This window comes from Ruegeria sp. CE12 (assembly GCF_056537525.1).
This window is the reverse complement of sequence record NZ_JBQFRS010000004.1, coordinates 1-115,343: the sequence shown is the minus strand read 5'-3', so window position 1 is coordinate 115,343 and position 115,343 is coordinate 1. Positions and strand designations below refer to the sequence as shown.

Below are 115,343 nucleotides of genomic sequence, written 5' to 3'. Positions count from 1 at the left end.
GAAAATCCGGGATTTGGGGAAATCGCCGTGTTTTCGAATGATCGGCTGCACATCTTTCTGCGGACCAAGGAATATCCTGAACATGTGGTCTGCTACATCTGCCGCGACAGCGCAAATATCGGGCTGGCGCTTACGAAATCACATCTCAGCCTGGGGCCGGTTGCGGCCGCAGTTTAGACGGGACCAGAGGGGGTCACGGGATGATGGATACAGAAATACTCGACATGCTCGAAGACATCGGACGGTCAGCGCGACCTCGTTTGTCGCCCGCGATTCAGCTGCCGGGGGAAACGGCTGATGCGCGACGGTCAGATGTGCTCCGCGTGATACGCGGCACTATTCTGCCGCGCCGACTTGAGTTTACATCACCAAATGGCAACTGCCTCGCGGTTGAGGTCAACAGCTCTCGGGTGACCGACGTATTTGGTGCCAGCACCGGTTCCGTACCGGATTTCGAAACCGAGCCGCGCGAGGCTTTGACGGAAAAGCTGGCCCAGCTTGTTTCGAATATCGCCGCCGCGCCTGGCCCGCTCCAACTGGTGTCTGTACGCCCGGATACTGCGCTGGAAGCAGATGATGTGGGCATCACCTATTCAGAGATCGAAAGCGCCTGTGCTCAGATCGAATTGCCTGCGGAACCTCGGGTTTCGATCGTTCCGGATATCGAGGACGTGGCATTAGACGCGCCAGATTCCGAGCAAGAACCCTCGGCGATTGAACAAGCCGCTGTTCCTGAAGGTTCGGGTATGGCGCAACGCTTCTTTGACGGTGCCGAGCGTTTTGCCTTGGGCCGTTTCCTTTCCCCCAGCGATAGTGGCGCCACGCAACTGGACGGCGCATGTACCGAGGGACAACCCCTGCATCCGGATCAGGCATTGTTGCAGAACTTTGCCAAGGATCTTGCCGGTTGGGACGCTGACAGTGCAACAACCCTCACGCATCCGCAGTTGATCGTGATGCGCCCGGCAGGCGGACAAGGTGCCGGACTTGCCCTGCTGCGCGACGGCAAAAACGTTGCTGCTGCCGTACATGAGGCGCGCAAGCTGGGTGCTGTAGTTAGTCTGTGGAAATCCATTCGGGAGACGGCCTAATGACCGTCTCCCCAAAACATTCATTATTTCTGTTGAGTCGATCCTTGAATACGAGTGCTTGGGGTAAATGTTATGAGTGAATCTGATCGTCGTGAGTTAATACGCATCGCAAACGACATGAATGAAGTGAGCAATGACGAAACCCGTCAGTTCATTTCGCGCATCGTTGATGACCTATCAAACCTGAAACCATCGATCGCCTTCGTCGGTCAGATCAAGGCCGGGAAATCCCGACTTATCAACGGCTTCACCGGTCAGGCAGAATTCCTGCCTTCTGATGTGAACCCTTGGACCACGGTCATCACCGACATGCATTTCGGTCATCCCTCAGGACGCAATGCCGGGGCCGAGTTCCATTTCTTTGACAACCGCCAATGGCAAGCCCTCATCGCCGAAGGCGAAGAGCTGCGCAACATGTTCCCTGATGACGAGGACAGCTATAAGCGCGAGATGATCGAAGAACAGGTCGAGGCGATGAAAACGCGCGCGCGCCTGCGTCTTGGTGATAGTTACGAGCAGTTGTTGGGCCAGCAACACGACCTGGAGGAACTGACTTCGGACGATCTGGCCCGCTATGTGTGCGCCGGCGACGATCCGTCAGATGAAGAGGAGCATGATCCGGGTTCGGATCGCGGGCTTTATAGCGATATCACGCGGAAGGCCGAGGTCTATTTTGACATTGGTCACTTCCCCTACCCGCTGACCGTCACTGATACACCCGGCGTTAACGACCCCTTGCTGATCCGCGAAGAAATCTCGCGGCAGTATCTCAAGGAATCTGATTTCTTCGTCGTCGTCCTTTCTGCGCATCAGGCCCTTTCGCGGGCAGACTTGAAGCTGTTCCGGCTTATGCAAGCGCTGGAGTTGGGCCAGATCGTCGTTTTCGTCAACCGCGTGGATGAGCTTGGCGGCGGTGCAGAAGATGCAGGCAAAGTCCGTGCGGATGTGCTTGATGGCTTGGAAAAGGCGCTGGGGAACTCGAACATCGATGTATTGATGGGCAGTGCTCAGTGGGCGCACTATGCGTTGACCGGCGATGAAACGGGCATCAATCACGATGCGGTTCTGGCCTGGCTGCGCGCGCATCCGGAACAGATGAAGCAGTATCTGGATGGGGTCGAAGAGATCAAACAAGGCCCCGGCCCTATCAGCCGCGAGGCGGTTCTGCGCTTTGCAGCAATGATCGCTTCGGGCCTGCCTGATTTACGTCGACATGTGACAACCGCGCTGACCGATGGCCCGCGTAGTGAACAGTTGCGGATGGCATGGCAACATCTCAACAGCTTTGCTCAGGGTGAACTCGAGCGCAGCACTGCACGGCTGCGCGTGCTGGAGAGCGAGGATGACTCGACTGCTCAGAATGCAGATGAGAATGACAAGACCCTTGCCTCGTTGCGCGAACTGGTAGCTGACAAAACAAACGAGATAACCAAGGATATGGACGATGTCCTTGCCAACTTGCGCGGCGTTATGGACGATACCGTGTCCGAGGCGGTTTCAAACGTTGTTCGTGGACCAGACGGTCAATCGCCCCTGCTTGCCAAAGGCGGTGCGACCGAACTGAACTTCACCCCTCTGCGGGAACGGATGCGTGAATTGGTACAGGGTGCCACACAAGTGGTGCGCCAGCGGATGCTGAGCGAGCTTTATGCGATCGATATGCAGAGCAATGCCGCACTGCGCGCCCTGCCTGGCTGGCAGGAACCGGCTGACAATCGCATGAACACGAGTGCTGTGCGGTGGTTCCGTCCGGACACGACCGCTCTGACCCGTGGCATTACGGTGGAATTGCGCGTCAATTGGCTGTCCCGGCTGATCTCGCGCAACAGCGTGGTTTCGCGCGCTGAAAAGATGATTGTGCAGGAATTCGAGATGATCGGGGACGATCTGGTCGATACTGCACGCGGTGATCTGATGGAGCGTTTGAACACGGTTCTGGATCATTTTCTGGCTCTGCTTGCAGGCCATCTTGAAAACCGCACCGGCTCGGGCGAAACATGCGCCCGAACCGAAGCGCAGGCCGATTTCGACCGTGCGCGCCGCATCGCAGATGAGCTGGGATCGGCATTTGGATCAGAACACGCGGAAGATATACAAGCGGAGGCTGCCGAGTGATCGAATTTCCCGGAACCGAGCAGGAGGTGCGGCAACTGGAGCGTTTTCTGAACGCGACCGAAAAGCAGCCTTCCACGCCCGAATTGGATGATATGCGCACACGGGCGCTGGCCCATGCCGAGCGGTTGTCGAACGCCGTCTCTATCGGTTTTGCCGGCGAGTTTGGCGCCGGTAAATCCAGCCTGGCAAATATGCTGGCTGGCGCAGATATCCTGCCGACCGGCCCTCAGCACCTGAAACTGCCACTGGTGATCGTCGCTTATGCCGACACCCCGGAAACCACAGTTGGCTGGTGGGACAAAGAGCCCAAAGTCTATTCTGGTATCGCGCTTGAGAAAGCCGCCGCTGACAATCCCGACTTTATTTCCGTAGGGCTGAATACCCCTGCCCTGCGCGAAATCTCATTGTTTGATCTGCCGGGTACCGGCGCCTTGGACGAGACATACAAGCCAACCCTGGACCTGTTGAAATTCGTCGATTGCGCGATCTGGTGCACCAACGGTGCAAACGCATGGCGCGAAACGGAACGGCACCTTTGGGCTCAGGTTCCGGAAGAACTGCGAGCCAACAGCCTGTTGGCCGTCACCCATGCCGACCTTCCTCATGTCAGCGATGCCTTGGACCGGGTTCTTTCGCGCCTGGAGAAGGAAAAGGCCGGCATGTTCCGATCTGTCGTTCCGATTGGTACGCCGGTTGCCGTGCGCGCCATGGCGAAGGAGCCTGAACCCGATTTTGCACTTTGGGAAACCTGTGGCGGTCAGAATCTGGCCGAGCAGGTTCTCGAGGCAGCATCGGATCGCCGTCAAAGTGATCTGGATGCAGCCCGCAATGATCTGTCGGAACATTTCATGCCATATCTGGATGAACTGACAGGCGACAAATCTGAAGAACCTGAACCCGACAATCGTTCCATTCAGTCGAGCCTTGGTTCGGCTCTTCCGCCTCTGAACAATCCTATTCTAGAGGATTGGCTGGCCGCCATCGCCAGCATCTACGAAGATCTTCGCGATTCCTCGGATATCGAACCGGCAGCCTTTCTACAAAGCTGTCAGGAAATTGTTGAGGACTTCGCTGAACGCCTGGAAAGTGGTGCTGAAATTGACCCGGAAGCAGATTGGATTCCCGGCGAATTCGAAAAGGCCACAGACCTGCTGCTTTTACTTCAGTTCGAGAGTGGTGATGCCCCGCTCAAAGATGCAATCGGCATACTCGCTCAGCTTAGCGACAACCTTGCATGGGCCGGAAGCACAGTCGAATCTGCGCAGACAAAAACCGGGACATGATCAGTTCACGCATTGATTGAGCCGCAGTGCGGCGAATCGAATCCATCGGAATCAGATTCGCATTGTTTCGAATTCGTAGACCAAACGAACATATCGGGGGCAACTGCCCCCATTTTTTTGGCCCGTCATATCTATATATGGTTTTTGCGCCCACTTCAAAAACAACATATAGATGTTCGTAAAAAACGATCCTTAGTGAAGCCATGAGGCGGCCCCAATAAAGTCAAATTTGAAACGTCTAACCGTTCTCAAGTGTCCTGCGGTTGTGTCTGGTTATGAGTTCGCGGGTTTTTAACCCTGTTAAATAAGGCCGCAAAACGAGTAATATGGGCGGGTAGAAATGAGCCATAACCAGGCTGTCGGTGCATCGCACGACGAACCACAGATTCAAGGTCTGCAACCAGGTGCAAAACTGTTGCGTGGCCAGTATGAGATCCTTCGCTTTCTGAGCAATGGCGGCTTTGGGATCACCTATCTTGCACGCGATAGCCTAGAGCGTGATGTCGTCATCAAAGAGTGCTATCCGGGCGCGCTTTGCCGTCGCGACGGGGATCATGTCGAACCCGCTGATCCGGCCTACAAAGAAGATCTGAGCGCGATTGTTGACCTCTTTATTCAAGAGGCCCGCAACCATGCTCGCCTGGTTCACCCCAACATCGTCGATGTGCATCAGGTCTTTGAAGACAACAACACCGCATATATAGCGATGGATCTGATCCGTGGTTGCGACCTGTTGGACTACATGGACGATCCTGAGAATGAATCCGGTCCGGATTTCATTGTTCAGGTAACCGAAAAGATGCTGTCAGCGGTGTCGTTCATTCACCAGAGTGGCATGCTGCATCGTGATATTTCGCCCGATAACATCCTGATCGATGAAAATGGTGAACCTGTCCTGATCGACTTTGGCGCCGCACGCGAGCAGGCCGCCAACAAGACTGCGGCGCTTCTGACGCTTCGGGTGATCAAGGACGGCTATTCCCCGCACGAGTTTTATGTTCGCGGTGCCGAACAGGGACCCAGCAGTGACCTCTATGTGCTGGCCGCTACATTGTATCACGCTATCAGCGGCGAACGTCCGGTTGACGGTCAATCCCGCCTGACTGCTTTCAACAATGGTCAGCCGGATCCCTACACTCCACTGGTCGGTCGTTTCGAAGGATACCCCGAAGGGTTCCTTGAAGCTATCGACAAGGCGATGGAGGTTCATGCAACCGATCGCCTGCAAACTGCGCTGGACTGGCTGCGTATGTTCCGCGGCCCCGGCGTCATGTTCGACTCGTTCGCTTACCGTCCGGTTTCAGTGATCGTTGGTATGGATCGCAAGGATGAAGAGGCCGAACAGGCCCGCATCAAAGCGGAAAGCGAGAATGCCGAGGCAGTTGTGACAGCGCTTTTGGCAGGCAACTCCGATCTCGCATTGGGCAACGAAGACAAGAAAGACGACGAACAGGCCAAGTTTGCTGCCACTGAGGACACCCCAGCTGCCGTTGATACGGTGGTGCAGAGTGGATCAGGCGGCAGCGGCAAGATGATTGCTGGTGCAGCCGTTGTGGCGGTGGCACTTGCTGCAGGTGGCTTTTTCGTATTGTCGGGTGACAAGTCCGAGCCCGAAGCCCCGGCAGAGACAGCTGAGGTAACTCCTGCACCTGAAACGCAAGCTCCGACCCCCGAGCCTGCTGAACAGACGGCAGAGGCTCCGGCAGAACCGACACCTGCGGCAGCGGAAGAAACAGAAACTGCCCAGAACAATTCAGCAGCACAGGAACAGCCTGTCGAGCAGGCACAAAGCGAACCTGTCGAGCAGCCTCAGACTGCGCCTGTCGAGGTTCAGCCGGAAGAAACGGCAACCGCAGCTGCAGAACCTTCTGCGGAAGAAGCCGCTACAGCCGCAGCTGAAACTCCGGCCCCTGCCACGCCCGTGAATCTGGCTGAGAACCAGGTTGCCTTTGGACACTGGGACGTCGAAATCCCATTTGCAACGGCCAAGCGGCGTGCCTCGACCGGCAGCACTATCGCGATTACCGGCGTCGATCCTAACCGGGACATGTCCGTCATCGGTGACTGGGTCAAGCGCGGAGCAGCTATCTATACGCTGAACGGAAAACCGGTTCGTGCAGATGCAACCTTTGCTGCGCAGGTACTGGACGACCTCAAGGTGGATCCTGACGGTTATATTCGCGTCGCGGCGCGGTATCGCCCCATCGGTGAGACACGGGCCAAGAATGGTCTGCTCGCCCTGCCCGCAATCCGCATGTTCGGTCTTGAGAACGGGTATGGCCTGACCGTGCGCAATACCTCTGATGCAGGTTGGCAGACCGTTGTCACCAATGTACCTGCTGCGCATGCCGGTGGGCTGCAACAAGGGGATATCTTGCTGCGGGAAAACAACACCGACACGGTCATCGATAGTCCGGAAAGTCTGGATGAGGCGTTGGCCCAGCTTGTTTCCAATGATCAACCCGAAGCGCGACTGACTGTTTTGCGCAACGGGGCCGAGACAACTGCTGTCATGCAGTTAGCGCAGGAGTAGTCTGACCGGTTCAATTGTAATCCGCCAGTGTGTGTTTTGCTGAGGGTGGCTGCCTGAACAGCCATCCTGACGGGGACCGGCCCGCCGCGGAAAGTAAGAGTTCTCTGGTTTTTTCAATCATCAGTACCACTGCGCAACTTGCGCGCAGAGGACAGTAGCAGACGCGTGGGTTCTCAACCCCCATGCCCAGAATTCAAAAAGGTGTCGACACCATGTTCAAATATAAAAGCCCTCTCAGCCGGCTTCTCGAAGGTGCCGGCAAAGCCAAAGAAGCCGAAAGCGAGCAGACAACCGAAGCGGAAACCGCTGAGCAGCAGGAACCAATTGCGGATTTCAATGCACTGCGTCAGGCGTTGGCCGGTGGTAATCTGTCATCCGATTCATACGAAGAATCCGATGAGCTGATCCCCGAAGAAAAGATGCCTGACTTCGCTGAGCGTGAAGAAAAAGCCGAAGAAGGCGAGATTGCCGAAGCTGAAGAAACTGTTGCTGAGGCACCGGCCGTCGAGGCAGAAGCTGTCGAAGAGGAACAAGTCGTCACCCTGCACGTGGCACCGACCGAGACCGCTGAAAGCACTGAAGAAGAAGATATGTTGGCTGCCGTCGCGCAGGCATCTGCAGACCCAAGTGAAGAGATAGCTGAGACCCCGGCAGAACCTGAAACACCGGCAGAAGCTGTCACCGCTGAGCCTGAACCAGTTGCCGAAGCGCCCGAAGCCCCGACCGAGCCAGTTGAAGCTGAGCAGGTCGCAGCAGAACCTGAGCAAGATACACAGCCAGAACCGCTTGCAGCGCCAGCACCAGCCGAGGATCGCCGGTCGCGCGTCAAAACCACGTTCCTGGGCTTCGAACGCGCGGACACGCATGTTCAGGACCTGATGGAAAGCGCTGAACCGGTCGCCAAGACCGAAGCGGCACAAGAAACCTTCCCCGTAGGTTGGCTGGTCGTGACCAGCGGTCCGGGCCGCGGCTCCAGTGTTACACTGACCGAAGGGCTGATGCAGATTGGTCGTAACGATGATCAAGCCATTCAGCTCGATTTCGGTGATACGGGTATCTCGCGAAGCAACCATGCTGTGATTGCTTATGACCCGGAAGATCGCAAATGCTATCTGGGACATGGCGGTAAGGCCAACCTTGTGCGTCTGAATGGCAAACCGGTGCTCAGCACCATCGCACTGAACAGCGGAGACCTGATCCGTATCAGCGAAACCTCTCTTCGTTTTGCAGCCTTCTGCGACGATGGCTTTGATTGGCGGGACGCATAATAGATGCTGGCGACTCCGGCATATGACATTGCACTGATCCTGAACCAGGGTCAGCGCGAAACGCAGGAAGATGCGATCGCCGCTCGTGTCTTTGATGCTTCGAACTCGGGTTATGTTGTGGTGGCCGATGGTATGGGTGGCCACGAAGCGGGTGAAGTTGCATCAGAGCTGGTTCTTTCCGCCTGGAGAGAAGTGGTCGATACGCAGATGGAAGATCCCGATGCTGCCGAAGGCGCATTGATCGATGCACTGCCGATGGCTGCGATGCAGGCCAACGCCGCAATCGCCAATCACGGTGACGAACAGAGCCAGGGTTTCAGCATGGGTTCGACCTTGTTGGGCATGCTGCTTCTGGGGCAGCGGGTGTTCTGGATTTCGATCGGTGACAGCCCGATGTACCTGTATCGGGACGGCACACTGACCCAAATCAACGAAGACCATTCAATGGCACCCGAGATCGATGCGCAGGTCGCCCAAGGGATTTTGTCCCCCGACGAGGCGCGGTCACACCCCGACCGCAATCAGCTGACGTCGGTGATCATGGGTGCATCCATTCCCAAGGTTGATTGTCCCGAGGAGCCTCTGGTTCTGAATGCGGATGATATTCTGATCCTGGGCAGTGATGGGCTGCAATATCTCAGCAATGACGAGATCCAGTCGATCCTGAACGATCATGCGCAGTCTTTGTCTCAGGACATCGCCGATACCCTGCTGCAGGCGCTGCAGGCCAAGGAGGATCCCGACCAGGACAACGTTTCAATCGCCGTCGTCAAGCCGGCAGGACAATAACCAAAAAAGGCAAAGCAACAGGACTCATGCGAACACACCTGATCATATCCAGCCTGGCACTTGCTGCCGCGACGGGGGCAGCCTCGGCGCAAGAGGCTTGTTCAACATATGAAATCCAGCGCGGCGACAGCCTGCGGGAACTGGCAATCCAGGTCTATTCGACCGAAGATTACCGGATCATCTATGATGCAAACCGCGACGTGATCGGGTCCAACCCGAACATCATCCGGGTCGGCGACGTTCTGGAATTCCCCTGCCTGGAAGACGTGGGCCGCGCTATACCTCAGGGTGATACTGAAGCCGAGCGCATGGCCGCGGAAATGGCTGCTGAGCTGGTCAAAGCCGCCGAAGCACGCGCCGAGCAAGCCATTGCAGATGCCGAAGCGCGTGTTGCGGCAGCCGAAGCCGAGGCCAAGAAGACCAGCGAAGAGGCCGTGATAGCGGCCAAGGCAGAGGCAAAGAAGGAAATTGAGGCAGCTCGCGCCGAAGGTGCCGCGCTGATCCGCAATGCCACAAGCGGCGAACGCCCCGAGATCCGCGATCGCCAGCTGCTGCTGATCACTGGCGGCAACTACGCCCCGTTCACCGACGAGGCCCTGCCACATCGTGGTCTGTATACCCAGTTGGTTGAAACCGCCATGTTCCGGGCCGCGCCAGAGCAGGCCTATAAGATCCAGTTCGTCAACGACTGGTCATCGCATCTGGATCTGCTGATGCCGACTTTGGCATTTGACGCTACCTTCCCGTGGTCGCGACCGAACTGTGAAGAAGCAGAGGCCCTGTCTGAAAAAGACCGCGTGCGTTGCGAAACTTACAACTTCTCAAACCCGTTTTATGAAGTTGTGGACACCTTCTTTGCCAAGGAAGGAAGCGGTTACGAGGAAACTCTGACCTATGCCGACTTTGCTGGCACCACGATTTGTCGTCCTGAAGGCTGGTCGCTGTCGCACATGGATGCGGTCGGCCTCTATGAACCGGCTATCACGATGCTTCGCCCGGTTGAGCCTGACGAGTGTTTCCACGCCGTCATGGATGGCCGCGCTGACATCGTCGCGATTGAGGCGCATCTCGCGGTCGAAGCCATCAGCCGCCTCGGCTACGAACATAAGATCATCGAAAACCCCAACCTGGCGGCGGTAAAGTCGCTTAACGTCATGACCCACAAAGATAATCCAGATGGGGAAGCGATCCTAGAGACGCTTAATCAGGGTCTGGCGATCATGCAGCAATCGGGTGAATGGCGCGACATCGTGTCGACCGCCCTGCGTCATCAAATGGAAAATGGCTAAGGCCCCAAGAGGCCTGACAAAACAAAAGTCTGGAGGAAGTGGACATGTTTGAATTGAAACTGAAGAAAGCAGTGATGTCGGCCGCAGCCGTTACTGCGCTGAGCGCCGGTGCAGCCGCTGCACAGGAAGCTTGTACAAACTATACGGTTGTCGACGGTGACACGATGGCTACGATCGCCATCGCGGCTTACGGCACATCGAACTACCAGCCGATCTTTAACGCGAACCGTAACATCATCACCAACCCGAACTCGCTGGAGCCGGGCTTGGTACTGGCCCTGCCTTGTGAAGACGGTAGCCTGCCGAACGGCCGTTCGGCCCAAGAGATCATCGCAGCGGAAGAACAGCGTGCTGCAAGCGTCCAACGTTCGAGCGTTTACCAGCCGCCGATCAAGTTGGTCACCGGCAACGGCTGGGCACCTTTCGCGGATGAATCGCTGAATGGCGGTGGTGCGATTACCCGTCTGGGTACCACAGCGCTGCAGCGTGGCGGTAACGCGCGCGACTACTCGGTCAGCTTCGTAGATGACTGGAACTCGCACCTGGAAACACTGCTGCCGCTCGGCGCGTTCGATGTATCGATGGCATGGAACATGCCTGACTGCACCAACCGTTCGTATGAGTGGTCTTGGGAAACCGAAGTACGCTGCACCCAGTTCGACTCGTCTGTTCCGGTGTATGACATTGTTGTCGGCTTCTACACCCTGCCAGAGAGCAACTACGCCAACGCAACCACCTTCGACGAGCTGAAAGGCGCAACCATCTGCCGTATGGACGGTTGGTTCATCCACGATCTGGAACAAGAAGGCCTGCACAACGGCGAATCCATGACCCTGATGCAGCCGATCACCGCGCGTGAGTGCCTTGATGCGGTCCTGACCGGTACCGCGGACATCGCCACCTTCGAAGTCCAGCTGTTCTCGGACACCATGTCGGAAATGGGCCTGAACCAGAACGACATGATCGAAAACCCATTCGTGACCTCGCTGTCGTCGCTGCGTTTCATCGCACACCGCAGCAACCCGTTCGGCAAGCAGTATCTGGCCATGCTGAACAAGGGTCTGAACGAGATGCGTGAATCGGGTGAGTGGTACGCCATCGTTTCCGACACCCTGCGCGAGCATAACGAAAAACTGATGGCAGCGTCGAACTGATCCCTCGGTTCACCTGTATAATCTGGGCCGGTCATTTGACCGGCCCTTTTTTGTTACTGGGTCGGGTCCAAATCGGCTGATCCAAACTGCCAGCCGGACCTTTCTCCGCAACTGAGTTTTGTGGTCTAATCGGCGTTGAAAGCGCTCGCCCGACAGCCCAGGCACAACATCTACTTTGGTAAACAATGTCCGAGAATTTACCTTTCCGTTTACGAATGCCTCCTTAAGCCACCCGCCTCACTCACCGTGGTCAAAGTTAGTTTACAAGCCCTGCCCACCATCTGTTAGGCTGTAATTGAGCGGCTGATTTAGTTGGGTCGCATTTGAATTTTTGATTGTCTTCTGGCGTGCCTCCAAGGTCTCTGGCGCGATCCGGATGTAAGTGGTTCGGCCAGCGTTGTGAGGTTCGGGAAATGAATATTCTGTCGTTTAAATCAGGTCATGACGGCACAGTTGCCGGTATCGACAGTACCGATCAGAAATTGCTGTTTTCCTACGAGGCCGAAAAGAACAGTTTTCCCAGATACACCCCGGTAACTCCCGACACCTTCATTGACGCGGGGCTTTGGTTCAAAGACCTGCCGGATGTTCTGGCCCTCAGTGGCTGGTCAAGCAATGGATCGGATCATGTCACCACTTCGGGTGCGGGGTATTTTGGTGTAGGCCCTGGGTCCGAGAGTATCGGCAAACGAACGTTTTTCGGCAAGTCGGTGGACTATTATTCATCGACTCATGAACGCGCGCATATCTGGTGTAGCTATGCCCTTTCACCTTTCCAGCAGGGTGAGCCATGTTATGTCCTGCTTTGGGAAGGCGCTTTGGGTGATTTCTATGAGATCGACGCTGAGCTCAATATTCGCCATCTGGGTCAGGTGATGACATCTCCAGGCACACGATTTGCCTTTCTTTACGCGCTGGCCGACCCGGACTTCCCGATTTCAGGCGGCGAGCTGCGGCCTGAAGATCCTGGACGGTTGATGGCCGCCTGTGCATTTGGTGAGAACGGCCCAGCGGACGAAGACGAACAAGCGCTGATTGATCAGATTCTGTCCATCAATACGGCAACTGATCCATTGCGCAAAAGCTCCTTTGTGAATTCGCCCTTTTTCAATATTGGCACTGACAGCCAAAAGCTGAAGAATCTTGCAACCAAACTCTCAGATGCCATTTTTGATCGTTTCCACCAGTTCGCGGAAAAGAACCTCGATCAAAGCTACCCGCTGCTTATCGCTGGCGGCTGCGGATTGAACGGACACTGGAACACACGCTGGAAAGAAAGTGGTTTGTTCCGTGAGGTGTTCATCCCGCCGACCACTGGTGATTCAGGTTGTGCAATCGGTACTGCCGTCGATGCTATGCGCCACTTTACCGGTCGCGCCAAGCTGGATTGGTCGGTCTATTCCGGTCAGTCATTCTGTGACGACAAGGTCGATACTGATGGCATCACCATGTCAGAGCTCAACCTCAAAGTCGTTGCGCAGGCCCTGATGGATGGTCAGATCATCGGCTGGACGCGCGGGAATTGCGAAATTGGACCACGAGCCCTTGGCAACCGTTCAATTCTGGCTGCGCCATTTTCCAGCGAAACGCGGGTCAGACTAAACCGGATCAAAGGACGAGCACTGAACAGTCCCGTCGCTCCATCAGTGCTGCAGGAAGACGCCGCCCAGCACTTTGATCTATCCGGTTCTTCACCTTACATGCTTGATTTTCATCGGGTCAAAAACCCGGATCTTGCTGCAATAACACATGTCGACGGCTCAGCACGCGTGCAGACTGTCGAGCGTGATCAGAACCCATTCTTCTACGATTTATTGAATGAGTTCAAAACGATCTCCGGTGTCGGTGTGCTGTGCAACACCTCTCTGAACTTCAAAAATTCAGGTTTTATCAACAAAACCAGCGATTTGGCGCACTATGCGCGCCAGGTTGGACTGGATGGGTTTGTTGCGGGGAACACCTATTATAAAATCGATGCTCCCTGACACCACGTTCTGTCAATCGTCAGGACAGCAACCGATCATAGATTTCGCAGACACCTTTCACATGGATTGAAAGACCAAAGTTTTCGTTCGCATACGCTTGCGCGGTTGCCGAGATGCGATCGCGCAGCTCCTTGTCCTGGTGCAGTTGCTTGACGGGCTCGACGAACGCGGCCGGATCGAACGGATCAACCAGAAAGCCGTTTTCCCGATCCCTGATCGCTTCGATATTGCCACCATGGCGTGTCGCGACAACGGGTGTTCCCAGATACATCGCTTCGATGAGAGTGCGGCCAAAAGGTTCGTCCAACGCGGTAACCAGATTGGCATCCATCGCCGCCATATAGCCATCAATCGGTTGCCTGAATCCCATCAGATGAATGCGATCCGTAATGCCCGAATCTGCAGCTATATTGAGGCAGGATTGCTTCAGTTCTTCATCTCGTTCAGCAACGCTGCCAAAAAGAAAGCCGTGAACCGGTACATCAGGCGTCGCCTGCTGAATGGCGGCGATGACCTTAACGAAGTGGTCGGGACGCTTTCTGGTGACGAAATTCCCGAAATAGCCCAGCAAAATGGCGTTATCCGGCAAGTTCATCTCGGCAAGAACCGCTTGGCGGCTGGTCTCACGATCGGGCGGGTTTGGATTGAAATCAAATGGGCTGCGAACCACCGTAAATTTCTGATCAACCGACCGAAGCGGTTTGCTGGGTTTTGCAAACTGCGAGACACTGATGATGTGATCGGAAAACATTGGCGCCAGCTTGTTGATGCCAAACGCGGTTGGATCCTGACGGTGATGCCAAATGTGTTTCTTGCCCGCCAGCTTGGTCGGCAACACCCAGTTGGCATGCATCCGGCCTTCGTTCGTGTGCACGATGTCGGGGTCAATGCGAGACAAGGTGGACACTAGACGGCGCATGCTGGAGATCATGTAAGCCCCCGCCCCGCAATCCTTGGGATAGCTCAAGCCCCCTGGCGACATCAGGCTGGGTTCTTCCAAAACCTCAAAATCCAGCCCAAGCGATTGCGCATAGTCTGCAGCAGGTCCAGCCTCATAGTGGATCAGGATGTGGGGTTCGTATTTGGACCGATCCAGCGCTGCTGCCAGCTTCATTGCTGAAACATGGCTACCTCCGATTACTGTGTCACCCTCAAAGGGGAATAGGATTTTCTTAGGCATTGGTATCTCTGGAAGCTCGTAAAACAGTTACTCGGTAAAACGGTGATCAGGTGGCGGTAGCTTTGACATGTCATTTGTTCCTCGCCAGATATGCCCGGATGGACAGGATACATCCCAGCGTCCAGACGAGATTGAACAGCACATGTGTTAACGCAATGCCTTCGATCCCCAACCAATAAAGAAGCGGCAGGAACGAGATTGCAAAAATGCAGGTCGAAACGAAAGTCGTTCTGACCAATGCGCTATCCAATCCCATACTCAACAGTGCCGGGTTCAGAACCAAGGCGCCAAGATAAAGGACCGCAGCAAACATCAAGATGGTCATCACCGGCGCTGCCTCACGGAACTCAGGGCCAAACAGCAAAACCGCGATTTCCGGCATCTTCCACGCCAATGGCAAGGATACGATCAGAGAAACACCAAACATTGCGAAGGTGACATAGCGCACAAGACGCCAGAATTTTCCAAATTCGGCACTGGCCCAGAGGCGTGTCATTTCAGGATATAGAACCTGCCGAATGGGGGCGCCAAGCCGCACAACATTTGTCATGATGCGCTTGCCGACCTGATAGAAACCCACTGCGGTCACATCCAACATTGCGCCAGCCACGATCACATCCAGTCGTTGTGTCGATTGTCTGAGAATTACGTTGAAGTTTGAGTTCCAAAGAAAGCGCAAAAAACCCGGATTGTCTGAAAACGCCTGTGACAATTTCAGCTTCATAAAGGCCTGCAGGCTACGCTTTCGTAATTCATTCACTGCGAGGAAAAAGGCCACCAATCCGGTCAGGATCTGATGCATCAGCATCAGCGCAAGAAATGCCCAGATATTGAGGCTGAGCATGTAGGCAATCACGATGCCAACAAAGCGCAGACCAGCTATCACCATGTCGGAAATCGCAAGGACATCGAACCTGTCAAAAATACGCAGTACCGCGATACCTGTTGGCCGAAGCGACAGGAACAGGCCGATCGCGACCAGTGAGATATACGATGAACCGATATCTTCTGGCAGCCCAATCAGCGGCGCCAGAGTGGGTGCTAACAACAGGGCAATTGTACCTGCCAGTAATCCACCAAGGATATCGATAACGACTGATAGTTTGACCAGATGACGAAAGCGCGATGTGTCATCCTGTGCGAGCGCTTCGCTTCCATACTTGATCACCGCTTGCCAGGGCTCCAACCTGAAAAGGCGGTCCAGTATCTGCACATATGCATCGACAAGAGCCAGAATCCCAACAGCCGCTGGGCCCAAGGCCCGCGCCGTAATGATCAGGCTGGCAAGGCCAAAGAAGGCAACAAGGATTTGGGACAAGAACAGCCATGACATGTTCTTGGCAATTCGCTTCACCAATGATTTGGAACGAGAGCCGGTCATAATCTCAATCTGAAACGTTCTGGAATACTAAAACGAACATCCCAGAACCGGGTCGGTAATTAACCCATGGCACCAGGTACAGCTTAAACACCTTTCTGTTTCTAAAACGTCCTCAGATGATTCTGATTGTCACTATTCTTATCATTTAGTTTGTTGAAATTATATCGCTGCACAAAAACACAAATTGATTTTGGGGTCCGGAATTAGCTTTCATAGGTAACCAAACTTTGACGGTTTCGACGTCGCATCAGAGGGTTTGCCTAAATACTCTGCACCGATAGCCAGCAGACCGGAGCTACAAATTTCTAAGAACAAGCCCCTAAAAACCTGAAAGTTTTTAGCTGGTGAATTCTTCAATGCATCGCAGCCTCAGCAACAATCTGCCAATTACCAATGCATTGTAGTCAATCCCGGCTTTGACCGAAAGTTTACTAGACTAAATCGCCAAATCGGAAAGCTATTTCCAAAACCTTGGATGCCGCGCCGCGCGATCGTTTGCCCGAAAACACCATGGATCGCTTTGGTGGCACATTCGAAAGTTAAGCCTACCCACAAAGAAAAATGACCAGCACCCCATATGCTGGTCATTTTCAGAGTGAGTGGTCAGGCTAAGCGCCTCACCGGTCTTCATTCAAGTTAACCTTACGCTAGTCGATCGCCCCCATTCTGGATATTAGGGGTATCCCGTAGGTCAGTGGATTTTCTTTGCTACAAGAAGGTCAAATTTCGTATTTGTACGATATTGTTGGCCGCATGATCACCCAAAACTGGTCATTTGCTCATATCTTATATGGTTAATTTGAATGGTCAGAGGGTCTCACCATCCGCCAGCAAACCCATCTTGCCCAGAAGGATGGTGTTTATCCTTCTGACGTCGAAATCGGACACAGCCCTGTCACGCGATGCCTGACCCATTTTGACGATCAGCTCGGGGTTCTCAACAAAGCGCGCCATAGCCTCACACAGTTTGTCCGGGCTGCGAACCGGGATCACATATCCGGTTTCTCCGTCAATGACCGGATCTGCACATCCCGGCGCGTCAGATGTTATCACCGCTCGTCCCGTCGACATGGCTTCGAGAGTGGCCCGCGGAATTCCTTCACGGTAGGCTGTCGGCAACACAAATACGGAACAATTGGCCAGATACGGTCTGACATCTGCCGTTTCCCCCAGATACTCGACAATGCCCTCGCGAGACCATTCATCGATATCTCGCTGACTGACGGAATCGGGGTTTGCATCCATCGGCCCCAACAGCTGGCACCGGGCCTCGGGATGTCTGCGTTTCAACTCCCGCGCAGCCTCGACAAAGTCGAAGACACCTTTCTCACGCAAAAGACGCGCGATCATCAAAAAAACCGGTGCCCCGTTGGGGGGATTGGAAAACGCATAAGAATCAAGGTTCACACCAGAGCCGGGCACGATGCTCAGCTTCGTGGCATTGTTGATCAGTCTTCTTTCGCGAAACTCTTTCTCGTCGGCCTTGTTGTAGACCAGAACCTCGTCGACACCTCTGAGCGCGCTTCGGTACAGGAACGATGACAGTGTCCTTACCACACGACGTTTCGGGGTTAAGTTGTGGGTACTATACACATAACCCAACCCGGTATTCATCGCGTATATGCGCGGTACACCCGCTATCTTGGCGGCGAGGCATCCGTAAATGATCGGCTTAATTGTGTATGGGAAGACAATATCCGGCTTGAACTCTTTGAACACCTGCACCAACGCACGCAATGTACGTAGGTCCCTCACCGGATTCATACCCGCGCGGGCCAGCGGAAACTGAACGAATTCAACCCCGATCTCCTTCAATGCGCGTTCCGTGGGTTCATGCCGCTCCGGGCCGCACGCGATCACTTCTGCCCGCTCGGACAAATCCCTCAGCAAATCATATCTAAAATTCAACAACGAAGACGTGAGGTTGGAGACAACCGCTATCTTTGGCCTCGTTTGGTTCGAAGATATCTCGTGAGATTTCAGTGTCTGCAACAAGACGAACTCCCATTGATGTACCGCGCTCTGCGATCCGCAGGTTTATCCAGAAATCTGGTTAATCGGCGGTCACAATACATGATGAAACTGCCTGATCGTGTTATATTCGATGACATCATCCCACACCGCCAGAATGTTGTCCGGGGCAAGCCAGCTCAGGTTTTGTGCAAAGGACTGCCGCATCCTGTTCAGCGTTTCCGGTTCTTCACAAAGCCGGATCACCGCCGCTGCCAATGCATCGACATCTTCAGGTGGCACCAACTGCCCATTGTCATCGTGCCGGATCAGCTCGCGCGGACCGTAGGGGCAATCGAAGGAAACAACCGGCAACCCGGTGACGGTTGCTTCGGCAACAACGTTGGGAAAACCCTCAAATCGCGATGGGAACACCAGCAAGTCCGCACCTGCCATCCAGGCACCCGGTGATGAACTCGCACCCGGCAATGAAACCGCGTCCCCAAGGCCAAGCTGGTCGCGCAAGTCTTCCAGCGCCGTTCTTTCAGGCCCTTCGCCATAAATTGTAAGCTTGGCCGCGGGATTGGCTCGGAGTATCTGAGGCATCGCCTGCAGCAAAAGATCAAACCCCTTTTGACGGTCCAGGCGACCAACAGCGACAAGCTGGCTATTTCCCTTTCCTAGCCGGTCTCGGATGCCCTCCAACGGGGCACAGGGGTTCGGAACAATTTGCGCTTTGCGCTGTAGGGATCGGGGCAAATCATGACTGGCACGCTCGGTCTGCATCACGATGGTTCTGGCCCGATGCGCCAGAAGATTTTGCGCGTGGCGCCATATTGGATGGGCATTCTGGGCCTTTGGATTGTTCCGTTCTGAAATGATGATGGGAACCCGCCACCCCAGCACTGCAGCCAACGCCAACACGTTGATCTTGGTAAGAAACGTAATCACGAGGTCCGGTTTCACTTCACGAATGACCTGACGAATATGTTGCAGACGCGCCCATTGTCCGCGGACTTTGGGGTCGTCACTGGCCACCATCAACGTCACATCGTCCGGAAAAGAAAAGTAAGATCCCCCTTCCGGCATCGTCAACCCGGCGACATAGACATCGTCGCCCATACCGGATCTGTGCGCGGCGAGAATGGAAACGATTTTTTCAGCACCACCCGCGCCGAAGCCACCCTGAATAATCAGAACTTTCACTTCTCTCTCCTCGAGATCTTTTGGCCCTTTTGGGATACGAGTGCTGAAGCGGCGCACAACGTGAACTGCCGGGGCTTTAACGGGTTCGGGCTATTCATGCGTCTTTCGACAATGGCACCTTCTAATTCTTCCAACGCCGCACGGGCGCGGTCATAGGGCAACCGGACCCGGGTCATTTTGTAATTTGCAGGGATCAGGATCGATACGGCTGTCATGCGCTCTGCCCTGCTAAAATCTTGGACCTCATAACATTCCGGGACCATTCAACTGTGTCCCGCAGGCCTTCCTTCAGCGCTATCTTTGGCGCCCATGGATACCGGGATTTTATCAACGAAGGATCGTTCACGAGCTTCATCACCTGACCGGGTGGCGATCCATATTCAATCAGTTCGGCTGGTGCCCCTGTCAGTTTGGCAAGGTCCTCCACCACATCTCTTACCTTTGTCGCTATGCCAGTACCGATGTTTATAACCAGACCCGCAGCCGAAGGGTTATCTGCAAGCAACAGAAGGGCGCGGACCACATCGTTGATATGAATAAAGTCACGCACATCATCCGGTCGTTCGATTTGCACGGCTTGGCCACGCAGCAGATTGTCGACAAGGTATGGAACAAGCTGAGTTCCGGTTTGACCCGGTCCGTATGTCAACGACAGTCGCGCTGTGACTGCAGTAAATGGCAAGCGTGACCGTAGCATTTCAAGATACTTTGTGCCTGCCAGCATCGACGCTCCGTAGCTGTCGCGCGGTTGTTCACGTTGAGCCTCAACATAGGGCACAGGGTTACCGCCATACTCCGCATTTGTGCCCAGACGGATGAATGATCGCGGGGGGGATTTGCAAGCTGTGGCAGCTTTCAAAACACCTAACAAAGTAAGCAGGTTTTCCCGCACACTTTCAAGAGAACCCTCTAGTGCTGCATCTGCCTGCACCTTGATCCGCGCGGCTGCATGAAACACCACCTGGGGCTGACAGGTCTCAAAAATCGACTGCACATAGGCTACATCCGTCAACTCTGCGCGCACCACTTCTACAGACATACTCACGTCCGAAAGCTTCTCGAGCGAGGAGGAAGGACGTACCAATGCAGTGACGTCATCACCACGCGTCAGGCATGTTCTGACAAGGTGAGAACCAATAAAACCCGTTGCTCCGGTGATCAGAACACGCGTCATCGTTCAACTCCAGCATCCGACCTATAAAGGTCCGGGGCCATGATGCTTACTCTCAGCCATGTGCAACGTGATGCTATGTAATAAAGCGCAGCGAGCTTCTTCTGCATCTCGCGCAGATGGACCCCCATCTGGGTCGAAGTTCTTAGAACCACTAAAACGGAGTCGATCACTTCCCGATTGCCTACCGTTTGCCCATAATACACTAACAAAAACCGTCTCCTAAAACACACGAACTACTGGGCCGCGACTGTGCAGTCACTGAAATCTGCTGGTGACGTAAAATCTTCAAAAATACTAATCTGCTCAGCAGTCATTTGCATCATATCCGCCGAGGCGGCATAGGCCTTGTGCCAGTCTACGGTCATTTCAATACCCGTTTGCAAATCCAGACGCGGATGCCAGCCTAACCGGCTTTGTGCCTTGGTACTGTCCAGACGTAATGTTCGCGCCTCGTGCGGTGCATCACCATATTTGTCAGGGAAACTGAACTCGGGCGCGCCTGCCCCCCAGGCGCGCCGGACTATATCCGCCAGTTCCCTAACATCCACCGTGCCTGAAACATCAGGTCCGAAATTCCAGGCGCCGGCAAACTCCGCACCGTTACTCAAAATCTTATCGGCGACCTGCAGATAACCCGATAGCGGCTCCAAAACATGCTGCCACGGGCGGATGCTGTCAGGATTGCGAACCACAACTGGCAGGTTTCGCTCCCAGGCGCGGATGATGTCAGGCACAAGGCGATCTTCGCTCCAATCCCCGCCACCAAAGACATTACCTGCACGAACAGTCGCCAATTGCGGGCCATCCGGATCGGCAAAGAACGAATGGGCGTAAGACTGAGCTACAAGCTCGGTTGCGCCCTTGGACGCACTGTAAGGATCCTTGCCACCCAACGGGTCGTTCTCACGGAACCCCCAAGCCCCTTCGCGGTTATCATAGCACTTGTCGCTGGTCACCACGACCACCGCCCTCAAGGACGGCATTCTGCGAGCAGCTTCCAGAACGTGGACTGTGCCCTGCACATTTGTCGCGAATGTCTCAACCGGTTCACGATAAGATTTTCTCACCAACGGTTGCGCTGCTATGTGAAAGATCACTTCGGCATCCACATCCTGCAACGTCATATTCAGCGCCGAAGCATCCCGGATATCGGCGAAACGGCTATCTGTAATCTGTTCGATACCGCATGCTGCATAGAATGACGGACCGGGCTCAGACGGCAAAGCCAGACCGGTCACATGCGCACCCAGCCGGGTAAGCCAGGCAGACATCCAACCGCCTTTGAAGCCGCTATGCCCTGTCACGAGGACACGGCGACCGGAAAAGCGGCCGCCGAATATCTGATCGGAATGATCAGCCATGAATGCCTCAGATTGCTATGGCCGGGTACTCGGCGGATGGTTTTGTATCGAACTGCAGCCATGGCGGGGTCTCGCCCTCACACAGAGCGTCCAGAGCGTTGCGATCCCGAATGGTATCCATCGGACGCCAGAAACCATCGTGGCGATAGGCCATCAACTCACCATCCCGGGCCATCTGGCTTAGTGGTGATTGCTCGAGTGGCTCCATATCGTCGACCATGTAGTCCATCACACCCGGTTCAAACACAAAGAACCCGCCATTGATCCAGGTTTCGCGACTGCGCACTTTTTCTGTGAACGCATCCACGCGATCGCCTTTCAGCTCAATGCTCCCGAAACGTGCCGGAGGCTGAACCGCGGTAACGGTCGCGAGCTTGCCATGGGATTTGTGGAAATCGATCAGGGCGTTGATATCAATGTTTCCCAGACCATCTGCGTAAGTGCACATAAAGGTCTCGTCTGGGTCCAACCATTCCTTGAGGCGGCGAATGCGCCCGCTGGTCATCGTGTGGGTCCCGGTGTCGACAACAGATACATTCCAGCCGCCCGGTGCAGACGGCACAAGCTTGAGTTCACCTGTGTCTAGCGAAACAGAAATATTGTTCGCAATCAGGTGATAGTTTGCAAAAAACTGCTTTAACATCAGCGATTTATAACCGGCAGCAACAACAAAATCGCGGTGCCCGAAGTGGCTGTAAATGTCCATGACACGCGCGATGATGGGGCGGCCTCCGACCTCGACCATGGGTTTCGGAATTGAGACCGTTTCCTCGGCCAGTCGAGACCCCAGTCCCCCTGCAAAAAGTACCGTTTTCATTTGTGCCACTCCCTCAAAAAACCTTTTACTAAAATCTGCACATCTGCGCCGGTGGAGCGCATATTGGTGGTACGGTAACGAGCGGGCTCAGTTGATTGGACATGGTCGATCTACCTCACCTGCTGTTTTCAAGTATATCACACCCTGATCGTAACGGTTATCTAACCCTGAATTTCGCCCCAGGCTGCGCCCGTTTGTTTCCGCATCGCGCAACAATGACTCTTCCAGCGCTGAATCATATCCGGGCAGGAAAGCGGCGAGAAGATTGGAATCAATCAGGGCCTTCAATTCAACTGCGCCGTTCATCTTGCGCTGTTTCGCCAGATCTGGATCGGTAAACACCTGCAAACCGGGTGCCAGATAGGGCGCACCCAGAAGTCGGGCGAAACGATCTGCGTGAGAACGGGTAGTAGCGACACCGCCAATATGGTTTGACCCAGGCATTTTAAGCTCGCTCCGAAGAGCTTTGGTTACTCGTAGCTTTTCCGGCCCTCGGAAGGGCCGGAACTTTCAACAACTTATACAATAATTTTAGCGACCGGCGGTGATCGTTTCCAATGCATCCGGTCGTGTAAAGCCACCGACTAGGCTTTCAGTTGGCACAGGTTTGATGTTCGGTTTGCCCGGACGCGCGGTCAGTTCTTTTGCATCGATTGGCCGCAGACCGTTGGCACCGTAACCCGGCACCAACTCTTTCAGCAGCTTCTTGACACCCAAATCGTTCCCATCATGTGCGGCCTGTTCCAGTTTCAGGATCATGGCGCGCAGACGGGCTGCCGAGACACCCTCGGGGATTGCCGAGGCAACACCAGGAATTCCGCTTTCGCGGTGATCTTCGGTGACGTCGAACAGTTCTTCGAACAGTTTTTCGCCCTGACGGATACCGATGAACTTGATGTCTACATCTTCGTAAGGAACCAGACCCGCAAGCCGGATCATGCGCTCGGCCAGATCGACAATCTTGACCGGGCGACCCATGTCCAGAACAAAGATCTCACCATGGCTGTTCTCGAGTGTCAGACCTTTGGCCGCGGCAACCAGAGTCAACTGGACCGCCTCACGAATGGTCATGAAGTACCGTTCCATTTTGGGATCGGTAACCGTCAGTGGACCACCTTCGGAGATCTGGCGTTGGAACAACGGGATCAGCGACCCGGACGACCCAAGAACGTTGCCAAAACGAACCGAGAAGAAACGCGTTTCTTCGTCAGTCTCGTTCGTGACGCGGTCTTGCGCCTGCACATAGAATTCAGCGACCCGCTTGGTCGCGCCCATGACGCTGGTGCTGTTGACGGCCTTATCGGTCGAAACCTGAACCATCGCGATGGCACCCACGTTACGCGCTGCATCAGCCACGTTGCGGGTTCCGATCACGTTGGTCAGAACGCCTTCACATGGGTTCAGTTCAACCATCGGAACATGCTTCAGTGCTGCGGCATTGAATACCAGCTCGGGGCGATGGCGTTCAAAGATCGCATTCACCCGTCCCGCATTCCGAATATCAGCCACGTAAATACGGCGGGCAACATCAGGGAAGTTCTGACCCAAGTCCATATCGATCGAATAGGCGTTGTATTCGGTGTTTTCGATCATCACCAGCTCAGCCGGTTCGAATGATGCGATCTGACGGGTAAGTTCGCTGCCGATCGATCCACCTGCACCGGTGATGAGCACACGACGCCCCTGGAACATCTCGCGCAGCATCGAGCGCTCAACCGCCTTTTGCGGGCGGTCCAGAATGTCTTCCGGATTGACTGTACGGATACCGTTGTTTTCGGTGCCCAACTCTTCCAATCCGGTAAGACGGGACACGGTAATGCTGTTAGCTTCTGCCCAGCGGGTTAGCTTGCGAATACCATCGCTTTCAAAATGGGTTACCGGTTCAGTCAACAACAGGCGCTGCGGCAGCTCATCATAGTACTTCAGCCGTTCGATCGCCGCGTCCGCATCCAGCAAAGATCCGATGATCTTTACATCGTGGAAATACAGGCCTTGCGTATTGCGCGCATCATCGATGATGCCGACCGGCTGATACTTGGATTCCGTATTCCGCAGAGAACGGACAAACAAGTCGCAGCTTGCACCTGTACCCACGAGGATCACAGGAATCTTGCCATCGCCATCGGTCGATTGCGATTGCGTCATACGGGTCAGTTCGGTGCTGCGGGCAAGCACGCGCAGTGTTCCGAATGCAGGCACAACAAGCAGGAACTGAATGAAGTAAACCGCCAGAGGAATTTGCGCGGTAGCCTGAACTGCAGACCCCAGCAACGCCAGTGCACCAACGGAAAGGGCCGAAGCGCGAACGATCAGGGTCACATCACGCAGGGATGTTGAACGTGTGTGACGCTTGTAGATGCCGGACATGGGCAAAATCGCCAATGCAATAAGACAGGACATCAGCACCAGTGGCACCAAAACCGATCCAAACTGCGCAGGCAAAGCACCGCCATTGGCCAGAACAACCGCCATCACAACCGAGATCGCGGATGCCGCAACATCACCAATCACAAGCCGGCGATTGGCGCTCAGTTCAGCGAGTTTCTGCTTCAGCTTCGGCCGAACGCCCGCGAACAATTGTTCGGGTTCAACCAAGTTGTCTTTTTCAAGTCCACTTTTGAGCTTAACCAATTCTTGCTCGTACATACTCAGAACTCCGGCGTAAAATTGCCCCAAACCACTCGACTCAATTGAATCGGCCCAAAACCACAGGCCCAATCCTCAAAGCCACACTACTGCACCGACGCAAACCACGCGCCGGCTGCTGATTGTTATCGTCTAAAAGTCCCCCTACGGTTCAGGCACGTTACAATCTGCACCCAGAACCAAGACCCCCTTCTCACTCGTACACACCAAAATACAAAAACAACGCAGCCAAACATGCGGCCTTGTCAATTTACTATGCGTCAACGCTATCACACCAATATGGGGATAAAAAACTATTTTTCATGCCGACGACACCGTTCGGACAAAGAAATGCCTTTTTTCCGAGCCGGTACGCCAGTTTTTCATCAAGAACCAAGCTTTCCTTCGCGCCCGTATTTTGACTGATTCCAGCAACCTGCGCCGTTAAACACCCCCTTTGTTTCTTTATGCGCAACAGAACATGCCACCAAAGACCCCAAGAAATCAGACGATTCGCTGCGCTTTTTCCGGCTGCGCAGCCGTCCAACGTTTGCAAGTTCCAGGATCTATAGCCGTACAACGAGGCCATGTTTTCGGCAAAAATTAGTCCATCTAACTAACACGAACATCCTTCAGACCGGGGCGTTCAACTTTTCTTGCAACGGTGTCGGGAGCTGATCGATGGACCCATGTAGTTGCTCATTTTGCAGCACTCATGATGATGGGATCCACCGAACGGGCCAAATACAAGACAGAGCGCAACTCGTAACCTAAGAGTGCTCACTGTCTTGAATTGAAGCCCGGGACTACACGAACCCGGCGGTTAGTTGGATGTCACGATAATTGATCTGATCACTTCGACCGTATCGCCGGGCATCAGTCGATCAGCCGCCTGGAAGCGTTGCACCTGCCCGTCTTCACCACGGGTCACGGCAAACTCAATCACCGTTTCACTGGCAACGTCGTCATCACTCAGAAAACCGGCTGCGGCCAATTCCCCGTGCAGGCTGGACGCTGTCGCCAATCGGGTTTTTAACGAAGCCAGTTCACTCTCAACCCTGTTCAGTTGAACAAGCGCATCAGAACGGGCATTGTCATCCAATTCTAATTCGTCCCGTTCAGCCCGGTTCAGTTCCTGCCGCGCGGTCATCAGCGCGATTTCCTGATCCAACCGCTTGGTTTCCAGATCGTTCAACATATTCGTCATACTTGTGACGCGGTTCGAAACCGTCAGCCCTTTTTCCTTGAGCGCTGTCAGGTTCTCAAGCTCACGGCTGATGTTCTCAATCTGCGCATTGCGCAACTCGAGCTGTATGGTCAGGCTTGAAATCTGTTCCTTCAGCATGCTCTGCAGATCCCGAATGCGATCACCCAATCCTTCGCGGGCATTTAAGGTGGCAGCCAGAATTTCACCTTCCAATCCTTCGGGGGATTCTGGTGCGCCTTCTTCACCTTCGCTCTGCTCTAGACTGGCCAGATCGGCCAGCAGTCTTTTCTTTTCGTCTTCCAGTTCCTCGATCTGGGTCGACAAGAGCCGTATCTCGCCCCCCATTCTGAGAATCTGATAGTCGTTGTTTGACGTGAACTGGATTGGCGGACGAATGGGACCACCCGCCAGAGCAAGCAATTGCTGTGCCGTCATTCCAGCCTGATAGTCATACGCACCCGGAGAGTTCACATCACCCAAAACGTAAACCGGCAGATGTCCCACAACCTCAAGCGCGATCTTTGGCGGCTCAACCATACCGATTTGGCGACGCAGCTTTAACTCGAGCGTCTCAGCCAGTTCCGCGGCGGTCTGACCTTCGGCCGCAACCTCTCCGACCAAGGGAATCATCAGGGTTCCGTCGCGCGCGACCGTATATTCGCCCGACAACCCATCCCAACGAAGATATGAGGAAGAGTTCAGATCCCAGCGCATGGCGCGTAGTGAAATTTTATCCTGATGATGCAGACGATAACTCTCTGCCGCCACAACGGTGACAGATAACACGAGCAGAAGCCCCGCATACAATATCCTGAAACAGCTCAACAAACCCTGTCTCCCAAACTCACTACAACAAACATCACGGCCCGGATTCTAGAATAACGAAGCCGATAAACTCAAATCAAATCCCACACACCGCCCAAGGCATCACACGCAATCGGGCGGCAACTGCTAAACGTATACACACATTCACCCGATGCGCGAACTACCTAAAGGATAGTGGCTGCCAGTGTTTCTGACAAGCAAGCGCTCAAAGTCGGTTGGTGCAGAAGCTCTGGTCAGTCAATGTAACTGACGTCCGAACTATCACCTCTGTATGAACCCCAGAATGATCTGCGCCTGATCAATCTACATGACGCCACAAAAGTCGGGGGCATCATGCGGAACAAGAATTGCTGTGGTTCTTTTTGGATGGATCACACGACCCGCTCACTCATTATCGCATCTGGCAGGACAATCAGAGATTCACGCAAGAATCGTTGCTGAATTCCACCCGAAATTTTCCGCAAGTTAACGTTTGCAAAACCCTTTTCGCCCGAATCTAGATTTGCGCCGCAGAATTCTTGCAAATCAAAATGAACTGGCACAAATTGAACTCATATTCTCCACCTGATCGCGAGGTATGGCCTCTGGGTGGGCGAAGTTTTTTCGACGAGCGACGCAAACGTTCGTAGTTGTTGTGTTTATAGTGAGTCGCGGTGTTCCGCGATTTGGGTTGGATTAAGTTGTGAACAGGTTTCTTGAAATCCTGATATGCCTGACACTGGGCGTGCTGACATTGCCCTTTTTTCTGATTGGCTGCGTCATCGTATTTTTCTCGGTGGGTACGCCGCTGATGTTCTCTCAGATCAGATCAGGCCAGAACGGCCATGATTTTCAGCTGTTCAAGCTGCGCAGCATGAAAGAAACCCGAGATCCTGAAGGGAAGCTCCTGCCAGACTCAGCGCGACAAACCCGGGCGACTGCTATCATCAGGCGCTTGCGGATCGATGAACTGCCCCAACTGGTTTTGGTACTTCAGAACAAGATGGCGTTGGTTGGGCCCCGCCCATTACTGCCGGCAACGATCAAAGATTTCGGGTCTGCAGGACAATACCGCTGTTCTGTACGGCCGGGACTGACAGGATGGGCGCAGGTTAGTGGTAACACCAATCTCAGCGACACCGAGAAACTTCAGCTTGATCTTTGGTATGTCGCCCACCGCTCACTGGGTCTGGATTTGCGCATTCTGGGTGAAACGCTCGGGGTCGCAGTGCGTGGAGAGCGTCGTCGCACCGACCGGATCGCGACGGCAAACGAATGGTTAAAGGACCATAAATTCAAGAATTTCAATCTGCAGGAGATACCCGCGTGAAGATCGTATTTGTAGGTGCAGTTGAATCTTCCCTCGGGGCTCTGGTTTCGATCTGTGCCGCAGGTCACGTTCCGAGTCTTGTGGTGACGATCCCTCCACACCTGGGCTCGCGGCACTCTGACTATGTCGATCTGTCCCCGGTTGCGCGCAAATACAATGTGCCGGTGCTGTTTACCGAGAAGACGAACTCAACCGAAACCATAGACCAGATTGCCAGCTTTGAACCTGACCTGATCCTGGTCATAGGTTGGTCTCAGATTTGCGGCCCTGAATTCCGTGCAATACCGCGTCTGGGATGTATCGGATTTCATCCTTCGGCTCTTCCGCGGCTGCGCGGGCGCGGGGTCATTCCATGGTCCATCCTGATGCAGGAAAGCAGCGTGGGGTCTTCGCTCTTCTGGCTGGGCGAAGGGGCTGATGATGGGCCTATTGCGGCGCAGGCACGATATGCAGTCGACCCTGAAACCGTGACTGCGCGTGAACTTTATGACCGCGCCTTGCGGGCAGTGTCTGGCCTGTTGCCACCGCTCCTCACGCAGATCGCCGACGGAGATATACCAGCAGAACCTCAAACGACAGCAGGTGTCAGCCTCTGTGCCAGGCGCCGGCCCGAGGATGGGTTGATCGATTGGTCACGCTCCGCCAAGGAAATTCACAGGCTGATCCGCGCCTCGGGGCCACCCTACCCCGGCGCATATTCATTTGGGTCTGACGGTCAGCGCATCGTGATGACAGCCGCAAAATACACCGAACCCGACGGATATTACATCGGCCTGCCCGGCCAGATTCAGGCAATCGACGATCAGGCCTTCACCGTGGCCTGCGGCGACGGCCGCTGTCTTGATATTCTGGAGTGGTCCGGAGCCGAAAAGCCACCCGCATTGCATTCAAAATTAAGGAACACCTGATGATCGCCACTGACTTGTTCAACGCAGGTAAAGGACCGGTCCTTGTTGTCGCCCCTCATCCAGATGATGAGGTCCTTGGCGTCGGTGGTACCATTGCGCGCCTTGCGGATGCCGGGCGCGAGGTCCACGTTGTGGTGGTGACGCGAGGAGGGCCACCCAAGTTTCCGCTCGAACAGGTCCAGCGCATCGCAGCCGAGGCCAAACAGGCCCATGATCTGCTGGGTGTCAAACAGACCCATTGGCTGGAGTTTCCAGCCGCCGAATTGCCGGAACTGCCGCACTCGGCCCTGAATGCCAGCCTCGGAAAATTGGTGAGCGAGCTGGGCCCTGAGCTGATCTTTGCTCCGCATCCTGGCGACATCCACATGGACCATCAGCTTAGCTTTCTGTCGACACTGGTGGCCAGTCGGCCGCATCAAACAGATTATCCGGCCACAATTGCAGCCTACGAGACGTTGTCTGAAACAAATTGGAACGCGCCCTATCTGACGCCGCCCTTCGTTCCGAACGTCTTTGTCGATATATCCGAAACTATCGACCGCAAAATCGACGCCTTTGCGCTGTTTGCAAGTCAGGTCAAACCCGCCCCACATGAACGATCCGTCGAAAGCCTGCGCGCCCTTGCGACGTTGCGTGGAGCGACCGTGCACCGGCCCGCTGCCGAAGGTTTTGTTCTGGTCCGGTCGGTCATTTAGCAGGAGAAACGCAATGCAGAAATGGCCCGTATACGATCAGGAACAAATCGACGCCGTTGCGCAGGTGCTCGCCTCTGGCAAGGTTAACGCCTGGACAGGCCCTGATGTTCGCGCATTCGAGGATGAATATTGCGCCTATACCGGCGCCAATCATGCAATCGCCATCGCCAATGGGACTTTGACGCTGGACGCAGCTTTGCACGGATTGAATCTGCAACCGGGTGATGAGGTCATCGTCACTCCGCGGAGTTTCATCGCCTCAGCCAGTTCGGTCATGCTGTATGGTGCTGTTCCGATCTTTGCCGATGTCGATCCTGACACGCAGAACATCACGCCGGAAACCATCGGCCCGCTGATCACAAAACGGACAAAGGGGATCATTCCTGTCCATCTGGCAGGTTGGCCATGTGACATGCGGGGCATCATGGATCTGGCGCGAGCTCATGATCTCTGGGTCATCGAAGATTGTGCTCAGGCGCATGGGGCGATGATTGGCGAGACGCATGTTGGTACGATTGGCACCATCGGCTCATTCTCTTTTTGTCAGGACAAGATCATCACCACCGGCGGTGAGGGTGGATTGCTTGTGACCAATGATCATGACCTGTGGTTGAGAATCTGGAGCTACAAGGATCACGGCAAGGGCTACGACACCGTGTTCAATACCCCTGCCCCACCGGGATTTCGCTGGCTGCATGATTCCGGGCCAGGAACCAATCTGCGCCTGAACGGCATGGCAGCCGCCCTTGGACGCATCCAGTTACAGCGTTTGAACGACTGGCGGGCACATCGAACGGCAAACGCCCATTTGCTGCACGATGCGATGAGCACATGCCCCGCGTTTCGTGTGCCGATGCCATCAACAGACATCACACATGCCTATTACCGGTTCTACGCCTTCGTCAGGCCCGAAGCATTGGCAACCGGGTGGGACCGCGACCGGATCATCGCCGAGATCACAGCAGCAGGTTTCCCCGCATTCTCAGGTAGTTGTTCCGAGATATACCTTGAACAAACCTTCCAAAAGAACGGTATCGGACCAGAAAAGCCGCTGCCAGTTGCGCGCGAGCTTGGCGAAACCAGCCTCGCCTTTCTTGTCGACCCGGCACGGTCTCAAGAGGAGGTTTCACGCATGTGCGAAGTGATCGTGGATGTGGGCAACCGTGCCCTCGCCCCGCAAATGGCAGGACAATAGAGGCGTCGATGAAACCAGTCTTAATATATCCTGCGGCGACAATCCGATGCCATCTGCATCGGATGGTGGAGGTGCTGGAATGATCCTGCATGTCACCACGGATTTCTCGGGTCAGGGCGGTGCGCAGGCGATGCTTGCACGTTTGCTCTCGAAATCCCGGGAAAAAGCGGTTGTTGTAGCATTGACCGAAGTGTCGGATCGCTGTCGAAACATGGCAAACAATGACCGGGTCGAATATGTCTCGCTTCGCGCGCAATCACCGCTCGCGCTGCCCCGTGCGATCTGGAAAATCCGGAAGTTGATTCAGCAACATAAGCCCGATGTCGTTCTGTGCTGGATGTATCATGCGATGGTCGTGGGTCTGATAGCGGACAAATTGAGTTCCGCGCACCCTCCGGTCGTCTGGACAATCCGTCAGGCACTGGATGACCCCGATGCTTTCACCCGCAGCACACGAATTGCGGTAAACCTGTCCAAAACACTGTCCCGCTTTACTGACGGCATCATCTACAACTCGACCCGGGCGCTGGAACAGCACGAGAAGTACGGGTTCGCGGATACGCATTCCTCGGTCATTCCGAACGGGTTTGTTCTGCCCAAATCGGCTCAGGACCGCTCCGGTCCTGTTCGAACATTGGGTGTTGCTGCACGCTTTCACCCGCAAAAGGACTTTGGCACGTTCTTTCGTGCTTTCGCTGACGCCCGTCGCAAGGTTCCCGATCTGAAGGCAAGACTTGCCGGAGATGGGGTCACATCAGACAATCCTGAGATCCGTGAGATGCTCTCTAACAACGATCTGCCCCCGGACAGCGTGACGTTGTGTGGCAATCTGAGCGACATGACGGATTTCTACAACAGCATCGATGCTCTGGTTCTGTCCTCCAGAACCGAAGGGTTCCCGAACGTTATCGCCGAGGCAATGAGCTTTGGTCGCCCGGTTGTTACGACGGATGTCGGGGATTCGGCGCTGATCGTTGGCGACAATGGCTACGTCGTCCCGATGCGCGACCCAGATGCGATGGCCGAAGCGATGGTACAGACCGCGAATTGGTCAGTTGACACCTACCAATCGAAAAGCAGGGAAGCGCAGGATCGCATCGCGCGCAGATACTCGCTGACGGCTATTGCGGATACCTATGATTGCGCGCTGGCCAAAGCGATTTCAAGACGCGGGCACCCGGTTGTCCTGAAAGCCGAGTAAGGAAAGCGGTTATGTGTGGCATTGCTGGATATCTTGCGTTTCAAGGCTTTGAGCCGGACAGCGCCAGACGCACGCTCAAAGCCATGTGCGACAGCATTCAGCATCGCGGACCGGATGCCGAAGGTCTTTTTGTTGATGCGAGTTCTGGCGTTGCATTGGGCCACCGTCGGCTTTCGATCGTGGATTTGTCGGAAACGGGCGCCCAGCCCATGGATTCACCAAGTGGCCGCTTTACGATCGTCTATAACGGCGAAATTTACGGGTTTCTTGAGCTGCGCCAGCAGTTGATTGATCTTGGGGTATCTCTGCGGGGAACATCGGATACCGAAGTTTTGCTCGCCGCGATGGATTTGTGGGGTGTACATAAGGCACTTGAGCTTTCGCACGGCATGTTCGCCTTTGCTGTTTATGACCGCAAAGAGAACCGCGTGGTTTTTGCCCGTGACCGGCTTGGGAAAAAGCCACTCTACATTGGCCTTAAATCTGGGAAGCTACTGTTCGGATCCGAACTGAAAGCGTTGCGGGCGCATCCCGAGTTCGGCGCACCTGCCGCCTGCCCGCGCGCACAGGCGCAATATGTCCGTTATGGCTTTGTTCCTGCGCCTCTGTCGATTTATCGCGATGTCATCAAGTTGCCCGCCGGAACTTTGGTCGAGGTGCAATTGGATGCGCCACCGACCTCTGCAGACGCTTTGTCCGAGCGTATCGAGAGTTTTTGGGATATTCGCCAATGCGCTGCTGAAGGTCTGGCAGAGCCCTACGAAAACGAAGATCATGCGTTAAAGGCAATCGAGGCCGAGCTTGGCCGTGCAGTGCAAGACCGCATGGTCGCCGATGTCCCGGTCGGTACGTTCCTGTCGGGGGGCATCGATTCCACACTGATCACTGCGATCATGCAGGAGCAAGCCCCATCCAAGGTCACAAGCTTCACCGTCCGCTTTGAAGACAAAGACCTTAACGAAGCGGATCACGCCGCGGCGATAGCCTCATATCTGGGCACCAATCACCACGAGGTGACAGCCACTCCCCGCATGGCGTTTGATCTGCTCGACAGTTTGCCAGCGGTCTATGATGAACCTTTTGCCGATCCATCAGCGATCCCGACCTTACTGGTTTCACAGCTTGCGCAGCGACGACTCAAGGTCGTTCTGTCGGGTGATGGTGGCGACGAGTCATTTGGCGGGTACGAACGCTATGCCCGTATGTTGGCGATGCAGAAGCTGGCGCAAAAACTGCCCCGACCCGCCGCAGCGGCCATTGCCTCGGCGCCGGGAGGCGTCAGCAAGGCGATTATGTCGGTGCTGCGCCCCGCCCTGCCCGGCTCCATTCGAGAGCAGATGACACCTGACCGCCTGGCAAAGGTGGCTGACATCGTTCGTCATCCGGATCTGCGCAGCAGATACAATTCGATGTTCAGTCTTTGGGAACCTTCCGCTGCGCTGCGCGCCCAGGTGAATGATACGGGCGTATACCAGGCCCGTGATCTTCCGAATGGGCTGAGCGAAACGGACACCATGATGATGCTGGATTCCGGTATCTACCTGCCCGAAGGTATCCTGGTGAAAGTTGATCGGGCCTCCATGTCTGTTGGCCTTGAGGTGCGGGCACCGCTGTTGGATGACCGCGTTGTCGCCGCCGCCTGGCGGTCTCCCAACACACTTCGATACAATGGCAAGGTGGGGAAAGTCGCATTGCGCCAACTTGTCGACAAACGCATTCCTAAGAGCCTCTACGACAGGCCCAAACAGGGATTTGGCGTTCCAATGAACGAATGGCTACGCGGACCGTTGAAGGAAGTCGCCCAAAGCGTTTTTTCAGGTGACAGCGCGGTTTGCGAGATCTTCGATCCGGCGCTTCTGCAACGGCGCTGGCGTGAACATCTTGATGGTAGCCGGAACTGGGGGCCGCATCTCTGGTTCGTTCTGGCTTACAGTTTCTGGCACCGGAGATGGATGCAATGATCCGACCCAAATCATCCGAAGTGCGACGTCTGCCTACTACCGCATGTGCCGGACATCCGGTCAAACCAACATTCGTTGTCACAAAGAAGCTGGACCCCTGCGGTTTCGACAACGTAGCCCGTAATTTGTTTGCTTGGTGACGCAAAGGTCAGAGGTAAGTTCAAAGTGCTCAAGAATTTCCTTTTAATCGCTCTCAGCTGCCTGATCACATTGGCCTGTGTCGAGGTTCTTCTGCGCGTATTCGATCCTTTGAATCTGGAACCGCATTCGAGCCCAAAGATTGCAAATGTCACTCTACAACATCAGGGCGTCCATTTCTGCGAGGGGGGGCCCGACCGGCTGCGTCGGCATGACACTGTCTATTCACGCGAAAACCCGCTGCAATCGTATTTCGAGTTTCGCAACGATATCGTCTCGTATCACAAATATAATGAACATGGCTTCCGGGGAACGACCGAGCCAGAGGGCGACAAAGGGCGCATACTGGTTCTGGGTGACTCCTTCATTCGTGGCACATTGTCCGATGAAACAGAAACCATACCAGCACTCCTGACGCGCTGGTCTGAGGACGCGCATTACATCAACCTGGGCACGGGCGGTCATGGCACTTTGCAACATGATCTGACCTATCGTGAATTTAAGGATGTGTTCCCGCACGACACCGTGCTGATGTTCGTCTTCAACAGCAATGATCTGACCGACAACGTCACATTCAGGAAATGGCAGGAAAACCCGACACCCTTCGGTCAGAAACAAACTGTCAGCCAGCAACTCAAGACCAAGATCGCGACTTTCCATATCGGAAAGCTGGTCATACGTTTGAAATCCATGCTGACCAACCGCGATCTCTATCCGTCTGAACCAACCGAGGATGAGACAAACCTGTTCCTGGAATCTCTGCATACGCTCAATCGGGCCGTGACCGACAAGGGCGCCCGACTGGTTGTGGCTTCCCTGCCCAGCGTCTCGGAGTTCGTGGATGAAGGCTATGTAACATTCCGCTCCGATCCAGTTGGTTACAGCGATGCGGTTCGAGCCCTGATTGAGCAATCTGCTGGCGACGAAGGCTTCATCTGGCTTGACCTGAAACCCGGACTGGAAGCCATGGCAGATCAGTTGCAGATTCCGACCGTTGACCTGTTCGGCAGCCCGGATCATCACCTGCAGGAAGTCGGGAACTATGCGGTCGCCTCAGCGGTTACAGAATTTCTCGAGGAAAATGGCATCGGAGCGTTTGAGATCGAAGACAGCTTTGTCAATCGCATGCAACACGCGCCCGATGCGGTGAGTTGCCCCTGAGCCTTGTCAGGCTGCAGGAGGCATGACTTGCTGTTCCAGTGTCATCGCCAACCCGGTTGGCAGTGATATCAGTGGCCCGTAGCCAAACGCATTCGCTGCTGCAGAATTGTCCAGAGCAAAGCGCGTGAAGGGTGGTTCATGATCCGGATGGATCGACAAATCCACCGGACCCGCTGGGCCAAAAGCCGCGATCACCTGACCAAGTTCAGCAAGTCGAACTGGCCCGGGCCCTGCGATGTTGAAAACCCCTGTTGCGCCCGTTTCAGCTGCCATCAATGCCGCCCGGCTCAGGTCGTGGGCATGAACGAAATCTATCCTGTTCTCGGGGCCGCTGACTTCAATCCCGTGCCCGGCCCTTGCCGACTGCAACATCCGGATCAGAAACTTGTCTTCGGGCAGCCCAAATCCATAAAGCGATGACGGGCGCAAGATGGTGGCCTTCAATCCATCTGATTCAGCACACTCGGCGATTACGCTTTCAGCCATCCGTTTGGAAGCGGCGTATGATCCGCCAATCGGACCTGGACCTGTTGCGGCATCTTCACGAATGACCGCCGCGTGTGGGTCCCGGTAGACTGAACCGCTTGAGATAAATATCAGGTGTACATTCCGCCCTGCCGCCCATTGAGCCAGGTTCAGAACTGCTCTGACATTTATGTCGTAAAGGTCGCGCAAAGACGACGAGGCATCTGCTTCAACACCGGTCGGTATTTTGGCCGCGCAATGGATGAAAATATCTGCCCCTTCGGTGATTGCGTCAAAGCGGGCGGTATCATTCCATTCGCTCAAATTCCATTTTTGACGGTCAATCGCAACAAACGGCACCCCGCGATCCGTAAGCAAAGCGCAGAGATGCCTACCCAGCAGACCTGTTGCACCTGTCAGTGCAACCTTCATGACCTGCGACCATAAAGGCTGAATTGCGTGCCGGGATCCGGGATTAACTCACCAGTATTCTCCAACTGGTTCAGCGCTGCAGTGGGCAACACCAGCTCGCTCCAGTATCTCAAAACTGCGCTATCCCAAGCAATCTCAGGCGAATAGGGCATCCCCTGATCGTGTTTGATGTAAAACTCGACCGGATTGAAACCGAGCTGCGAACAGAATGGCGTTGTGCCCGAGAAACGCGCGTTGATTTCAAAGACCTTTGGGACACCGTCGTGATCCAGTCGCAGTTGAAAGTTGCAGGCCCCCTCAACGCCCAGCTTTTCGGCAATCGCTGTCACATAGGCCTCGACCTCGGCATTTTGTTCAGGGAATGCGCGATAGGTATCGCCAGACCGCAATATACGCCGAAGTGCCAGAACGGGTGAAAGCTTGCCGTTGACCCCAACGATGGTGCAGGTGAATTCTCGGGTATCGTCACCGATCAGTTCCTGCACGATGATTTGTGAATGATCCCCAGGATAGGCAGCAAGCTCTTCTCGGCTGTTCGCGCGCTCAACACCAATGGATCGAAACCCGACAGCGGGTTTCGCGATGACCGGGAAAGGCAGATCGTCGATTTTCAGCGCCTCGACCAAGGGCCAGGTCCTTGGATAAGGCAACCCGTTTTCTTTGAGAAACGCCGAAGTCAGCGCCTTGTCATCAGCGATCTGGACCGCATTCAACGGATTGACCACAACCCGTGTCCCAAACCGTTGTGCGATCTCTTCGCGTTTTTCCGCACACAAAGCCAGTTCGATATCAGTACCCGGAATGTAGTAGTCGACGCTTTCTGCTTCGAAGATGCGCGCCAGCGATTCCAGGTATCGCGGCGACCGGCAACCCTCGACCAGAAATACCTTGTCGCAGGCGTAGAGACCTGCAGATTGCGCCGCCATATCAGCGCCAAGGATACGGATGGGAAGATCTGTTGTAAGCCGCAGTGATTTGATGATCCCCTGACCGACACCGCCGCCTGCGCCTGTAACCAATACCGTGATCAATTCACTTCTCCATAAACGAAACAAGTTTGTCTTTGGTGGCCTTACTCAGGTCCGTCGCAGCAATCTCACGACGGAACTTTGCCCGATCAAAGTCGATGTTTGGAAGGCTCACTTTCACCTCGGACCCATCAAGCTGGATTGTGAGATAAGTAAAACCCGTTCCTCTTGGTTGTCCGACCGTACCCGGGTTCAGCAAGAGAACTTCGCCCGCGGCCGGCTTCAGCCAGACATCGGTTTCAACATTCTCGGCCCGACCATCTGCATCGACAATCACTGCAAAGGAACGGTGAGAATGGCCAAAGACCCCAATACTGAACCCATTGTCGCGTAAGTTCTGCGCAGCAGGAGCCCACTGCTCAGGTTTCGACACATAGGACCAATCGCCATATTCATACGGGTTGGCATGGGAAAACAGGATCGGGCCAAATTCATATCGTGTGCACCACGGATAGCGTTCCCATAGCGGCGGCAAATCAGCGACTTTGGCATGTGTCCAATGGACAGATTCCAGCACGAAATCCGAGATATTATCGTAAAATGCTGAATTGCCGCGATCCAGGTCGAAATAGAACTGATCATGATTGCCGCAGATAAAAACACAATTCTGTTCGGATTTCAGCTGATCGACAGCGTCCAGAACCTCTCTCGGCTGAACCCCATAGGTCAACAAATCTCCAAGCACGACCACAAGTTCAGGGTTGATCGACTTCACCTGCGCAATCGCTGCAACCAGTGCATCTGCGTTCCCGTGAATGTCGGACAGAACGGCGATCGTCTGAATACTCATGAACTTCTTCTGCCTGCACTCTTGCGGTTGGATTCTTGTGGTCGTTCCATCGGCATTCAACCTGTTTGGATCGTACAAGGAAATCTGACCGGCACAAACTGATCCTGTCCCGCGAATGTCAGTCAACCCCGGAAATCAATTGAGAAATCCGCGCTGACGCAAGGATTGCACAATGGTTTCGGCGGCTACGGTCGCGCCTTTTTCATTAAAATGGGCATCTGCGGCATACATCAAGCGGGGTTCGTCAGCGGCTTCGAACACCTCAGTCAGATCGATCATCTGAAGATCAGCCTGGGTCGCTGCGTCCCGAACCATGTTGCGCAAGGGATCGTGTACAAAATCCTGTGGCAACATGCCCACAAAGCGACTGATCGTAGGAATGTAGACGACCACCAGTTCTCCATCCCATTGCTCTACCATATCAGCCGCCCGTTTCAGGACCTGACCATAAACCGGGTTCGGTTCGGCGGCTTTGGGATAGTGAAGCCCCATCACTTCGGTCGTTTTTTGCAGGGCGAAGAAGTTCCGGAATACGCGCTGCTTTCGAAGATAGTCCCGCCAGGACAGGGTGGTTCCATCCCACCATTGATCCATGTGCTGTCTGGCTGCCTCTATCTGCGCCTCAGAGTGCGCGATGACGCCAAAATCCGTTCCAGGCTCTAGCGCAGGCGCTAGCCAGGGCATCTCTTCTTCGCGCTGTAGGTTCTTCCAGTCATTGCCTGCGAAGAAGGCCATGACAGTCACATCCGGCTTGAAATAAGGCCCATACCGGCCAAGCACCGCCAACTCGAACAATGGCCCGGCGCCCCGGTGGCCTGTATTCATCAATTGCGGGATATCTTTGCGTAATTGACTCGCCAGATCGTGCCCATCTTCAAGGCAGAACCCTTCGGCAAACGAGTCACCCAGCAACATGACATCGATGTCTCCGTCATGCACAGTATCGGGGTTTCGGAACCCGTACCGATCAGGCCGATAAGAAACCGGCTGGCCATTCAATGAACACAGAAAGATGTCGCCCTCGGTCAAAGGTGAGAGCATGGCGGTATCAAGCGTTTGGATGTCTTTTTCATTGTTCAAACGTTTGATTGTATAGGCTGGCGGTATGTTTTGTCGGAATTGCCCGGTCTCGGTCGTCTCACTTACGACGCCGAACATACCAAGACGCGCGGGCAGAGACTTGACTGTCAGATAGGCCTCAAACGCGAACAATGTCGCAAACAGCGAGCTTGCGCATATGCCGACAACAAGCCTGGTATCGCCTTTGACCCGCAGGGCAACAAACAATAGACACAAAGCCATAAACCCCGGGACCAACACATAGCGGGTAATACGCGCGATGCCCGACGCGTACTCGGCAGAGTTCAAAACTGCATAGATGACAATCGCAATCAGATAGAGTGCCGGGAGCAGGCACAAAACAGCTGCGAAGCGCCCACCTTTCTCACCGTTTCCCATTTAGCCCCAACCCTTCGGTTTCATGTGAATTGTCCCCACATAAGCTCGACCATCCATTGATCACTGCTATCGCGATCTCGAATCGTCGGCACGAAGTCCGGTACCAATTGGGGCTGGTTGCGCACCGCAGGCCTGCCTGTCGAAGCAGCAGGATACGACCCCCTTCACCAGAAATGAGGGGAAGCAAAGAATTACAGAGGTGCTTTGCTAGACCCGCTACTCGGGCATAAAGGGAAGGGCCATCTAAGACAGGCTGGAAAACAGCGTATCTCGTAAGGCGCGAATCCGATTCCAAACGCAAATTGGAACAATGTATGCTCATAGGCTAAAACACAAAATCACTAATACCAAACACAGATCGTGTTAACACAACGATCCACTATTGCAATTGAGCTTAGGGAACCCTCGCGGGGAAGTCAGGGGGAATTTAACTCTGCGATCCCCACATGACCAATTTGTTTGCAGAAAATTGCACTCTGGTCGTTGAGTAAATCGTGTCTATGCATGCGGAGTGCGTGAAAATTAGGGGTCGGCTGTTCGAGCCGACCCCCTAAGTATTAGCCGATGATCGCGTTCAGCGTCGCGCTGGGGCGCATCACGGCCGCAGCCTTGGCCGGATCGGTGTGATAGTAGCCACCAAGATCCGCCGCCGCACCCTGAGCAGCCGCCAGTTCGGACAGGATCTGCTCTTCCTTATCGGCCAACTCTTTTGCGACCGGCGCAAACTCAGCGGCCAGTTCGGCATCTTCGGTTTGCGCAGCCAAAGCCTCGGCCCAATAGCGCGCGAACCAATAGTGGCTGTCGCGGTTGTCAGGCTGACCAACCTTGCGGCTTGGCGACTTGTTGTTGTCCAGAATGCCTTGCGTCGCGGCTTCGGCTGCGGCACCCAGAACACCCGCCTTGGCGTTGCCCTTGCTGTCAGCGAGGAAGTTCAACGATTCACCCAGTGCACAGAACTCACCCATCGAGTCCCAACGCAGGTGGTTCTCTTCCACCAACTGCTGCACGTGCTTGGGCGCCGAACCACCCGCGCCGGTTTCGAACAACCCGCCACCGTTCATCAGCTTGACGATGGACAGCATCTTGGCCGAGGTGCCGAGCTCAAGGATCGGGAACAGATCGGTCAGGTAATCACGCAGCACGTTACCGGTGATGGCGATGCTGTCCTTACCTGCCGTGATGGTCTCCAGTGACTGACGGGTTGCTTCACGCGGGGCCATGATCAGAAATTTGTCGGCAACGCCAGCCGCCTCAAGGGCCGGTTTGACGTATTTGATCAGTTCAGCGTCATGGGCGCGGTTTGCGTCCAGCCAAAAGATTGCTTCGGAACCGGTCAAGCGCTGACGGTCCATCGCCAGCTGAATCCAGTTCTCAATCGGAGCTTTCTTCACAGTGCAGGCACGCCAGATGTCACCCTTTTCAACCTCGTGCGAATGCAACGTCTCACCATTGGCCAGAACGATACGGATCGTGCCATCGGCGGGTGCCTGGAAGGTTGTCGGGTGCGAGCCGTATTCTTCCGCCTTCTGCGCCATCAGGCCCACGTTGGCCACGGCACCGGCGGTGGCCGGGTTCAACGCGCCGTTGGCTTTGAAGAAGTTGATGGTCTCGTCATAGACGGGAGCATAGCAGCGGTCAGGAATCACACAGTTGGTGTCTCCCTTGGCGCCGGTCTCGTCCCAGCCTTTGCCACCTGCGCGGATCACCGCGGGCATCGAGGCGTCGATGATCACATCCGACGGAACGTGCAGGTTGGTGATGCCCTTGTCGCTATCGACCATGTACATGGACGGACGGCCCGCCTTGATCGCGTCGATCGTGGCCATGATGTCGGCATTGTCTTTCACGCGATCCAACAGATCACCCAGACCCGAGTTCGGGTTCACACCCAATGCGTCCAGTTCCGCGCCAAACTTCTCAAACACTGGCGCCAGCCAAGCTTTGACCGCATAGCCGAAGATGATCGGGTCCGAGACCTTCATCATCGTCGCTTTCATGTGCAGCGAGAACATGGTGCCGTCTTTTTTGGTGTCTTCAATGGCGTCCGCCAGGAACGAAGACAGCGCTTTGACCGACATGAAGGTCGCGTCGGCAACAGTGCCTTCGGCCAGCGGCCATGCGTCTTTCAGAACGGTCACGCTGCCGTCTTTGCCGACGAATTCGATTTTGGCATCGCCCGCCTGAGCAGCCGTGATGGTGGCCGATTTCTCATTGGCATAGAAATCGTTACCGGACATCGACGAAACCTTGGTTTTGCTGTCCGACACCCATTCACCCATCGAGTGCGGGTTCTTCTGAGCGTAGTTCTTGACCGCACGGGCCGCGCGACGATCCGAGTTGCCCTCACGCAGAACCGGGTTCACTGCCGAGCCTTTGATGGCGTCATAGCGTGCGCGGATCGCCTTTTCCTCGTCAGTCGAAGGCTCTTCGGGGTAGTTCGGAATATTGTAGCCCTGCGATTGCAGCTCTTCGATGGCTGCAACCAGCTGCGGGACCGACGCCGAGATGTTCGGCAGCTTGATCACATTGGCATCCGGCGTCTTCACCAGCTCACCCAGAGCAGCCAGATCATCGGTGATGCGCTGATCTTCGGTCAGGTTTTCCGGGAAGGTCGCCAGAATGCGCCCGGCCAGCGAAATATCCTTGGTGCCGACACTCACGCCAGCGGCCGAAGCGAACTTGCGAATGATGGGCAGGAACGATGCGCTGGCCAGCTCCGGCGCTTCGTCTACAATGGTATACAATATATCGAAGTTCGATTTTTCTGCCATATTCCCTTACCTTTTTTAAGCCTTTCAGGGGCGTGCGATCCGAGAGTTGTGCCACAAGGAGCGTGGCGCGGGAGGAGCGGCTCAATCATACCGCTCCATCGGTGACTCTGATTTGACAGGGCCTCCCTTAAATCAGGATCGACCCGGGATCAATCGCAGTATGGCGCGCATATTGACACGGTTGGGAAATTATAGGCCCTCTTGCTTTTCAAATGTCTTGGCGACGCAATTTAGCCATCCCGCCGTGGAAGCCATGAAAGCTTGAGATCATCATGATCAAAATATTGATCGATGAGTTGGTCGATCCTTGAATTTCGATCCGGAGATTTATCGATATTTGGGGTCAATCCGGAATTTTCCAGAGCGTTGATCATACCTTGCTCAGCATCTCGATTAGTTTCCTCGAAATAACTGCGGAACGCCTCGCGAGCCAAATCACGCCTTCCAAAAGTCTCGTACAAGATTGGGCGGTAAGCTAACACATATTCTTGTTCCCAGCTTGGGTTCGAGAACGTGCGTCGAATCCGATTTAGCCAAGATAGCTCTGCGGTTACTTGGTCGGCGCACCATTTGATATATTGATCCGCATACAGGATACCCTTTTGCTCATCCCCGATAGTAAGATGAATTGCCACAGGAGACAGTAGCTCGAAATAGACATCAGGCTGCAGCTCCGCTCTTGTCTTTTCAGCTTTCAATGCAGATTCAGCATCGCCCGAATAAAGTATGTGCAACATAATCAACCGATCATACACCCATGCTTGCTCTGGCCATCGCGCAGCGGCTTTGGATACGAGATCAAAAGCCAGCTCATGGTTTCCGCTGTCGATGTGATTCGAGGTTATCTTCTCCGCTACCTCACTAATATTCGGATAGTCAGCATGTAAGCGCTCGTAAATTGCGAGAGCGGCTTCGCGCTCTCCGGTATCTTCGAGAAACTTCGCCTTTTTCCAGGTTACGTAAGCCTCTTCAGGAAACGCCTTTGATACACGATCAAAGTCATCCAAAGCCGCATCAAGATCCCCGCTCGCGTGCTTTATCTGCGCTCGCATGACCCAAGTCTGGTAGTTCTCTGGTTGCAGCTCCATTGCATGATTCACATCAGCAAGCGCACGTTCATAGTTACCGTTGTAGCTATGAGCCCAGGCCCGTCTGGTCAGAAAGAGATGCCGGAATACGGGCGCAGTATCGTCCTGTTCGATCAACGTCGTACACGCAGCAATGCGTTCGGACCGGGTTGCCTTGCCATTGATACATGTTGCCGCCAGATCATCAGGCCTCGGGTTCCCACCAAACCAAATAATTCCAGCGGCGAGAAAGGTGGTCAAAGCGGCAAGGCGTATGCGCATTCAGGCTCCAGTGCAGAGTGTTTACTCGCCTTTAGATGGTATTTTTCGTAACAATTGCAAGCGTAGTTGCTTTATAACCATTTGAAAAATAGCCTCTCTTCATATCACCCTTAATGTGCAAACAACTAATACCGGGGCGGTGCTAACCCCGCCTGAAACCAGCTGACCAGTGAAACGATAGAATAGACGGGCAAGCCCGTTGCTGCCTGAATGTCGGCTGCATATGGACACATATTGGTGCATTCCAGAACCAGCGCGCCAAGCTCGGGATGCGCCTCTTTCATGGCCATCGCTGCCTCGACATTATCGACCCGCGCCTTTTCAACTTCCAATGTCAATTCATTGTCGAGGATGGCTCGGGTAAACTCCTGCCCGCCTTCAGTCGTGCCGATAGGCGTGCCATCAGGAACCCGCGCCCGGGTTAGGTGGTCCTGCGTCAGGGTCGATGCCGAAATGGTCAGAACACCGGCACGCTTGCCCGCCGGCAGGAAGCGATTAACCATCTCAACCTGCATCAGGGAAGAGGTTACGACCGGAACCGGAACCGCCCTGGCCAATTCATCCTGAAACAAAGACAGAAACCCGCAATTGGTGGTGATGCCATCCACCCCGTCACGCACAAGATCGCGGGCAGCATCTATAAAGGCGTCCAGCATACCCTCAGCCTTGTGTCGCACCACCAGATCGGGTGAGGCATCGCGGACGATGCGATAATGCACCGGAAAGGGCCAGGTCAGGGCGTTACCCATGTCGCCGGGGATGCGCGGGAAACGGGCGTCCAACATCAGGATGCCGACCGAAGCGCCATAAACAGATTTTCCGCCCTTAGCGATCATACCTTATCCCTCACCTATGATACGTGCCGAAATGTCGTCCGAGCCTTCCATGTAGATGTTGGAAATCCCGTGACGCACAGCATCCTGAACCTGATCCATCCGCTTGACGATATGTCGACCCAACGCCGCCGCCGCTGCATCTGCATCGCGGTCTATCAACGCCTGCATGACCCGTTTGTGTTCCTCTTTCGACCGTTGAACCCGGTCAAGGCTCATGGAAATCCAGCGGATGTAGCGGATACGCTCATTGATCCGGCGCAGGGTCTCCAAAAGTTCTGCATTCCCCGAAAGTTTGGCGATCCCAAGATGAAATGCTTCGTCCCTGCTGACCGCCTCTTCAACAGTCAGGCCGGTGATATCGATCCCGGTTTCATAAAGCTCATTGCTCAGGGAGCCGAGTTCTTCGTCGGACGCTTTTTCACAGGCTGATCGGGCTGCTGCGACTTCGATGATCTGCCGCAGTTCGAAAAGATCGTAAACGCTTTGCGCATCCAGAGGCCGGCAAAAGAACCCCTGCCCCGGTCGAAAATCGAACATCCGCTCAGCGACCAGCCGGTTCAGCGCCTCGCGCAACGGCGTTCGGCTAACTCCCAGCTCTTTCGACAGCGCAACCTCGTTAAGCCGATCGCCGGGCCGCAGGCGAAACGATACGGCCATCGCCTTTACCTGCTCATAGATATCATCAACGCGTGGCCCAGCCATGAAATCGCCTTTTCCTGCTTTTTGCACAGGTGCCACAGGCGAGACTTGAAATCAATATACAAAACTGTATACAGCTCTGCATGCAGACTCTGCGAGGAAGGAAACGCAAGCTATGACCGGAACCAATTACCTGACCGGCGCCGAGGCAATGGTGCGAATGCTCGAGGCCCACGGCGTCAAACATATGTTCGGCTTGTGCGGAGATACGACCTTGCCCTTCTATGATGCGCTGTCACGCATGGATCACGGCATTCAGCACATCCTTATCCGCGATGAACGGCATGCAGCATATATGGCTGACGGCTATGCCCGTGTGACCGGAAAGCCCGGCGTATGCGAAGGGCCATCAGGCGGTGGCGCAACTTACATTCTGCCCGGCGTGATCGAGGCCAATGAAAGCTCGGTCCCGATCCTTGCCATTACGTCAGACGTGGCCACTACCAGCCGCGGCAAGTACCCTTTGACCGAACTGGATCAGCCCGCACTTTTCAAACCACTGGCCAAGTGGAACGCTTCACTTGATGACGCCACCCGACTGCCAGCAATGGTTCGCGCGGCATTCCGCGCCATGACAACCGGGACACCCGGTGCGACCCATCTGGCCTTGCCGTTCGATACGCAGAAAGATCAGGTCGACGAAGCGGAAATCTGGGCGGACGCGCGCCACCGCAGCTATCCGGCTGAACGTGCTGGCCCGGATATGGCTGCAATCGAGGCGGCGACCGAAATTCTCGCAAACGCGAAATCAGCTGTCGCAATTTGCGGAGGCGGACCTGTTCTGTCTGGCGCCAGCGATGCACTGCACGAAGTCGCCTCATTGCTGGATATGCCAGTGGCAACAACAGTATCCGGTCAGGGCTCAATCGCCGAAACCGATCCTCTGGCGCTAGGAGTGGTTGGTTCAAACGGGGGCATACCCGCGACCCGCGCCGTGGTGGATCAGGCTGATGTGGTGGTATTCATAGGCTGTCGCGCCGGGTCGGTGACAACCGAACGCTGGCGCAGCCCGAGCCGCGACACCACGATTATCCACATCGACAGTGATCCCATGGTGATTGGTGCCAACTATCAGACAGAAGTGGCCATTTGCGCCGATGCACGGCTGGCACTCGAAGCCTTGGCACGATCCCTGAAAGATCGGCGCGATCTTACAAGCCAAGGCGGGACCGCTAAAGCCAAAGCAGCCTGGGAGGCCAAACTGGCCGCATATGCAGCTCTGGCAAACAGTACGGAAACACCCATCCGACCCGAAGCCGTAATGGCGGCGATGATGGATATACTGGATGATGACGCAATTGTCGTTGCGGATCCCGGCACGCCTTGCCCTTACTTCAGCGCCCATTATCGCTGGGCCAAACCGGGCCGACACTTTATCACCAATCGGGCACATGGTGCGCTGGGGTATTCGCTGGGTGCCGCGATGGGTGCGCATGTCGGTCGACCGTCAGTAAAGACTTTGGCCGTGATGGGCGACGGATCATTTGGATTCACCTGCGGTGAATTCGAAACCATGGTACGTCACAAAATGCCGATTACTTCGATCGTCTTTTCAAACTCGGTATTCGGCTGGATCAAGGCAGGCCAGAATGCGGGATTTGGACAGCGTTATTACAATGTCGATTTCAATCGGACGGATCATGCGGCGGTCGCCTCGGCCTTTGGCGTCAAATCGTGGACTGTAAAGGATCCCGCCGATCTGCGTCGGGTTCTGAAAGAAGCAATCGAACACGACGGACCGACCCTTGTCGACATTCATTCCCAGCAGCTTCACGAAGCCGCCGCCCCGGTATCCGAGTGGGTCGCATAAGAAGCAATTGCGGGCGTGAGCTGTGCCAGGAACTCCTGCGCGATGGCTGACAGCGGACGCCCCTTTGCGGTGATGATCGCAAGATCCAACATCACAGTGGGTCTGAACGGGCGGGTCTGATACCCGCCCTCTTCATCAAACATGACCGTGAACGGGTCGATGACTGCCACCCCCATACCCTGCTTTACAAAGCTCAACAGGTTCTCGGACAGGTGCGTGTGGATCTTAGTGCGCCAGGTACGTCCAGCTGCCTGAAAGATATCGCGTGTCCGGCGATGGGTCTGATGCTCAGGCCCCATAACAATGAAGGACTCATTCTCCAGCAGTTCCGGCGTCAACACATCGTATTGGGCTAGATGACTGCCTTCGGGAAAGGTGGCCAGCGTTTCGAAATGGAACTCTTGGTAGTTCAAAGTGTCATGCAGGATCGGCATTTCGACTATCCCGATCTCGAACAGGCCTGAGATAACCCACTCCTGAATCTTCGACGAATACTGAGACTGAAAACTGACCGACAGGTTTGGCCGCGATTCAGCAAAGCGCGCGATCTCACGCGGCATGAACCCGAATGACAACAGATGCGGCGCAGCCACCTGTAACTGCCCCGGATGCTTGTTTTGCAAATCAGTCACGGCCTGCGCCACGTGGTCCAACCCACGAACCACGGTATCGACCTCACGGAACAGCAGTTCAGCCTCAGGCGTCGGCAGCAAACGTCCCTTGTTACGCTCAAACAATGGAAGGCGGGCTTCACGCTCAAGCTGCGCAAGCAAGTTGCTGATACCCGGCTGAGAAATGCCAAGAACCGAAGCCGCTCCGGTTACAGTGCCAGTCTCCATGATAGCGTGAAAGGCCTGCAATTGCCGGAAGCGAAGAGACACTTTGTCCACCTCATCATTTTTTCTGATACTCTTGCTATAACATAGTATTTGAAATGATATACTAGGCAATGCACGGTTCTTCCCGACTGCCGGAGGAAGAATGAGCAAACTGAATCAAAAAATCACAGGGTTTGACGTGTGGCATCTTGCGTTGCCGGTCACATCCAGACGCGATCACGGGATCGGCTCAGTCGAGGGAACGTGCGAAGTCGTCATTCTGCGGCTAACTTCCGAAGACGGCAATCAAGGATTTGGTGAGGCCTCTCCGTGGTCGGTCTTTACCGGAACGCCCGAAGCCACATATGCAGCGTTGAACCGGTATATCCGACCACTCGTGATTGGCGAGAAAGTCGGTGACCGGGCGGCAATCATGGCTCGGGCCGCATATGCGGTCGCGCATTGCACCGAAGCGAAGGCCGCGCTGGAAAGTGCCCTGCTCGACCTGTCAGGCCGTATAACCGGCTTACCAGTCTGGTCACTGTTGGGGGGCAAATGTCGCGATACGATCCCACTCAGCTGCTCAATCGCAAACCCGGAGTTCTCGCAGGATATCGACTTGCTGGCACGACTTCGTGATGACGGTGTCCGGATCGTCAAGCTGAAGACCGGGTTCAAGGATCATGCCTTTGACATCATGCGCCTCGAATATCTGGCACAAAACTATCCGGAGTTTTCGGTCCGTGTGGACTACAATCAGGGGCTGTCAATTGACGATGCCCCAGCACAGGTGCGGGACGTCGCCCAATTCAACCCGGATTTCATCGAACAACCGGTCAGGGCACATCACTACGGCATGATGTCAAAGCTGAGGGATATGATCGACATTCCCTTGCTGGCTGATGAGAGTGTGTTCGGACCCGAAGACATGGAACGCGCCGCCCGCGATGGCATCTGTGACGGCGTTTCGGTGAAAATCATGAAATCAGGTGGTCTGACCCGTGGGCAAACAGTCGCTCGCATCGCGGCGGCACACGGGCTGAGCGCCTATGGCGGCGACATGTTCGAAGCCGGGCTGGCCCATCTGGCTGGCACACATATGATTGCAGCCACTCCGGAAATCACCCTTGGCTGCGAGTTTTATCAGGCCTCTTACTTTCTGGGTGAGGACATATTGGAGGAGCCCTTCCTCGTGGAAAACGGCAAGGTTGTTGTGCCAGACACTCCGGGACTTGGAGGACGACCTGACCTGAATAAGCTCAACCATTATGCCGTTACCAGAGCTGTTGCAGCATGACTGACAAAAAGACCATAGCCATTATCGGTGCAGGGATTGTCGGCGTATCAGCCGCTGTTTGGCTGCAGCGCGATGGCCATGACGTGATCCTGATCGACAAGGCAGGCCCGGGAGAAGGCACATCCCATGGCAACGGCGGTGTTCTGGCCTCCTGTTCGATCGTACCTGTGACGGTGCCGGGGCTGCTGCAAAAAGCCCCTAAGATGCTGTTCAGCCCATCGCAGCCTTTATTCATGAAGTGGGGGTATTTTCCCAAGCTTCTGCCGTGGCTGATGCGATACCTGAGCCATGCCAATGCAGACGACGTCGAGCGGATCGCTGCTGCCCTGACCCCCATCGTTGGCGACAGCCTGAACGACCACAAAGCGCTTGCTGAGGGGACAGGTGCTGAAAGATGGCTCGAACCGTCCGACTATCTGTTTCTCTATGAAAACAGAGAACATTTTGACGGAGATGCGTTTGGCTGGAGCATCCGTCGCAAGCACGGGTTTCATTGGGAAGAACTGGAAGGTCAGGACTTTCACAACTACGATCCGATTTTCAGCCAGGATATTGGCTTTGCCGCAAAGCTAGGGGATCACGGTCACATCAAAGACCCCGGTCAATATGTCAAGGATCTCGCGGCGCATGTGGAAGCAAATGGTGGACGCATCGTACGCGCCGCTGTCGATGATATCGTCCGCAACAACGGCAAAGTGACAGGCGTACGTACCGAGGGTGAGACCATCGCCTGCGACACCGCAATTGTAACTGCAGGGGTTTGGTCAGGGCCTCTTGCCAAACGTTTGGGTATATCTGTTCCTCTGGAAAGCGAACGCGGCTATCATCTTGAACTGATAGAACCTTCGGCGATGCCGCGCAGCCCGGTCATGGTGGCATCCGGTAAATTTGTCGTCACTCCGATGGAAGGCCGGATTAGACTGGCCGGGATTGTAGAGTTTGGCGGCCTTGATGCGGCGCCTTCGCGTGCGCCGTTTGAATTGATGCGAAAGAATGCCCGCGCTGCATTTCCGGGCGTGACGTGGAAGGATGAAGTTGAATGGATGGGGCATAGGCCTGCACCAGCGGATTCGATCCCGATCATCGGTGACGTACCCGGGATCGAAGGCGCATACATGGGTTTTGGGCACCATCACATCGGTCTGACAGGCGGACCAAAGACAGGGCGCCTGTTGGCGCAAATGATTGCGGGCAGAACCCCGAACGCGGATCTGAGCGTTTATGCTCCGGCGCGGTTCAAGACATAACGATGCCGGTGAAAAACACTGGCGCACCTAATTTCAACTGGGAGAAAAAGATGAAAAAACTAGCTGGTCTTCTAACTGCAACTGCATTGACAGCTGCGACCGCCATGCCGGCAATTGCCGAAAAATGGGATATGCCGATGGCGTATTCGGCATCCAATTTCCACTCGGCCACGGGCGCGGAGTTTGCCAAATGCGTCACCACAGGCACCGGTGGCGAGATTGAGATCGTTACACATCCTTCCGGCTCGCTGTTCAAAGGCGCGGATATCAAACGCGCCATTCAGACTGGCCAGGCTCCGATTGGTGAACGCCTGTTGTCCGGTCACCAGAACGAAAATGCGCTGTTCGGTTTTGACTCCATCCCGTTTCTTGCGACCTCTTTCGATGACAGCGCCAAGCTTTGGGACGCCGCAAGACCCTCGATCGAAAATCTGCTGGCTGAACAGAACCTGACCCTGCTTTATGCCGTTCCGTGGCCGCCGCAGGGGCTGTACTTCAAGAACGAAGTGAACTCAGTCGCCGATATGAAAGGCATCAAGTTCCGCTCGTACAACAACGCCACATCACGACTGGCAGAGCTCACCGGAATGCTGCCAGTGACCATCGAAGCAGCTGAAATCAGCCAGGCCTTTGCCACCGGCGTCGCGGACTCGATGGTATCGTCCGGTTCAACCGGCTATGACCGCAAGGTCTGGGAAAGCCTGAACTACTTCTACGAAGTAGACGCCTGGTTGCCGCGCAACTACGTGATGGTCAATTCCGATGTCTGGTCTGGTGTATCGGACGCCAACAAGAACGTCATCAAAGCCTGTGCCGAACTGGCGGAATACGCCGGCAACTGGCGCGCCAAGGAATACACAGGCTTTACCCTGCAAGGTTTGCGTGACGGCGGCATGACTGTTGGCCCAGCCTCCGAGCAGATGACGAACGAACTGAAAGAGATCGGCGTCACCATGACCAATGAATGGCTTGAGGCCGCTGGCGACGAGGGCAAAGCCATCGTCGACGCGTTTAATTCGTCTCAGTAAACAACCTGACCCGGGCGGCAGCTGATCCTGCCGTCCGTTGTCCATTCAATCACAACCAAACGGGGACAGCATGGCGGTATTGAGAGGGCTTCGGTCCGTACTGGATTTCATTTATCTGGCGGCGGGTGTTCTGGCCGCGCTTAGCCTGATCGCCATTCTTGTGCTGATCGTCGTTCAGATGCTGGCCCGATGGACGGGAGAGGTGTTTCCGGGTGCGCCGGATTATGCCGGCTATGCGATGGCAGCTGCTTCGTTCCTTGCCTTTGCCAATGCGCTGAACCGGGGCAGTCACATCCGCGTCTCGATCCTGTTGAATTCAGTGCCGGACGGGGTTCGACGCATTCTCGAGATCTGGTGCTTTGCCGTTGGCGCTGCTGTGATGTGGTATTTCTGCTGGTACGCCTATCGCTTTGTCTACTGGAGCTGGAAGTTCAACGACATCAGCCAGGGGCAGGACAAAACCGCCCTCTGGATACCGCAATCAGCGATGCTGTTCGGCGCTGTCATTCTTGCCATCGCGCTGACCGATCATCTGATCCACGTGCTGTTCCGGGGTGATCACCGCATCACCCGCGACCTTGCCGACCAAAGCCACGGAGAGTGAGGACATGGAAAACGTATCAATCATCATCCTCTTTCTCTTTGTACTGTTTACCTTGCTTGGCACCGGTGTCTGGGTCGGCCTTGCCCTGATGGGCGTCGCATGGGTCGGGATGGAACTGTTCACGACCCGGCCTGTCGGCGATGTCATGATCACGACGATCTGGTCGGCCTCATCCTCGTGGACCCTGACGGCTCTGCCCATGTTCATCTGGATGGGTGAAATCCTGTATCGAACCCGATTATCTGAGGACATGTTCAAAGGTCTTTCTCCGTGGATGGCCCCCCTGCCCGGTGGTCTGGTGCACACCAATATCGTTGGCTGTACGGTCTTCGCCGCCGTATCCGGTTCCTCGGCCGCAACGCTGACCACGGTCGGCAAGATGTCGATCCCGGAACTGAGAAAGCGAAACTACCCCGAACGCATGATCATCGGCACTCTGACAGGTGCTGCAACGCTGGGCCTCATGATCCCTCCGTCACTTACGCTGATTGTTTACGGCGTCACCATCAATGAATCAATCACCAAGCTGTTCTTTGCCGGCATCCTGCCCGGGCTGGTGCTGGCCGCGATGTTCATGGGCTACGTGGCGATCTATTCGAAATTCGGCAAAGACTGGAATCCCAACAACGAAGGCAAGTTGAGTTTTTCGGAGAAAATCAAGAACTCACGCTTCCTGCTGCCGGTGATCCTGCTGATCATGGTGGTAATCGGATCGATGTATCTGGGATATGCCACAGCGACCGAGGCGGCGGCCTTTGGTGTGATCGGAGGGTTGCTGCTGGCCGCAGGTCAAGGGTCACTGACATGGAAGACATTCACTGAAAGCCTGATGGGTGCCACCAGAACCAGCGCGATGATTGCACTGATCCTTGCGGGCGCTGCGTTCTTGTCACTATCCATGGGCTTCACCGGACTGCCGCGCGGACTGGCCGATCTGATTGCCGGGTGGGAGCTGACGCGGTTCGAACTGCTGATGGTCCTGCTGGTCTTCTACATCATTCTGGGCTGTTTTCTTGATGGCATCTCCTCGGTGGTGCTGACGATGGCTGTGGTCGAACCGATGATCCGGGACGCAGGCATCGACCTGATCTGGTTCGGCATCTTCATCGTTGTCGTCGTCGAGATGGCGCAGATCACACCGCCAATCGGGTTCAACCTGTTCGTGATGCAGGGCATGACCAACCACGAAATGAGCTATATCGCGCGGGCCGCCATCCCGATGTTCCTGATCATGGTTCTGATGGTGTTTGTCCTGATCTGGTTCCCAGAACTGGCCACTTGGCTGCCAGAGAATCTGCGTCAGAGGCCGGGAGGATAACCCGGCCTTGAACCCGCTCCATCATGCGGCCCGCCACGGACCTTACGTATTGGTCGCAGGTCTGTTGGCGGGCCTTGCATTGCCAGCACTTGCCGAACCGATGCGGGATTTTTTGCCGCCGCTAGTCGTGCTGCTGTTGTTCGTCACCGTGCTGCGAATGGAGCCTGCAGCCATTCTGGGCTCACTGACAGAATTGCCGAAAGTGATGTTGACGGTTTTAAGCATTCAGCTGCTTCTGCCGTTGGTTATCGTAACAGTGGGGATTGCGGGTGGCTGGATCGGCACTCCACTGTTTTTGTCGATGATCATCATGGCCGCAGCGCCATCGATTTCTGGCAGTCCCAACATGTGCATGATGATGGGGCATCCGCCGGAACACGCCATGAGGTTGATGGTTGTGGGTACCGCCCTGCTGCCTCTGACGGTAGTGCCCATTTTCTGGCTGTTGCCCGAACTGGGCGGGGTCAGCGCCGTACTATGGGCAGCGCTTCGGCTATTCCTGACGATTGCACTGGCAACTATTGCTGCTGTGGCGGTGCGGCGGACCGTTTTGCTCAATCCATCCGAAAACACGCTTCTGAGTCTCGAAGGCGCCGCCTCGATCACGCTTGCGGTTTTTGTGATAGGTCTCATGCCATCCGTCAGCGCAGTCGCGTTGGCCGATCCGATGCGCGCTGCCTTCTGGATCGCATTTGCCTGCGCTGCCAATCTGGGGGCGCAGTTCATCACGTTTCAGTTGACCCACAACAGGTTGTCGATGCCAAAGGCGACTGCCCTTTCGTTGATCGCGGGGAACCGGAACATTGCACTATTTTTTGTATCACTTCCACCCGAGGTTACCGCCCCGATCATGGTCTTTATTGGAGCCTATCAAATTCCGATGTATCTGACGCCGCTGATCATGCGACCGCTCTATCGCAGAGGTCAGACCTGACGAACTGCAACACCTTTTGCTCTCATTTAGATACCGGATATTTGTCGTATTGCATGCAAAACATCGGTGATCTATCGATACGCTAATGCGTTGTGTTTTTGCGTTGATTTTCTCTTTTTTCGCGTGCGCGGCTTCCTATGTGAACGCGCAGGAAGCGGTCATTGATCCTCCTGAACTCAGTGAGTCCGGCAGGGCCTATTTGGATGCGATCCGATATCACGGCATTGACAGCGATGTCGTGTATTTTGATCCGACACGACCAGCCCCACCGCTGGAAACAGATGCCAAGCCAAAGCCAGAGCATTCAGAGGAAAACCGTTCCTGGACCTTTTCAGGAGGGTCTCAAACGACAACCGTCATCATCATGCTGTTGATTTTGGGGATCTTGGTGGCATTCGTCTACTTCACGGCAGGAGGAACATCTGTTTCATTCAGCAAAGGCGTAGAGAACACCCGACGCAAATCGAGGCAGAATTCCAACAGTGATGGGCCTGACCCAGCGGACCAATCTGATCTGGATACAATCCTAAATATTCCCGACCGCCAGCTTGCACTCATTGGATTGGCGCAGCTTGCCCTGACGCGATGCCTCAATGCAAACGGCGTGCTGTTCAAACGCAGCTGGACACATCGCGAAGCCCTTCGAAAACTGCCGCAAACCCTGTCTTACATACAAGACCTGCGCGCGCTGGTTCTGGACAGTGAACGTGTTCATTTCGGCGGCCGCTCGATCAGCGAAAGCGATTTTGCAGCACATGTCGCGCGGGTTCGACCGATATTGCGGGAGACACGCGCATGACAGACATCAGCCAGACCAACCCCCCACCTCAGATCAGGCTGGATTGGATCATAATCGCTCTGGTGGTTCTGCTGTCTCTGGGTGTTTTCCTGTATCTCGCCGCACAACGCCAATATGTACTGCGCGAATCCACCAACGGTTTTGACGGGCTAAAAATCTGGCTGAGCAGCGAGTCTCAACCGACCCAAAGTTTCACCGGTGGCTGGCCATTGGATCGCAGCACCATCGGTTTGTTGGTCCAGCCGATATTCGACACGCATCCCGATACAGATCGAAAGGCTGCTCGAACCAAAGAAGAATTGCTGCTGCAGACGGACGAATTTGATCAGCAGATCGATATCATTCAGGAGAAAGCCGGTTCCGTTCAAAGCCTGATCATTCTGCCCAAGTGGCGCAGCGGCATGCGGCTTACAGGGTATGGTCATCCTTTCCTGCTGGCGCCACGCGGTGATGTTCAAACGGTTCTGCATCAGATCGTCGGCCCGGATGTGGGTCAGGTGTTCTACATGCGCACCCCTTTCTCGGACTTCGATTATGACGGGGATAGGGAAGTGCTGGCCGCCCGAGTTTACGCAGGACAGGCATTCGAAGGGATCGGATGCGAGCCAGTTATCGGCAGACCGGGCGCGATACTACTTGGCCTTTGCCCATTACCCGGCGACAGAGACCGGGATCAGGTCTATGTTCTGTCCGATCCGGATGTACTCAACAATCACGGCTTGCGCCTCGGCGACAACGCTTTGATCGCCGCGCAACTGCTGCCGCAAATCGCAGGGGAAAACCGGATTGTCATCGATTACAGCGACAGAAACTGGCTGACCGAGCCGGAGCAGATCGTCCAAAGGGAAAGAACCTGGGAGGATCTGGCGCGTTTGTTCGAGTATCCGTTCCGGATTTTGTGGATCGGTGCAGCATTGCTTCTGGCGCTTGCCATCTGGCGCGGCGGCATTCGCAACGGGCCGGTTATCAATCAGGGTCCATCGCTTGGCACTGGGAAGCGTGCAGCCAACCGGGCACGGGCGCGACTGATGCGGCTGACCGGGCAGGACGGCGCATTGCTGTCAGATTTCGTCGATACTCGCATACATGCACAAGCGGCCGAGGTATTTGGGCCGGGGCATGTGGTCAATGGCGGCGTCGAAGCCGCCTACTTGCGATACATGCAGGCGCGCCAGCCTGCGCTGGCCGCTGAACTGGCTGGCCTGCTGGGAACAATCCGGGGATTACCTGCGCATCTGAATGCCAGCGACGCCATCACTTATATAGACAAATTTGAATCGATACTGGAGCGATTTGCCGATGACGCTTGATGAATTGTTTGCCCATGCCGAGGCTCTTCGCACGGAGATCGGCAAAGTCGTTCAGGGACAGGAAGAGGCCATCGACCTGCTGCTGACTGCCCTGTTTTCACGCGGCCATGTGCTGTTGGAAGGGCCGCCGGGAACAGCCAAAACCCTGCTGGCGCGCAGCTTTGCAGGTGCCCTCAACCTCGCGTTCGGACGTATTCAGTTTACGCCTGACCTGATGCCGGGCGATGTTCTGGGAACTTCGATCTACAATTTTCAAACCAGCGAATTCGTTCTGACCAAAGGGCCCGTCTTCAGTCAGATCCTTCTGGCGGACGAGATCAACCGTGCGCCCCCAAAGACACAAGCAGCGCTGTTGCAAGCCATGAACGAGCGGATGGTGACCATAGACGGTACTGACCACGACCTGGGATCGGAATTCATGGTGGTCGCCACACAGAACCCGATTGAACAGCAGGGAACCTATCCACTACCCGAGGCACAGCTTGACCGCTTTCTGTTCAAGATAAACCTGACTTTCCCGCCTGAAGATGTCGAACTTGCCATTCTGCGCCAGCACGCTGCTGAACCTCTGGATTTCCTGACAGCAACACAGGCGGTTGCACCGCTACTGGACGGCGAAACTACCGCCGCTGCGCGCAGCCTGATCGATGGCATCGTTCTGGATGACGATATTCTGGCCTATATCTTAAGGTTAGTGCGCGCGACGCGAGAGAGTTCGGACATCGCCTTTGGTGCATCGACCCGGGCTGCAGATGCTATCGCCGGGGCCGCCCGTGCGACTGCCGCTCTGAACGGGCGCGACTTCGCCATTCCGGATGACGTCAAAAATCTGATTATTTACGCTTTGCAACACAGGATCGTTCTCAGCCCCTCTGCTGAAATCGAAGGGCGCAGCGCCCGGCAGGTTCTTGAGAACATCCTCAACCAGATCGAGGCCCCCCGCTGATCCGACCATCGCAAAAATTGCTGGTTGCGGCCTGTGTGGCCCTTTGCTTGTCACTTGCAGCGATCGTGCTGGGTGACGCAACCCGAAACGTGGCCGTCATGCCCTGGATTTTTCTGGGTGTGATCGCTGCGGTGGATTTGCTGTTGTCCTGGCCCCGCCGCCGATCAATCTCAGTGGAACCGGTGGGGGAGGTCTTTGTTGGCGAACCTTTCGGCATAGCGCTGGAGGTTTCACCTTCCACGGCGGGCCTGCGCGGGCATCTTGATTGGCCCGAAGGCCTGAAGGGTCCGTCTGAATTTGATCTCGGGATCGGCAAGGCCACAATCAAAGGCGAGGCCGTGCGGCGTGGCACATGGGTTTTTCCAAACGTGTGGCTGTTCTGGTCCTCGCGCCTGACACTGTTCGAATTTGTGCCCAAGATCGGTTTCGGGCTTGAGGTCGCAGTCGTACCCAATATCCGCCGCGTCCAGTCAGGTGAAATATCCACGACCGTTCAATCCCGGCTGTTTGGAGTCAAGGAAAACCGCGCCATTGGTGAAGGGACAGAGTTCCATCAATTAAGGGATTTTGCACCGGGAATGGATGCCAGTTCAATCGACTGGAAACGGTCAGCGCGCCATCGTTCGCTGGTTGCGAAAGAGGTTCGCGCAGAACGCAATCATCATGTGATCATCGCGCTCGATAATGGATATCAGATGCGCGAAGAGATCGCCGGGCTGCCAAAGATTGACCATGCGATCACCGCAGCTTTGGCGACGGCATGGGCCGCAGCAATCGGCGGCGATCTGGTTGGGTTATACGCCTATGACGCAGAACCGCGGCTGTTTTTGCCACCAGAGCCCGGGCGCGCAGCCTTCACTCGACTGCGCACCCGCACCGCAGAGCTAAGCTATGAAAGCCGCGAAACAAACCATACGCTGGCCATGACCGAGCTGAACAGGCGTACACCAAAACGCAGCCTGATCATCGTGTTTTCCGATTTTGTCGATACTACCTCGGCCGAGTTGATGGTCGAAAATGTTGGTGTTCTGGCAAAGCGGCATCTGATCGTGTTCGTTGCGCTGCGCGACCCGATCTTGGAAGCTCAGGTAAAAAGCACTCCCTCAGACATGAACGGTGTTGCCGAAACCGTGTCCACCGGACAGTTGCTGCATGAACGACGCGTAGTGCTCGAGCGTCTGCATCAGCTAGGGGTTACCATCATCGACACAGAGCCGGGTAATGTTTCAGCGCGGCTGATTTCGACCTATCTGGAAATCAAAGCGCGGGAGATGATCTGATGTCAGACAGTGACCTGATCCGCTCTGCCCGTTTCCGGCAGGAACGCGAAGCCGACTGGATAAAGCTGTCGGCGTTGGTCGACAAAGCCGAAAATCAGGGCATGCACCGCCTGAGCTTTCAGGAAGCGCGTGATCTGGCCGATCTTTATCGTCAGGCAACCACATCGCTGTCCATCGCGCGGGAGATTTCACTGGATCGCGGGCTACTGGACTATCTCGAGGCACTGACAAGCAGGGCATATCTGAGCGTTTATGCGCCACAGCAACGGCTCGGCGGGATCATCCGCAGATTTCTGACCAGCGGAGGGCCAAGGGCCATGCGTGCCTCGTGGCGGGTTTTGTTGCTTGGGTTCCTCTGCATGGCAGCAGGGGCAGTGGCTGGCTATTTCTTTTATTTCGACAATCCCGAATGGTTCTACGTCTTCATGCCTTCGGAACTGGCGGGGGGACGCAGCCCTGACGCCAGCACCGACTACCTGCACGCGCAGCTCTATGGAGAGGAAGACGGATCGGGGCTTGGCGCATTTGCGACTTACCTCTTCTCGCACAACACCCGCATTGCCATATTCGTATTTGGTTTGGGTGCCTTTCTGTGCGCACCATCCATCCTGCTGACATTCTATAACGGGCTGATCTTAGGTGTTTTCTTTGCACTTCATGTCGACCGAAACCTTGGTTGGGATCTGTTTGGCTGGCTCTCCATTCACGGTGTGACCGAACTTTCGGCGATCTGCATAGCCTGCGCCGGTGGCCTGAAGCTTGGGCTGGCTGTGCTGTTCCCCGGCAATCAGACCCGCGCTTCTGCATTGCGGGCTGCAGGCCACGATGCAGTCAAACTGGCCATGATCGCGGCCATGATGCTGGTCGTTGCTGCGTTACTCGAAGGGTTCGGGCGTCAGCTTATTCAGGACCAGAGCACACGCATTGCAATCGGCTGGGGCGTAGGTGCTTTGTGGTTGCTGTGGTTTGCACTGGGTGGAAGGGAGCGGTCATGACCATTCGCCCGATGGATCAGTTGCTGCCACCCGAAGGGATTCCGCTGAATTTCAGGATCGCTGGCGTCGGTGTGCGGACGGCGGCACAGATAAGCGATCTGCTGATCACAGGGATCGGTGCTTTGGCGCTGTTTCTGCTGACGCTGGCCTTGGACATCGTGACGCCGGGAACCGCGATTGCCATCGCCTCGATGTTGTTCTTTTTTATCCGCATCCCCTACTACACGATGTCTGAACTGATCTGGAATGGCCAGACCATCGGCAAGCGGCTCATGAAGATCAAGGTTGTTGCGTCGGATGGGCAGGCGCTGACCACGCAATCACTTGTCGTGCGCAACCTGATGAAAGAGGCCGAGATTTTTCTGCCGGGCACCCTTCTGCTGACACTGGATGCGAACCAGATGGTGCCCTCGATCATATCACTTTTATGGATCATGGCCGTATTGGCTGTTCCGCTGTTCAACAAACGGCGCAGACGGCTGGGCGACATCATTGCTGGAACATATGTAATCCACCTGCCCAAACCGGTTCTTCTTGAGGACATGTCAAAGGCAATCAGACAACCAGTGGCAGACGAGCAGAAATTCCGTTTCCTGACCCATCATCTGGAACATTACGGCGCGTTCGAGCTGCAAACACTCGAAGGAATTCTGCGCGCAAGCGACAGGCCCAAAGGTCCTGCAGCCTACAAGCGCCACAAGGAAACCCTTGCGGCAATCGTTGATCAGATCAGGCGTAAGATCGAATATGCCGATCCCGTCCGGGCACAGGATCAGCAAGCTTTTCTTGAGGCTTTTTACAAAGCGCAACGCGGATATCTTGAGCAACGGCAGCTCTTTGGCGACAAACGCGCTGACAAATATCATGCCGCGCAGGATGATCAGGCATGATAAAGCCTGTTGTAATTTTACACTGACGAGAGCGGGCTCTGCGCATTTCTTCTTGCGGATGAGTACCGCTGCGAGGCTTTATCTCAATCAGATAGTCTAAGATATTGATGAGGTATTCAGTATGACAGATGCAGTTAACTCTGGGGCACATACCCCTTTTGGTGTCGGATCGGTTGTCGGCGACTCTTTTTCAATTCTGTTCAGCAAGCTCCCCGTAGTCGCGCTTCTGGGCTTCATTCCGGCGTTGTTCGATGTAATTTTGACCAACTCCATGAACTTGGACACCACCGCAAGCCTTGAGCCGGGTGCTGAATTCGACACAGCCGGTTTCGTTGGCAGGTTCGGTGTGGCGTTTCTGTTCAGCCTGGTGATGATGTCGATCATTACGGCAACTCTGGTTCAGTTTTCTTATGACGCCAAACTTGGTCGGTCGGCTCAGATTGGTCGCTATTTTTCCACCGCGATCAGAAATCTACCTGCCATCATTGTGTTGTCGATCGTAGCTTCGATCCTGTACGCAATCGGCTTCATGCTGTTGATCATACCCGGTATCTGGCTTTACGCCGTTTTCTCGATGCTCGTACCTGTCATCGTAATCGAAGGCGCGGGATTTAGCGCCCTAGGGCGCAGCGCCGAACTGACCAAAGGTTACCGCTGGCCCATTATCGGAGCATTGTTCCTGATATTCCTCTGCCTGTTCCTGTTCGGCTTCGTGACCGCCTTTATCCTGGCAGCTATATCAGGTGGCTCTCTCTTTGGGCTTGGAGTGCTTCTTGAGACAATCATCAACGCCATCTCTTATGGTTTGGCGAGTATCGCGATAGCGATGATCTTCGCACGCCTTAAAGAGATCAAAGAAGGTGTCAGCGTTTCCGATCTGGTGGACGTGTTCAAATAATCACGACGCACGGCGCGTAAAAATTAAACCAGCAGCCCTTTCGTAAGGCTGCTGGTTTTTTAATTCTACGGCCAGACGATTAGTGCATTGAGCCTGGCGCACTACCCATTCAGTTAACCTCTCCAATCCAATCCAGAAACAAACCCGTTCCTGGCTTTGATTGCCCTGCGGACGTAATCGAACAAAAGTAACCCCGCTTGGTGTTGCACTCATGTGCGCTGGCCAGTGCCAGTGCGCCGCTGCTTAGATACTCATCCAGTAAGGGTCGCCAGCCGATGCCAATGCCCAATCCGTTCTGGATGGCCCTCAGGTAAACCATGTAGCTGAGGTACGCATCATGGGCAGGTGGCTTTGGGATTTCGATCCCTGTTCCTTCAAAGAACCTTTTCCAGTCACCGTTATGATCCAGTTCGGACATGTGCAAAAGCTTGCGGTGCGCCAGCTCAGCATGGGTTAAACTCTGCCCGTTGTTCAACAGATCGGGATGGCAGACTGCAACCATCCGCTCAGCGAAAATTCGACGACTGCTGGTGCCCGGAACACCCTGTTCACCGAACAATATGACCACATCACACTTTTTGGCGTTGAAATCAGGGTTCTGATCCCGGGTCACGATCTGAATCTTTGTAGACGGATGCAAGGCCTGAAACTCCGCCAGACGCGGTAGCAGATACAGGCTGGTAAAACCGATACTGGCACTGACCACGATGGTTTCATCGCCACGCCTGGCCCGTAAGGCATCCATCCCATTTCTGATCGCATCAAAGCCACGCGACACCGCATCCGCCAGCAATACACCATCCGCTGTCAAAGTAAGACGCGGCTTGGTCCGCAAGAAAAGCCTGACCCCAAGCTCTGCCTCCAATGCCGCGACATGGCGGCTGATTGCCGGCTGAAGCACATTCAACTCCTCGGCCGCCCGGGAAAAGCTGAGACGGCGCGCTGCTGCTTCGAACGCTTTAATCTGTTGCAGCGGAAGAGATTGGCGCGACATATTCATTCCTTTCAGGAACTATTGTCATTCACCATTTCCGTCTTTTTCTCTCATTTCAAGCGCGCAAATCTATCTCAGCGACCGGTTAGGGAATGATCTATGGAAAAACGGATCCTGGCTTTGGGCGGCGACGGGATTGGCCCAGAGATTTTGGGGTATGGCTTGCGCACGGCAGAGGTTCTGGCGCGACAAACTGGTATCAAGCTCATAATCGAACAGGATTTGCTGCATGGCGCCTCTTGGGATGCGTTGGGCACTTTCTGTTCGGACGAGGTTCTGCAAAAGGCCCGTCAATCCGATGCGGTTCTGGTTGGTGCTGTTGGCGGCCCTCAATGGGACAACATCCGCGTCCCGGGCGGTGCTGAGAAACAGGATGGCCTTATGTATCTGCGGCACCATCTGCAGACCTACCTTGGCCTGAGGCCGGCGCGTGCCTGGAAACCTTTGATGCGCCAAACACCATTTCGATCGGGCCTCGCGGACACAGCAGATGTTCTGATCCTGCGCGAAATGTGTGGCGGGGCGATGTTTGCGCACGAACGTGGCCAGCGCATCAGGAATGGTGCGCGACAGGGATATGACCTGACTGCCTATGATGAGGATGAAGTATCGCGTTTCGCGCGTGGCGGGTTCGAACTTGCGCGCGAACGGCGTGGACGGCTGGTTAGCTGCGACAAATCCAATGTGATGGAAAGCTACAAACTGTGGCGCACAGTGGTGACAGAGGTCGCGCAGGATTATCCTGACGTGGCTTTTGAGAACATGTTTGCGGACAATTGCGCTTATCAGCTGATGCAGCGCCCGGGAGATTTTGATGTGGTTCTGTGCTGCAACCAAATGGGCGATGTACTCAGTGATCTGACGGCCGTTTATGCCGGTTCGCTGGGAATGCTGCCGTCGGCGTCATTGTCAGCCAATCCCACCAGCGGTCCGGTTTTCGGCATGTATGAAAGCACCGCCGGATCGGCCCCGGACATTGCCGGGCGCGGCATCGCCAATCCGGTCGGTACAATTCTGTCCGTGGGAATGATGTTCAAATACAGCTTCGGTCTGCGTGAGATCGCATCTCGATTAGAAAAAGCTGTCGAAGATACACTCTATGACGGCATCCTAACGCCGGATCTGGATGGTGAGGCAAATGGTGCTGAAATGACCGATGCAATCCTTGCACAGGTCACCGGATGAACCCTGCCTACGACTATATCATAGCCGGTGGCGGCTCGGCGGGATGCGTATTGGCGGCCCGGCTCTCAGAAAACCCGGATGTATCGGTCTGTTTGTTCGAGGCTGGTGGCCATGGGCGCGACCTTTTCATCCGGATGCCAGCCGGAAACGGATTTGTATTTGGCAATCCACGGCTGGATTGGGGTTACACTTCGGTCCCGCAAGCCGGCCTGAATGGGCGCAGCATCTACTATGCCCGTGGCAAGGCATTGGGAGGATCCTCCATCGTCAACGGTATGATCTACATACGTGGCGTGGCAGCCGATTATGACAACTGGCGTCAATTGGGGTTGGAGGGGTGGTCTTATGCGGATGTCCTGCCCTACTTCCGCCGCGCCGAAGGGTCACGCGATCGTCAGGATGAATGGCACGGCACCAATGGACCGCTCAAAACGGAACCAGCGCGTAACTTCGGTGAAGTCGAACGCGCCTTTATCTCAGCCGCCAAGGCAGCAGGACACACAGAGCTTGATGACTTCAACGGATCTGAAAGAACAGGCGTCGCGCGAAACGACAGCACCGTATCAAACGGCATCCGACAATCTTCGGCGATTGCGTACCTGCAGAACCGACACTCAAATCTGACGGTCCGTACAAATACCCAGATCGGACGGATCATTATCGAAGGCAAACGCGCAATCGGGGTTGAAACCACCGACGGTGAGGTCGTCCGCGCAGATCAGGAAATCATCGTATGTCAGGGTGCTTTTGGTTCGCCGCAGCTGCTGATGCTTTCAGGTATCGGACCAGCAGATCATCTGCGCCATCACGGAATTGACGTTGTCTCGGATTTGCCTTCGGTTGGTGCCAATCTGGCTGATCACCCGGATGTTTCGATGCAATACGGATCAGAGCGGATCGATCTGAGCCACGCAAAACATCAGCGGCTGGACAAGGCCGCAATCTTGATGGGCAAGTGGCTACTGAATGGCTCTGGCCCCGGCGGTGGCGCATTTTTTTCAACCGTGCTCTTTCACGCTTTCGAGGACCCAGCCCTGCCTGAGCTTGAGGTGTTTATGACGCCTATGGTGGTCGAGGAAAATCTGGGAAACGGTGCGGATGAGAATGTGCCACTGCTTCAGCGCCTGGGTCGCAAGCTGTTAGTCCGCGGCCGCAAGATGGCCCGGCCGGGCATTCAGATCGACATCAATCTTGAACGGCCTCAATCAACCGGAACCGTTCGGTTGGCCAATTCCGATCCACGCACGCATCCCTTGATTGATCCGAGTTATCTGGCCCACACAAAAGATCTGGATGATCTGAGAAAAGGCGTTGCCGTCATGCGTGAGGTGATGTCTCAGCACGACATTGCCCGATACCACACGGGCGAAATCGGAGTTTGGAAAGATGCGCATACGGAGGCTGAAGTCACCGAAGCGATCCGTCAAAGCGCCTATACAGGGCATCATCCCTGCTGCACAGCTCGAATGGGAGATGTGCTGGACAACGAACTGCGTGTTCACGGCGTCGACGGGCTGCGCGTTTGCGACGCCTCTGCGATGCCCACTCAAATCACTGGAAACCTCTACGCAACCGTTGTCATGATGGCTGAAAAGGCTGCTGACATGATCCTTGGACGCGCAGCTTTACCACCTGAATACCCCGGAAAGAGACCCGAATGACCGAGAAACGTATCTTTCAATACTTCGCCAACAACCAATGGCATGACCCGGCCGAAGGGGAATACATCGACAGCGAAAACCCCGCGACCGGAGAGGTTTGGGCCCGTATACCCGATTGCCGTGAAGCCGATGTAAACCGGGCGGTAGCCGCAGCAAAATCCGCCTTTTACGACGGACCATGGGGCCGCATGCAACCTGCCGAGCGTGGGCGGGCTTTGCGTCGGATTGGCGATGTCATCTCAAAATACGCTGACCGTCTGGGTGCGATCGAGACACAGGATAACGGCAAGCTTCCATCGATGATCACGCCGGGGCTGAAACCGGGGCAATGGCAAGTGGACAGCTGGCATTATTACGCGGGTATGTGTGACAAGTTCGAGGGTCGCGTCATCCCTGCTGAAGCACCCAACATCCACAATTACATGACATGGGAGCCGTTCGGCGTTGTGGCGCAGGTGTTGCCGTGGAACTCACCACTTGGGACACTGATCTGGAAACTTGCGCCCTGTCTGGCTGCGGGAAACACCGTGGTTCTGAAACCTTCTGAACATTCCAGCTGCTCGACGCTGGAACTGATGGATGTACTGCTTGAGGCAGACCTACCTCCGGGTGTCCTGAACGTCGTCACCGGCTATGGGCCAACGACGGCAGCTCCGATGATCGAACACCCCGATGTCCGAATGGTCAGCTTTACGGGCGGCACGGCAGGTGGAAAGGCGGCAGCGGTTGCCGCCGCGCAACAGGTCAAGCCCGTGGTGATGGAACTTGGTGGGAAATCCCCTCAGATCGTCTTCCCTGACGCGGACATCGAACTTGCCGTCAACGGAGTTGCAGCCGGGATTTTTCCACCGGGCGGTCAAAGCTGCATCTCGGGCTCTCGACTATTGGTTCATGCAGACGTCATCGATGAATTCACTGACAGGCTGGTCGAAGTCGTTCGCAGAGCCTGCGTCGGTGACCCCCTGGATCCGGCAACACAGATCGGTCCAATGGCGAACCGGCCACATTATGAGGCCGTATTGAACCGGATCGCAGCCGCCGAAGCAGCAGGGCACACCCTGCTGCTGGACGGGCGCTCAGCCTGCCGAGACGCCGGGTACTACATCGGCCCGACCATCTTTGCCGATGTCCCGAACAGCGCCGATCTTGCCCAGAGCGAGGTATTTGGCCCCGTTGTAAGCACCGAAGCCTGGACAGATGAGGCAGACGCAATCCGCATTGCCAACGATACCATCTACGGTCTTGCCGCCGGTATCTGGTCGCGGGATGTGGCCCGCGCGATGCGGGTTGCGAACCGCATCGAGGCAGGCACCGTTTACATCAACAATTACTTCAACGCCGCCACCCAATCACCTGTCGGCGGCATGAAGCAGTCTGGCTATGGCCGTGAAAACGGTTGGGAAGGGATGCGTTGCTTCATGCAGACGAAATCTGTCTGGCTATCGACCGACCCGCATCAACCCGATCCATTTGAATGAAGGACGGCCAACCGTGACTGCAATAAAGCGCCTCGCAAATTTCGCTACATCCGCAAACCCGAGTGATGAGTTGCGGCAGATTATTGCACCCGCTGTCGCTGATTGTTTTGGGTGTATCCTCGCCGGGGCCGATGCCGAAGTCACACAACGTGCAATTCGTGCCTTGAGCCGAACAGGCACCGGATCGGCGACGGTCTACGGTAGCGATCAGAAACTGACGGCGCCCCACGCGACACTGGCCAACGCGGTTGCAGGTCACGCTTGGGATCTGGACGACTGGGAAGAGCCGGGAAATACGCACCCGACTGTCGTGCTGCTGCCTGCCCTTTTGGCAGCCGCCCATCTCAGCCCAACCAGCGGCAAAGAACTGAGCAACGCTTATGCCATCGGGGCCGAGATCATCATGCGGCTCGGCGAAGCTGTGTCGCTGGATCACTACGCCCGTGGGTTTCACAGTACGGCAACGCTGGGAACCATTGGCGCGGCCGGCGCCGTATCCCGATTGCTGCAACTTTCACCCGAACAGACGTCGCATGCGCTGGCACTGTCTGTGTCGCAGGCGACGGGCCTGACACTTCAGTTCGGCTCGAATGCCAAACCATTGCAAGCCGGATGGGCAGCACGAAACGGTCTTGAAGCCGCCTTGATGGCAGCTGAGGGTGTTACGGCGCAACACCACGTTCTCGACCATCCTCGCGGTTTCGCAGGCCTTCTGGGCGATCTCAGTGGAGCGCGGTTTGAAAAGGCTTTGGCCTGTCTGGGCGAACCATGGGCCTTGCATCAATATGGTCTGATCCTCAAACCCTGGCCCTCTTGCGGATATACGCATCGGTTGATGACGGCCGCGTTGGAGCTGCGCCCGCACATCATCGATCGGTTGGAAAAGGTCACGGCGATATCCGCGACCCTGCCCGACTTTCACTTTAAAATCCTGCCATTTCAGAACCCCACCACCCGGAGCGAGGCTTTGTTTTCGGCGCCTGCCTGTGTCGGACAGGCACTTGTGACGGGTGGTCTGACATTGAACGATAGTGAAGCTCGTTTTTGGGAAAGCCCTGAAGTTGCGTGGTTGATCCAGCTGACGACGGTGACGGCAGAACCCGCTCTCAATCCCCAACTGAACTACGACCCGGATCAACCCGATTGTCTGCGGGTTGAACTTTCAGGGGGCGAAGTTCTTGAGACCCGCTGCTCCTATCCACTTGGTGCGCCCCAAAACCCGATGTCGAACGAACAACTCGCCAACAAGTTCGCCCAAATCACCGGTCGTGACAAAGACGGTTTCTCAGAGCTCATGAACTGGCCGGACGCGCCTGATGTTACTAATTTTTTCAGTGAGATAGCCAAATGACAGCACGCAGACGCAGCGGCGGGCGCGCAGCCCGAAAAGAAGCTCGCAACGAAGGCGCGGGTTCGGGACCAAGCACTGCTATCTGGCCTGGTATCGAGGGCGGGCAATACGCCCCCCTGACAAACGACGAAATCAGGATGATCGATGAAACGGCGATGCGCGTCCTTGAAGAGATCGGCGTCAAAGGCGCGACCCGAACCTGTATAGATACTGTCTGTGCCGCCGGAGGCTCATTGACCGGAGATGGACGCCTGCTTTTTCCCGAACGCATGGTGCGGGAAACGCTCAAGGGAGCAGGTCGAGATTTCAAACTGTTCGGGCAAAGCCCGCAGTTCGATCTGGACCCTTCAGGCGCACGCACTCATTTCGGCACATCAGGGGCGGCTGTCCACATTATCGACAGCGAGACCGGTGACATTCGCGATACCACGCTGCAGGACCTCTATGACATGGCGCGACTGGCCCATGTTCTGCCAAACATCCACATGTTCCAGCGTACGGTTGTCGCACGGGATCTTTCTGATCCACGCGAAATGGATCTGAACACAGCCTTTGCCTGCCTGAAAGGAACTGCAAAACCGACAGGAACCTCGTTCGGCTCGACCGAAGCGATGGAAGACGCCGTTCAGATCCTTGAGATGATAACCGGTGGGCCAGAAGCCCTGCGGGCAAGACCGCCAATCTGTGTATCGACCTGTTTCATCGTGCCGCCCCTGACCTTTGCCGAAGAGGCATTGGGCGTCATCGAATGTGCCGCCCGTCACGGTATCCCTCTCAAACTGGTGTCCGCCGGGCAGGCTGGGGCGACCAGTCCTGCCCCACTGGCCGGAGCCGTTGCACAGCAAACCGCCGAAGTCCTGGCGGGCATCGTTTATGTCAACCTGCTGAACCCAGGTCATCCCGCCACATTCGGAGCCCTGCCTTTTGTCAGCGACCTGCGCACCGGCGCAATGTCCGGGGGCAGCGCCGAACAGGGTCTGCTGATGGCCGCCTGTGCGCAGATGGCCCGATTCTATGGCATTCCCTGCGCCGTCAGCGCAGGCATGACGGACAGCAAGTTGCCTGATTTTCAGGCCGGGTTTGAGAAAGGGTACACCGAATTACTCGCCTCCCTTGCCGGCGCCAATCTGATTTATGAGGCGGCGGGCATGTACGGCTCATTACTGGGTTGCTCACTCGAAAGTTTCGTTCTGGACAATGATCTGATCGGTTCAGTCATGCGCGCAACACGTGGGTTTGAGGTCTCAAAAGAGACATTGTCGCTTGAGGCGATACGCGAAGTTTGTGTGGGTGGGCCGGGTCATTTTCTGGGGCATGGTCAAACCCTAAACAGGATGGAAAGTGACTACTTTTATCCTGCGCTGGCCGACCGGCGCACACCGCAGGAATGGGCAGCGGCCCCCGACAAGGATCTTCTTGAGCGGGCCCGCATCAAAACCCGTGAACTGCTTTCGATGCCTGCGCCCTCTCACATATCGGACAAGCTGGATCAGGAGATCCGAAGCCGCTTTCCCATTCGCAAGCTCGCTGGAAATTCTGACTTTTAACCGGGTACCAACGCAAAGCGGCTGAGTGCTTTGTTCACAAAAAGGGGCAGGGAAACTATCCCCTGCCCTGTACTGCTCTGCCTGTTTTTTAGTTGTATCAAAGCGCCGCTTTGAACAATTGCGTCAGATTTTCCTCGGTCAGTTCGATTGGGTTGCCACCGCAGGATGGGTCAATGATCGCGCCCTTTACCAATTCAGGGATCGATGCCTCAGTCACACCCAGTTCTGACAGTTTGCGCGGGATGCCCAATGAATCATTGAACTCCTGTACGAAGGCACGGAATCCGTCGAAACCGCCCTCGATACCCAGATAAGCTGCCGCCGCATTGAACCGGTCTGCAATAGCCGACGCATTGAAATCCAGAACCGCTGGCATACAAACCGCGTTGGTCGTGCCGTGATGGGTGTTGAACACCGCGCCAATAGGATGGCTCATGGCGTGGATTGCACCCAGACCCTTTTGGAACGCAGTTGCACCCATCGCCGCTGCACTCATCATCTGGGCACGCGCCTCGATATCGGTTCCATCTGCATAGGCACGTGGCAGGTAATCCTTGACCAAACGCATGCCTTCCAGCGCAATACCCTGGCTCATCGGATGGTAGTGCGGGCTGGAATAGGCTTCGACACAATGTGCAAAGGCATCAAGGCCGGTTCCCGCTGTGATGAACTTGGGCATGCCCACCGTCAGCTCAGGATCACAGATCACGACTGTTGGCAGAACTTTGGGATGGAAGATAATCTTCTTCGCATGCGTCTCGGAGTTGGTGATGACGCTGGCGCGTCCGACCTCGGACCCCGTACCGGCAGTTGTCGGAACGGCGATGATCGGCGCGATGACGTCAGCGTTAGCGCGGGTCCACCAGTCTCCGATGTCCTCGAAATCCCAGACGGGCCGCGTCTGACCGGCCATAAAGGCCACCATCTTGCCCAAGTCCAGACCTGAGCCACCACCAAATGCGATTACACCGTCATGGCCGCCCGCATTATAGGCGGCAACGCCAGCTTCCAGGTTCTTTTCATTCGGGTTGGGATCGACATCGCTGAACAGGCCGCGGCCAAGACCGGCCGCCTCCATGATATCCAGCGTCGCTGTGGTAATCGGCAGATCGGCAAGCCCTTTATCCGTGACCAGCAGAGGCTTTTTCATGCCCGCAGCCGCGCAGGCTTCGGGCAGTTCCTTGATGCGCCCGGCACCAAATTTGATTGCGGTCGGATACGACCAGTTTCCAACAAGGCTCATGTCAGAGTTTCCTTCAAGATAGAGGCCTGCCTCGCCGAGGGGGAAGCGAGGCAGGCAAGTCGTCCTTAGCCCGTTACCTTTTTGAGGTGGTAGGATTTGGGACGTGTCAGGTTGTGATAGCCGATGACGGACAATCCACCGCCGCGCCCGGTATTCTTGCAACCGGTCCAGCAAAGACCGGGGTCCAGATAGTCCGCGCGGTTCATGAACACGGTGCCGGTTTCAATGGCGTCACCTACCCGTGCCGCGCGATCCACGTCGCGGGTCCACAGGCTGGCGGTCAAACCAAACTCGCTGTCGTTCATCAACGCGATGGCCTCGTCATCTGAAGACACTTTCATGATGCCGACCACCGGACCAAAGCTCTCATCCCGCATCACGCGCATATCATGAGTGACGTGGGTCAGGATCTGTGGCGTCAGGTAAGCGCCACCATCATCTTCGGCGAAGGTGTCGATATGGGCTACCGCCCCGGCTTCGACAGCCTCGGCGATCTGCGCTCGGACCTCATCAGCGAACCGGACATTGGCCATCGGACCAATTGTCGTCTCGGTATCCAGCGGATTACCCAGCTTGTAGCCCTTTACGACCTCAACCGCCTTGGCAACGAAGTCATCATAGAGGCTTTCATGCACGTAAATCCGCTCGATCCCGCAACAGCACTGGCCCGAGTTGAACATTGCCCCGTCGATCAGCGTATCAACGGCTGCATCCAGATCGGCATCTTCCATGACATAACCGGGATCTTTACCTCCCAGCTCGGTGCCAACGCCAGTAAACGTACCCGCCGCCGCGCGCTCCATCGCCTGACCGCCACCAACCGAGCCGGTGAAGTTCACGAAATCAAACGCGTTGCCCGCGATCAGATCATTGGTCACGTCATGGCTCAGAAACACATTCTGGAACACATCCTCAGGCACGCCTGCGGAATGGAAGGCCTGTGCCATACGCTCACCCACCAGCAGTGTTTGAGTGGCATGCTTCAGGATCACAGTGTTCCCCGCAATCAGCGCGGGTGCGACCGTATTGATTGCAGTCATGTAGGGGTAATTCCACGGCGCCACCACAAAAACCACGCCATGCGGGATACGCTTGATGTAACGCTTGAATGTCTCGTCCTCGCCCACGGCGATATCAGCCAGAGACGCCCCGGCGATCTCGGCCATATGGCTGGCGCGCTCGTTGAAGCCGCCAAACTCACCGCCATAACGCACCGGGCGGCCCATCATATGCGCCAGTTCCGGCACGATCTCATCGTTCATGGCCCCAACAGCAGCCACGCCTGCCATCACAAGATCAATCCGCTCCTGCAACGGGCGTGCCGCCCATTCAGCTTGTGCGGCCCGCGCGCGCGCTGCGGCTTCAAACGCAGCCTCACGCGACAGAACTTCACGTTCCGCATAAACCGATCCATCGATCGGCGAGATACATTTCAGTGTCTGGCTCATGCCATCAACTCCACATAGAGGGCGTCTGCGCCCTGCTTCTTCTTTCAGTAACTCTGATAAACATGTGAGTTCGGCCTCACATGCCGTCTATTACGCCCGCTCAAACCCGCGAGCGACTTCCCAATCCGTCACCACGCGCTCGAATTCCTCGATCTCAACCTCGGCCGCCCGGGTATAGTGATCGACCACCTCGTCACCCATGGCCGCACGCAACATGGCCGAGCCATGCAACGCATCCCGCGCTGCGCGCAGGTTGCCCGGGATCATGCCGGTTTCGCCTTGGTATACATCGCCTTTGGTGGGCGGCTGCAATTCCAGACCCTCTTCGATACCTGCAATCCCGGCCGCCAGCATTCCGGCCATTGCCAGATACGGGTTCACGTCCGAGCCCGGGATCCGGCATTCAACCCGAACCGCCTTGGTCCCATCCCCGCACAGGCGGAACCCGGCAGTCCGGTTGTCGACCGACCAGATGATCCGTGTGGGCGCAAAGGTGCCCTTCATGAAGCGTTTGTAGCTGTTGATGTAGGGTGCCATGAAATAGGTATAGTCGCCTGCGTATTTCAGCAGACCCGCCATGTAGCTTTTCATCAGCGCCGACATGCCTAACTCATCCGAGGCGTCGTAGAAGGCAGGCTTGCCATCGGACCAGAGCGACTGGTGCACGTGCGAGGAACTGCCGACCTTGTCATGATGCCATTTCGGCAGGAACGTCGCGGCGTGGCCATGCTGCCAGGCAATCTCTTTCACAGCATTCTTGGCGATCGAGTGATACTCGGCCGTGTCCATCGCTTGTGCGTATTTGATGTTCAGCTCTTCCTGCCCGGTCTCGGCCTCACCCTTGGAGTTCTCGACCGGTATACCCGCATTCCACAGATGGTTGCGGATAGGGCGCATCACATGCTCTTCCTTGGTGGTCTGCAGGATATGATAGTCTTCATTATAGCCCGAGATCGGCTCCAGATCCCGGAAGCCTTCCTTGCGGATCTGGTCAAAGCTCTTCTCAAAAAGGAAGAATTCCAGCTCGGTAGCAGTCATCGCGTCATAGCCCATGGCCTTCAGACGATTGACCTGCTTTTTGAGGATGGCCCGAGGTGAATGCGGCACCTCATCATGCGTGTGGTGATCCAGCACATCACACATCACCATCACCGTACCTTCCAGCCATGGCACCGGGCGCAATGTATCCAGATCGGGTTTCATTACATAGTCGCCATAGCCCCGCTCCCAACTGGTAGAGGCGTATCCGTCGGGCGTGCCCATCTCAAGATCGGTGGCCAGCAGATAGTTGCAGCAATGGGTCTCTTCCCACGCGCCTACCACAAAATGCCCTGCATGAAACCGCTTGCCCATCAACCGGCCCTGCATGTCCACCATGCAAACCAGAACCGTATCTACGGCCCCTTCTGAAACCTGGGTCTTGAGATGTTCGAACGTGAGCATGTGCCACCTTTATGCTGACCGGGCCCTGAGATCACCGGCTATTCAATCCGTTTGACCCGCCCCACGAAAGGGGCGGGTCGTTTTGGCAAAGTCTTAGCCGTAGCGATAAGGCCGGCCAGCTTTTTGCATGGTTGCGTTGTACTGTTTGAAGATTTCGACAACCTTCGCCTTTACAGGGCTTTCGGCTGCGATTTCATCCCAGAACTTGACGGCAGCCTCTTCGACCTGCGCCCATTCTTCATCCGGGATCGTGGTCAGTTTCAGCTTATCGCCGTTGACGCGCAGGGACGCTTCGCCACCCCAATACCACCACTGACGATAGTAATGTGATTGGTCACAGCATACCTTGAACAGGGTCTTCAGATCTTCGGGTAGTTCGTTCCAGCGATCCATGTTGGCAAAGAAGTGACCCGCCCATGCGCCCGATACGTTGTTTGTCAGGAAGTAGTTGGTCACGTCCGCCCAGCCGACTGTGTAGTCTTCGGTGATGCCGGACCATGCGATGCCGTCCAGCTCGCCGGTCTGCACCGCAACTTCGATGTCTTCCCATGGCAGGGTGACAGGAACAACGCCGAACTGCGACAGGAAGCGACCCGCTGTTGGGAAAGTAAAGATGCGCTTGCCCTTCAGGTCTGCCAGACTGTTGATCGGGTCTTTGGTCGCGAAGTGGCACGGATCCCATGCACCGGCAGAGATGTGCTTTACGCCGACCTTCGAGTATTCCTCGTCCCAGATCTCATTCAGACCGTACTGGTTGAAAAGAACCGGCACATCCAGCGAATAGCGCGATGCAAACGGGAAGTAGCCGCCAAACACGGTGACTTCGGTCGGGGACGCCATCGAGTCATCATCCGACTGCACCGCATCAATCGTGCCGCGCTGCATGGCGCGGAACAGCTCGCCTGTCGGGACCAGCTGATCTGCATAGAACAGCTCGATCTGCATCCGGTCACCGGCGATGTCGTTGAACATCTTGATTGCAGGGTCGATCACATGCTCGGCCAGTGCCGGGCCCGCATAGGTCTGCATCCGCCATCTGATCGTCGATTGCGCCAGCGCCGGTGTTGCCAAAGCAGCAGCAGGTGCCGCTGCGGCCCCTTTTAGAAATGTACGTCTGTTCGTCATTCTCTCTCTCCGTTGGTCAGTTTCAAATTTGCGAAAGGATATCCCCTCACCCTTGTCCCGGTTGGTCCGGGATCATTTGTTGTAAATGTAATCCGGCAGCCACAGCGCGATCTGCGGGAAGGTCATGATGATGGCCAATGCAAGTGTCATCACCAGAACGAACGGCAGAATAGAACCGTAGATGTCGCGCAGTGAAATCTCGGGCGGAGCCATGGCCCGCATCAGGAACAGGTTATAGCCGAACGGCGGTGTCATATAGGCGATCTGCGTGGTGATCGTATAAAGCACGCCGTACCAGATCAGGTCGAAACCCAGCTCACCCACAAGCGGGACGTATAGCGGGGCAACGATCACCAGCATCGCGGTATCGTCCAGAAAGGTGCCCATCAGGATAAAGCTGAGCTGCATCAGGATCAGGATCATCCACGGGTTCAGGCCCAGACGTTCCGTGAACAGATTTTCGATCGCACGCACCGCGCCCAGACCATCGAACACCGCGCCAAACGCCAATGCGGCAAGAATAATCCACATGAACATGCAGGTAATGCCAAGCGTCGAGCGTACAGAGGTTTCAAAAACCTCACGGGTCATTCGCCCTTTCAAAACGGCTGCTGCAAAAGCGGTCAACGCACCAATGGCCGAGCTTTCAACAAGCGAGGTCCAGCCATTGACAAAGGGAACCATCATCGCCGCAAAGATCCCGATCGGCAGCAGACCCGCGCGCAAGAGGCGCAGCTTTTCCGCCATCGGCACATCACGCTCTTCCTTCGGCAGCGCAGGTCCCAATTCCGGATTAATCTTGCAGCGGATCACGATGTACAGAATGAACATCGCCGCCATCATCAGGCCCGGCAGAATACCCGCAAGCCAAAGCTGCCCGACCGGTTGCCTTGCAATCATTGCATAGAGCACAAGTACCACAGATGGCGGCACCAGAATCCCCAGGGATGACCCGGCCTGAATGACCCCGGTCACCATCTTCTTGTTATAGCCGCGTTTGAGCAATTCCGGCAAAGCGATGGTGGCACCAATGGCCATACCGGCAACGCTCAATCCGTTCATGGCCGAAATCAGAACCATCAGCCCGATTGTACCGATGGCCAGACCACCGTTCAGCCCGCCCATCCAGACGTGGAACATCTTATAGAGATCGTCGGCGATTTTGGACTCTGCCAATACATAGCCCATGAAGATGAACATCGGCAGCGTCAGCAGCGGATACCATTTCATCAGCTTCATGGCGGCGGCAAAGCCGATATCGTACCCCCCGCGGTCGCCCCAAAGCAAAAGCGCGGCGACGACGGCGACAAACCCGATGGCACCGAATACACGCTGCCCGGTCAGCAGCATCAGCATCATGGTCGAGAACATCAGGATGGCGATCAATTCGTATGACATCAGATCACCTCACGCGGGATGTCGTCGCCCTTGAGGCGGAGAATATCTTTGAAAAGCTCGGATATGGCCTGCAGCAGCATCAGGAACAGGCCAAAGACCATGATCACCTTGATCGGCCAGAGATAGGGTCGCCAGGCGGTCGGGCTGCGCTCGCCATATTGCAGCGAGTAGCTTAGCGAGTCGTACCCGCCATAAATCATCACGCCGAGATAGACGATCAGGAAGAAAACGGTAATCGCATCGGTCCAGGCCCGCCTGCGATGCGACCATTCACTGTACAGGAGGTCCATCCGTACATTCGATCCCATCTGAACCGAGTAGGGCCCGCCAAGGATGTAGTAGGCGACCATCGCGAACTGCGCCATTTCCAAGGTCCAGAGCGATGGAAGAAAGAAAGTTTTTGAGACCGAAGACCAGAGCAGAATGCCCATCATCACAAAGATGCCGTACATGACCACACGGCCAATCCAGCGGTTCATACGGTCAATGACCGCCACATATCCCCGCATGAACTTCATGCCTGTCTTCCTGCTCTCATATCTTTGCCTCAACCTGAGAAAGCTCATCGACTACCGATCGCAGGATCGGCGCCAGCTGACCGGCGATGCGATTTATGCCCGTGGGTGTGTCGATCAGATCGTTGCGCACTTCGATCATCACATTTGGAATGCCACGTGAGATCGCATGTTCACGCAACGTGTGCGTGACACCATCGGTGGCGGAATAAGGTTCGTTCAAAGCCACGCGCAGTCCACAGTCTTTGGCATGGCGAAGCATGATCTGAGCAGCACGATCATCCGCATCGTGCAGAATGCCCAGTTCGACGGCCCGAACCTCACCCTTATATACCGGTGTAAAGCTATGGATGGTAATCAGCACAGGCGGTGCGGGCCTTGCGTCCAATGTCGATGCCAGCAGCTGCCGAAACGGCTCATAAACCTCCTGTATCCGCTGGGCTCTTTGATCATCGGACAGGTTTTGGTTGCCGGGAACCGGGAACACTTCGCTTAGCTGAGGCATCGCATCCGCACGTTCTGGCGGGCGGTTGCAGTCATAGACCAATCGGCTGACACGCGAGTGAACCAATGGCGCGTCCAGCGCCCCCATCAGTTCCACAGACAACTCAAACGCACCGATATCCCAGGCCGCGTGCGAACGCGCAGCAGCCTCATCCAGCCCCAGCCCGTTCAAAGACGCCGGGATAAAACGACTGGCATGCTCGCAGACCAGAACGGCAGACGCACCGCCTCGCGCATTCAATGCGCGCGCCGCTGGTGCCTCGGTCGGCTGTAGCAATGATGACTCGGTATCAACTGGCATAGGTAACATTTGCTACAGCGGAAACTAACCTGTCAAGAAAATTACTGTAGACAAAATTACAAACACAAATATTCTGTAGAGAATTGAAAAAAGAGGGGCCGATGGCAACCGTCGCCAAACTTGTCAAACAGCGAATACAGGATGAGCTTGATGGCCTGACCCGATCAGAGCGTCAGCTGGCGTCGATCCTGTTGCAGGACTATCCCATGGCCGGATTGCAATCGATCACCAAGCTCGCGGCAGCGGCTCAGGTTTCGACCCCGACTGTGATCCGCATGGCGCGCAAGCTGGGTTTTGACGGGTTTCCGGACTTGCAGGAAGCGCTTCGCGAAGAGGTTGCAGCGCAGATCAAGAAACCGATCTCCAAGCGCGACGCCTGGGTTGTGGATGACGAGGCCGAGCATCCTATCACCCGGTTTGCACAGGCCGTCTGGACCAACATGCGCCACACGCTGGAGCGCCTCGACAAAGAGATGTTCGACGCGGTTGCTCAGCTATTGGCAGACACGGACCGGCATCTTTATGTGGTCGGCGGGCGCATCACTCGATCTAACGCCGATTACCTGTTCAACCATATGCAAATCATTCGCCCCAACGTGACCATGTTGGGCAATTCCGCCAATGTCTGGCCTCAATATCTGCTGGATATGGACGAAGCATCGGTCTTGGTGATCTTCGACATCCGCCGGTATGAGGCACATCTGGAGAAGCTGGCTCAGGTTGCGTCGAGCCGAGGAGTTACGGTGGTTCTGTTCACCGACCAATGGGGTTCTCCCATCGGTAGGACCGCTGACTACACGTTTCATGCATTGGTCGAGGCACCATCCAGCTGGGATTCGACCATTGCCCTGCAACTGATCTCGGAGACTCTGATCGCCGAAGTGCAAGAAGCGCGCTGGGATGAAAGCAAGGAGCGAATCGAAGAGCTGGAACGCTATTTCTCTTCGACCCGGATTTTTCGCAGCCACGAAACGTGACGGCTAAAATCATTACATTTCAATCGCATTGAAGTTCTTGATCTCGTTTGACCTGCCACAGGCTCAAGACTAACTACTAATATAAGTTAGCATTATCAGAGGCTTGGATTTGCAGAGGCAGTGGCACAACTACACCGCCTGTTCTGACAATCCTTTGCCGTCAGTAGATCAAAACAGGAAAATTATTGCCTACCAAATCCATCATATTTTCAGCATTCTCGCAAAACGTGAGAGAAAACCAGCCGGGCGAGCAAACTATCGCCAGCTTTCACCCTTACGTTGCCAGCGCCTCTACAGCTAGTTGTTCGCTACTGATACGCACAATGGGCATATTGATATCTGTTGGCCAAAACCTGTACCGCTTTGGCCTGTCAAAGATGCCTCGAATGAAAGACAAGGGCCACGCATCGTGAGTTTCAAAAACCAAGCATCTGCACCGCCGCGCCACGAGCTTCGTAAAGTGCGCAATCAGGGGACGATGTTCCTTGCCCTGGCTTTTTTGTTCAGCATCTTCGTAAACCTGCTGATGCTGACGGGTCCACTGTTCATGTTGCAGGTTTATGACCGGGTGTTGGGTTCACGTGCGGTTGAGACACTGACCGCGCTCTTCCTGCTGGTGGCTTTGCTCTATGGGCTGATGGCGATGCTTGATTTCGCCCGGGGTCGCATTGTGGCCCGGTTCGGAGCTCGGTTTCAGTCCACACTGGATCAACGCGTTTTCGATGCCACCCTGCGCCGCGCCCTGCTTCCGCAGGCGCGTTCCGCCCCGGCAACGGCGTTGCGCAATCTGGAATCGATTCAGAATCTCTGCTCATCGCCTATTTTGCTGGCGGTGATGGATATTCCATGGACCCCGGTTTTTCTGGCGGCAATATTCCTGTTTCATCCCCTGCTGGGGTGGCTCGCCGTAGGTGGTGGTGCATTGCTGATCGTGATCGCAATACTCAATCAGGCACTGACCCATCGCAAAGTGGCGGCGGCGCAATCTGCCTCGGCGCGCGCAAACTCATTCTCGGAACACGCACGTCAGGCAGCCGAAGTCGTGCGCTCGCAGGGCATGCAGGAAGACGTCACAAAGCGCTGGTTGCAGCAACGCTCTGACGCGCTGTCGCAAACGATCGCTGCCAGTGACTGGACCGGCAGCTTTACCTCACTGACAAAATCCCTGCGCCTGTTCCTGCAATCCGCGATGCTGGCCTTGGGAGCGTGGTTGGTGCTGCAAAATGAAATGACGGCTGGCGCAATGATCGCAGGGTCGATCCTGTTGGGGCGCGCGCTGGCACCGGTGGAACAGGCCGTAGGGCAATGGGGCACGATCGAGAGAGCACGATCAGCGTGGTCCTCATTGAACCAGTTCCTCGATAGTACGCCCCCCGAAACACCCCGAACCAAACTGCCGGTTCCCGAAGCGCGGCTGACGGCAAAGGGTCTGACGGTGATCCCCCCCGGTGCAAATGGACCGACCTTGCGCAACGCTTCGCTGCAGCTCGAGCCCGGGAAGGCCCTTGGCGTTATCGGCAAAAGCGGCTCAGGCAAAACCACCCTTGCCAAGGCCTTACTGGGCCTTTGGCCGCCAGCGGTCGGCGAGATCAGACTGGGTGGTGCCACACTGGATCAATACGACCCGAATGATCTGGGTCGCCACGTGGGTTACCTGCCACAACAGGTCACGTTGTTCAATGGAACGGTGGCGGAGAACATCGCGCGGATGTCTCAGCAGCCAGACCCTGACGCGGTCGTCGCCGCTGCCAGAAAGGCAAACGCACATGAACTGATCCTGAGCCTGGAAAAGGGATACGATACGTTTTTGGAAGGAAATGACAGTCAGCTTTCCGGTGGTCAAAAACAACGGATCGCATTGGCAAGAGCGTTATATGGCGACCCGGTTCTGCTGATCCTGGACGAACCAAATTCTGCCCTTGATGCCGATGGAACCGAGGCATTGAACGCAGCGATCCGCGGCCTGAAAGCAGAAGGCAAAGCAGCAATAGTTATGACACACCGACCACAGGCGATCTCGGAATGTGATGATCTGGTCGTCATCGAAAAAGGACAAGTCGTCAAATCCGGCAGCCGGGACGAAGTACTGGGTTCGATGGTGCAGAACGCCAATGTCATCAAGCGGCAACTCAACAAGGTGGGTGAATAATGGCGGGTAACCAAACACGACCGGCCTGGCGTATTACCGGTCCGGCCATTGTTGGCTTTGTCGCACTGGCCATCCTTGTCGGCGGCATCGGTGTATGGAGTGTTCGGACCCGTCTGGCTGGCGCAATTGTCTCTCAGGGCGTGATTGAGGTTCAAAGCAACCGGCAGGTGATCGAGCACCCTGACGGGGGTGTTGTTGGGGAAATCTTCGTCCGAGACGGTGATGAGGTTTCTTCCGGCGCCATGTTGCTGAGGTTGGATGATACCTTTCTGGCATCTGAAAAGTTCATCGTTGAATCTCAACTGTTCGAACTGCTGGCCCGCAAAACCCGACTGGAAGCTGAGCGTGATGGTGTGGACGAGGCCACGCTGGACGCAAAATTGCAGGAATTGAAGGATCAGGAACCAATCGATCCGGGGCTTTTGGCAGGTCAGGCCCGCCTGTTTGCGGCACGTCTGGAAACTCTTGCCCAGAAAACCGACCAGCTTGGTAAGCAAAGAATTCAGATCGAAAGTGAAATCGATGGAACCGAAGCCCAGTTGGTTTCCTTGCGCCGACAAGTTGAACTTATCGGCGAAGAGCTGGAAGATCAGCAGAGCCTGCTGACGCGCGGCCTGACCCAGGCCAGCCGCGTCTCGGCCCTGCAACGAGAAGAAGCCAGCCTGACTGGTCAGATCGGCAATCTGGAAGCAGCAGTCGCGCGGCTCAAAGGTCAGATTGCAGCAACCGAAATTCAGATTGTCGAACTTGCTGCCACCCGGCGGGAAGAAGCGATTACCCAATTGCGGGATGTTCAGTCTCAGGTCGTGGAATTGTCGGAACAAAGGTTGTCGCTGACCGAGCGTCTGTCACGCCTCGACATTCGTTCGCCGGTGTCGGGAACTGTCTACGGCAGTCAGGTCTTTGCTGTGCAGTCGGTGATCCAACCCGCTGAACCGATGATGTATGTTGTGCCACAGGACACGCCATTGCTGGTAGCCGCCCGGGTGGATGCCATCCATGTGGATCAATTACATCTGGGTCAGCCTGTTGCCTTACGATTTCCAGCCTTTAATCAAAAGGACACGCCAGAAATCGAAGGTCATGTGATCAACGTATCCGCTGATACCTTCACCGATGAAAACTCGGGGCTGACCTTCTATCGCGCCGAGGTTGTTCCGGATGATGGACAGGTCGAACGCCTGAATGGGCAAAACCTGCTGCCGGGCATGCCGGTCGAGACATTGATCAAGACAGATGAACGGACACCGCTGTCATATCTTGTCAAACCGCTGGCGGATTATTTCAATCGGGCCTTCCGGGAGTAACCGGGTTGAAAGCGCGCCGCCTGAGATCGGGTTTCAGGCAGCGCGCATTCAAACGGCTTCGAGATTACCCAGCAGGATCGAGGTCATCTCGGTTGTCACCACCCCGTCGACCGCTGTGACTGACACACCTGTTTCGTAGTCGACATTGGTTCGGGTCATACCGGACAGATCGGCATCAGCATCCAGAAAGACCCACTTCGCTTCATGCGGGGTGGGTTGACCAACGGCAACTTGAAGAATGGCCAATGCATCAAGTGCGTTGATCGTCCCATCCTGATTAATATCCGCCGCAATCAGGTTCTCTGGGGCGGCGGGCCCCCATGTCGGATCCAGACCGACGGACATGCGCAATACCTGCAACGCATCAAGCGCAGTAATCTCAGCACTGGCCGTGGAGTAACTTTTGACGACGTCAAACTCGCCCTGAAATGTTCCGTCAGGCAGACCCAAGCCAAACCGCCCTTCGGAATCTGCAGTGGCTTCGACGGTGCCTCCACCCTGTGGTGTAAACCGGATTTCGGCATCAGCGAGCGCCGGGTTGGCTGTTTCCGTACTGATATTGACGTCCCCCAAAACACCGGGTGAACCGGGCGGGGTCAGGCCACCGAAATCCCCAAAATAAACCGGAACGTGGTCAGGTCCGTTAAAACCGCTGCCAAACACATCCGCACTTGTCAGTGGTCCACCTGCTGCTGAAATGACCTCGATCGTTTCGTCACGGTATTCGATCCGGGCACCCTGCGCCGTTGAGTTGAAATTTAGCTGGGCCGGGCTGCGCAACAGCAGATAGTCGAACATATCCAACCTGTCGGTTCCGGCTTCGAAATCGGTAATCGTGGTCAGTTCGCTGCCAGAACGCATAACAAAGATGTCCGCTCCGCTTCCGCCACTCATCGTCGTGGCACCCGCCCCCGCGATGAGAATGTCATCTCCATCTCCGGCGGTTAGAGTTGAGCCGAGGATACCACCGGTCAACATATCATCCTGTGCCGAGCCTGACAGCACGCCGGCCCCCTCACGAACAACACCCAGATCCCCGACCGAAACCGTCAACTGAGTCAGACCTGCGTCCTCTTGCGAAGCCGCAAATATCTGCAGTTCGTCCCCCACATGGGCAACTGTAAGCGTCTGAACATTCTGCAACCCGCTGGCCAACGTATCTGCGAAACTGTCCAGATGGATGAGCTGGCCTTCTGGCGTCATGGTAAACAAGGTGATTCCGTCATCCCCCCCGCCTGCCACAACAAATACTCTGCCGTCGACGTCGATAACCGACAGGTCCTGAACCGATTCAAAACGGGTATGGAGCGTGTCCAGCACGTGATCGGTAGGCGTCAGTTTTCCGTCCGCAGCCATATGCATGACACTGATTGAGTTGCTGCCCGCGCCAGCCACGACAACCCAGGAATTTCCGTAAGCCTGCATCACCTCAACTGCCGTTGGGGCGCTGATTCCAAGCGTCGCAATCGCGTCCCCGTTGTCGATGGTGTTCAGCACACCCGAATTTGGATTGATCCCAAAAGTGTTGATCGAATTGCTCGCCGCATCCGCCGCAACGATGAACTGCCCCGTTCCCACCTGCAGTGTCTGAAGCGAATCGGCCACCCCCGAGATTGCTCCGGTCAGGCTCAGCGATCCGTCTGCGTTCACACTATACGTGTTGATCTGGTCGGTATCTTCATGCGCAATGGTCAGCAGGCTCGTCGCACCAAAAGACACCTGAACCACTGCAGAGATATCGCCTCCACCGATCAGCGTTCCGGTTTCCTGTAGTGCGCCAATGGTTCCATCCGCGTTGAGTGCGTATCCAACAAGGCCCGTAGCCGTATCAACATCCAATATCAGTTGATCATTTCCCGCCAGCGACACGGGCACACCACTGCGTCCGACCAGCATGCTGATCGAACCAGTAAAGTATTGTTCATCGATAACTTGCGGAGCACCATCCTCCACAATCCGCCAGGCTACGACACCGCCGCCAGGACCGGTCGTGCTGTACAGATACGTGACACCGTTAAACGTTTTTAAAGCCGTATCGCCGATACCTGAATCGAGCGCCGGGTTCCCCGTTGCCACCACTCTTTCGAACTGAAGCGTCATTGCAAATCACCCCCATGCCACCGCTGGCATTGAAATCAGGATGATCAGGCGCCCGGACCGAAACCAGAGCAGGAATGTGGTGAAAACGAGAAGTTCGGCTCCAGTTTAACTCAATTTTTCTGGTCCGACCGCATGGATAACCGGGTGACAAGAACAATGAACAGAATTCGGCAAATGCCGAACTGTCACCGGATTGCTTGCGGCCATCAAAGGTGAGGGCACGATGATGAAAGAACCCGTTTCGAATAAACAAGCGAACTCGGAAAATCTGCCTGAAGACGGGCGCAAAAGACATGTGAGGCAATGGCTGGATCGCAAGATGCGGCAATGGGCTGGTCGCGGAATCGCGGGAGGGTTGGGTTCAAGCTTGATGGCATTGCCGGCGCTGGGTCAGGCCAGCATCGAAGACCTGTATGCATTTCAATTTGCCGAAACCATCCCCGGTGTCCGGTCCGCCAAATTGCTGAAGAATGGCGATGTTCTGTTGAAGATGGCTGATGGCCGTTCGCTGATAGTGGCCGCTGAGAACGTGCAAGTTCTCGACGGCGGCGCGATCATGATTGCTGAGGGAGTCGTGGCCGAGATCGCTCAGTTCAGCCTCGCGGCCGAAGCAGGAGGAGCAGCGACCGCCGGCCTAGGTGGCGCAGGCGCCGTACTTGGCGGAGTTGGCCTCGCAGGCGCGGCGGCGGCAGGAGGCGGTGGCGGTGGTGATGACACCCCTTCCACAGGTGCGGCACCGACACCCCCTGCCCCAGCTCCCACCGCGCCACCACCTGCGCCTCCGGCACCTAAAATACCTAGCCTGAACCTTTCAGAGTTGCAGACGACTGGACTCAGCAGCGACAACCTGAAACTGGCCCTCCCCCAAGGCACGGAAACGGTGGAGGTTACGATTGGTTCGGTAACAAAGACGGTCACGCCGGAACCTGACGGAAGCTGGATGATTTCCCTGACCCCAGCCGAAGCCGCCGGTCTGTCTCAGGGCCTGACAACCATCACTGTCAGAAATCTGGATAGCGATGGAGAGGAACTCTCCACTGAAACCCTGGAATTCGTGGTTGATACCGAACCGCCAACACTGGCGATCACCGGGTTCTCGGATGGCGCGGTAATGAACGCTCTGGAACAGGGTACCGACCTGACGATCTCAGGCACAACTGACGCCGAAAACGGTCAGTCGGTAATGGTCACCCTCAACGGAGAAACCTACACCGCAACGGTTTCAGAAGGACAATGGAGTGTGACGGTCCCCGCCAGCGATCTGGCAGCCCTGCCGGATGGGGTCACCGTCACAGCCACAGCAGTTGTTTCTGATGCAGCAGGCAATCCGGCAGTTCAGGCAAGCAGCAGTTTCGATACAGATTTCAGCGCCCCCAACATCTCGCTTGACACTGTTGCAGGTGGTTCAATTGACCTCGCCGATGTGGCGAATGACCTAGTTCTGACTGGTTCGACAAGTGCCGAAGACGGGCAAACAGTGACGGTGACATTCGAAGGGCAGACCTATACCGGAACCGCATCGGGTGGAAGCTGGAGCGTTACCGTCCCGCGCGCTGATCTGGCGGGGCTTTCGACTGGCACTCCGGCGGCGATCAGCGTTGCGGTCAACGATACGGCCGGGAACCCTGCAGTTCCGACATCGGTGACTGTTCCCGTTGATTTGACAGGACCTTCGATTGCGATTTCGCCTTTATCGGTCGGCGCAGTCCTTAATCTGGCGGAATCCGGGTCGGATCTAGTCATCAACGGAACCACGGGCAATGTCCCTGACGGTCAGCAAGTCACCGTCTCGCTCAATGGGCAGAGCTATACCGGCACAGTGTCTGGAGGGACATGGTCTGTAACCGTACCAACCGCTGATCTCGGCGCGTTGGCTGACGGCAGTTCTTACACCGTCACCGCGGATGTCACGGACACAGACGGGCTTGCCGCGCCGCAAGCTAGTGTCGGCGTATCCACAGATACGTCACCACCAACATTGAGCATCGACACCTATTCCGGTGGCGCAGTCCTAAATGCCGCGGAGCAGGGCACCGATCTCACGATCTCTGGCTCCACTTCGGCCGAGGATGGGCAAACCGTAAGCGTTTCAGTGAATGGCCAGACCTACACAGGTACCGCTGCCGGTGGCGCGTGGAACGTGAACATACCTGCAGCCGATCTTGGTGCCTTGTCGGATGGGTCGACAATTGCAGTCACGGCGGATGTTTCCGACGCCGCCGGCAACCCGGCGACACAGGCAACCGGCAGTTTTGACACCGATTTCACCGCACCTGCGCTGGCCATCACCAACCTGTCGGACGGGGCTGTTATGAATGCGGCCGAACAGGGAACAGATCTGACGATCTCAGGCACCTCTGACGCCGCAGATGGAACCACCATCACCGTTGAAATCATACGTGAAGACGGGACTGTCGATATCACTGGCACCGCAACGGTGAACAGCGGCACCTGGACCTACACCGCCACCGCCCTCAGCGGGCTACAGGACAACGAAACCTATGACGTGACCGCCACGGTCAGCGATGCAGCTGGCAACGGCTATAGCGCCACAACCAGTTTTGAAACCGACTTTACGGCGCCAACCATATCGGTGGACCCGCTATCGGTGGGATCAGTTCTTGATGTTGTGGAAAAGGACACCGATCTGGATATTTCCGGCACGACGACCGCCGAAGATGGCCAGACCGTTACAGTAAGCCTTGGGGGGCAAAACTACACCGCAACTGCCTCTGGCGGCAATTGGCAGGTGACGGTTCCGGCTTCCGATCTGGATGCATTGGTGGATGGCGGAAACTTTACCGTCACGGCATCTGTAGAAGATGTTGCGGGAAATCTGATTTCCGACGCAACAACGGCACTTACTACCGATTTCCGGCCGATCCTTGGAATGAACGCGGTTGGTCCAAACAACGCGGTTTCGCTTGCCGATGCAAAGTCTTCGGGCATGACCGTCTCGGGCACCTCAAGCGGGCTTAGTGCGGGACAGACCGTGGATGTCACGCTCAACAGTGTATCCGTGGGTACCGCAACCGTCGCAGCCGACGGTACCTGGAACCTGACAGTACCGTCATCTGCTTTCACTGCGATTGACGCCGGTGACAGCCTTGATTTTTCAGCTGCTGCGAACGTTTCAGGTGGAACCGATCCGCTGCCCGTCAATGATCAGGCTGTGGCACATGTCCCAGCCGCCTATGTGATTACCGAAGCGGGACGCAGCGGCAACACTGTTACGTTTGAAATTCACGCGGACCCCGACGTCGACATCTCAAGTGGCTTCGCAATCACAGCCGAGCTGGGTTTTGATCCATCAGTCGTCACTTACGATACTGGATCAGAGGTAGAAAACAGCGATTTCAATCTGTTCCTCGCAAACCCGAATGGTGGTTCTGCCATCAGTTTTGCAGGTGCCGCAACAAGCTACAACGACCTGTCTCAACCCGTTGTAACGTTTACCATGACGGTACAAAATCCGACAAAGCCTATCGAACTGACCATCACAACTCCGGATGGCGGACCAACAAAGTGGCAGATCGGAACCGACGGCGCCGACAACTTGACCTCATCAAACATCGACGACGTGATCCGCGGCGGAGATGGCGATGACACGATCGAGCTGACCGGCGCGGGCAGGGATATTGTTGTCTTCGAGGCCGATCCCGCGGCCAATGGCACAGACACGATTACCGGGTTCACAATTGGTCCTGCTACAGATGTGACGGATGCGCTGATGTTCAGCGGTCTGGATGTCTCAACGCTGCGGGGCGATGGAACTGATGTGGAAACCCTTGGCGTAGGTGACGCGATAGGTGCCAATACCGGTTTCGTCGGATTGACGACTACATTGACGGATCTTGACGCGGACACAATCGCCACAGCGATCGAAGGCCTGTCCGGCGCTCAGGCGGGGGACGAAATTTATGTCCTCGCGACAGACGGAACCAACAGTGTTCTGATCAAGGCAGATTATTCATCCCCTGTCACCGCAAACGTTCAGACTGTCGCCCAGTTTGACGGATTGGCGGATCTGACCGGATTGAATGCAGACAATATCCTTCACACCGATCCCACCGGCGCCACCGCCTAAACTGCCGAAAATACAGTGACTTACGATGCCCAATGTATGGGCATCGCACAATCAACCTCCCGGGGGGCGCATGACTCAGAATGGTCTTTATCCTGTAAGCCGCGACCGACACACAGATCGCTACTGGCAACGTTTCACGTCGTACAATTTTGCACGAGAGCTCTCAGAATGCCCGTTGGTACATACTGAGGTTTGTCAGGCCGCTGCCACTTTCCCGATCCTGTTCCGCAAGACTGAATCCGGCATCCGACCGTTCGCAGTATTGTCGTTGACACAAAGGGAGACACCTTTTGTTTCCACTCAGGGACGCTGGTTGGCAAGTTATGTCCCGTCCGCATTGCGCTGCTATCCTTTCAGCGCAGAGACGCTAATTGATACCACTCCAAATTCCACTCAGCAGTTCCGTCTACTGGTGGATGAAGCGTCGGGATTGGTGACGGATGATGTCCAAGACGAGCCATTCTTTATGGCTGACGGAACCCTGTCACCTGATCTTTGCGCGGTCAGGACTTTTTTTCAAAATCTGACAGCCGCCGAGGCCGCAACAAACCGACTGTGCGCCATCATTGATAAGATGGATCTCTTCGCACCGTTGCGGCATCACGACGGGATCGATTTGCCGCCGGATTGGCTAGGGGTCGATTTCGCTCAGATCGAAGCGCTTTCGCCACCGCACAAACTGCTTCTCATGAACAACAACGCGATGGGTCTGATCCACGCCCACCAGGTTTCCCTTTCTCATTGCGCATGGTTGTTCAAAGCACAGCAAAAACAACTGCATCGATCACCAGATACCGAAAGTCCGGAACTGAACGGGTTCCTGTGCGCCATGGCAAGCGCCCAGCAGTTGGAGGGCATCCATGCAGGTTATTAAAAAACTCTGGAAGGCTCTGACCATTCTGATCCCTGCCACTCTGATATCGGCCTGTGAGCCGATTCCGGATCTGGTCCCGGTCGAGATGTCCTTCTCCGCAGGCTCAGCAGGGGCTGGGGCAACCCAACCTTCAGCTGCTCTTACCCAAAGTACATTTGGCAAACGCGTACGGGACGCGGTTCAAACCAGTCCGACACTAGCACAGAGCAATACCAAGCTTGAGGCGGCAAAGGCCGGGCGTGACGCTGCAAAAGGAGCATTCCTGCCGGAAGTGTCTCTGGGTCTCAATGCACGTTCACAACGCGTGGACTCGGATATTGCCGATACAACGCCTTATCTGCGCGTCTCGCAACTTGTTTATGATGGCGGCGCGGCCGCAGGCAATCTGACTGCAGCGCGGGCACGTGTTCTGGAAAGCCGGGGCGATCAACTACAGACCGCGTCCGCTACCGCACTGGCGGCGATCGAGACATACGTTCTGGTACTAAACCAACGAGAATTAGTAGAAATCTCGCGCCGCAATGTCGAAGTGCACGAAACAATCGAACAGCAGATTGCCGATCGGACAGCCAGTGGTGCAGGATCAAACGCAGATGTTTTAACCGCACGCTCACGTGTCGCGGATGCCCGCACCCGCTTTGCTGATGCCAGAGCCCGCTCGGATCGCGCAAACGCCCGGTTTCGCGAAGTTTTTGGCGCTCCGCCAGGCAGTCTCACTGCGCCCGTCCCCGCTCCGAACCTGTCCCGCAGCGATCTGCAGATCGTGCTCGATAGCCCTCAGATCAGGCGGGCCGACGCCACGCTGGCGGCCGCAAAGGCTGAGAGAGCGGCCGCACTGGCCCGCCGCCAACCAGATATCCGTGTTTCAGCCTTTGCTGATCAGGACGTTAATCGGGATGCCAATTTTGGCGTGGACCTCTCGGTCAACTACGAACTGGATAGCACGGGCAAACGCCGTGCCGCTATCGCTGCAGCTGAGGCGCAGGTTAAAGAGGCTGAATTTGCACGCGAGACACTGATCCGCGAAATCACAAGAGAACTCGACTTCATTCGCTCTGACCAACAAGCCGGAGCGCAGCGCCTGCGCGAGGCCCGGATTGCTGTTCGGGCCAACGCCGACAGTGTCGCCGCTACACAAGAACAATTTACGATCGGTCGCAGCAGTCTGATCGAAATTCTGGATGCTCAGCGCGATTATGTGAATGCACAGGAACGTTTGATTTTAGCCGAACAGAATTTTTTTCTCACCAACTACGCAGCACTTGGTCTGACTGGCGACATCGTGGATCTGCTGGGGATTAAGCTTACAAATTGGGATGGCTTGCAATGACCGAAAACGGTACCCCGTCCGGCCTCGACACCCTCTCCTCGCTGGAAGCGTGTATGCTGCACGTTGCCACCACGCTGCAACGCCCATTGACAAAGGCTGCTCTGTACGCTGCGCATTCCAACCCGTCCGGTGCACTGACCCACCGGGACGTGATTACCGTTGCGCAGCAGGCCGGAATGCAGGCGGGTTTTGGAGCCCGCAAACTCAAAGAGTTCGACGCCAGCCTGACTCCGGCAATCCTGCTGATGGAAGGGAACAAAGCAGTTGTCTATCGCGGGCGTGCAGAAAACAACGATCTTCTGATCTACGATCCAACCCTTGGCGAAGGCGTTGGCGCAGTCCCAGAGAGCGGCTTTGGTGAAATTTACACAGGCTATGCCATCCTGTTTCGCCGGGAACATCGCGAAGAGATTGCCGAGGGAAAGGTCAAACAAACGGGGCATTGGTTCTGGTCAGCCCTTGCGGCAAATCGCTGGTCTTACACTCAGGTTGCGCTGGCAGCAGCTTTAACGAACATACTGGGCTTGTCGACCTCGGTCTTCATCATGATCGTATACGACCGGGTCTTGCCAAACGAGGCAACGGAGTCGCTGATTGCCCTGACGGTGGGTGTTTGCCTGGCGCTGCTATTCGACTTTATTCTGAAGATATTGCGGGCAGGATTTATTGATCGCGCCGGGCAAAATGCGGACAAATTCATGGGCCGCCGCATATTCGACCAGTTGCTGAACATCAAACTGAAATCACGCACCGGATCGACCGGAGCAATGACAAGTACTGTGCGCGAGTTCGAAACGCTGAGAGAATTCTTCACCTCGGCGACACTGGTTGCGGTTGTTGATCTGCCATTCATCGGATTGTTTGTCTTCACCATCTACATGATCGGCGGATCGCTTGCACTGATACCCGCCTTGGCGGTGCCAATCGTGCTGTTGACGGGGTTGGCGGTTCAACCGCTGCTTTCTCGCCTAGCAGAACAAAGCTTCTCGGACGGCCAATCCAAACAATCTGTCTTGGTCGAAGCCGTGACAGGTCTGGAAACCATCAAGACGACGGCCGCAGGACGACAGATGCGCTCGCGCTGGGAGGAGGCCGTCGCCCGCCAGTCAGAGCATGGAATGCGCAGCCGTGCGGTTACGCAGCTGGCTCTCAATCTGACAGGTTTTACACAACAGGCGGCACAAGTGCTGATCGTATTCTACGGTGTGTTTCTTATCTCGGATGGACAGGCCAGCATGGGGGCCCTGGTCGCGTCGGTCATGCTCACCGGACGCGCTTTGGCACCACTCGGCCAGCTGGCGCAGACGTTGACCCGCGTGAATCAGGCCCGGAGCGCGTTTCGAAATCTGAATGCGTTGATGCAAGCTGAAAGCGAACGCCCCGAGGGACGCAGCTGGATCAGTCGTCCCCGAATTGACGGGCGCATCACATTCAACAATGTACACTTTGCCTATCCCGATCAGGATGAGGATGCTCTGAAAGGTGTGAGTTTCACCATCAATCCTGGCGAAAAGGTTGCGGTCCTTGGTCAGATCGGATCAGGAAAAAGCACTGTCGCGCGATTGCTGCTGGGTCTCTACCAGCCCCGTGTCGGATCGGTGATGATGGACGGGCTGGACCTCCGTCAGATCGATCCGGGAGATCTGCGCCGTAACGTCGGATCTGTATTACAGGATATCTGGCTGTTCTCGGGCACTGTTCGCGAAAACATCACCAGCGGCGCCATTCGATCGCGAGATGAAGATCTGATCCGTGTTGGGCGGATTTCCGGAGTAGAAGATTTCATTGCCAGACACCCGAATGGATACGACCTCCGGTTGGCCGAACGTGGTGAGGGCCTGTCGGGCGGTCAGCGTCAGGCCATCGCACTGGCACGGGCGCTGATCGGGCGACCGCCTGTCTTGCTGTTTGATGAACCCACCAGCGCAATGGACGTCAAAAACGAAGCCGAAATCATCCGAAGATTAAAAGAGGCAACACAAGATTCAACCATGTTGGTAGTCACGCATCGCACCAGCCTGTTGGAACTGGTCGACCGCGTCATAGTGATCGAAGACGGCAAGGTCGGCGCGGACGGGCCAAAGAGCCTGTTGGCTCAGCATGCTCCCAAAAAGCGGAGGCATCTGAATGTCGCGGCATCCTGATCTCGACACCCTCGCGCGGGAGATGCGCGGGCGCTCTTCTTTACGTGGATCGCTGCTGTTGTTGGTTATCTTGTCATGCCTCATCGCAGCCGGGCTGTGGGCCTATCACACCGAACTGGATGATGTGGTCCGGGCAGAAGGGCGCGTTGTTCCCTCGGCTGACATACAACTGATCGAGGCAACAGAACCGGGCGTGCTGCAACAGGTGTACGTCCGCGAAGGGCAGATGGTCGACAAGGGCACGCTGTTGATGGAGTTCGATACCACCCAGATCGACGGTGAGTTGGGGCGGGAACAGCAGCGCGCTTTTGGCCTGATGGCACGAGCGCAACGGCTTTCGGCCGAGATAAACGGGACTGAGCTGCAATTTGACAACATACTGATCAACGAAGCGCCGGAGGTGGTCCGCTCGGAAACTGCATTATTTCAGGGTCGACAAGCCGAATTGCTGGCTGAGAAAGCCATTCTGGAACGACAGCGTCAGCAACGGCAGCGCGAGTATGAAGAGGGGTTGGTGGATCAGGTCACGGCAGATGAGACCCTAAAGGTTCTTGCCGAGGAGCGCGCGATGATGGCCCCGCTTGTGCAACGCCGTATGGAACCGGCCACAACTTTGCTGGCGTTACGCCGAAGCGAGGCGGAATGGGAGGGACGCAAAATCAGGGCCAAGGCCGTGGTCAGCCGACTGGAAACCGGTCTTGTCGAAGTCGACGACAAGATTGCGGCGGCGCGGAGCAGGTTTCGCAGCGCGGCTTTAACCGATCTGGCTCTGGTCACCGCTGAATTGGCGGCCTTGAAACCCACCCTGCCCGCGCTTCGCAATCGTGCTTCCCGGGCTCAGGTTCGTGCTCCGGTCAAAGGTATTGTCAATCGAATACATCGCACGACACTTGGCGGCTTGGCGCGCGGCGGCGAAGAGCTGATCGAGATCGTACCACTGGACGACACCTTGCTGGTCGAAGCCTATGTCAGACCTGGCGACATCGCGTTTTTGCACGCAGGACAACGGGTCAAGGTCAAGATCACGGCCTATGATTACGCGAGATATGGTGGTCTGAATGGAGAAATCGTCCGCATCGGCGCAGATACGATCACCCGATCCGAACGGAATGATGAAGAGGTTTTTGTCGTTGAAATACAGACCAGAAACGCAATTCTGGATGCAGGCGGTGTAGCAGTCGAAATCATTCCGGGAATGATCGCCGAGGTCGACATCCTGTCGGGGCGCAAATCCGTGATGGATTACCTGATTCAACCCGTATTGAAGATCAAGGACCAGGCTCTGCGTGAATAAAAACCATCGCGGATTGAGGTTCTGACCGAGCAGTTTTACTCCGCTAGTAGCGGGTTCAAAACACAGGTGCGGGTCGGATGATTAGTCCTGGAAGCGCTTGACGGTACTTTAGCAAACTCTTGGAGCTTAACCGTTTTAAGCTCTTTTTGATTGTGGTGATCGTGTCTACAAAACTGTGTTGGCCACAATCAAAAATACACGATTCAAGTGCAGTGATCCCATGCTATTTTCTTCCACCCCGTTACGGCGCTTCTCGCCAAGATAGGGCGAGCTATCAAGAATGCGCTGCGGAACAGCGCATGGAGATAGTCCTTGTGCACCTAAGGTAGCCCGGGCTGGTGCTGTTAGTTCTTTTGGCCCCGGGAACCACAACGAACCAAGGGGGAACTAGCACAAAACGAAAGGGCCTGGTTCCAAGAATGACCCATGGCAGAAAATCACCACGGTCAAACTATTTGCTTCTGAACCGCCGGAGATGGTTTGAGCATGCGGGTCAAGATACAATCCGACGGTCACCTATCGTATCGATCAGGGGCTGCAAATGGCGTTCATACCGACGCCACTTGGCCTTGGACGAAGAGTAGAGCGGCTGGCGCACCTGTTGCACACTGGCGGTTCTTACACGTCGCTTACCCGAGTAGAACTCAAGGCAGGCATCGGTCCACTCCAGCCCGCAATAGTCGATGATCCCGCGTGCCACGCTGTCGATATCGTCCACCAGCTCCTCATAGCGGATGCTGTGAAAAGCGCCTTTGGGCAGTGTCGCGTGCCAGTGGTTCATAAGACGCACGTAGTTGTTGTAATACCGTCCAAGCTCTTCCTGATCGTAGCTGTGCAACTGGCTGCGCTCGAAAAGGCGGGTATAGCAGGACAGACATATGTCCAACGGATCGCGGTCGATATGGATGATCTTTGCGTTGGGCATGATCCCATGAATCAGACCGATCAACTGAAAATTCGCAGGCATTTTATCAACGACGTGACCAGCACCCGGCGCATGAAGAGACAAAGCATCCACATAGTCCTCGGCGCGGCGGGTCAGGGTCTCATCAGTGACTGAGCGTACAGATCGCGGCACGTTCGATGCCCCATCATCCAGACGCCCAAAAAGGTTCTGCAGGTCGTTCAGTTCCCCGGCGCCGACCACCTCGGGATGTGCATCCAGAATTGACTCGGTCAACGTTGTGCCCGAACGCGGCATGCCAACCACAAAGATTGGCTTTTCACTTGAAATGGAGTTGCCGCGCAAACGTTCAATCATGGACTGGTCAAACGTGGCGATCAGGTCATCCGTCAGCTCATCAGTTTCTGATGGGTCGTAGGCAACAAGCGAGCGCTTGATCCGCGCCCCTTTCTCGTAATTCTCAAAAGCTTCATCATAACGCCCCAGCTTTTCATAACAATCACCCATTGCATAACGATAGGCGACCGCCTTTTGCGGCAGCATATCCGCAGCGTCCGGCAGGACGGCTTCCAGCTGCTGAAATACGGGACTTTCTTCGGTGACTTTTTCCAGCCGCGCCAAAGCGATCAGAGCGCTAAGCTTGTCATCAGCCGATTCTGCCGCGGTCTCGAAATGCTGACGCGCAATCTCAAAATCGCCCTGTTCGATAGCCAGATGGCCCAATGCAAGACGGCTTGCAGTCAGATCCGGCTTCAGCTCCATGGCGCGTTCATACAAAGCTGTCGCGCCTGCGACATCGCCCAAATGAGCCTTGGCCATCGCTGCCTGATGACACGCCGTTGCACTGTTTTCATCCAAGCGCAGTGCCTGCTCGGCTTCAATAAGGGCAAGCTTTGGATGGTTCTTCTCAAACAGAACCTGCGACAGACCAACAAAGCTGTCGGCTTTGTTCCCATCCAGAGCAATGGCATTTCGAAACGCGTTCTCTGCCTTGTCCAGATCGTTTTCGAGCATGAACAACCGTCCGAAATTCCGGTGCAGCTCGGCGTCACGCGGTGTTTGCTCCAGCCGGTTTTCCGCAACGCTGCGGGCCTCGGACAGTTTTTCCACCTCAATCAGCACCGAGATGAGATTGTTGGCCGTCTCGGCAGATGCCGGATTGATCCTCAGCGCCTTTTGATACAGCAGTGCCGCCTTATCTCGATCACCGTTGTCGCGCGCGATGCTTCCCAGATTGTTGATCGCGCGGTCGAATTCGGAGGCCAAAGCCAGCGCACGTTCCTGAGACGCTTCTGCCTGATCAAGATGGCCCTGATCATAGTAGACCAAACCGAGATTCGAATGTGCCGCGGCGCTGCCGGGTACGATTCGCGCCGCGCGCTCTCCAATCTCTCGTGCCTGATCCAATTGACCGGCAACGCGCAGTACTTCGGTGAAGTTCGTCAGGAAGTTACCATTCTCAGGCTGCAATCGCACGGCCTCACCAAGCGCTTTGACGGCGGGATCAAGCTGGCCGGTTTGAAATGCGATCAATCCCAGCATGTGATGCGCCGGTGCAAATTGTGGTGCTGCGCGAACAATCTCGGAAAACAGACCCACAGCAGGTTTGAGATGTCCCTTTTCATAGTGAGACATGCCTTGTGAGAACGCATCCTGCACCGAAAGCTGCTGCTGCCTTGCCATTAGTTTTACCTCATTCCTGCAGCGTTTTTGACCTGCAAAAGCGCATGTTTTTTGGATCGACCAGCTACTCGTAGAGCATTCTTATAGCCCAGTCTATTGGCCAGATTTTCCGGATAACACCAAGTATCAAAACGATATGTAGTGTGTGGTATGTGCAATACCGCAAAATATTTGAAAGGTTTATACAAAAGTCACATTTGTGCCCAGCTTCGCAGCTAGCTAGCTAATTTACCTATAGTAAACAAATAAAATTCCGAGGGGGTTTTCGGAAAATGAAGAGTAGCGCAATAAAGCGCCCACACACTCGTGTGGCGCGCGGGGGTCGTATTGTGAAATGGAAAGGGCAAGTGGCGAGTGTTGCGCCGTCGCTGTTCCTTGTTTCGGCTTCTGTTGTGGCATTGTCGGTTGGAACTGCGCAATCGCAGGTCATTTCGACGACACAAAACACCCGAGCAGTTGTTTCCAGCGATGTGGATACCACAATTACGGCAACCGGAGCGGTCAACCTGACCACCAGCGGCGGTCCGGCCGTTCTCATTGATACGGACTATTCCAGCACAGCGATCAACAACGGCACAATTTCGGGCCCCTCTTCGGCCAGCGCCACCGGATTCGGCGTGCTTCTGGACGGGGATCTCAGCGCGACCGGTGAGATCATCAACAACGGCACGATAGCTATCAACGCCGGCAGCAGCACCTATGGGGCGGCATTTGGTTTCCTGATGGGCGGAGACTATAGCGGTGCATTTGTGAACACCGGCACCGTCACTGCGAATGCACAGGCCACCAGCAGCGGCAGCGCAAGCGCACTTGGCGCGCTGTTCACAAACGGCGTTGAATCGACAGGTTCAGTTTTCAACTCGGGCACAATTTCAGCCACCGCAAGCGCAGCTGGAACCAGCGATGTTTCTGCACTTGGGCTTGTGTTCGCCGGCGATGTCGGCACGAATATCGACAACAGCGGCACGATCAGCGCCACTGCTGAAAACGGCTCGACCCTCGAAGCCCGCACGATCCTGATTACCGGGGCGCTGAATGGCGATGTCAACAATTCGGGCACGCTGCAGGCCACCGCGACCAACAACGGCACCAATGCCGAGGCTATTGCCGTCGAAATTCAGGGCAACGCCAACGGCAACTTGATCAACAATGGCAACGTGCAGGCCGTTGCAACCGGGCAGACGACGGCCACGGCCTGGGCCTACCACCTGGAAAGCGATCTGAACGGAAGCTTCAACAATACCGGAACGATTACGGCAACGGCGACTGCGACCTCTGGCGAAGCTGATGCCGCAGGACTGTATGTAGAAGGCGACACGACCGGAAACGTGGTGAACAGCGGTTCAATCAACGTTCGCGCCAACGCAAGCTCATCAGCCACCGCCGCCGCCGTCTATCTGTCCGGCGATTTCGATGGCAGCTTTTCGAATACCGGCTCTATCTCGGTTGTCTCGAACTCAACCGACGACGAAGGCGTTGCCAATGGTCTCTACGTGAGCGGAGCCATGACCGGTAACATCGTCAACGGGGGCAGCATCGATATTCGGGCCGAGGGCGTTTCTTCGGCGACAGCAGCAGCCTTTGATATCCGTGGTGGCCTGACCGGTAACTTCGTCAACACCGGAACTGTAACCGTCAACGCCACAGACACCACTGATGACGAAGCCGAGGCCTATGCCCTGACCGTGCGTGGCGGCATGGAAGGCGATATCTTTAACAGCGGCACCATTGCTGTCCGGGGCGACGGCTACTCATCGGCGACCGTCGCAGGATTCGAGATTCGCGGTGGACTGGAAGGCAACTTTCACAACACCGGATCGATCACTGCCATTGCGACTGATGAAACCGAAGAAGCTGAAGCCTATGGCCTGTATGTCAGCGGCGGCATAACTGGCAATATCGTCAACTCCGGATCGGTTCAGGCGATCGGACATGCGTATTCCTCTGCGACCATTGCCGGCTTTTACATCACAAGCGGCCTGACCGGTGATTTCAACAATTCCGGTTCAGTGACCGCTATTGCCACAGATCAGACCGATTCCGCCGAAGCGTATGGCCTGTATGTCTCAAGCGGCGTGGACGGTAACGTCACCAACAGCGGGACGATCTCGGCTACGGCATTTGCCGAAGAGGATGGAGCTTATGCATACGGCATATACTCGTCCTCCGATGTGAACGGCGATTTCGTCAACACCGGCGCGCTGATCTCACAGGCGACGGAAACCGCTGACTTTGCATCTGCTGCCGGATTCTACAGTGGCGGCGATATGACAGGGAATGTCGGCAACAGCGGTTCGGTGGTTGTGCGCGCGTTGGGACAGACTTCTGCCTCCGCCCGCGGCTTCCATTTCGGCGAGGGGCTGGACGGAGCCTTCTTTAATTCGGGCACCATCGACGTCAGATCGGTTAGCGCCGCTGCTCGGTCACGACCTGTTCCCCCTCCACCACCATTTGCAGTTGTCCCACCGGATGCAAGCGGCGTCTTCGTAGACGGCGGTGTCTCGAGCGATGTCATCAACACTGGTTCCGTCGCCGTGCGCCACGATGCAGTGACCGAGGCCAATGCCGCAGGCTTCTACATTGGTGAAGATCTTGATGGCAACTTCGTAAACCAGGGCTCCATCTCTGTCTCGGCCAACTCGAGCGATGACGAGGGCGTTGCCACCGGGTTGTATGTTGGCGGCGCAATGACCGGAAGCATCTTCAACTCCGGCAACGTCAACATTCGTGCGGATGGGGTATCGTCAGCTACGGCGATCGCATTCGATATACGCGATGGGCTGACAGGCGATTTCGTCAACACCGGAACGATTACGGTGCATGCACGCGATGTCGTGGATGATGAAGTCGAGGCTTTTGGGCTTCAAGTTCGCAATGGCATGACCGGAAACATCATCAACACTGGCACTGTCGACATTCGTGGCGAGGGTTATTCCTCGGTCACTGCGACAGCCTTTGAAATCAACGGCGATTTCAACGGAACCTTCCGCAACAGCGGAACGATCAGTGCCGTCGCCATCGACCAGACGGATGAGGCTTATGCCTATGGTCTGTATGTCAGCGGCGAAATGGAAGGCGATATCATCAACACCGGCACCATCTCGGTCCGAGGTGAAGGGAATTCTTCAGCGACCGTCGCGGGTATATACATCCGCAATGGCCTTGAAGGTAACTTTGTGAATTCCGGTTCAATCAGTGCAGTCGCGACTGACGAAACGGAAGAAGCAGAAGCTTACGGCCTGTATGTCAGAGGCGGGATGACCGGTAATATCGTCAACACCGGTTCGGTGAGCGCCCGAGGAGAGGGTTACTCATCTGCGACCGTCTATGGATTCTATATCCGCAGCGGACTTACCGGAGACTTCTTCAATTCCGGCTCCGTCAATGCCTTTGCACAGGACGAAACATCCTCGGCCGAAGCCTATGGCCTGTATGTCAGTGGTGGGTTCGAAGGAAATGCGATCAACAACGGCGTCATAACCGTGCAGGCGATCGCCGATGAATCCCAGGCTTATGCATATGGCATCTACTCATCCTCAACGCTGGATGGTGACTTTATCAATACCGGCACGATCTCGGCACAGGCAACTGCACCCGATTCCTTTGCTTCGGCAGCAGGTTTCTATGCCGGTGCGCTTGTAAGTGGGAACATCGCAAACAGCGGCACGATATCAGCGCAGGCGCAGGGTCTTGGCTCTGAAGCGCAAGCGTATGGCATCTACGCGAGCGGAGTAGACGGCAACGTTTCGAACAGCGGAGCAATCACGGTTAAGGCCGATGGTGAAACCTCTGCAACAGCAGGCGGTGTCTATATCAGCAACGCGTTAGCGGGCAGCTTCACCAATGCGGGTTCGATCAGCGTGACCTCCACGGATGCCACGGACGAGGCCGAAGGATATGGTCTCTATGTCGGGGACGATGTCGCGGGCGACATCACCAACAGCGGCTCCATCACTGTTTCAGCCAAAGGTGAAACAAGTGCGTCAGCTTATGCAGGCGCCATCCAGATCAGGGACGGCTTTGACAGCACGCTCTCGAACTCTGGCACCATCAGAACCACCAGTGTTTCAGATGCAGATGATGCTACCGCGCGTGGCGTCTATGTGCGTGGGAACACCGGGGGTCGCGTTGCGAACACCGGCAGCATCATGGTTCGGGCCGAAGGTGCCAAGAATGTCAGGGCGCAGTCGATCCTGCTCTATGATGAGGTCACCGCAGACATCTCCAACACAGGCACCATCAGCGCCGCTGCAGCAATAGCGAACGGCACTAACGATGCCGAAGCGCTGGCTGCGGGTATCTGGATCGAGAATATGCAGGGCACGTTCTCAAACACCGGATCTATCACGGCAAGCGCAACGGGTGGTCCCGCTGCGAATGCATATGGTCTGTATTTCGAGAACTTTGACGGCGTGATTACGGATGTGGGAACCATCTCGGCCACTTCCGACGGCGGTGATGCTTATGCGATCTATCTGGGAACCGGCAAAGGTGTCCTGAACGTAGATACGAAAGACAACATCTCGGGCCGGATCCGTGTTGGTGATCACGATGTGAATCTGGACGCACAAGGGGGTAGCAAAGTCTTCAGCTTTGAGGACGCCGCACCAACTGTGGGAACATTCACCACCAAGATTTCGGATCAGGACTCTGCCTGGTTTGTCCAGAACGAAGGTGGGGCAGCTCCGGTATATGCTGTCGTTGACGGGACCGACGTTGCAACGCCGGGCGATGTCGTCGCCATGTTTGGCAGCGTAGTAGGCAGCAGCGGCAATGCGCTGCAGTTCCAGCAAGCCCCGCAGGTAACACAAGGTGTTTCGTTCAGAAATGCGCCCGGTGCGACTTTCGGTGGGTTCCGCCCGTTTGCAATGATCGACGCAGAATATCGCGAGTTCGAGAACGATCCTGACGTCAAAACCGATGTGAAGCTGTTCAACGGCAGTGCCGGACTTTCCGGCCAGACAGAAAACGGCATTGCACTGGCTTTTGGTATGGGCGTGTTCACGGCCGATGGTGATAGCCGCACGACCGACTTTGACACCACCGGCTTCTATCTGGATGCAGCGGTGGGTCGCCAGTTTGGCGCGTTCACGGTTGAGGCCGGGCTTGGTTACGGCTGGCTTTCGACTGATCGAACACGTCAGATCACGGGCAGCGCCGATGCAAAGGCAGATTATGACAGCACCTTGCTGACTGCACATATCGGTGTTGAGCGCGCGTTCGATGTCAGCGACAATTTCGGGCTGATCGGTTTTGCCGACGCCAGATATACCAATCAAAAGGATGATGGTTACACGGAAACCGGCTCGATCGCGAATGCTACTGTCGGAGACATCACAACCGAGGTGATCGAAGCCCGGTTGGGTGCCGAAGTTGAAAAACAATTCAACAATGGCGGAGTTCTGTCAGGCCAGCTAAGCGGTGTGCTGCGCCGAGGTCTGGGGGATTCGCAGGCCGATGTCTCCGTCTTCTCATCAACTCAGAATGTGATCTTTGCATCGACAGACTTTACCGGTGCAAGCGTCGCAGTGGGTTATGAGAAAGATCTGGTTCAGGACATGCTGCTGGAGCTGAAGGCTGAACAGGAGATCGGCGACAATGCTCAGGGCCCGTTCCTGCGCGCCGGTCTTAAGTGGTCGTTCTAAAACAAAAATCTCTGCGGCACCTACCCGGTGCCGCAGAGGCAAATTCCTGATGACAGCGCCCTCCTACCTAACGCTGTGTTTATGTAAATCGAAACATGGCTGAATAAGGGCTTGTCTCAGACGTGGTGCCTGAGCTAACCAAAGGTCACGCAGGGGAGTCCCACCGAGGGGACTGAGAGGCTGACGGGGCATTGCCCGGCGACGCGACCCTTTGAACCTGACCCAGTTGATACTGGCGTAGGAAGCTAGGGCGCGCAGGCCACGGATCCGGGCAGGCGTTCTCCGAACAAGGGGGCCGTACACCCTCTCGTTTCCCCAAGCCAAAACTCATCTGGTGTCTTTTTGAGTTGAACTGCTTGAGGAGCACCAACATGAATGTCCCCAATCCCAAGATCACCACTGGTGAACTGCCTGCATCGCGTAAGATCTACGTGAATGGCACACTGCACCCTGACGTCCGCGTTCCAATGCGCGAGATTTCGGTACACCCGACAGCGGGTGAGCCGCCGTTGCCGGTCTATGACAGCTCAGGCCCGTACACCGACCCGAACGTAATCACTGATATTCGTGAGGGCCTGACCCCACTACGTCGCAAATGGATCGAGGCGCGCGGTGATGTCGAGGAGTATGAAGGGCGCGAGATCAAACCCGAGGATAACGGGTTTGTAGAAGGCGACCGCCTGACGCCCGAATTCCCGGTGCGCCCGCGGCCTCTGCGCGCAACAGATGGCAAGGCGGTGACGCAACTCGCTTACGCCCGCGCCGGGATCGTGACGCCAGAGATGGAGTTCATTGCCATCCGCGAAAACCAGCTGCGCGAGGCAGTGGCCGAGCAACGTGAAGGCAATGATTGGGGTGCCAACATACCGGACTATGTGACTCCGGAATTTGTGCGGGATGAGGTCGCCGCAGGTCGCGCGATCATCCCCGCCAATATCAACCACCCCGAAAGCGAACCGATGATCATCGGGCGCAACTTTCTGGTCAAAATCAACGCCAACATGGGCACTTCGGCTGTTACCTCTTCGATGGAAGAGGAAGTGGACAAGATGGTCTGGTCGATCCGCTGGGGCGCCGACACGGTCATGGACCTGTCCACAGGCCGCAATATCCACAACACCCGTGAATGGATTATCCGCAACTCACCGGTTCCGATCGGCACGGTGCCGCTTTATCAGGCGCTGGAAAAGGTCAATGGCATTGCCGAGGACCTGACATGGGAAGTGTTCCGTGACACGCTGATCGAGCAGGCCGAACAAGGCGTGGACTATTTCACCATCCATGCGGGCGTGCGCCTGCACATGGTTCCAATGACGGTGAACCGGGTGACGGGCATCGTGTCGCGCGGCGGATCGATCATGGCCAAGTGGTGCCTGCATCACCACAAGGAAAGCTTCCTGTATGAGCATTTCGATGAGATTTGCGACATCTGCCGGGCCTATGATGTGTCGTTCAGTCTCGGGGACGGTCTGCGTCCCGGCTCCATTGCTGACGCCAATGACGAAGCACAGTTTGCCGAGCTCGAGACGCTGGGGGAGCTGACTAAGATCGCCTGGGCAAAGGACTGTCAGGTAATGATCGAAGGCCCCGGCCATGTGGCGATGCACAAGATCAAAGAGAACATGGACAAACAGCTGGAGTGCTGCCACGAGGCCCCCTTCTACACGCTTGGCCCCCTGACCACCGACATCGCACCCGGTTATGACCACATCACCAGTGGCATTGGCGCGGCGATGATCGGCTGGTTCGGTTGCGCGATGCTCTGTTACGTCACGCCCAAGGAGCATCTGGGGCTTCCGGATCGGGACGACGTGAAAACCGGCGTGATCACCTATAAGATCGCCGCCCATGCGGCGGATCTGGCAAAGGGACTTCCAGGCGCGCAACGCCGTGACGATGCCCTGTCGCGTGCCCGGTTTGAATTCCGTTGGGAAGATCAATTCAACCTGTCGCTCGACCCCGACACCGCGCGCGAATTCCACGACCAGACTCTGCCGAAACAAGCGCACAAGGTCGCTCATTTCTGTTCGATGTGCGGGCCGAAATTCTGCTCGATGCGGATCAGCCACGACATCCGGTCCGAGGCGCAGAAAGAAGGAATGGAGGCCATGGCCGCCAAGTTCCGGGAAGGTGGAGATCTTTACCTGCCTGTTGAAGACTGACCGATATGGCGAGACCGGTCCAACCGGTCTCGCATCCGTCTGAAATCCGGATCTAGGAGATGTTACATTGGACACCTAAATAGACCGCATCAGGCAAAAAACAGGGTTTACCGGTGACTAACGGACTGAGCGAGCAACACAGCAACGCCATAAAATATTGGGCAAAGCAGCATTCAATTATTCGAAAAGTGATCCTCTTCGGCAGCCGGGCTCGTGGTACGCATTCCGCAAACAGCGACTTTGATCTGGCAATACAAGTGTTCCCGGCCAGCCCGCATCATTATGCTCAGATGGCCTATATGGACTGGCATGACCGCCGGGTGGAAGATCTGGAAGCTGCGCTGAATCACAGGGTTCAGCTTGAGTGGTTTGCACCGGGGGCAGGACTGGCCATCGAAAGATCGATAAAATCCGAAGGCGTCACGGTTTTCTTTCGTCAGTACTTCGAAGACGAGGCCGGTTAGTTGTTGCACATGCAGGTGAATTGACCCGCAAAGCTTCGAAAACTGGTGCAGCGGCCGCCGAAACGGTTGGCGAAGCCCGAAGGGCTTCAGCCAGTCACTGTAAAGACGGTGCTGAGTATCCACAACGCAGCGGCCAGCAATGCAAAGGTCGCTACCGTGGATACTCCGAAACCCAGAACATTGGCACTGCGATACGAGCGCATCAGATTGTCAAACCCTGATTGGTTCAGGGGCCCTTCACTCACCTTAAGCTCTGCAATGAAACGGGACATCATGGGGGTATTTCTGGCAATCAGCGTACCCAGACCACGGCACATGATCCACAACGTTGGCAGGAGTGGTGGAATACAGGCAATGCTCAGCACAATGGCAGCCGGGACACCACCCTCGCGGAACGGACCTACCAGGTTCACCCAGTCGTTACTTACGCTTTCATGTGTCAAAACCATGATTGCATAGAGAACGAACACCATCAGAAACGGGATAATCAGCGCAAACATAAGCCCGATCGCTGCAATGCAGACCAGCCCGGCGACGATGGCCACATCACCGGCATCATGCCATCGCAACGCGCTGAGAATTTCAACCATCGCGACAAACGCAAGCCACGCACTGACGGCGATAAATAGGATGAAGATCAACATCGCTCCGTGGGTCGCACCCAGATTACCCAGATAACCCAGCACAAATGCCGCACACAAAGCCAACCCAAGCACAAAGGCCATCTTACGCTCGTTCGGCACCAAAGCGACCAGGAAACCGGACATCATAAACAGCCCAGTGTTTTCGAAGACCCGACTATGCACAATCAGAAACACACCGTAGCCGATCTGATACGCCAGATCATAATAAGTGTCCGATCCCCCAAAGAAACGGGCACTCAGCTTGTTCCGATCTACTGCCGCCGCAACAAACGCAAACATGGGCAGCACGCTGATGGCTGCCTGAAACCAACGCTTGTTCGCTGGAACGTCATCGTTAAAAAAGCTCCACGCTCCGTAGGTTGTGATATCAAAAAGCGCCCAGCCCAAGTAGATTGCACTGACCACAAAGACGGAGGATAGCCCAAGTGCCCATGCCACCGTTTTCAAGGTAAACGAACCTTCGCCGTAGCGGAAACTAAACAACATCGTTGGGTCCGCGCTGGGGTCAATGAACGTGTAAGGCCCACGCAACAAATACAGACCAATGGTCCCCTGCCGGGTTTGTGGGTTTGCGATCAGGTCGATTTCTGCCGGCCGCGGATTGCGAGACCGTATCCCCACTAATACTGCGAATAAGCCGGCGACCAAAACGATTGAATTCATTGTCATAAATATGATCCAAACTGATGCTCTGGATTTTCTCTCACCCGAGAAGGTGGTGAAATTAAGGCTCGTGTCCGACTATGAGAATCCTAGGTTCAAATTGGACCTTTTAATCAATCCGCAGGTTGGGTGGTATCAATCAGGCAAACAGCGCTGCATGAACGGCGTTTGCTCGTTTCAGTAATCATAGACCCTCACAAAAATCGGCTCGGGTGCAGGAATCGGATGGAGGCCCGAATATGGTTTGTGCGCAGGCAGCAGGAAAACAGGCCAATCGACAACGCCATCCAAACGCACGCGATTTGGCCCTGGTTTCAACAGCACCGGCAGCTGCACTGGTTCGTCCTCGACCAACAATGACACCGCCACAGGTTGCCCGCTTTTGTCGAACAGTCCGAACTCCTGCTCATGAGGCGTTTCGAACGTCACTTCGCTGACATCCGATAAGCGAACTCCCGGAACGCCAATGTTCGGCGCAACCCGAACATAGGAGTTTTTAAGAAACGGTTTCATCAGCTCGCGCAGTTTTTGTGTTCGGTAGGTGTCAATGATCAAATGCGGTGGTACGGCACGCAGTTTGCGCATGAAGTCCGAAGCTTCGCCTTCGGTATTCGCGATGTGAACCTGTCGCGTATCAAGCCACCGGCGCTGAGATTCCGCGTGGTTTGACAGCATACCTATACCATCAAAATACTTTTCGTTGGGCCCAAGCAGAGTTTCGACCTGCCGGATGAGATCAATCTCAGCCCGGTTGTCGTGCTCAATATATGTGATGTTGCGGGCAAAGCTGAGAAGAACGGCAACGATCCATACCGCATGGATCAATCTGGCCTGCAACTTGCCGCGTGCCGCGTAGTCCAGTGTGGCCGGGGCCCAAAGGCACAGAAACGGGATCAACATGATAAACACATAGGGCCAGGGCTGATTATGACGTGCAATCAGCACAATCATGACAAGGGTGAAAACCAGCGCAACCTTATGCCTGGGTGTCAGCTTCCTCCACCTGTATAGACTAGCCAGCAGTCCAAAAGCGGCGAGCAGATAAGGAAGCAGATTTCGCTCGATCGTCTGCCCATAAAACATCCCCAAAGTGGTGTAATAGACATGTCCGCTTGTGGCGACCCTGAGCGGGCCTTGGAAAAGAGAGGTCAGTATCGTCAGACTGTCCCAGCCACCGAACGCGATACTGTAGACAAGAATGGGAATGACCCACCCGGCGACCAGCATTAGGCCGCGCCTAAGCATTGTCAGTAGATCCAGACGCAAAAGCGCCTCAACCACCAGTCCAAGGCCAAGCGCGAGATTGAAGTAAACCGCCTTTTGCGTCGCGATGAAGGCAAGCCCGCTGAACAATCCGGCGATCAGAATAGTCTTTGCACGAGATATGTCTCGGGACACGATCCAATACAGCGCAGCAGTTGCGAAAAACAGCGCCAGAGACTCGGATCGGGTACGAAATACCCGCTCGATAAAGGTTGAAAAGCTGAGGGCCAGCAGAATGACCAGCAACGCGCGTACCCGGTCCTGACCCAGTTTCCGCGTGATGCCATACAGCAGGGCCAGCGTTCCGCAGGCCAGTAAAGCGGTCTGCAAGCGGCCGATCATGATTGCCGACACCGCATCCCAACCCAGCCAGTGCGCCGGTTTGTAAAACACCGCATAGCCGACCGCCTTGGACGGCCAGATCGTATCAAAGAACCCATTGCCCAGATATTTAGACTGCCCGAACTGCCAGAATTCGTCCATCACGAACTGGGTGTTGAACGCGAAGAACACCAAGAAGCCGAGCTTGGCGCATAGTGCAACACGTATGGCCCACTGATAGCGCAGCATAGGGTCACTGGTTTCACCAGCACGGGCGTATTGCAGGTCTGAGGCTTGCAACGTCTTACTCAACTGGCGCGTTTAAGCTGGCTTTTCTTTCCTTCGATCATTTCCATCCGTCCGCGCGGCACCCGTGTCCGGGCGTTCCAGGCTTCGTCAATTTCGGTTTGCTTTGGCGGCAATGCACTGGTCACCGCTTTGTCACCACGGATGATCGACAACAGGAAATTCTTGAATGCGTTTACCGAACGCAGGCCTTCCTTGGGATTTGTAACCGCCTGCAGCGCTTTGCGCACCATGTAGGTCGGACGGAAGTGGAACTTGCGCACTGCGTATTCGCAAAAATCCTCAAGATCCTTGGGCGACAGACCGGGCAGGTCCAGAACACATCGGTGCTGACCGTCGGGATTCAGCCACTCGTCGAAATTGGTTGTGGCCAGATACCCGCCCTCCTGTGCCCATTCATAGGCGCCGGTGCCCGGATAGGGCATCACCGGATAGAACTGGGCACTGTCGGGATTCAATTCTTTGGCCAGCTCAAGGGTCTTGGCCAGCGTCTCTTTTGTTTCACCGGGGAATCCAACCATAAAGCAGCCGTGGACGAGAATACCCAGCTTGCGGCAGTTCTCCATAAAGTCTTTTTGTTGCTGCAGTGTCTGACCCTTGCGCATGTTGATCAGCAGGGTCTGGTCACCGGATTCAAAACCGGTCGCACATTGCCGAAGCCCGGCTTCTTTCAGGGCTTTCAACGTTTCGTAGTCGACGTTGACGCGGATGTTGGCAAACCATGGCAGCGTGATACCGGCCTCTTTGACCAGCCGGGCAATTTCCTGTGCACGGACCCGGTCTGAGGTAAAGGTGTCATCCTCGAAAACGATCTCCTGAACTTCAGGCATGTTGTCCTGAATCCATTTCATTTCGTTCACGACATCTTCGGGCGACCGACACCGATAGCTGTGGCCATGCATCACCTGCGGATATACGCAGAAAAAGCACCGTGCCTTACAGCCCCTACCACCGATCAGCATGACCATGGGCTGGTTCGCGATCGTGAACAGATAATTTTCAGGTGTCAGGAACTGCTTGTAGACCGGTGCCACCCAAGGCAACGCATCCATATCACTGATCAGGGTGCGATCACCGCTCCGCTCCGAACTATCGCCCGATCGCCACGCCAGACCGTCAACCGACGAAATCGGCTGCCCCTGCTCAAGCGCCTCGGCAAGCTCGGAGATGGTAAAGTCGTATTCGCCAATCGCGACAAAATCCAAGGCCTTGCTTTGGGTCAGGGCCACTTGCCACTCAGCCGTTACATGGGTTCCAGTACAGCAGAACCTGGCCTGCGGCAGAGCAGCCTTGAACAGATCAACGGTTTCCAGATCATGGTTAACGCTGGGGGTTGATGTTTCGATCACCACCAGCTCGGCGTCGAAGTCACGCAATCTGTCGATGGTATCCTCGCGCGACAGCTCATCAGCGGCGCAGTCCAGCAACAGACATTCATGGCCTCGCGACATTGCCAATGCGGTGGCATGCGCCAACCAATAGGGATAGTACAACGTCCCCGATTTGATCACCCCGGGACTGCGTTGAGACCTGGAAAAACGCCAGTCTCTGAGAGGCGGATTTACAAAGGCGATTCGCATTGCGTTGGTCCCTTTCCGTGTGCGGGTATTGATGTCTTTCCCACGCCAGACAACCATTGTTCAAGCAGTTGATAACCCGAGTTCAGGGCCGCGATCTGCGTTGACCGGATCGACGAGATCTGGGCCGCATCTTTGGTTGGCTGGTCAAGCTTTTGCAGCACCGTATCGGCCCAGCAGGGGTCATTCAGTTCAACCACACGGTCCTCGTACCCAGCCTGCTTGCAAAAGGCGCGGACCTTAGCCGCGTAGTTCAGAGCAACAAACGGCGTGCTACAATTCGAGGCGAAAATCACCGGATGAAGCCGCATTGAAATGAGCGCTGACGATGCAGCGATATGGCCCTGCACCTGAGAAGGCAGCAGTTCCTCTGTTTCAATACATTCGATGTCGCAGCCCGTCGTTTGGACGATCTGTTCGGCAAAGGCGCGATCTTCAGGATTCATGGTCGGCAGCATGGCCAGTTCGCGCCCGGCTTCGGTCAATCGGGTGACCAGTTTGGTCCAGTTTTGAAAGCTCTCGTCGATCTTGGCCTGATCCAGTTCATACAGGTTCTCGAAATTGGCCCAGGCGCAGGGGGATATCAGTATGCGGTTCGCAGATGCCGTGACCGGTGAGGTTGGCAGCAAAAGCGCCGGATCGGCCGCCGTGCTTGCATGATTCAAACCACAATCCTGCAGCAGCTTGGTCGAGGCATCATCGCGGGTAATGACAAGGGATCGGCGACCCAAAGCCAATCGCGTCAACCGGCGGGAAAAACCTCGCTGCAATGGCCCGACCCCGATACAGAACACACCGGTTCGCGTGCGAAACAACCGACCAAAGGCAAAAAGCGAACAGACGACCACGTGCTTGGGCAAGCTCAGGTCATGCAACCATTGCCCACCTGAGATAAAGATGCCCTGAAAGCCCGAAAACACCACAAGGCTGCGCAATGCATCAGGTATAAGGGTAAGAGGCTGAACCGCTCGCGAGCTGCTGGCCGGGGCCAGCGCGTCCAGAATGACACGTTCCCGCGCTTCTTTGCTGGCGGGTAGCGGACGGGTGTCAATTCCACTTGGTCCGAAGGCAATCAGATATGGGTCCACCGCATTTCCGGGTTGGGACAGGAATTTCTCCAGCCGTTCGGACACCGCGCAAAGAATTGCCTCATCCCCTTTGTTTCCTGCGTTCTTGAGCGCAATCATCCCAACGCGCCTGCGCTTGCGGCGTGCATCGGGATTGTCGCCGCTGATGAACAGCCCGGCGATCTGACCCAAACCGTATGGAAGATGCGTCATTGCAAAAAGGGCGGTCAATCGCAGCCAAAGCGCCGGTTTTCTAACCCCAATGCACAATGCTAGGGAAACCACTGCAATGCAGATCAAGTAAATCGGCAGCACCAGCAGTACCAATGGCGGAACAAGAAACACCGGCGACCAAGCGTTCGGGTGACGCCTGATCAGCCAGGTGCGACCTTTTCCATACGCGTACATGTTCTTTGCCCAGCTTCTCAGATCAGAACGCTGATGGTGCACGACAACTGCATCCGGAATTGCCACCAGCGACTGCCCCATGTCCCGCAACCGCCGGGAAAGGTCTTCGTCCTCTCCCATGCGCGCGAAACGCGGATCGAAACCGCCCGCCCGTTTAAGCGCTTCTCTTTTGTACAGCACATTGAGCGTTGGAATATGCGGCACCGCTGCTTCAGACACGGGTATCTGTCCCTGCAAAGAACCGCGTGACCCCATATAGGATGAAAGCATTATGGCCAGCGCATCATAATGTGCGCTCTGGCCCGCTGGCGGTGCATTGCCTCCACCCACTGCGGCAACGTCGAGCCGGGTTGCCGCGTTCAGCAGATTCTCAAGCCAGTGCGCAGGGGCCTCACAATCCGCATCCAGAAAGGCAACAAACTCGGTACTGGCCGATCTCCAACCGACATTCCGGTTCTTGCTGATCGAACGCGTAGCACTGGTGATGACCCTAAGGCCGGGAAAGGCCTCAATGGCGAGCTTGACCGTCTCGTCGGTCGACCCGTCATCAACCAGTATCACCTCGGACGGGGCGCGGTTTTGCTGATGCAGTGACCTCATGCACATGCTGATTGTCTGCGCGGCATTCCGGGCGACAACGACAACGGTCGCCTGTGGCTGTGACGTTTCGGTCATGCCAACACCCTCCGTTTCGTAAACGCTGGGGCCATCAGAAGCGGCGCGATGATAGTCATGCTGGCAAAACCCACGACCCGCAGTGCAAGCGCAAACTCCAATGCATTTTCAAAGCCATACCCCAGAAACGCCAATACCCCGGACCAGCCCCACTCCTGAAGGCCCAGATTTCCCGGCGTGAATGCGGCAAGCTGTGTAGTCTGAACGATGGTAAAGCCCTGGGCCGCGTCCAGCGACGAAATCGAGTACCCAAGGGCAATCACAACCAGTGGCGCTTTGACCAGTATGGATAGATAACGCAGGACCGACAGGCCATAAAGCTGGGACACCGTCGACGCGGAACATATCCGCGCGATACCACGATCATCCTGCAGAGCCGGATGTTCTGCCAATCTAGGATGAAGCCTGCGCAATACGGGGATCAGACGATCCAGTTGCATGGACGCCAGCATGCCTAGACTGAGAACAATGATGGTGCAGGTAATCCAAGTTATTGCGCCACCGCCAATGGTCCATGTGATCAGGGTTCCCAGTGCCATACATATCAGGACAGCCACGTCAAAGAACTGCTCGAAAACCGAGCTGCCCGCCCCGCGAGTAAAGGGAATATCGTGGAACCTGCGACCGGCCCAACCGCGAACCACGATCGACGAAACATAGGTGGTCAACAATTGCGACAACAGCGCCGAAGCTGATGAGCAGGCCAGAAAAAAGGAAAACTCCTGCGGTGCTTGATCAGGTGTTATCTTGCGGACGACGATGCGCCATTTCAGCGCCGATATCGATATTTGGAGACCGGTCAGCGCAAAAAAGCTGATCAGCAACCACTGCGGCGCGTCAGACAAACGACGCACCAGATCTCGAAGGTCTAGGCCACTCCAAAGAACCGCGCAGGTCACGAGGACCAGCGACAATACCAGAAACACTACTGATCTTAGCCAGGTCATGCCGGTTGATTGAGCGCCGCAGCGCTGTGACCAGAGATGGCCGTTTCACGTACAGGCAGAACCGCATCATGGCGGGATCTGTTCCCGGCAACGATGGAAAGAAGAAAACCCGAAAAGAACAGCTGCACGCCGATAATGATCATCGTGAAGGCCGCGATCAGTGGCCGCATTTCGTTCAAGGACCCGAAGTTCGACGCAATCCAGCCGGTGGTGATTGTCGCAACCCAAAACGCACCAATAAGTGCCAGAGATGCGCCACCGAGAATCCAATATTGCAGGCGGGAAAAGCCCAGCCAGTACCGCGCCCTTTCTGTTGGAACGCGTAATCCGTCACGATAGCTGCCCATCAGCGCGGCCAGCCACAGCACAATGGTCTGGGACGCCAGAACCATCGATGCGCTGGCAACAACAGCCCAGTGGTCGCCGAACTTGAACCCGCCAATCAATACCATTTCTTGGTCACCGCCCAATTGCAACAACACAGTGATCGCAAAGCCGATGGCAAACAGGAAAAGGGCGGGCACCAAAAACAGCCATGTAGGGCTGAGCATCAGCATGTAGATCAGGTGTCTTAGTCCGTCACGCCACGGATTCAGGTGCGGCGCGCGTCCGCGCCCGTCTGGTGACAACGTAATCGGAACCTCGGCGATGGTGAATTTCCGTAACACGGATTTCAGCAACATCTCCGACGCGAACTCCATGCCCGTCGAAGACAGGTTAAGTCGGTTCAACGCCTCTTTTTTGATCGCACGCAGACCACAATGCGCGTCGCCGATCTCGGTACGGAACAGGAACCGAAGGATACCCGATAGGGCAGGATTGCCGATATAGCGGTTTTTCCAGGGCATAGCGCCCGGTTTGATCTCACCGCTGAACCGGTTACCCATGCAAAGATCTGCACCATCCATCAGGCGTCGGATCATCGGAACGGCTTCGACAAAATCGTAAGAGCAATCGCTGTCACCCATGACCAGATAGGCCGCGTTGGTTGCAGCAAATCCACCGATCAGCGCAGCGCCGTATCCGCGCTGCGGGACATTGACTACGCGCGCACCGGCATCTTCTGCCAGTTTCTGACTTCCATCCGTGCTGCCGTTATCAGCAACGATTACTTCCCCGGTCAGCTGGTACTCGTCTTTTAGCATCACCAACGCCTCGCGCGCGCGACTGACGCAGGCCGAGATAGTCTCGGCCTCATTCAGGCACGGCATGACGATGGCGACGGAGTTTTCGTGCGGTACCATTGCTCTGAAGGCTCCCGATGCCCGTATGATTCATTCAACAAAAGCTAAAAAACAGGGTAATTGCGTCCAAATCGTGACCGCAACCTGACGAATTCGAGCTTGGCGGGGACTTCGGTAAGCACAACCAAAGCCACACGACAATCAATTGTCACGGCAACAGCTTTGCAGATCATTTGACGCGCGCATCCGAAACATGGCCCTAGTGGACGTAATACACATTAATCACAATGCCTTACGCAGGCATCGGGCGGCCCGTATCTACTACCACGCCTGCCACCCTCGGCAGATGACAAGCCACGGAGATTCAGAAAAGCTGTGAAGCGTCCGAGACATCGATTTCACACCCTAAAAAGATCCAGACCCTATGACGTCGTTGCATCAGCCTTTTCATTGATCGATGCGAGTATCCTGTTTCGCTGAATCTTCCCGGATGGCCCCTTTGGCAAATCGGCCAATATGTAAATCTCATCAGGCGATTTGAACTTACCCAACCTGCTTTCACATATGCCCAACAGATCCAGCGGCGTCAGGTTTGAACCGTCCCGAATCTTGACTGCTGCCGAAACTGTTTCGCCATAGCTTTTACAGGGCCGGGCAAAAGCTGCAGCCTCAATGACATCGGGGTGGGAATACAGCGCTTCGTCAATCTCACGGGGGGCAATATTCTCGCCACCCTTGATGATCAGCTCTTTCAATCGCCCCGTCACATAGACGTAGCTGTCTTCATCCATGCGCGCCAAATCACCCGTTCGCAACCAACCATCCGGAGTGAAAGTACTCGCCGTCGCATCAGCATTCCTGAGATATTCCAACATCACGTTTGGCCCGCGAATAACCAACTCGCCCTCGGTACCGGCTGGCACCTGTTTCAGGTTTGCGTCAACTATCGCCGCTTCGTTCCCATAGGCGATACCGGGTGAGCCGATCTTGCGAACACCGGGCGGGAGAGGATTTGACAAAATTTGCGCTGCCGTCTCGGTCAGGCCCATGGTTTCAACGATCGGTATTCCAAAGCGATGTTCAAATGCCTGTTGGACATCGGGTGCCAATGCGGACGAAGCCGAACGGCCAAAGCGAACGCGCTGGCGGGTTTCGTCATCGGGGTCGATATC

At 55.7% G+C, this 115,343-nt stretch carries 85 protein-coding genes and 1 riboswitch (1 of these 86 running past the window's edge); of the genes, 48 read left to right on the top strand and 37 right to left on the bottom strand.

The window, feature by feature from the left end:
* From ACR0IO_RS11575 to ACR0IO_RS11530, 10 genes are all read left to right on the top strand, one after another.
* Positions 1-177: the final stretch of a hypothetical protein gene (locus ACR0IO_RS11575; RefSeq protein WP_480741790.1), read on the top strand. The gene continues 225 nt to the left of window position 1, outside the view; the window shows 177 of its 402 coding nt (coding positions 226-402); its start codon lies off the left edge, out of view; it ends in the stop codon at positions 175-177.
* A 23-nt stretch (positions 178-200) separates the two neighbouring features.
* The gene (locus ACR0IO_RS11570; protein WP_480741788.1) at positions 201-1,091 is read left to right on the top strand and encodes a hypothetical protein; all 891 of its coding nucleotides are present in this window, start codon (positions 201-203) and stop codon (positions 1,089-1,091) included.
* Positions 1,092-1,163: 72 nt separating this feature from the next.
* On the top strand, positions 1,164-3,206 hold the full coding sequence (locus ACR0IO_RS11565) for a dynamin family protein (RefSeq protein WP_480741787.1): 2,043 nt from the start codon (positions 1,164-1,166) through the stop codon (positions 3,204-3,206).
* Positions 3,203-4,489, top strand: a complete 1,287-nt coding sequence (locus tag ACR0IO_RS11560; RefSeq protein ID WP_480741786.1) for a dynamin family protein — start codon at positions 3,203-3,205, stop codon at positions 4,487-4,489. The genes ACR0IO_RS11565 and ACR0IO_RS11560 overlap by 4 nt, the downstream gene beginning before the upstream one ends.
* A gap of 340 nt (positions 4,490-4,829) precedes the next feature.
* Positions 4,830-7,022, top strand: coding sequence for a serine/threonine-protein kinase (locus ACR0IO_RS11555; protein WP_480741784.1), 2,193 nt, complete (start codon positions 4,830-4,832; stop codon positions 7,020-7,022).
* Positions 7,023-7,234: 212 nt separating this feature from the next.
* Positions 7,235-8,290: an FHA domain-containing protein gene (locus ACR0IO_RS11550; protein WP_480741782.1), complete on the top strand. Its 1,056-nt coding sequence runs from the start codon at positions 7,235-7,237 to the stop codon at positions 8,288-8,290.
* A 3-nt stretch (positions 8,291-8,293) separates the two neighbouring features.
* Positions 8,294-9,079 (top strand): PP2C family protein-serine/threonine phosphatase, encoded by a 786-nt coding sequence (locus ACR0IO_RS11545; RefSeq protein WP_480741781.1) that lies wholly within the window; start codon positions 8,294-8,296, stop codon positions 9,077-9,079.
* Between the two features lie 26 nt (positions 9,080-9,105).
* The gene (locus tag ACR0IO_RS11540) at positions 9,106-10,368 is read left to right on the top strand and encodes a substrate-binding periplasmic protein (RefSeq protein WP_480741779.1); all 1,263 of its coding nucleotides are present in this window, start codon (positions 9,106-9,108) and stop codon (positions 10,366-10,368) included.
* Between the two features lie 44 nt (positions 10,369-10,412).
* Positions 10,413-11,522: a transporter substrate-binding domain-containing protein gene (locus tag ACR0IO_RS11535; protein WP_155145610.1), complete on the top strand. Its 1,110-nt coding sequence runs from the start codon at positions 10,413-10,415 to the stop codon at positions 11,520-11,522.
* A 413-nt stretch (positions 11,523-11,935) separates the two neighbouring features.
* The gene (locus ACR0IO_RS11530) at positions 11,936-13,507 is read left to right on the top strand and encodes a carbamoyltransferase C-terminal domain-containing protein (protein WP_480741777.1); all 1,572 of its coding nucleotides are present in this window, start codon (positions 11,936-11,938) and stop codon (positions 13,505-13,507) included.
* A 19-nt stretch (positions 13,508-13,526) separates the two neighbouring features.
* Here the strand turns inward: ACR0IO_RS11530 and ACR0IO_RS11525 are convergent, their stop codons facing one another.
* From ACR0IO_RS11525 to ACR0IO_RS11475, 11 genes are all read right to left on the bottom strand, one after another.
* On the bottom strand, positions 13,527-14,687 hold the full coding sequence (locus ACR0IO_RS11525; RefSeq protein WP_480741776.1) for a glycosyltransferase family 4 protein: 1,161 nt from the start codon (positions 14,685-14,687) through the stop codon (positions 13,527-13,529).
* Positions 14,688-14,757: 70 nt separating this feature from the next.
* Positions 14,758-16,020: a lipopolysaccharide biosynthesis protein gene (locus tag ACR0IO_RS11520; RefSeq protein ID WP_480741774.1), complete on the bottom strand. Its 1,263-nt coding sequence runs from the start codon at positions 16,018-16,020 to the stop codon at positions 14,758-14,760.
* Positions 16,021-16,875: 855 nt separating this feature from the next.
* Entirely contained in the window at positions 16,876-17,976 is a 1,101-nt protein-coding gene (locus ACR0IO_RS11515) for a glycosyltransferase family 4 protein (protein ID WP_480741772.1), read from the bottom strand.
* A 156-nt stretch (positions 17,977-18,132) separates the two neighbouring features.
* Positions 18,133-19,224 (bottom strand): glycosyltransferase, encoded by a 1,092-nt coding sequence (locus tag ACR0IO_RS11510; protein ID WP_480741771.1) that lies wholly within the window; start codon positions 19,222-19,224, stop codon positions 18,133-18,135.
* Between the two features lie 211 nt (positions 19,225-19,435).
* The gene (locus ACR0IO_RS11505; protein WP_480741769.1) at positions 19,436-20,398 is read right to left on the bottom strand and encodes an NAD-dependent epimerase/dehydratase family protein; all 963 of its coding nucleotides are present in this window, start codon (positions 20,396-20,398) and stop codon (positions 19,436-19,438) included.
* A gap of 233 nt (positions 20,399-20,631) precedes the next feature.
* A complete protein-coding gene (gene rfbG, locus ACR0IO_RS11500; RefSeq protein WP_480741767.1) occupies positions 20,632-21,759 on the bottom strand; it encodes a CDP-glucose 4,6-dehydratase in 1,128 nt (375 codons plus the stop codon).
* 7 nt (positions 21,760-21,766) lie between these two features.
* A complete protein-coding gene (gene rfbF, locus ACR0IO_RS11495) occupies positions 21,767-22,576 on the bottom strand; it encodes a glucose-1-phosphate cytidylyltransferase (protein ID WP_480741765.1) in 810 nt (269 codons plus the stop codon).
* 87 nt (positions 22,577-22,663) lie between these two features.
* The gene (locus ACR0IO_RS11490; RefSeq protein WP_480741763.1) at positions 22,664-23,020 is read right to left on the bottom strand and encodes a hypothetical protein; all 357 of its coding nucleotides are present in this window, start codon (positions 23,018-23,020) and stop codon (positions 22,664-22,666) included.
* An 87-nt stretch (positions 23,021-23,107) separates the two neighbouring features.
* Positions 23,108-25,222 (bottom strand): polysaccharide biosynthesis protein, encoded by a 2,115-nt coding sequence (locus ACR0IO_RS11485; protein ID WP_155145631.1) that lies wholly within the window; start codon positions 25,220-25,222, stop codon positions 23,108-23,110.
* A gap of 253 nt (positions 25,223-25,475) precedes the next feature.
* Complete coding sequence (locus tag ACR0IO_RS11480; protein WP_480741761.1) at positions 25,476-25,790, bottom strand: hypothetical protein; 315 nt, start codon at positions 25,788-25,790, stop codon at positions 25,476-25,478.
* Positions 25,791-26,024: 234 nt separating this feature from the next.
* Entirely contained in the window at positions 26,025-27,194 is a 1,170-nt protein-coding gene (locus ACR0IO_RS11475) for a polysaccharide biosynthesis/export family protein (protein ID WP_480741760.1), read from the bottom strand.
* 721 nt (positions 27,195-27,915) lie between these two features.
* Between ACR0IO_RS11475 and ACR0IO_RS11470 the strand changes: the two genes are divergently transcribed.
* From ACR0IO_RS11470 to ACR0IO_RS11435, 8 genes are read left to right on the top strand one after another with little or no spacing between them, the layout of a single operon-like run.
* The gene (locus ACR0IO_RS11470) at positions 27,916-28,542 is read left to right on the top strand and encodes a sugar transferase (protein WP_170333708.1); all 627 of its coding nucleotides are present in this window, start codon (positions 27,916-27,918) and stop codon (positions 28,540-28,542) included.
* On the top strand, positions 28,539-29,450 hold the full coding sequence (locus ACR0IO_RS11465; RefSeq protein ID WP_170333706.1) for a methionyl-tRNA formyltransferase: 912 nt from the start codon (positions 28,539-28,541) through the stop codon (positions 29,448-29,450). The genes ACR0IO_RS11470 and ACR0IO_RS11465 overlap by 4 nt, the downstream gene beginning before the upstream one ends.
* Entirely contained in the window at positions 29,450-30,145 is a 696-nt protein-coding gene (locus tag ACR0IO_RS11460) for a PIG-L deacetylase family protein (protein ID WP_480741758.1), read from the top strand. The genes ACR0IO_RS11465 and ACR0IO_RS11460 overlap by 1 nt, the downstream gene beginning before the upstream one ends.
* Positions 30,146-30,158: 13 nt before the next feature.
* A complete protein-coding gene (locus tag ACR0IO_RS11455) occupies positions 30,159-31,340 on the top strand; it encodes a DegT/DnrJ/EryC1/StrS aminotransferase family protein (RefSeq protein ID WP_480741756.1) in 1,182 nt (393 codons plus the stop codon).
* A gap of 46 nt (positions 31,341-31,386) precedes the next feature.
* Entirely contained in the window at positions 31,387-32,541 is a 1,155-nt protein-coding gene (locus ACR0IO_RS11450; protein WP_480741754.1) for a glycosyltransferase, read from the top strand.
* Positions 32,542-32,552: 11 nt separating this feature from the next.
* The gene (gene asnB, locus ACR0IO_RS11445; protein WP_480741751.1) at positions 32,553-34,502 is read left to right on the top strand and encodes an asparagine synthase (glutamine-hydrolyzing); all 1,950 of its coding nucleotides are present in this window, start codon (positions 32,553-32,555) and stop codon (positions 34,500-34,502) included.
* The gene (locus ACR0IO_RS11440) at positions 34,499-34,642 is read left to right on the top strand and encodes a hypothetical protein (protein ID WP_480741750.1); all 144 of its coding nucleotides are present in this window, start codon (positions 34,499-34,501) and stop codon (positions 34,640-34,642) included. Before asnB ends, ACR0IO_RS11440 begins: the two co-directional genes overlap by 4 nt.
* Positions 34,643-34,667: 25 nt before the next feature.
* Positions 34,668-35,801, top strand: coding sequence for an SGNH/GDSL hydrolase family protein (locus tag ACR0IO_RS11435; protein WP_480741748.1), 1,134 nt, complete (start codon positions 34,668-34,670; stop codon positions 35,799-35,801).
* Positions 35,802-35,807: 6 nt separating this feature from the next.
* Here the strand turns inward: ACR0IO_RS11435 and ACR0IO_RS11430 are convergent, their stop codons facing one another.
* The 8 genes from ACR0IO_RS11430 to ACR0IO_RS11395 form a co-directional block, all read right to left on the bottom strand.
* Complete coding sequence (locus ACR0IO_RS11430) at positions 35,808-36,698, bottom strand: NAD-dependent epimerase/dehydratase family protein (RefSeq protein WP_480741745.1); 891 nt, start codon at positions 36,696-36,698, stop codon at positions 35,808-35,810.
* Complete coding sequence (locus ACR0IO_RS11425) at positions 36,695-37,729, bottom strand: ATP-grasp domain-containing protein (RefSeq protein ID WP_480741743.1); 1,035 nt, start codon at positions 37,727-37,729, stop codon at positions 36,695-36,697. Before ACR0IO_RS11425 ends, ACR0IO_RS11430 begins: the two co-directional genes overlap by 4 nt.
* 1 nt (position 37,730) lies before the next feature.
* Positions 37,731-38,516 carry a metallophosphoesterase family protein gene (locus tag ACR0IO_RS11420; RefSeq protein ID WP_480741742.1) on the bottom strand — a complete coding sequence of 262 codons (786 nt, stop codon included), beginning with the start codon at positions 38,514-38,516 and terminating at the stop codon, positions 37,731-37,733.
* Between the two features lie 135 nt (positions 38,517-38,651).
* Positions 38,652-39,974: a GDSL-type esterase/lipase family protein gene (locus ACR0IO_RS11415; protein ID WP_480741740.1), complete on the bottom strand. Its 1,323-nt coding sequence runs from the start codon at positions 39,972-39,974 to the stop codon at positions 38,652-38,654.
* Between the two features lie 557 nt (positions 39,975-40,531).
* Positions 40,532-42,745 (bottom strand): NADP-dependent isocitrate dehydrogenase, encoded by a 2,214-nt coding sequence (locus tag ACR0IO_RS11410; protein ID WP_480741738.1) that lies wholly within the window; start codon positions 42,743-42,745, stop codon positions 40,532-40,534.
* A gap of 230 nt (positions 42,746-42,975) precedes the next feature.
* Positions 42,976-44,094, bottom strand: a complete 1,119-nt coding sequence (locus ACR0IO_RS11405; protein ID WP_480741736.1) for a tetratricopeptide repeat protein — start codon at positions 44,092-44,094, stop codon at positions 42,976-42,978.
* Positions 44,095-44,219: 125 nt separating this feature from the next.
* Positions 44,220-44,930 carry an aspartate/glutamate racemase family protein gene (locus ACR0IO_RS11400; RefSeq protein ID WP_480741735.1) on the bottom strand — a complete coding sequence of 237 codons (711 nt, stop codon included), beginning with the start codon at positions 44,928-44,930 and terminating at the stop codon, positions 44,220-44,222.
* Between the two features lie 3 nt (positions 44,931-44,933).
* Positions 44,934-45,632, bottom strand: a complete 699-nt coding sequence (locus ACR0IO_RS11395) for a GntR family transcriptional regulator (protein ID WP_480741733.1) — start codon at positions 45,630-45,632, stop codon at positions 44,934-44,936.
* A 112-nt stretch (positions 45,633-45,744) separates the two neighbouring features.
* On the opposite strand from ACR0IO_RS11395, the gene ACR0IO_RS11390 reads away from it, so the two are divergent.
* Positions 45,745-47,439 (top strand): thiamine pyrophosphate-binding protein, encoded by a 1,695-nt coding sequence (locus ACR0IO_RS11390; RefSeq protein ID WP_480741731.1) that lies wholly within the window; start codon positions 45,745-45,747, stop codon positions 47,437-47,439.
* On the opposite strand, the gene ACR0IO_RS11385 is transcribed toward ACR0IO_RS11390, so the two are convergent.
* Complete coding sequence (locus tag ACR0IO_RS11385) at positions 47,400-48,320, bottom strand: LysR family transcriptional regulator (protein WP_170333678.1); 921 nt, start codon at positions 48,318-48,320, stop codon at positions 47,400-47,402. The genes ACR0IO_RS11390 and ACR0IO_RS11385 overlap by 40 nt on opposite strands.
* A 100-nt stretch (positions 48,321-48,420) precedes the next feature.
* On the opposite strand from ACR0IO_RS11385, the gene ACR0IO_RS11380 reads away from it, so the two are divergent.
* The 13 genes from ACR0IO_RS11380 (at position 48,421) to ACR0IO_RS11320 (ending at position 61,803) form a co-directional block, all read left to right on the top strand.
* Positions 48,421-49,554 carry an enolase C-terminal domain-like protein gene (locus ACR0IO_RS11380; protein ID WP_480741729.1) on the top strand — a complete coding sequence of 378 codons (1,134 nt, stop codon included), beginning with the start codon at positions 48,421-48,423 and terminating at the stop codon, positions 49,552-49,554.
* Positions 49,551-50,801 (top strand): NAD(P)/FAD-dependent oxidoreductase, encoded by a 1,251-nt coding sequence (locus ACR0IO_RS11375; protein WP_480741727.1) that lies wholly within the window; start codon positions 49,551-49,553, stop codon positions 50,799-50,801. The genes ACR0IO_RS11380 and ACR0IO_RS11375 overlap by 4 nt, the downstream gene beginning before the upstream one ends.
* Positions 50,802-50,851: 50 nt before the next feature.
* A complete protein-coding gene (locus tag ACR0IO_RS11370) occupies positions 50,852-51,829 on the top strand; it encodes a TRAP transporter substrate-binding protein (RefSeq protein WP_155145669.1) in 978 nt (325 codons plus the stop codon).
* Positions 51,830-51,899: 70 nt separating this feature from the next.
* Entirely contained in the window at positions 51,900-52,433 is a 534-nt protein-coding gene (locus tag ACR0IO_RS11365; RefSeq protein WP_155145671.1) for a TRAP transporter small permease, read from the top strand.
* Between the two features lie 4 nt (positions 52,434-52,437).
* Positions 52,438-53,751, top strand: coding sequence for a TRAP transporter large permease (locus tag ACR0IO_RS11360; RefSeq protein WP_170333672.1), 1,314 nt, complete (start codon positions 52,438-52,440; stop codon positions 53,749-53,751).
* A gap of 7 nt (positions 53,752-53,758) precedes the next feature.
* Positions 53,759-54,685, top strand: coding sequence for a hypothetical protein (locus ACR0IO_RS11355; RefSeq protein ID WP_480741724.1), 927 nt, complete (start codon positions 53,759-53,761; stop codon positions 54,683-54,685).
* A gap of 139 nt (positions 54,686-54,824) precedes the next feature.
* The gene (locus tag ACR0IO_RS11350) at positions 54,825-55,484 is read left to right on the top strand and encodes a DUF4129 domain-containing protein (protein ID WP_480741722.1); all 660 of its coding nucleotides are present in this window, start codon (positions 54,825-54,827) and stop codon (positions 55,482-55,484) included.
* Positions 55,481-56,794, top strand: coding sequence for a hypothetical protein (locus ACR0IO_RS11345; RefSeq protein WP_480741720.1), 1,314 nt, complete (start codon positions 55,481-55,483; stop codon positions 56,792-56,794). Before ACR0IO_RS11350 ends, ACR0IO_RS11345 begins: the two co-directional genes overlap by 4 nt.
* Positions 56,784-57,740, top strand: coding sequence for an AAA family ATPase (locus ACR0IO_RS11340; protein ID WP_155145681.1), 957 nt, complete (start codon positions 56,784-56,786; stop codon positions 57,738-57,740). The genes ACR0IO_RS11345 and ACR0IO_RS11340 overlap by 11 nt, the downstream gene beginning before the upstream one ends.
* 47 nt (positions 57,741-57,787) lie before the next feature.
* Complete coding sequence (locus ACR0IO_RS11335) at positions 57,788-59,020, top strand: DUF58 domain-containing protein (protein WP_480741718.1); 1,233 nt, start codon at positions 57,788-57,790, stop codon at positions 59,018-59,020.
* On the top strand, positions 59,020-60,015 hold the full coding sequence (locus ACR0IO_RS11330) for a stage II sporulation protein M (protein ID WP_480741716.1): 996 nt from the start codon (positions 59,020-59,022) through the stop codon (positions 60,013-60,015). The genes ACR0IO_RS11335 and ACR0IO_RS11330 overlap by 1 nt, the downstream gene beginning before the upstream one ends.
* Positions 60,012-60,905 carry an RDD family protein gene (locus ACR0IO_RS11325; RefSeq protein WP_480741714.1) on the top strand — a complete coding sequence of 298 codons (894 nt, stop codon included), beginning with the start codon at positions 60,012-60,014 and terminating at the stop codon, positions 60,903-60,905. The genes ACR0IO_RS11330 and ACR0IO_RS11325 overlap by 4 nt, the downstream gene beginning before the upstream one ends.
* A gap of 121 nt (positions 60,906-61,026) precedes the next feature.
* The gene (locus tag ACR0IO_RS11320) at positions 61,027-61,803 is read left to right on the top strand and encodes a hypothetical protein (protein WP_480741713.1); all 777 of its coding nucleotides are present in this window, start codon (positions 61,027-61,029) and stop codon (positions 61,801-61,803) included.
* Positions 61,804-61,912: 109 nt separating this feature from the next.
* Here ACR0IO_RS11320 and ACR0IO_RS11315 read toward each other — a convergent pair whose 3' ends face one another.
* Entirely contained in the window at positions 61,913-62,797 is an 885-nt protein-coding gene (locus ACR0IO_RS11315) for a LysR substrate-binding domain-containing protein (RefSeq protein WP_480741711.1), read from the bottom strand.
* Positions 62,798-62,896: 99 nt separating this feature from the next.
* Here ACR0IO_RS11315 and leuB point away from each other — a divergent pair, with 99 nt between their 5' ends.
* The 5 genes from leuB to ACR0IO_RS11290 are packed head-to-tail and all read left to right on the top strand — an operon-like array spanning position 62,897 to position 70,019.
* Entirely contained in the window at positions 62,897-63,982 is a 1,086-nt protein-coding gene (leuB, locus tag ACR0IO_RS11310) for a 3-isopropylmalate dehydrogenase (protein WP_480741710.1), read from the top strand.
* Positions 63,979-65,643 (top strand): GMC family oxidoreductase, encoded by a 1,665-nt coding sequence (locus ACR0IO_RS11305; protein ID WP_480741709.1) that lies wholly within the window; start codon positions 63,979-63,981, stop codon positions 65,641-65,643. Before leuB ends, ACR0IO_RS11305 begins: the two co-directional genes overlap by 4 nt.
* Complete coding sequence (locus ACR0IO_RS11300) at positions 65,640-67,121, top strand: aldehyde dehydrogenase (protein WP_480741707.1); 1,482 nt, start codon at positions 65,640-65,642, stop codon at positions 67,119-67,121. The genes ACR0IO_RS11305 and ACR0IO_RS11300 overlap by 4 nt, the downstream gene beginning before the upstream one ends.
* Before the next feature lie 13 nt (positions 67,122-67,134).
* The gene (locus ACR0IO_RS11295; RefSeq protein ID WP_480741705.1) at positions 67,135-68,472 is read left to right on the top strand and encodes an MmgE/PrpD family protein; all 1,338 of its coding nucleotides are present in this window, start codon (positions 67,135-67,137) and stop codon (positions 68,470-68,472) included.
* Entirely contained in the window at positions 68,469-70,019 is a 1,551-nt protein-coding gene (locus ACR0IO_RS11290) for a trimethylamine methyltransferase family protein (protein ID WP_480741703.1), read from the top strand. Before ACR0IO_RS11295 ends, ACR0IO_RS11290 begins: the two co-directional genes overlap by 4 nt.
* Before the next feature lie 97 nt (positions 70,020-70,116).
* Here ACR0IO_RS11290 and ACR0IO_RS11285 read toward each other — a convergent pair whose 3' ends face one another.
* From ACR0IO_RS11285 to ACR0IO_RS11255, 7 genes are all read right to left on the bottom strand, one after another.
* Positions 70,117-71,262, bottom strand: a complete 1,146-nt coding sequence (locus ACR0IO_RS11285; RefSeq protein ID WP_480741702.1) for an iron-containing alcohol dehydrogenase — start codon at positions 71,260-71,262, stop codon at positions 70,117-70,119.
* Between the two features lie 65 nt (positions 71,263-71,327).
* Complete coding sequence (locus tag ACR0IO_RS11280; protein ID WP_480741699.1) at positions 71,328-72,710, bottom strand: aldehyde dehydrogenase family protein; 1,383 nt, start codon at positions 72,708-72,710, stop codon at positions 71,328-71,330.
* A 90-nt stretch (positions 72,711-72,800) separates the two neighbouring features.
* Complete coding sequence (locus tag ACR0IO_RS11275; protein WP_480741698.1) at positions 72,801-74,153, bottom strand: glutamine synthetase family protein; 1,353 nt, start codon at positions 74,151-74,153, stop codon at positions 72,801-72,803.
* A gap of 93 nt (positions 74,154-74,246) precedes the next feature.
* A complete protein-coding gene (locus ACR0IO_RS11270) occupies positions 74,247-75,278 on the bottom strand; it encodes a TRAP transporter substrate-binding protein (protein ID WP_155145707.1) in 1,032 nt (343 codons plus the stop codon).
* Between the two features lie 72 nt (positions 75,279-75,350).
* Positions 75,351-76,676: a TRAP transporter large permease gene (locus ACR0IO_RS11265; RefSeq protein ID WP_155145709.1), complete on the bottom strand. Its 1,326-nt coding sequence runs from the start codon at positions 76,674-76,676 to the stop codon at positions 75,351-75,353.
* Positions 76,676-77,194 carry a TRAP transporter small permease subunit gene (locus ACR0IO_RS11260; RefSeq protein ID WP_170333641.1) on the bottom strand — a complete coding sequence of 173 codons (519 nt, stop codon included), beginning with the start codon at positions 77,192-77,194 and terminating at the stop codon, positions 76,676-76,678. Before ACR0IO_RS11260 ends, ACR0IO_RS11265 begins: the two co-directional genes overlap by 1 nt.
* Positions 77,195-77,210: 16 nt before the next feature.
* Positions 77,211-77,996, bottom strand: coding sequence for an N-formylglutamate amidohydrolase (locus tag ACR0IO_RS11255; protein ID WP_480741696.1), 786 nt, complete (start codon positions 77,994-77,996; stop codon positions 77,211-77,213).
* A 101-nt stretch (positions 77,997-78,097) separates the two neighbouring features.
* Here ACR0IO_RS11255 and ACR0IO_RS11250 point away from each other — a divergent pair, with 101 nt between their 5' ends.
* The 3 genes from ACR0IO_RS11250 to ACR0IO_RS11240 all read left to right on the top strand — a co-directional run bounded on the left by ACR0IO_RS11250 (position 78,098) and on the right by ACR0IO_RS11240 (position 82,429).
* Positions 78,098-78,973 (top strand): MurR/RpiR family transcriptional regulator, encoded by an 876-nt coding sequence (locus tag ACR0IO_RS11250; protein WP_155145715.1) that lies wholly within the window; start codon positions 78,098-78,100, stop codon positions 78,971-78,973.
* A 478-nt stretch (positions 78,974-79,451) separates the two neighbouring features.
* Positions 79,452-81,122 carry a type I secretion system permease/ATPase gene (locus ACR0IO_RS11245; RefSeq protein WP_480742015.1) on the top strand — a complete coding sequence of 557 codons (1,671 nt, stop codon included), beginning with the start codon at positions 79,452-79,454 and terminating at the stop codon, positions 81,120-81,122.
* The gene (locus tag ACR0IO_RS11240) at positions 81,122-82,429 is read left to right on the top strand and encodes an HlyD family type I secretion periplasmic adaptor subunit (protein ID WP_480741694.1); all 1,308 of its coding nucleotides are present in this window, start codon (positions 81,122-81,124) and stop codon (positions 82,427-82,429) included. Before ACR0IO_RS11245 ends, ACR0IO_RS11240 begins: the two co-directional genes overlap by 1 nt.
* A 48-nt stretch (positions 82,430-82,477) precedes the next feature.
* Here the strand turns inward: ACR0IO_RS11240 and ACR0IO_RS11235 are convergent, their stop codons facing one another.
* Positions 82,478-84,529, bottom strand: a complete 2,052-nt coding sequence (locus ACR0IO_RS11235) for a dockerin type I domain-containing protein (RefSeq protein WP_480741692.1) — start codon at positions 84,527-84,529, stop codon at positions 82,478-82,480.
* Between the two features lie 226 nt (positions 84,530-84,755).
* On the opposite strand from ACR0IO_RS11235, the gene ACR0IO_RS11230 reads away from it, so the two are divergent.
* The 5 genes from ACR0IO_RS11230 (at position 84,756) to ACR0IO_RS11210 (ending at position 94,258) form a co-directional block, all read left to right on the top strand.
* Positions 84,756-88,616 (top strand): Ig-like domain-containing protein, encoded by a 3,861-nt coding sequence (locus tag ACR0IO_RS11230; protein ID WP_480741690.1) that lies wholly within the window; start codon positions 84,756-84,758, stop codon positions 88,614-88,616.
* Positions 88,617-88,686: 70 nt separating this feature from the next.
* Entirely contained in the window at positions 88,687-89,490 is an 804-nt protein-coding gene (locus ACR0IO_RS11225; protein WP_480741688.1) for a SapC family protein, read from the top strand.
* Positions 89,477-90,820, top strand: a complete 1,344-nt coding sequence (locus ACR0IO_RS11220) for a TolC family protein (protein WP_480741686.1) — start codon at positions 89,477-89,479, stop codon at positions 90,818-90,820. The genes ACR0IO_RS11225 and ACR0IO_RS11220 overlap by 14 nt, the downstream gene beginning before the upstream one ends.
* Complete coding sequence (locus ACR0IO_RS11215; RefSeq protein ID WP_480741684.1) at positions 90,817-92,964, top strand: type I secretion system permease/ATPase; 2,148 nt, start codon at positions 90,817-90,819, stop codon at positions 92,962-92,964. The genes ACR0IO_RS11220 and ACR0IO_RS11215 overlap by 4 nt, the downstream gene beginning before the upstream one ends.
* Positions 92,948-94,258, top strand: coding sequence for an HlyD family type I secretion periplasmic adaptor subunit (locus ACR0IO_RS11210; protein WP_480741683.1), 1,311 nt, complete (start codon positions 92,948-92,950; stop codon positions 94,256-94,258). Before ACR0IO_RS11215 ends, ACR0IO_RS11210 begins: the two co-directional genes overlap by 17 nt.
* 493 nt (positions 94,259-94,751) lie before the next feature.
* Here ACR0IO_RS11210 and ACR0IO_RS11205 read toward each other — a convergent pair whose 3' ends face one another.
* Positions 94,752-96,845, bottom strand: a complete 2,094-nt coding sequence (locus tag ACR0IO_RS11205) for a sulfotransferase (RefSeq protein ID WP_480741682.1) — start codon at positions 96,843-96,845, stop codon at positions 94,752-94,754.
* 272 nt (positions 96,846-97,117) lie between these two features.
* On the opposite strand from ACR0IO_RS11205, the gene ACR0IO_RS11200 reads away from it, so the two are divergent.
* The 3 genes from ACR0IO_RS11200 to ACR0IO_RS11190 all read left to right on the top strand — a co-directional run bounded on the left by ACR0IO_RS11200 (position 97,118) and on the right by ACR0IO_RS11190 (position 105,116).
* Positions 97,118-102,490, top strand: coding sequence for a hypothetical protein (locus ACR0IO_RS11200; RefSeq protein ID WP_480741680.1), 5,373 nt, complete (start codon positions 97,118-97,120; stop codon positions 102,488-102,490).
* Between the two features lie 141 nt (positions 102,491-102,631).
* Positions 102,632-102,751, top strand: a riboswitch (TPP riboswitch).
* Between the two features lie 110 nt (positions 102,752-102,861).
* Positions 102,862-104,652, top strand: coding sequence for a phosphomethylpyrimidine synthase ThiC (thiC, locus tag ACR0IO_RS11195; protein ID WP_480741679.1), 1,791 nt, complete (start codon positions 102,862-102,864; stop codon positions 104,650-104,652).
* 113 nt (positions 104,653-104,765) lie between these two features.
* A complete protein-coding gene (locus tag ACR0IO_RS11190; RefSeq protein ID WP_170333615.1) occupies positions 104,766-105,116 on the top strand; it encodes a nucleotidyltransferase family protein in 351 nt (116 codons plus the stop codon).
* An 86-nt stretch (positions 105,117-105,202) separates the two neighbouring features.
* On the opposite strand, the gene ACR0IO_RS11185 is transcribed toward ACR0IO_RS11190, so the two are convergent.
* The 7 genes from ACR0IO_RS11185 to ACR0IO_RS11155 form a co-directional block, all read right to left on the bottom strand.
* Positions 105,203-106,429, bottom strand: a complete 1,227-nt coding sequence (locus tag ACR0IO_RS11185; RefSeq protein ID WP_480741677.1) for a hypothetical protein — start codon at positions 106,427-106,429, stop codon at positions 105,203-105,205.
* 171 nt (positions 106,430-106,600) lie between these two features.
* Positions 106,601-108,319: a DUF7055 domain-containing protein gene (locus ACR0IO_RS11180; RefSeq protein ID WP_480741675.1), complete on the bottom strand. Its 1,719-nt coding sequence runs from the start codon at positions 108,317-108,319 to the stop codon at positions 106,601-106,603.
* Entirely contained in the window at positions 108,316-109,893 is a 1,578-nt protein-coding gene (locus tag ACR0IO_RS11175; protein ID WP_480741673.1) for a B12-binding domain-containing radical SAM protein, read from the bottom strand. Before ACR0IO_RS11175 ends, ACR0IO_RS11180 begins: the two co-directional genes overlap by 4 nt.
* On the bottom strand, positions 109,875-112,040 hold the full coding sequence (locus ACR0IO_RS11170) for a glycosyltransferase (protein WP_480741671.1): 2,166 nt from the start codon (positions 112,038-112,040) through the stop codon (positions 109,875-109,877). Before ACR0IO_RS11170 ends, ACR0IO_RS11175 begins: the two co-directional genes overlap by 19 nt.
* Positions 112,037-112,987 carry a lysylphosphatidylglycerol synthase transmembrane domain-containing protein gene (locus ACR0IO_RS11165; protein ID WP_480741670.1) on the bottom strand — a complete coding sequence of 317 codons (951 nt, stop codon included), beginning with the start codon at positions 112,985-112,987 and terminating at the stop codon, positions 112,037-112,039. The genes ACR0IO_RS11170 and ACR0IO_RS11165 overlap by 4 nt, the downstream gene beginning before the upstream one ends.
* Positions 112,984-114,231, bottom strand: coding sequence for a glycosyltransferase family 2 protein (locus ACR0IO_RS11160; protein WP_480741668.1), 1,248 nt, complete (start codon positions 114,229-114,231; stop codon positions 112,984-112,986). Before ACR0IO_RS11160 ends, ACR0IO_RS11165 begins: the two co-directional genes overlap by 4 nt.
* Positions 114,232-114,593: 362 nt before the next feature.
* Positions 114,594-115,343: AMP-binding protein (locus tag ACR0IO_RS11155; protein WP_480741666.1), on the bottom strand; the 750-nt coding region annotated here is incomplete at its 5' end.

What these genes read in the sequence shown, in the direction of transcription:
- ACR0IO_RS11570 (WP_480741788.1), top strand. Translation starts at nt 201, where the DNA reads ATGATGGATACAGAAATACTCGACATGCTCGAAGACATCGGACGGTCA.
- ACR0IO_RS11565 (WP_480741787.1), top strand. Translation starts at nt 1,164, where the DNA reads ATGAGTGAATCTGATCGTCGTGAGTTAATACGCATCGCAAACGACATG.
- ACR0IO_RS11555 (WP_480741784.1), top strand. Translation starts at nt 4,830, where the DNA reads ATGAGCCATAACCAGGCTGTCGGTGCATCGCACGACGAACCACAGATT.
- ACR0IO_RS11550 (WP_480741782.1), top strand. Translation starts at nt 7,235, where the DNA reads ATGTTCAAATATAAAAGCCCTCTCAGCCGGCTTCTCGAAGGTGCCGGC.
- ACR0IO_RS11545 (WP_480741781.1), top strand. Translation starts at nt 8,294, where the DNA reads ATGCTGGCGACTCCGGCATATGACATTGCACTGATCCTGAACCAGGGT.
- ACR0IO_RS11540 (WP_480741779.1), top strand. Translation starts at nt 9,106, where the DNA reads ATGCGAACACACCTGATCATATCCAGCCTGGCACTTGCTGCCGCGACG.
- ACR0IO_RS11535 (WP_155145610.1), top strand. Translation starts at nt 10,413, where the DNA reads ATGTTTGAATTGAAACTGAAGAAAGCAGTGATGTCGGCCGCAGCCGTT.
- ACR0IO_RS11530 (WP_480741777.1), top strand. Translation starts at nt 11,936, where the DNA reads ATGAATATTCTGTCGTTTAAATCAGGTCATGACGGCACAGTTGCCGGT.
- ACR0IO_RS11525 (WP_480741776.1), bottom strand. Translation starts at nt 14,687, where the DNA reads ATGCCTAAGAAAATCCTATTCCCCTTTGAGGGTGACACAGTAATCGGA.
- ACR0IO_RS11520 (WP_480741774.1), bottom strand. Translation starts at nt 16,020, where the DNA reads ATGTCATGGCTGTTCTTGTCCCAAATCCTTGTTGCCTTCTTTGGCCTT.
- ACR0IO_RS11505 (WP_480741769.1), bottom strand. Translation starts at nt 20,398, where the DNA reads ATGACGCGTGTTCTGATCACCGGAGCAACGGGTTTTATTGGTTCTCAC.
- rfbG (WP_480741767.1), bottom strand. Translation starts at nt 21,759, where the DNA reads ATGGCTGATCATTCCGATCAGATATTCGGCGGCCGCTTTTCCGGTCGC.
- rfbF (WP_480741765.1), bottom strand. Translation starts at nt 22,576, where the DNA reads ATGAAAACGGTACTTTTTGCAGGGGGACTGGGGTCTCGACTGGCCGAG.
- ACR0IO_RS11490 (WP_480741763.1), bottom strand. Translation starts at nt 23,020, where the DNA reads ATGCCTGGGTCAAACCATATTGGCGGTGTCGCTACTACCCGTTCTCAC.
- ACR0IO_RS11485 (WP_155145631.1), bottom strand. Translation starts at nt 25,222, where the DNA reads ATGTACGAGCAAGAATTGGTTAAGCTCAAAAGTGGACTTGAAAAAGAC.
- ACR0IO_RS11480 (WP_480741761.1), bottom strand. Translation starts at nt 25,790, where the DNA reads ATGGCCTCGTTGTACGGCTATAGATCCTGGAACTTGCAAACGTTGGAC.
- ACR0IO_RS11460 (WP_480741758.1), top strand. Translation starts at nt 29,450, where the DNA reads ATGATCGCCACTGACTTGTTCAACGCAGGTAAAGGACCGGTCCTTGTT.
- ACR0IO_RS11455 (WP_480741756.1), top strand. Translation starts at nt 30,159, where the DNA reads ATGCAGAAATGGCCCGTATACGATCAGGAACAAATCGACGCCGTTGCG.
- ACR0IO_RS11450 (WP_480741754.1), top strand. Translation starts at nt 31,387, where the DNA reads ATGCCATCTGCATCGGATGGTGGAGGTGCTGGAATGATCCTGCATGTC.
- asnB (WP_480741751.1), top strand. Translation starts at nt 32,553, where the DNA reads ATGTGTGGCATTGCTGGATATCTTGCGTTTCAAGGCTTTGAGCCGGAC.
- ACR0IO_RS11440 (WP_480741750.1), top strand. Translation starts at nt 34,499, where the DNA reads ATGATCCGACCCAAATCATCCGAAGTGCGACGTCTGCCTACTACCGCA.
- ACR0IO_RS11430 (WP_480741745.1), bottom strand. Translation starts at nt 36,698, where the DNA reads ATGAAGGTTGCACTGACAGGTGCAACAGGTCTGCTGGGTAGGCATCTC.
- ACR0IO_RS11420 (WP_480741742.1), bottom strand. Translation starts at nt 38,516, where the DNA reads ATGAGTATTCAGACGATCGCCGTTCTGTCCGACATTCACGGGAACGCA.
- ACR0IO_RS11415 (WP_480741740.1), bottom strand. Translation starts at nt 39,974, where the DNA reads ATGGGAAACGGTGAGAAAGGTGGGCGCTTCGCAGCTGTTTTGTGCCTG.
- ACR0IO_RS11410 (WP_480741738.1), bottom strand. Translation starts at nt 42,745, where the DNA reads ATGGCAGAAAAATCGAACTTCGATATATTGTATACCATTGTAGACGAA.
- ACR0IO_RS11405 (WP_480741736.1), bottom strand. Translation starts at nt 44,094, where the DNA reads ATGCGCATACGCCTTGCCGCTTTGACCACCTTTCTCGCCGCTGGAATT.
- ACR0IO_RS11400 (WP_480741735.1), bottom strand. Translation starts at nt 44,930, where the DNA reads ATGATCGCTAAGGGCGGAAAATCTGTTTATGGCGCTTCGGTCGGCATC.
- ACR0IO_RS11395 (WP_480741733.1), bottom strand. Translation starts at nt 45,632, where the DNA reads ATGGCTGGGCCACGCGTTGATGATATCTATGAGCAGGTAAAGGCGATG.
- ACR0IO_RS11390 (WP_480741731.1), top strand. Translation starts at nt 45,745, where the DNA reads ATGACCGGAACCAATTACCTGACCGGCGCCGAGGCAATGGTGCGAATG.
- ACR0IO_RS11380 (WP_480741729.1), top strand. Translation starts at nt 48,421, where the DNA reads ATGAGCAAACTGAATCAAAAAATCACAGGGTTTGACGTGTGGCATCTT.
- ACR0IO_RS11375 (WP_480741727.1), top strand. Translation starts at nt 49,551, where the DNA reads ATGACTGACAAAAAGACCATAGCCATTATCGGTGCAGGGATTGTCGGC.
- ACR0IO_RS11370 (WP_155145669.1), top strand. Translation starts at nt 50,852, where the DNA reads ATGAAAAAACTAGCTGGTCTTCTAACTGCAACTGCATTGACAGCTGCG.
- ACR0IO_RS11365 (WP_155145671.1), top strand. Translation starts at nt 51,900, where the DNA reads ATGGCGGTATTGAGAGGGCTTCGGTCCGTACTGGATTTCATTTATCTG.
- ACR0IO_RS11360 (WP_170333672.1), top strand. Translation starts at nt 52,438, where the DNA reads ATGGAAAACGTATCAATCATCATCCTCTTTCTCTTTGTACTGTTTACC.
- ACR0IO_RS11345 (WP_480741720.1), top strand. Translation starts at nt 55,481, where the DNA reads ATGACAGACATCAGCCAGACCAACCCCCCACCTCAGATCAGGCTGGAT.
- ACR0IO_RS11340 (WP_155145681.1), top strand. Translation starts at nt 56,784, where the DNA reads ATGACGCTTGATGAATTGTTTGCCCATGCCGAGGCTCTTCGCACGGAG.
- ACR0IO_RS11330 (WP_480741716.1), top strand. Translation starts at nt 59,020, where the DNA reads ATGTCAGACAGTGACCTGATCCGCTCTGCCCGTTTCCGGCAGGAACGC.
- ACR0IO_RS11325 (WP_480741714.1), top strand. Translation starts at nt 60,012, where the DNA reads ATGACCATTCGCCCGATGGATCAGTTGCTGCCACCCGAAGGGATTCCG.
- ACR0IO_RS11320 (WP_480741713.1), top strand. Translation starts at nt 61,027, where the DNA reads ATGACAGATGCAGTTAACTCTGGGGCACATACCCCTTTTGGTGTCGGA.
- ACR0IO_RS11315 (WP_480741711.1), bottom strand. Translation starts at nt 62,797, where the DNA reads ATGTCGCGCCAATCTCTTCCGCTGCAACAGATTAAAGCGTTCGAAGCA.
- leuB (WP_480741710.1), top strand. Translation starts at nt 62,897, where the DNA reads ATGGAAAAACGGATCCTGGCTTTGGGCGGCGACGGGATTGGCCCAGAG.
- ACR0IO_RS11305 (WP_480741709.1), top strand. Translation starts at nt 63,979, where the DNA reads ATGAACCCTGCCTACGACTATATCATAGCCGGTGGCGGCTCGGCGGGA.
- ACR0IO_RS11300 (WP_480741707.1), top strand. Translation starts at nt 65,640, where the DNA reads ATGACCGAGAAACGTATCTTTCAATACTTCGCCAACAACCAATGGCAT.
- ACR0IO_RS11290 (WP_480741703.1), top strand. Translation starts at nt 68,469, where the DNA reads ATGACAGCACGCAGACGCAGCGGCGGGCGCGCAGCCCGAAAAGAAGCT.
- ACR0IO_RS11285 (WP_480741702.1), bottom strand. Translation starts at nt 71,262, where the DNA reads ATGAGCCTTGTTGGAAACTGGTCGTATCCGACCGCAATCAAATTTGGT.
- ACR0IO_RS11280 (WP_480741699.1), bottom strand. Translation starts at nt 72,710, where the DNA reads ATGAGCCAGACACTGAAATGTATCTCGCCGATCGATGGATCGGTTTAT.
- ACR0IO_RS11275 (WP_480741698.1), bottom strand. Translation starts at nt 74,153, where the DNA reads ATGCTCACGTTCGAACATCTCAAGACCCAGGTTTCAGAAGGGGCCGTA.
- ACR0IO_RS11270 (WP_155145707.1), bottom strand. Translation starts at nt 75,278, where the DNA reads ATGACGAACAGACGTACATTTCTAAAAGGGGCCGCAGCGGCACCTGCT.
- ACR0IO_RS11265 (WP_155145709.1), bottom strand. Translation starts at nt 76,676, where the DNA reads ATGTCATACGAATTGATCGCCATCCTGATGTTCTCGACCATGATGCTG.
- ACR0IO_RS11260 (WP_170333641.1), bottom strand. Translation starts at nt 77,194, where the DNA reads ATGAAGTTCATGCGGGGATATGTGGCGGTCATTGACCGTATGAACCGC.
- ACR0IO_RS11255 (WP_480741696.1), bottom strand. Translation starts at nt 77,996, where the DNA reads ATGCCAGTTGATACCGAGTCATCATTGCTACAGCCGACCGAGGCACCA.
- ACR0IO_RS11250 (WP_155145715.1), top strand. Translation starts at nt 78,098, where the DNA reads ATGGCAACCGTCGCCAAACTTGTCAAACAGCGAATACAGGATGAGCTT.
- ACR0IO_RS11245 (WP_480742015.1), top strand. Translation starts at nt 79,452, where the DNA reads ATGTTCCTTGCCCTGGCTTTTTTGTTCAGCATCTTCGTAAACCTGCTG.
- ACR0IO_RS11240 (WP_480741694.1), top strand. Translation starts at nt 81,122, where the DNA reads ATGGCGGGTAACCAAACACGACCGGCCTGGCGTATTACCGGTCCGGCC.
- ACR0IO_RS11235 (WP_480741692.1), bottom strand. Translation starts at nt 84,529, where the DNA reads ATGACGCTTCAGTTCGAAAGAGTGGTGGCAACGGGGAACCCGGCGCTC.
- ACR0IO_RS11230 (WP_480741690.1), top strand. Translation starts at nt 84,756, where the DNA reads ATGAAAGAACCCGTTTCGAATAAACAAGCGAACTCGGAAAATCTGCCT.
- ACR0IO_RS11225 (WP_480741688.1), top strand. Translation starts at nt 88,687, where the DNA reads ATGACTCAGAATGGTCTTTATCCTGTAAGCCGCGACCGACACACAGAT.
- ACR0IO_RS11220 (WP_480741686.1), top strand. Translation starts at nt 89,477, where the DNA reads ATGCAGGTTATTAAAAAACTCTGGAAGGCTCTGACCATTCTGATCCCT.
- ACR0IO_RS11215 (WP_480741684.1), top strand. Translation starts at nt 90,817, where the DNA reads ATGACCGAAAACGGTACCCCGTCCGGCCTCGACACCCTCTCCTCGCTG.
- ACR0IO_RS11210 (WP_480741683.1), top strand. Translation starts at nt 92,948, where the DNA reads ATGTCGCGGCATCCTGATCTCGACACCCTCGCGCGGGAGATGCGCGGG.
- ACR0IO_RS11205 (WP_480741682.1), bottom strand. Translation starts at nt 96,845, where the DNA reads ATGGCAAGGCAGCAGCAGCTTTCGGTGCAGGATGCGTTCTCACAAGGC.
- ACR0IO_RS11200 (WP_480741680.1), top strand. Translation starts at nt 97,118, where the DNA reads ATGAAGAGTAGCGCAATAAAGCGCCCACACACTCGTGTGGCGCGCGGG.
- thiC (WP_480741679.1), top strand. Translation starts at nt 102,862, where the DNA reads ATGAATGTCCCCAATCCCAAGATCACCACTGGTGAACTGCCTGCATCG.
- ACR0IO_RS11185 (WP_480741677.1), bottom strand. Translation starts at nt 106,429, where the DNA reads ATGACAATGAATTCAATCGTTTTGGTCGCCGGCTTATTCGCAGTATTA.
- ACR0IO_RS11175 (WP_480741673.1), bottom strand. Translation starts at nt 109,893, where the DNA reads ATGCGAATCGCCTTTGTAAATCCGCCTCTCAGAGACTGGCGTTTTTCC.
- ACR0IO_RS11170 (WP_480741671.1), bottom strand. Translation starts at nt 112,040, where the DNA reads ATGACCGAAACGTCACAGCCACAGGCGACCGTTGTCGTTGTCGCCCGG.
- ACR0IO_RS11165 (WP_480741670.1), bottom strand. Translation starts at nt 112,987, where the DNA reads ATGACCTGGCTAAGATCAGTAGTGTTTCTGGTATTGTCGCTGGTCCTC.
- ACR0IO_RS11160 (WP_480741668.1), bottom strand. Translation starts at nt 114,231, where the DNA reads ATGGTACCGCACGAAAACTCCGTCGCCATCGTCATGCCGTGCCTGAAT.